The organism is Aestuariivirga litoralis (assembly GCF_003234965.1).
Classification (GTDB): domain Bacteria; phylum Pseudomonadota; class Alphaproteobacteria; order Rhizobiales; family Aestuariivirgaceae; genus Aestuariivirga; species Aestuariivirga litoralis.
Map to the genome: position 1 here is coordinate 57,672 of NZ_QKVK01000007.1, position 111,866 is coordinate 169,537.

General features: G+C 66.3%; 105 protein-coding genes and 2 other RNA genes (2 of these 107 cut by a window edge). 34 read left to right on the top strand and 73 right to left on the bottom strand.

The annotated features are described in order from the left end of the window. A protein-coding gene (locus DK847_RS14905; protein ID WP_111199503.1) for a PhzF family phenazine biosynthesis protein crosses the window boundary here: on the bottom strand, window positions 1-617 show its 5' portion. Its footprint begins 292 nt before the window's first position; only the first 617 of its 909 coding nucleotides appear in the window; the start codon lies at window positions 615-617; the stop codon falls past the left edge of the window. A gap of 136 nt (window positions 618-753) precedes the next feature. Here DK847_RS14905 and DK847_RS14910 point away from each other — a divergent pair, with 136 nt between their 5' ends. Next, window positions 754-1,530 carry an SDR family NAD(P)-dependent oxidoreductase gene (locus tag DK847_RS14910; protein WP_111199327.1) on the top strand — a complete coding sequence of 259 codons (777 nt, stop codon included), beginning with the start codon at window positions 754-756 and terminating at the stop codon, window positions 1,528-1,530. Between the two features lie 9 nt (window positions 1,531-1,539). Here the strand turns inward: DK847_RS14910 and DK847_RS14915 are convergent, their stop codons facing one another. The 14 genes from DK847_RS14915 to miaA form a co-directional block, all read right to left on the bottom strand. Beyond that, window positions 1,540-2,232, bottom strand: coding sequence for an NUDIX hydrolase (locus DK847_RS14915; RefSeq protein WP_111199328.1), 693 nt, complete (start codon window positions 2,230-2,232; stop codon window positions 1,540-1,542). Next, entirely contained in the window at window positions 2,229-2,975 is a 747-nt protein-coding gene (locus DK847_RS14920; protein WP_193548206.1) for a sulfite exporter TauE/SafE family protein, read from the bottom strand. Before DK847_RS14920 ends, DK847_RS14915 begins: the two co-directional genes overlap by 4 nt. After that, window positions 2,972-3,475, bottom strand: a complete 504-nt coding sequence (locus DK847_RS14925) for a heme-degrading domain-containing protein (RefSeq protein WP_111199330.1) — start codon at window positions 3,473-3,475, stop codon at window positions 2,972-2,974. The genes DK847_RS14920 and DK847_RS14925 overlap by 4 nt, the downstream gene beginning before the upstream one ends. A 177-nt stretch (window positions 3,476-3,652) precedes the next feature. Beyond that, complete coding sequence (ilvC, locus tag DK847_RS14930) at window positions 3,653-4,672, bottom strand: ketol-acid reductoisomerase (protein ID WP_111199331.1); 1,020 nt, start codon at window positions 4,670-4,672, stop codon at window positions 3,653-3,655. Window positions 4,673-4,747: 75 nt separating this feature from the next. Continuing rightward, a complete protein-coding gene (locus DK847_RS14935) occupies window positions 4,748-5,554 on the bottom strand; it encodes a phosphatase PAP2 family protein (protein WP_161957300.1) in 807 nt (268 codons plus the stop codon). 323 nt (window positions 5,555-5,877) lie between these two features. After that, window positions 5,878-6,873, bottom strand: a complete 996-nt coding sequence (locus tag DK847_RS14940) for a TerC family protein (protein ID WP_111199333.1) — start codon at window positions 6,871-6,873, stop codon at window positions 5,878-5,880. 137 nt (window positions 6,874-7,010) lie between these two features. After that, window positions 7,011-7,640, bottom strand: coding sequence for a LysE family translocator (locus DK847_RS14945; RefSeq protein ID WP_111199334.1), 630 nt, complete (start codon window positions 7,638-7,640; stop codon window positions 7,011-7,013). After that, window positions 7,627-8,367, bottom strand: coding sequence for a pyridoxine 5'-phosphate synthase (locus DK847_RS14950; protein ID WP_111199335.1), 741 nt, complete (start codon window positions 8,365-8,367; stop codon window positions 7,627-7,629). Before DK847_RS14950 ends, DK847_RS14945 begins: the two co-directional genes overlap by 14 nt. A 300-nt stretch (window positions 8,368-8,667) precedes the next feature. Further along, the gene (locus tag DK847_RS14955; RefSeq protein WP_111199336.1) at window positions 8,668-9,873 is read right to left on the bottom strand and encodes a hypothetical protein; all 1,206 of its coding nucleotides are present in this window, start codon (window positions 9,871-9,873) and stop codon (window positions 8,668-8,670) included. Window positions 9,874-10,069: 196 nt separating this feature from the next. After that, a complete protein-coding gene (gene ilvN, locus DK847_RS14960) occupies window positions 10,070-10,630 on the bottom strand; it encodes an acetolactate synthase small subunit (protein ID WP_111199337.1) in 561 nt (186 codons plus the stop codon). A 17-nt stretch (window positions 10,631-10,647) separates the two neighbouring features. Beyond that, window positions 10,648-12,417, bottom strand: coding sequence for an acetolactate synthase 3 large subunit (locus DK847_RS14965; RefSeq protein ID WP_111199338.1), 1,770 nt, complete (start codon window positions 12,415-12,417; stop codon window positions 10,648-10,650). Window positions 12,418-12,641: 224 nt separating this feature from the next. Then, window positions 12,642-13,172, bottom strand: coding sequence for a hypothetical protein (locus DK847_RS14970; protein WP_111199339.1), 531 nt, complete (start codon window positions 13,170-13,172; stop codon window positions 12,642-12,644). 104 nt (window positions 13,173-13,276) lie between these two features. Next, entirely contained in the window at window positions 13,277-14,224 is a 948-nt protein-coding gene (locus DK847_RS14975; RefSeq protein WP_111199340.1) for an NAD(P)H-binding protein, read from the bottom strand. Window positions 14,225-14,266: 42 nt separating this feature from the next. Next, complete coding sequence (miaA, locus tag DK847_RS14980; RefSeq protein ID WP_111199341.1) at window positions 14,267-15,124, bottom strand: tRNA (adenosine(37)-N6)-dimethylallyltransferase MiaA; 858 nt, start codon at window positions 15,122-15,124, stop codon at window positions 14,267-14,269. Here miaA and serB point away from each other — a divergent pair, their 5' ends adjacent. After that, window positions 15,125-15,991, top strand: coding sequence for a phosphoserine phosphatase SerB (gene serB / locus DK847_RS14985; protein WP_111199342.1), 867 nt, complete (start codon window positions 15,125-15,127; stop codon window positions 15,989-15,991). It abuts the gene before it with no gap. A gap of 151 nt (window positions 15,992-16,142) precedes the next feature. Here serB and DK847_RS14990 read toward each other — a convergent pair whose 3' ends face one another. The 9 genes from DK847_RS14990 to DK847_RS15030 all read right to left on the bottom strand — a co-directional run bounded on the left by DK847_RS14990 (window position 16,143) and on the right by DK847_RS15030 (window position 23,089). After that, window positions 16,143-17,717: a DegQ family serine endoprotease gene (locus DK847_RS14990; protein ID WP_204508347.1), complete on the bottom strand. Its 1,575-nt coding sequence runs from the start codon at window positions 17,715-17,717 to the stop codon at window positions 16,143-16,145. Window positions 17,718-17,739: 22 nt separating this feature from the next. After that, window positions 17,740-17,919, bottom strand: coding sequence for a DUF2065 domain-containing protein (locus DK847_RS14995; RefSeq protein ID WP_111199505.1), 180 nt, complete (start codon window positions 17,917-17,919; stop codon window positions 17,740-17,742). Window positions 17,920-17,936: 17 nt separating this feature from the next. Then, window positions 17,937-18,848 (bottom strand): protease modulator HflC, encoded by a 912-nt coding sequence (gene hflC / locus DK847_RS15000; RefSeq protein ID WP_111199343.1) that lies wholly within the window; start codon window positions 18,846-18,848, stop codon window positions 17,937-17,939. A 14-nt stretch (window positions 18,849-18,862) separates the two neighbouring features. Next, entirely contained in the window at window positions 18,863-19,951 is a 1,089-nt protein-coding gene (hflK, locus tag DK847_RS15005) for an FtsH protease activity modulator HflK (RefSeq protein WP_111199344.1), read from the bottom strand. A gap of 91 nt (window positions 19,952-20,042) precedes the next feature. After that, entirely contained in the window at window positions 20,043-20,537 is a 495-nt protein-coding gene (locus DK847_RS15010) for a dihydrofolate reductase (RefSeq protein ID WP_111199345.1), read from the bottom strand. Continuing rightward, window positions 20,534-21,010 carry a GNAT family N-acetyltransferase gene (locus tag DK847_RS15015; protein ID WP_161957301.1) on the bottom strand — a complete coding sequence of 159 codons (477 nt, stop codon included), beginning with the start codon at window positions 21,008-21,010 and terminating at the stop codon, window positions 20,534-20,536. Before DK847_RS15015 ends, DK847_RS15010 begins: the two co-directional genes overlap by 4 nt. Further along, the gene (locus tag DK847_RS15020) at window positions 21,007-21,483 is read right to left on the bottom strand and encodes a GNAT family N-acetyltransferase (protein ID WP_111199347.1); all 477 of its coding nucleotides are present in this window, start codon (window positions 21,481-21,483) and stop codon (window positions 21,007-21,009) included. The genes DK847_RS15015 and DK847_RS15020 overlap by 4 nt, the downstream gene beginning before the upstream one ends. Further along, window positions 21,480-22,298, bottom strand: a complete 819-nt coding sequence (locus DK847_RS15025) for a CPBP family intramembrane glutamic endopeptidase (protein WP_111199348.1) — start codon at window positions 22,296-22,298, stop codon at window positions 21,480-21,482. The genes DK847_RS15020 and DK847_RS15025 overlap by 4 nt, the downstream gene beginning before the upstream one ends. Further along, on the bottom strand, window positions 22,295-23,089 hold the full coding sequence (locus DK847_RS15030; RefSeq protein ID WP_111199349.1) for a thymidylate synthase: 795 nt from the start codon (window positions 23,087-23,089) through the stop codon (window positions 22,295-22,297). Before DK847_RS15030 ends, DK847_RS15025 begins: the two co-directional genes overlap by 4 nt. A gap of 48 nt (window positions 23,090-23,137) precedes the next feature. Here DK847_RS15030 and ssrA point away from each other — a divergent pair. The 6 genes from ssrA (at window position 23,138) to DK847_RS15060 (ending at window position 29,819) form a co-directional block, all read left to right on the top strand. Then, window positions 23,138-23,499, top strand: a transfer-messenger RNA (tmRNA) gene (gene ssrA / locus DK847_RS15035). A 615-nt stretch (window positions 23,500-24,114) separates the two neighbouring features. Beyond that, window positions 24,115-24,642, top strand: a complete 528-nt coding sequence (locus DK847_RS15040) for an SspB family protein (RefSeq protein WP_111199350.1) — start codon at window positions 24,115-24,117, stop codon at window positions 24,640-24,642. A gap of 8 nt (window positions 24,643-24,650) precedes the next feature. Beyond that, window positions 24,651-25,604: a penicillin-insensitive murein endopeptidase gene (gene mepA / locus DK847_RS15045; protein WP_111199351.1), complete on the top strand. Its 954-nt coding sequence runs from the start codon at window positions 24,651-24,653 to the stop codon at window positions 25,602-25,604. Window positions 25,605-25,646: 42 nt separating this feature from the next. Then, the gene (locus tag DK847_RS15050; RefSeq protein ID WP_111199352.1) at window positions 25,647-27,533 is read left to right on the top strand and encodes a potassium transporter Kup; all 1,887 of its coding nucleotides are present in this window, start codon (window positions 25,647-25,649) and stop codon (window positions 27,531-27,533) included. A gap of 22 nt (window positions 27,534-27,555) precedes the next feature. Continuing rightward, on the top strand, window positions 27,556-28,488 hold the full coding sequence (locus DK847_RS15055) for a CehA/McbA family metallohydrolase (RefSeq protein WP_111199353.1): 933 nt from the start codon (window positions 27,556-27,558) through the stop codon (window positions 28,486-28,488). Between the two features lie 140 nt (window positions 28,489-28,628). Continuing rightward, window positions 28,629-29,819 (top strand): MFS transporter, encoded by a 1,191-nt coding sequence (locus DK847_RS15060; protein WP_111199354.1) that lies wholly within the window; start codon window positions 28,629-28,631, stop codon window positions 29,817-29,819. On the opposite strand, the gene DK847_RS15065 is transcribed toward DK847_RS15060, so the two are convergent. Continuing rightward, window positions 29,769-30,956, bottom strand: a complete 1,188-nt coding sequence (locus tag DK847_RS15065) for an MFS transporter (protein ID WP_111199355.1) — start codon at window positions 30,954-30,956, stop codon at window positions 29,769-29,771. The genes DK847_RS15060 and DK847_RS15065 overlap by 51 nt on opposite strands. 93 nt (window positions 30,957-31,049) lie before the next feature. Here DK847_RS15065 and fumC point away from each other — a divergent pair, with 93 nt between their 5' ends. From fumC to DK847_RS15080, 3 genes are read left to right on the top strand one after another with little or no spacing between them, the layout of a single operon-like run. Beyond that, complete coding sequence (gene fumC / locus DK847_RS15070; protein ID WP_111199356.1) at window positions 31,050-32,438, top strand: class II fumarate hydratase; 1,389 nt, start codon at window positions 31,050-31,052, stop codon at window positions 32,436-32,438. Further along, window positions 32,438-32,614 (top strand): DUF4169 family protein, encoded by a 177-nt coding sequence (locus tag DK847_RS15075; protein ID WP_425358695.1) that lies wholly within the window; start codon window positions 32,438-32,440, stop codon window positions 32,612-32,614. The genes fumC and DK847_RS15075 overlap by 1 nt, the downstream gene beginning before the upstream one ends. After that, window positions 32,614-32,826 carry a ribbon-helix-helix domain-containing protein gene (locus DK847_RS15080; protein WP_111199358.1) on the top strand — a complete coding sequence of 71 codons (213 nt, stop codon included), beginning with the start codon at window positions 32,614-32,616 and terminating at the stop codon, window positions 32,824-32,826. The genes DK847_RS15075 and DK847_RS15080 overlap by 1 nt, the downstream gene beginning before the upstream one ends. A 171-nt stretch (window positions 32,827-32,997) precedes the next feature. On the opposite strand, the gene DK847_RS15085 is transcribed toward DK847_RS15080, so the two are convergent. Next, complete coding sequence (locus DK847_RS15085) at window positions 32,998-36,810, bottom strand: AsmA family protein (protein WP_111199359.1); 3,813 nt, start codon at window positions 36,808-36,810, stop codon at window positions 32,998-33,000. Then, entirely contained in the window at window positions 36,810-38,201 is a 1,392-nt protein-coding gene (locus DK847_RS15090; protein WP_111199360.1) for an FAD-binding oxidoreductase, read from the bottom strand. Before DK847_RS15090 ends, DK847_RS15085 begins: the two co-directional genes overlap by 1 nt. A gap of 35 nt (window positions 38,202-38,236) precedes the next feature. Between DK847_RS15090 and DK847_RS15095 the strand changes: the two genes are divergently transcribed. From DK847_RS15095 to DK847_RS15105, 3 genes are all read left to right on the top strand, one after another. Further along, window positions 38,237-38,722 carry a thioesterase family protein gene (locus tag DK847_RS15095; RefSeq protein WP_111199361.1) on the top strand — a complete coding sequence of 162 codons (486 nt, stop codon included), beginning with the start codon at window positions 38,237-38,239 and terminating at the stop codon, window positions 38,720-38,722. 85 nt (window positions 38,723-38,807) lie between these two features. Continuing rightward, a complete protein-coding gene (locus tag DK847_RS15100) occupies window positions 38,808-39,002 on the top strand; it encodes a hypothetical protein (RefSeq protein WP_111199362.1) in 195 nt (64 codons plus the stop codon). A gap of 57 nt (window positions 39,003-39,059) precedes the next feature. Next, window positions 39,060-41,417, top strand: a complete 2,358-nt coding sequence (locus tag DK847_RS15105; RefSeq protein WP_111199363.1) for an ATP-dependent helicase — start codon at window positions 39,060-39,062, stop codon at window positions 41,415-41,417. Window positions 41,418-41,473: 56 nt separating this feature from the next. Here the strand turns inward: DK847_RS15105 and DK847_RS15110 are convergent, their stop codons facing one another. Further along, entirely contained in the window at window positions 41,474-42,865 is a 1,392-nt protein-coding gene (locus DK847_RS15110) for a DHA2 family efflux MFS transporter permease subunit (protein ID WP_111199364.1), read from the bottom strand. Between the two features lie 249 nt (window positions 42,866-43,114). Here DK847_RS15110 and DK847_RS15115 point away from each other — a divergent pair, with 249 nt between their 5' ends. The 3 genes from DK847_RS15115 to DK847_RS15125 all read left to right on the top strand — a co-directional run bounded on the left by DK847_RS15115 (window position 43,115) and on the right by DK847_RS15125 (window position 46,694). Beyond that, complete coding sequence (locus DK847_RS15115) at window positions 43,115-44,926, top strand: ABC transporter ATP-binding protein (RefSeq protein ID WP_111199506.1); 1,812 nt, start codon at window positions 43,115-43,117, stop codon at window positions 44,924-44,926. A gap of 66 nt (window positions 44,927-44,992) precedes the next feature. Further along, complete coding sequence (locus DK847_RS15120) at window positions 44,993-45,652, top strand: YiaD family glycine zipper/OmpA-like lipoprotein (RefSeq protein WP_111199365.1); 660 nt, start codon at window positions 44,993-44,995, stop codon at window positions 45,650-45,652. Between the two features lie 28 nt (window positions 45,653-45,680). Next, window positions 45,681-46,694 (top strand): 50S ribosomal protein L11 methyltransferase, encoded by a 1,014-nt coding sequence (locus DK847_RS15125; protein WP_342634764.1) that lies wholly within the window; start codon window positions 45,681-45,683, stop codon window positions 46,692-46,694. Between the two features lie 3 nt (window positions 46,695-46,697). Here DK847_RS15125 and DK847_RS15130 read toward each other — a convergent pair whose 3' ends face one another. Both DK847_RS15130 and DK847_RS15135 read right to left on the bottom strand, forming a co-directional pair. Continuing rightward, window positions 46,698-46,892: a DUF1127 domain-containing protein gene (locus DK847_RS15130; RefSeq protein WP_111199507.1), complete on the bottom strand. Its 195-nt coding sequence runs from the start codon at window positions 46,890-46,892 to the stop codon at window positions 46,698-46,700. Between the two features lie 441 nt (window positions 46,893-47,333). Next, window positions 47,334-47,543, bottom strand: a complete 210-nt coding sequence (locus tag DK847_RS15135) for a cold-shock protein (RefSeq protein WP_111199367.1) — start codon at window positions 47,541-47,543, stop codon at window positions 47,334-47,336. A gap of 273 nt (window positions 47,544-47,816) precedes the next feature. Here DK847_RS15135 and DK847_RS15140 point away from each other — a divergent pair, with 273 nt between their 5' ends. Then, window positions 47,817-49,322: a bifunctional metallophosphatase/5'-nucleotidase gene (locus tag DK847_RS15140; RefSeq protein ID WP_245414628.1), complete on the top strand. Its 1,506-nt coding sequence runs from the start codon at window positions 47,817-47,819 to the stop codon at window positions 49,320-49,322. A gap of 32 nt (window positions 49,323-49,354) precedes the next feature. Beyond that, window positions 49,355-51,136, top strand: coding sequence for an aminopeptidase P family protein (locus DK847_RS15145; RefSeq protein WP_111199368.1), 1,782 nt, complete (start codon window positions 49,355-49,357; stop codon window positions 51,134-51,136). A gap of 56 nt (window positions 51,137-51,192) precedes the next feature. Here DK847_RS15145 and DK847_RS15150 read toward each other — a convergent pair whose 3' ends face one another. From DK847_RS15150 to DK847_RS15180, 7 genes are all read right to left on the bottom strand, one after another. Continuing rightward, window positions 51,193-51,495, bottom strand: a complete 303-nt coding sequence (locus DK847_RS15150; RefSeq protein ID WP_111199369.1) for an AzlD family protein — start codon at window positions 51,493-51,495, stop codon at window positions 51,193-51,195. Continuing rightward, window positions 51,492-52,184 (bottom strand): AzlC family ABC transporter permease, encoded by a 693-nt coding sequence (locus DK847_RS15155; RefSeq protein WP_245414629.1) that lies wholly within the window; start codon window positions 52,182-52,184, stop codon window positions 51,492-51,494. Before DK847_RS15155 ends, DK847_RS15150 begins: the two co-directional genes overlap by 4 nt. Then, window positions 52,181-54,289, bottom strand: a complete 2,109-nt coding sequence (gene ligA, locus DK847_RS15160; RefSeq protein WP_111199371.1) for an NAD-dependent DNA ligase LigA — start codon at window positions 54,287-54,289, stop codon at window positions 52,181-52,183. Before ligA ends, DK847_RS15155 begins: the two co-directional genes overlap by 4 nt. Window positions 54,290-54,292: 3 nt before the next feature. Next, window positions 54,293-55,963, bottom strand: a complete 1,671-nt coding sequence (gene recN, locus DK847_RS15165; protein ID WP_111199509.1) for a DNA repair protein RecN — start codon at window positions 55,961-55,963, stop codon at window positions 54,293-54,295. A gap of 44 nt (window positions 55,964-56,007) precedes the next feature. Continuing rightward, window positions 56,008-56,928: an outer membrane protein assembly factor BamD gene (locus tag DK847_RS15170; protein WP_342634759.1), complete on the bottom strand. Its 921-nt coding sequence runs from the start codon at window positions 56,926-56,928 to the stop codon at window positions 56,008-56,010. A 117-nt stretch (window positions 56,929-57,045) separates the two neighbouring features. Continuing rightward, on the bottom strand, window positions 57,046-58,632 hold the full coding sequence (gene ftsZ, locus DK847_RS15175) for a cell division protein FtsZ (RefSeq protein ID WP_111199373.1): 1,587 nt from the start codon (window positions 58,630-58,632) through the stop codon (window positions 57,046-57,048). 137 nt (window positions 58,633-58,769) lie between these two features. Next, on the bottom strand, window positions 58,770-60,086 hold the full coding sequence (locus DK847_RS15180) for a hemolysin family protein (RefSeq protein ID WP_111199374.1): 1,317 nt from the start codon (window positions 60,084-60,086) through the stop codon (window positions 58,770-58,772). A gap of 213 nt (window positions 60,087-60,299) precedes the next feature. Here DK847_RS15180 and DK847_RS15185 point away from each other — a divergent pair, with 213 nt between their 5' ends. Then, a complete protein-coding gene (locus tag DK847_RS15185) occupies window positions 60,300-60,701 on the top strand; it encodes a low affinity iron permease family protein (protein ID WP_111199375.1) in 402 nt (133 codons plus the stop codon). Between the two features lie 4 nt (window positions 60,702-60,705). Here the strand turns inward: DK847_RS15185 and ftsA are convergent, their stop codons facing one another. From ftsA to DK847_RS15265, 17 genes are all read right to left on the bottom strand, one after another. Next, the gene (gene ftsA, locus DK847_RS15190) at window positions 60,706-62,031 is read right to left on the bottom strand and encodes a cell division protein FtsA (RefSeq protein ID WP_111199376.1); all 1,326 of its coding nucleotides are present in this window, start codon (window positions 62,029-62,031) and stop codon (window positions 60,706-60,708) included. 40 nt (window positions 62,032-62,071) lie between these two features. Then, a complete protein-coding gene (locus tag DK847_RS15195; protein ID WP_111199377.1) occupies window positions 62,072-62,923 on the bottom strand; it encodes a cell division protein FtsQ/DivIB in 852 nt (283 codons plus the stop codon). Next, entirely contained in the window at window positions 62,920-63,852 is a 933-nt protein-coding gene (locus tag DK847_RS15200) for a D-alanine--D-alanine ligase (protein ID WP_111199378.1), read from the bottom strand. Before DK847_RS15200 ends, DK847_RS15195 begins: the two co-directional genes overlap by 4 nt. Further along, window positions 63,849-64,778: a UDP-N-acetylmuramate dehydrogenase gene (gene murB / locus DK847_RS15205; protein ID WP_111199379.1), complete on the bottom strand. Its 930-nt coding sequence runs from the start codon at window positions 64,776-64,778 to the stop codon at window positions 63,849-63,851. The genes DK847_RS15200 and murB overlap by 4 nt, the downstream gene beginning before the upstream one ends. After that, window positions 64,775-66,190: a UDP-N-acetylmuramate--L-alanine ligase gene (gene murC / locus DK847_RS15210; RefSeq protein WP_111199380.1), complete on the bottom strand. Its 1,416-nt coding sequence runs from the start codon at window positions 66,188-66,190 to the stop codon at window positions 64,775-64,777. Before murC ends, murB begins: the two co-directional genes overlap by 4 nt. Beyond that, the gene (murG, locus tag DK847_RS15215; RefSeq protein ID WP_111199381.1) at window positions 66,187-67,284 is read right to left on the bottom strand and encodes an undecaprenyldiphospho-muramoylpentapeptide beta-N-acetylglucosaminyltransferase; all 1,098 of its coding nucleotides are present in this window, start codon (window positions 67,282-67,284) and stop codon (window positions 66,187-66,189) included. The genes murC and murG overlap by 4 nt, the downstream gene beginning before the upstream one ends. Next, complete coding sequence (gene ftsW / locus DK847_RS15220; RefSeq protein WP_245414630.1) at window positions 67,284-68,429, bottom strand: putative lipid II flippase FtsW; 1,146 nt, start codon at window positions 68,427-68,429, stop codon at window positions 67,284-67,286. The genes murG and ftsW overlap by 1 nt, the downstream gene beginning before the upstream one ends. Continuing rightward, complete coding sequence (murD, locus tag DK847_RS15225; protein WP_111199382.1) at window positions 68,413-69,834, bottom strand: UDP-N-acetylmuramoyl-L-alanine--D-glutamate ligase; 1,422 nt, start codon at window positions 69,832-69,834, stop codon at window positions 68,413-68,415. Before murD ends, ftsW begins: the two co-directional genes overlap by 17 nt. A gap of 3 nt (window positions 69,835-69,837) precedes the next feature. After that, window positions 69,838-70,926, bottom strand: coding sequence for a phospho-N-acetylmuramoyl-pentapeptide-transferase (mraY, locus tag DK847_RS15230; RefSeq protein ID WP_111199383.1), 1,089 nt, complete (start codon window positions 70,924-70,926; stop codon window positions 69,838-69,840). Next, the gene (locus DK847_RS15235) at window positions 70,926-72,353 is read right to left on the bottom strand and encodes a UDP-N-acetylmuramoylalanyl-D-glutamyl-2,6-diaminopimelate--D-alanyl-D-alanine ligase (RefSeq protein WP_425358697.1); all 1,428 of its coding nucleotides are present in this window, start codon (window positions 72,351-72,353) and stop codon (window positions 70,926-70,928) included. The genes mraY and DK847_RS15235 overlap by 1 nt, the downstream gene beginning before the upstream one ends. Next, the gene (locus DK847_RS15240) at window positions 72,343-73,797 is read right to left on the bottom strand and encodes a UDP-N-acetylmuramoyl-L-alanyl-D-glutamate--2,6-diaminopimelate ligase (RefSeq protein ID WP_111199511.1); all 1,455 of its coding nucleotides are present in this window, start codon (window positions 73,795-73,797) and stop codon (window positions 72,343-72,345) included. Before DK847_RS15240 ends, DK847_RS15235 begins: the two co-directional genes overlap by 11 nt. A 5-nt stretch (window positions 73,798-73,802) precedes the next feature. Then, a complete protein-coding gene (locus DK847_RS15245; protein WP_161957304.1) occupies window positions 73,803-75,515 on the bottom strand; it encodes a peptidoglycan D,D-transpeptidase FtsI family protein in 1,713 nt (570 codons plus the stop codon). Beyond that, window positions 75,512-75,868: a cell division protein FtsL gene (gene ftsL / locus DK847_RS20665; RefSeq protein WP_161957305.1), complete on the bottom strand. Its 357-nt coding sequence runs from the start codon at window positions 75,866-75,868 to the stop codon at window positions 75,512-75,514. Before ftsL ends, DK847_RS15245 begins: the two co-directional genes overlap by 4 nt. Then, window positions 75,869-76,867: a 16S rRNA (cytosine(1402)-N(4))-methyltransferase RsmH gene (gene rsmH, locus DK847_RS15250; protein ID WP_111199386.1), complete on the bottom strand. Its 999-nt coding sequence runs from the start codon at window positions 76,865-76,867 to the stop codon at window positions 75,869-75,871. It abuts the gene before it with no gap. A 111-nt stretch (window positions 76,868-76,978) separates the two neighbouring features. Then, window positions 76,979-77,377: RNase P RNA component class A (gene rnpB / locus DK847_RS15255), an RNA gene on the bottom strand. Window positions 77,378-77,458: 81 nt separating this feature from the next. Then, complete coding sequence (locus DK847_RS15260) at window positions 77,459-79,027, bottom strand: amidohydrolase (RefSeq protein ID WP_342634760.1); 1,569 nt, start codon at window positions 79,025-79,027, stop codon at window positions 77,459-77,461. 89 nt (window positions 79,028-79,116) lie between these two features. Continuing rightward, window positions 79,117-79,797, bottom strand: coding sequence for a glutathione S-transferase family protein (locus DK847_RS15265; RefSeq protein WP_280956410.1), 681 nt, complete (start codon window positions 79,795-79,797; stop codon window positions 79,117-79,119). Here DK847_RS15265 and DK847_RS15270 point away from each other — a divergent pair. Then, window positions 79,796-80,260, top strand: a complete 465-nt coding sequence (locus tag DK847_RS15270; RefSeq protein WP_161957307.1) for a hypothetical protein — start codon at window positions 79,796-79,798, stop codon at window positions 80,258-80,260. The genes DK847_RS15265 and DK847_RS15270 overlap by 2 nt on opposite strands. Here the strand turns inward: DK847_RS15270 and DK847_RS15275 are convergent, their stop codons facing one another. The 4 genes from DK847_RS15275 to DK847_RS15290 are packed head-to-tail and all read right to left on the bottom strand — an operon-like array spanning window position 80,261 to window position 82,724. Continuing rightward, entirely contained in the window at window positions 80,261-80,989 is a 729-nt protein-coding gene (locus DK847_RS15275; RefSeq protein WP_342634761.1) for an N-acetylmuramoyl-L-alanine amidase, read from the bottom strand. It abuts the gene before it with no gap. Continuing rightward, on the bottom strand, window positions 80,986-81,669 hold the full coding sequence (locus DK847_RS15280) for a J domain-containing protein (RefSeq protein ID WP_111199390.1): 684 nt from the start codon (window positions 81,667-81,669) through the stop codon (window positions 80,986-80,988). The genes DK847_RS15275 and DK847_RS15280 overlap by 4 nt, the downstream gene beginning before the upstream one ends. A gap of 20 nt (window positions 81,670-81,689) precedes the next feature. Next, complete coding sequence (locus tag DK847_RS15285; protein WP_111199391.1) at window positions 81,690-82,022, bottom strand: hypothetical protein; 333 nt, start codon at window positions 82,020-82,022, stop codon at window positions 81,690-81,692. Window positions 82,023-82,067: 45 nt separating this feature from the next. Beyond that, window positions 82,068-82,724, bottom strand: coding sequence for an extensin-like domain-containing protein (locus DK847_RS15290; RefSeq protein ID WP_111199392.1), 657 nt, complete (start codon window positions 82,722-82,724; stop codon window positions 82,068-82,070). 130 nt (window positions 82,725-82,854) lie between these two features. Between DK847_RS15290 and DK847_RS15295 the strand changes: the two genes are divergently transcribed. After that, window positions 82,855-83,319 (top strand): c-type cytochrome, encoded by a 465-nt coding sequence (locus tag DK847_RS15295; RefSeq protein ID WP_111199393.1) that lies wholly within the window; start codon window positions 82,855-82,857, stop codon window positions 83,317-83,319. A gap of 10 nt (window positions 83,320-83,329) precedes the next feature. Here the strand turns inward: DK847_RS15295 and DK847_RS15300 are convergent, their stop codons facing one another. Together DK847_RS15300 and DK847_RS15305 are read right to left on the bottom strand one after the other, a co-directional pair. Then, window positions 83,330-83,920, bottom strand: coding sequence for a Tgt2/MlaC family protein (locus tag DK847_RS15300; RefSeq protein ID WP_111199394.1), 591 nt, complete (start codon window positions 83,918-83,920; stop codon window positions 83,330-83,332). A gap of 73 nt (window positions 83,921-83,993) precedes the next feature. Continuing rightward, on the bottom strand, window positions 83,994-84,602 hold the full coding sequence (locus tag DK847_RS15305; protein WP_111199395.1) for an MlaC/ttg2D family ABC transporter substrate-binding protein: 609 nt from the start codon (window positions 84,600-84,602) through the stop codon (window positions 83,994-83,996). Window positions 84,603-84,787: 185 nt separating this feature from the next. On the opposite strand from DK847_RS15305, the gene DK847_RS15310 reads away from it, so the two are divergent. After that, window positions 84,788-85,774 carry an ArsR/SmtB family transcription factor gene (locus DK847_RS15310; protein ID WP_111199396.1) on the top strand — a complete coding sequence of 329 codons (987 nt, stop codon included), beginning with the start codon at window positions 84,788-84,790 and terminating at the stop codon, window positions 85,772-85,774. Next, window positions 85,771-86,652 carry a methylenetetrahydrofolate reductase [NAD(P)H] gene (metF, locus tag DK847_RS15315; RefSeq protein ID WP_111199397.1) on the top strand — a complete coding sequence of 294 codons (882 nt, stop codon included), beginning with the start codon at window positions 85,771-85,773 and terminating at the stop codon, window positions 86,650-86,652. The genes DK847_RS15310 and metF overlap by 4 nt, the downstream gene beginning before the upstream one ends. A gap of 7 nt (window positions 86,653-86,659) precedes the next feature. On the opposite strand, the gene DK847_RS15320 is transcribed toward metF, so the two are convergent. After that, entirely contained in the window at window positions 86,660-87,280 is a 621-nt protein-coding gene (locus DK847_RS15320) for a glutathione S-transferase family protein (protein ID WP_111199398.1), read from the bottom strand. Window positions 87,281-87,534: 254 nt separating this feature from the next. Between DK847_RS15320 and DK847_RS15325 the strand changes: the two genes are divergently transcribed. Both DK847_RS15325 and DK847_RS15330 read left to right on the top strand, forming a co-directional pair. Continuing rightward, window positions 87,535-88,449, top strand: coding sequence for a lysophospholipid acyltransferase family protein (locus DK847_RS15325; protein WP_161957308.1), 915 nt, complete (start codon window positions 87,535-87,537; stop codon window positions 88,447-88,449). Window positions 88,450-88,549: 100 nt separating this feature from the next. After that, the gene (locus DK847_RS15330) at window positions 88,550-89,098 is read left to right on the top strand and encodes an ABC transporter substrate-binding protein (protein WP_161957309.1); all 549 of its coding nucleotides are present in this window, start codon (window positions 88,550-88,552) and stop codon (window positions 89,096-89,098) included. 6 nt (window positions 89,099-89,104) lie between these two features. On the opposite strand, the gene tam is transcribed toward DK847_RS15330, so the two are convergent. Continuing rightward, window positions 89,105-89,875, bottom strand: coding sequence for a trans-aconitate 2-methyltransferase (gene tam / locus DK847_RS15335; RefSeq protein WP_111199401.1), 771 nt, complete (start codon window positions 89,873-89,875; stop codon window positions 89,105-89,107). 81 nt (window positions 89,876-89,956) lie between these two features. Between tam and DK847_RS15340 the strand changes: the two genes are divergently transcribed. After that, the gene (locus DK847_RS15340; RefSeq protein ID WP_161957310.1) at window positions 89,957-90,841 is read left to right on the top strand and encodes a LysR substrate-binding domain-containing protein; all 885 of its coding nucleotides are present in this window, start codon (window positions 89,957-89,959) and stop codon (window positions 90,839-90,841) included. Window positions 90,842-90,851: 10 nt separating this feature from the next. Here DK847_RS15340 and DK847_RS15345 read toward each other — a convergent pair whose 3' ends face one another. The 9 genes from DK847_RS15345 to DK847_RS15385 all read right to left on the bottom strand — a co-directional run bounded on the left by DK847_RS15345 (window position 90,852) and on the right by DK847_RS15385 (window position 99,970). After that, a complete protein-coding gene (locus DK847_RS15345) occupies window positions 90,852-91,454 on the bottom strand; it encodes a L,D-transpeptidase (protein WP_111199402.1) in 603 nt (200 codons plus the stop codon). Window positions 91,455-91,729: 275 nt separating this feature from the next. After that, the gene (gene ettA, locus DK847_RS15350; RefSeq protein WP_111199403.1) at window positions 91,730-93,385 is read right to left on the bottom strand and encodes an energy-dependent translational throttle protein EttA; all 1,656 of its coding nucleotides are present in this window, start codon (window positions 93,383-93,385) and stop codon (window positions 91,730-91,732) included. A gap of 191 nt (window positions 93,386-93,576) precedes the next feature. Continuing rightward, window positions 93,577-94,341, bottom strand: coding sequence for a TerC family protein (locus tag DK847_RS15355; RefSeq protein ID WP_111199404.1), 765 nt, complete (start codon window positions 94,339-94,341; stop codon window positions 93,577-93,579). 62 nt (window positions 94,342-94,403) lie between these two features. After that, window positions 94,404-94,787 (bottom strand): hypothetical protein, encoded by a 384-nt coding sequence (locus DK847_RS15360; protein WP_111199405.1) that lies wholly within the window; start codon window positions 94,785-94,787, stop codon window positions 94,404-94,406. Next, complete coding sequence (locus tag DK847_RS15365; RefSeq protein ID WP_111199406.1) at window positions 94,784-96,196, bottom strand: radical SAM protein; 1,413 nt, start codon at window positions 96,194-96,196, stop codon at window positions 94,784-94,786. The genes DK847_RS15360 and DK847_RS15365 overlap by 4 nt, the downstream gene beginning before the upstream one ends. Then, complete coding sequence (locus DK847_RS15370) at window positions 96,193-96,645, bottom strand: hypothetical protein (RefSeq protein ID WP_111199407.1); 453 nt, start codon at window positions 96,643-96,645, stop codon at window positions 96,193-96,195. Before DK847_RS15370 ends, DK847_RS15365 begins: the two co-directional genes overlap by 4 nt. Continuing rightward, window positions 96,642-97,331 (bottom strand): prolipoprotein diacylglyceryl transferase, encoded by a 690-nt coding sequence (locus tag DK847_RS15375; RefSeq protein ID WP_111199408.1) that lies wholly within the window; start codon window positions 97,329-97,331, stop codon window positions 96,642-96,644. The genes DK847_RS15370 and DK847_RS15375 overlap by 4 nt, the downstream gene beginning before the upstream one ends. Window positions 97,332-97,500: 169 nt before the next feature. After that, window positions 97,501-97,821: a hypothetical protein gene (locus DK847_RS15380; RefSeq protein ID WP_342634762.1), complete on the bottom strand. Its 321-nt coding sequence runs from the start codon at window positions 97,819-97,821 to the stop codon at window positions 97,501-97,503. Window positions 97,822-97,978: 157 nt separating this feature from the next. Next, window positions 97,979-99,970, bottom strand: coding sequence for a hydantoinase/oxoprolinase family protein (locus DK847_RS15385; RefSeq protein WP_111199410.1), 1,992 nt, complete (start codon window positions 99,968-99,970; stop codon window positions 97,979-97,981). A 209-nt stretch (window positions 99,971-100,179) separates the two neighbouring features. Here DK847_RS15385 and DK847_RS15390 point away from each other — a divergent pair, with 209 nt between their 5' ends. From DK847_RS15390 to DK847_RS15405, 3 genes are all read left to right on the top strand, one after another. Next, window positions 100,180-100,551 carry a hypothetical protein gene (locus DK847_RS15390; RefSeq protein WP_111199411.1) on the top strand — a complete coding sequence of 124 codons (372 nt, stop codon included), beginning with the start codon at window positions 100,180-100,182 and terminating at the stop codon, window positions 100,549-100,551. Between the two features lie 264 nt (window positions 100,552-100,815). After that, window positions 100,816-101,232, top strand: a complete 417-nt coding sequence (locus DK847_RS15400; protein WP_111199413.1) for a hypothetical protein — start codon at window positions 100,816-100,818, stop codon at window positions 101,230-101,232. 35 nt (window positions 101,233-101,267) lie between these two features. Continuing rightward, a complete protein-coding gene (locus DK847_RS15405) occupies window positions 101,268-101,822 on the top strand; it encodes a hypothetical protein (RefSeq protein WP_111199414.1) in 555 nt (184 codons plus the stop codon). Between the two features lie 5 nt (window positions 101,823-101,827). Here the strand turns inward: DK847_RS15405 and DK847_RS15410 are convergent, their stop codons facing one another. Next, entirely contained in the window at window positions 101,828-104,116 is a 2,289-nt protein-coding gene (locus tag DK847_RS15410) for an NADP-dependent malic enzyme (RefSeq protein WP_111199415.1), read from the bottom strand. A gap of 208 nt (window positions 104,117-104,324) precedes the next feature. On the opposite strand from DK847_RS15410, the gene DK847_RS15415 reads away from it, so the two are divergent. Both DK847_RS15415 and DK847_RS15420 read left to right on the top strand, forming a co-directional pair. Next, window positions 104,325-104,963 (top strand): hypothetical protein, encoded by a 639-nt coding sequence (locus DK847_RS15415; RefSeq protein ID WP_111199416.1) that lies wholly within the window; start codon window positions 104,325-104,327, stop codon window positions 104,961-104,963. A gap of 69 nt (window positions 104,964-105,032) precedes the next feature. Next, the gene (locus tag DK847_RS15420; protein WP_111199417.1) at window positions 105,033-105,686 is read left to right on the top strand and encodes a response regulator; all 654 of its coding nucleotides are present in this window, start codon (window positions 105,033-105,035) and stop codon (window positions 105,684-105,686) included. Between the two features lie 256 nt (window positions 105,687-105,942). On the opposite strand, the gene DK847_RS15425 is transcribed toward DK847_RS15420, so the two are convergent. Then, entirely contained in the window at window positions 105,943-109,449 is a 3,507-nt protein-coding gene (locus tag DK847_RS15425) for a hybrid sensor histidine kinase/response regulator (protein WP_342634763.1), read from the bottom strand. A 217-nt stretch (window positions 109,450-109,666) separates the two neighbouring features. On the opposite strand from DK847_RS15425, the gene ccoN reads away from it, so the two are divergent. Together ccoN and ccoO are read left to right on the top strand one after the other, a co-directional pair. Then, window positions 109,667-111,286 carry a cytochrome-c oxidase, cbb3-type subunit I gene (gene ccoN, locus DK847_RS15430; RefSeq protein ID WP_111199419.1) on the top strand — a complete coding sequence of 540 codons (1,620 nt, stop codon included), beginning with the start codon at window positions 109,667-109,669 and terminating at the stop codon, window positions 111,284-111,286. Between the two features lie 19 nt (window positions 111,287-111,305). Further along, a protein-coding gene (ccoO, locus tag DK847_RS15435; protein ID WP_111199420.1) for a cytochrome-c oxidase, cbb3-type subunit II crosses the window boundary here: on the top strand, window positions 111,306-111,866 show its 5' portion. It continues 165 nt past the right edge of the window; the window shows 561 of its 726 coding nt (coding positions 1-561); the start codon lies at window positions 111,306-111,308; its stop codon lies off the right edge, out of view.

The following is a 111,866-nucleotide window of genomic DNA, read 5'->3' on the forward strand; positions in this document are numbered from 1 at the left end:
TACATGTAGGCCATGCGGGTGCCGAGCCCGGAAAACAGGTTTGACCAGTGCGGCTCGATCACCCGCGCCCTTGCCAGCGCCTCGCGGCTGGCGAGCGGAACATAGAGGAAGGCGGGGCCGCCCTTGAACACGCCGGGGACGTGACCCTCGAAGCCGATGTCCGAAGCGGAGAGGCCGAGCGCCGCCGCGATATCCTCACGGGCGGGTGCTGCCACCTCCACCGCGAAGGGGGACACCGGTGCGGTGAACTGGGCACGCGGCACATCGCCGATGCGGCTGACCTTCACCGGCACGAGCCCTGCCACTTCCTCGAGGCGGATCGTCGTCTCGAAGGCGCAGCCCGGCTTGTACTTCTTCTGCGCCAGGTGGATGGCACAGCCGATGGTGGGATGGCCCGCGAAGGGGATTTCCGCCGTGGGAAAGAAGATGCGCACGCTCGCGGTGTTGGCCGCGTCCTGCGGCTTCCGCACGAAGATCGTCTCGGAGAGATTGAACTCGCGCGCGATGATCTGCATCTGCCCGGTCGACAGGCCATCGGCGTCCTCCACGATGGCCAGCGGATTGCCGGCAAAGCTACGGCTGGTGAAGACGTCATAGGTGAAGAACGGCAGTTTCATCGGCAGGCCCTCCGGCAAGGCTGCGCAGGCTCGCGCGGGCGGTGCGGCCCGTCAACCGGCAATTCGGCTGCAGCGCCTGTTGCGCGGCGGCAGCGGATGCGGTGTCATCAGCGCGGGACCGGGCGGGAGAAGGCACATGAGCGGGGTTGCGGGACGGACGGCGATCGTGACGGGAGCGGGCAGCGCCGATGGCATCGGCTTTGCCACGGCCCGGCTGCTGCTCGCGGCCGGCGCCAGGGTGGCCATCACCTCGACGACGGAGCGCATCCATGACCGGCTGGCCGAACTGGGCGCGGGGCCGGACCGGGCCTTCGCCCTGCCCGCCGACCTCACTGTGCCTGCCCAGGTGACCGGCCTCGTCGACGCCGCCGAGGCAGCGCTCGGCCCCGTCGAGATCCTCGTCAACAATGCCGGCATGACGCAGGTGGGCGGCGACGTGCCCGGCGGCCGGCTGAGCGAGATGTCGGAGGCGGGCTGGGACTATGGCATCGCCATCAACCTCAAGACCTGCTTCCTCATGACGAGGGCCGTGCTGCCCGGCATGATCGCGCGGCGCTATGGGCGGATCGTGCAGATGTCCTCCGTCACCGGTCCCCTCGTCGGCATCGCCGGAAGTTCGGTCTATGCCGCGGCCAAGGCCGGCATGCTGGGCATGACGCGGGCACTCGCCATCGAGGTGGGCTCATCCGGTGTCACCGTCAACTGCGTCGGGCCCGGCTGGATCCGGACCGCATCGAGCTCCGAGGCCGAGATCACGGCTGGCCGCCACACGCCGGTGGGCCGCCCCGGCACGCCGGCGGAAGTGGGCCATGCGGCGCTGTTCCTCGCCAGCGAGGAGGCGAGCTACATCACCGGCCAGATGCTGGTGGTGGATGGCGGCAACATCATCCAGGAATACAAGGGCGGATCCTGAGGCCTTCGCTCAAAGCTCCAGGAACTGCGCGAGCCCGGCCACGAAGCCCGGCATCCTTGCATCGATCTCAGAGCGGTGGCGCAGCGCCTCCACCGCCGCCAGCTCCGCATGAGGGTCGGCCGCCGCATGGGCGGCGAAGCGCCGCGCGATCTCGGCGAAGCTGAGCGGAAAATCGAAGCGCTGCACCACGGCGAGCCGCGGCCCCTCGAAGATCGCCACCCAGGGGCCGGGTGCGGCCTCGTCGAGGTCGAGGCCGGTTTCTTCCAGCAATTCTGTCCGCATGTTGCCGAGAAGGTCCACGCTGCCGTCGGGGCGCACATCCCTGGGCTCCAGCGAGCCCGAGGGCGGATAGGCCTTGCCGGCATTGAGGGTCGTCCCCGACATGACGCCAAGCAGCAGGGCGCCGTCGGCCGAGACCACCGCCGGCACGCCGAAGCAGTTGACCACCGTGGCATCAGGCCCGCCCCAGTCGCGCCAGGCGACGAAGCTGGCATAGTCGATCTCGGCCAGTTCGGCGCGGAACACCCCCGCCTTCACCTCCGCGCCGGTGCAGATCAGCGTGCGGCCGTTCCACAGCCTGGGGTTCGCGGCGATCACGCCGTCCCAGTGGCGGGCGATGGCCTCGCGGTGGGTGTGTTCGAAGCGCCAGCCGCCGCCGCTGCAGCGCAGGTCGAGGCTGGTGACGGGCTCCACCCGGATCATTTGAACAGCGCGTCGTAGATGAGCTTGAGCGAGATCAGGAACAGCGCCACCTCGACCAGGCGGAAAAACAGCTTCTCCGGCAGCAGCCGGGTGCCCTTGTAGCCCACCACCGCGCCGACCACCGCGACGGGCGACAGCAGCGCCGCCACCTCGAGGTTTGAAGGGTTGAACTGCCCGAGCGCCCAATAGGGCACGAGCTTCACCACGTTGATGATGGCGAATGCGATGGTGCTCGTTCCCGCGAAGACCATCTTGGGCAGTTTCTGCGGCAGCACATAGGTCTGGAAGGGCGGCCCGCCGGTGTGGCTCACAAAGCTGGTGAAGCCCGTCAGCGTGCCCCAGAACAGCCCGCGCGGAACATCCGCGCGGTGCGGCGGCGCATTGGCCTTCCGGAACACGACCGTCGCGCAGTAATAGAGGCCCACCACGCCGACGAGCAGCGTCACCATCCATTCCGGCGTGATCTTCGCCGTGGCCCAGCCCACGCCGACACCAAGGATCATCGCAGGCACCAGGATCGCCAGGTTGCGGCCGCTGTATTCATGGCGATAGGCCCAGAGCCCCACCACGTCGCTGACGATGTAGACCGGCAGCAGCAGCGCCGCCGCCGCCACCGGCGGCATGACGAGGGCCAGCAGCGGCACGCCGAGCACGCCCACCATCGGCAGGCCGCCCTTCGAGGCACCCACCAGGAAGGCGGCGATGGCGGCCATCACGAAGAACAGCAGGCTGTAATCCATCAGGCGGTTTCGGGCCCGAGCTCCAGCATCCTGTGGTCGATGCCGAGGAAGCGGCACAGCATCTCGACCACGAAGCCATGGTCCTCGCGCTCGGGCACGCCCGAGACGGTGACCGCGCCGACGACGCCCGTGCCCCTGATGTGGATCGGGAATCCACCGCCCTGCGGCGCATAGTCCATCAGGTTCAGCCCGCGCGCGGCGTCGAAGGCATTGCCCTTGAGCTTGTACTCGCGGCCCACGCGGTAGGAGGATTTCTGGAAGCGCGTGACGGTGTTCACCTTGCGGCGGACCCAGTCCGGGTTCTCCGGCGTCGTGCCGGGGAGTGCGGTGTAGAACAGCGGCCTCGTGCCGATCCGGATGTCGATGACGAAAGGCAGCTTCCGCTCCTCCGCTTGGGCGCGCATCAGCGAGCCCAGCGCCCAGGCATCCGCCTCGTTGAAGTGATCGAAGCGGAGCTCCTGCTCCTGCCTGGTGATGGTGGCGATGTCCTGTTCGAGGCTCATGTGGTTCCTGCCTTCCCTCATCCTATCCTACCGTCATGCCAGCGAAAGCTGGCACCCAGCTTCTGGCCGGCAAAGCCGGGCCCCAGCTTTCGCTGGGGTGACGGAACTTACACCATCTAAAGCAGAAGGGCGGCCCCAGAGGAACCGCCCTTCTCGCGTCCGCCCTATGCGGAAAGACTAGTTGCGGGTCTTGTCGACCAGCTTGTTCTTGGCGATCCACGGCATCATGGCGCGGAGCTTGGCGCCCACTTCCTCGATGTTGTGGCTGTCGTTCATGCGGCGGATGCCCTTGAAGCGGGCGGCACCGGCGCGATACTCCTGCATCCACTCGGAGGTGAACTTGCCGGTCTGGATGTCCTTCAGCACACGCTTCATCTCCTGCTTCGTCGCATCGGTGATGATGCGCGGGCCGGTGACGTATTCGCCCCACTCGGCGGTGTTGGAGATCGAGTAGTTCATGTTGGCGATGCCGCCCTCGTAGATGAGGTCGACGATGAGCTTCACCTCGTGGAGGCACTCGAAATAGGCCATCTCGGGGGCATAGCCCGCCTCGACCAGGGTCTCGTAGCCGGCACGGATCAGCTCGACGAGGCCGCCGCAGAGCACGACCTGCTCGCCGAAGAGATCGGTCTCGCACTCTTCCTTGAAGGTGGTCTCGATGATGCCCGAGCGGCCGCCGCCCACGCCCGAGGCATAGGAGAGCGCCAGGTCATGGGCATTGCCCGAGGCGTCCTGGTGGATGGCGATGAGGCAGGGAACACCGCCGCCCTTCTGGTATTCGCCGCGCACCGTGTGGCCGGGGCCCTTCGGCGCGATCATGACGACGTCGATCGTCTTCTTCGGCTCGATCAGGTTGAAGTGCACGTTGAGGCCATGGGCGAAGGCGATGGCCGCGCCGTCACGGATGTTCGGCGCGATCTCGTCACGGTAGATGTCGGCCTGGAGCTCGTCAGGCGTCGCCATCATCATCAGGTCGGCCCACTTGGCGGCGTCCGCCACGGTCATGACCTTGAAGCCGTCGGCCTCGGCCTTCTTGATGGTGGGCGAGCCCGCCTTGAGCGCGATCACGACATTGGCCGCGCCGGAGTCCTTCAGGTTCAGCGCATGGGCGCGGCCCTGGCTGCCATAGCCGACGATCGCCACCTTCTTCGACTTGATCAGGTTCACGTCGGCATCACGGTCGTAGTAAACGCGCATAGTCAGGGTCCATCCCGTTGGAATTGAATTGGGCGGGAATTAGCGGGGGCAAGGCCCCAAGGCAAGCGGCAAAACCTAGGGCCTGCTCCCCCCAGAACGCACCCTCGGGGCGAGCCGCGGCCACAGCAGGACGAGCCCAGTGATGACTGCCGCACCCCCCAGCAGGTCGACACCATAATGGGCGCCATGGACGGGGGTGGCGGCCAGGATGGCGAGCCCCACGGTGCTGCCCGCCAGGAAGCCCGACCAGTGGCCGCGGCTGCACCAGGCGATGATCAGCGCAAGGCAGGTGTGGAAGGATGGGAAGGTGGCGATCCCCTCCATGGTGCCAAGATCGAGGCTGACCGGGCCATCGCCGCGCAGCGCCTTCACCTGCTCCAGCCAGACCTCCGGAAGGTGCCCCAGCCCGGCCAGGACGTCCGGCGATGCCACGCTGCTCCAGGCCGAAACCGCCGGCAGCAGACCGGCCACCGCGACGCAGATGAAGCCGGAGGCAAGCGCCAGGAAGGCCACTTCGTCCACCCGGTCATGGCGGCCACGCCACACAGCGATGATGAGGATCATGGCCAGTGCCGGGCCGATTGCCAGGCTGTAGGCGATCAACAGGCCCCGCCGGCTCCACGGGTGGGCGGTGACCAGCCGCGCATAGCCGTTCCAGTCGAACCCGAGGGCGCTGTCCCAGGCGGCAAGATGCCGGTCCGCCCAGGGAAGCCCGAGGGTCATCATCAGGTGGCTGAAGAGATTGATCTGCTGGGTCAGGAAACCGGCGAAGAAAGCCAGCATCAGCAGGCGGAACAGGGTATCAAAACCCCTTCCGTGGCATGGTCCCCGCCACTGCCGATAGGCCAGCGCCACCGCTGTGCCCAAGAACACAAAGCTCATCTTTTGAATGCTTTGGGAGGTGAAGCTCAGACGCGAGTCGCGCGCGACCCAGGCCATATTGAGAATCCAGAGCCCGGCCAGCGCCAGCCAGAATCCGGGATGGGGATAGAGCCATGACAGGGCCCCTCTGAGAAACCGTGCCCCCTCGCTTGCCTCCGACCGAGGAGCCCTTGTGTCGCTGACCATGCTTCGCCATTACACTGTGCCTAACAATCATAGACTGAATTCACTGCCGTTTGTAACGCGGATTGCGTTCGCAGCACGCGATGGCAAGGGCAATCCGCCGGGGGACTGCACTGCGGGTGTGAGGCTTTGGCCCGTCGTCAGCCCAGCCGTTCCGGGGCCTGGCCCTGGGTCTTCCACAGGCTGTAGAGCACGCCGGCCGCCAGGATGCCGAAGGTGACCGAGAGGGAGACCGCCGGGGGCACCTTGTCCAGCCCCAGGAGCGGGGCGGCGAAGATCTTGGAGCCGATGAAGATCAGAACGACGGCCAGCGCCAGCTTCAGGTAGTGGAACCGCTTCACCATGGCGGCCAGCGCGAAGTAGAGGGCACGGAGACCGAGGATCGCGAAGATGTTCGAGGTATAGACGATGAAGGGGTCGGTGGTGATGGCGAAGATCGCCGGCACGCTGTCGACCGCGAAGATCACGTCCGCCACCTCGATCAGGACCAGCGCCAGGAACAGCGGCGTCATGAACCAGGCAAGCCTGCCGGTCTTCGGGTCCTCCTTGCGGACGAAGAACCTCTCGCCATGGTGCTCGTCCGTCACGTTGAAGCGGCGGCGCATGAAGGCGAGGAGCGGGCTCGTCGCCACGTCGTAGTCCTTGTCGGCGAAGAGGATCATCTTGATGCCGGTGCCGATCAGGAACACCGCGAAGACATAGAGCACCCAGGAGAACTCGGAGACGATGGCCGCGCCGAAGCCGATCATGATGGCCCTGAGCACGATGACGCCGAGGATGCCCCAGAACAGCACCCGGTGCTGGTACTTCAGCGGCACCGCGAAGAAACCGAAGATCATGGCGATGACGAAGACATTGTCCATCGCCAGCGCCTTCTCGACGGCGAAGCCCGTGAGGTATTCCATGCCGGAGTTGGCGCCCAGCGACCACCACACCCAGCCGCCGAAGGCAAGCCCGAGGCCGATATAGGCGGCGGAGAGGACGAGGCTCTCGCGCGCCGTGATCTCGCGGTGCTCCTTGTGCAGCACGCCCAGGTCCAGCACCAGCAGCACCGCCACGATGGCAATGAACATGAGCCACATCCAGACCGGCTTCGTCAGCCAGTCGGCGAACAGGACTGTCGTGAGAATATCCATCGGGTCCCCTTCTTCAGTGTCGCTGTCGTCCGACATCGCGCCGAGAACGGCGCCAGAGGGGCCCGGACACCGTTGGATCTGGTGAAACCCCTCCGCAATTTCAACGGGCGGCGGGATTACAGTTTGGAAAGGTGGGGCTAGAGCGCGTCGCGCGCCGACCAGAGGAGCCTCAGGCCGAGGGCACCGAGGAACAGGCCGGTGACCCGGTCGATCCAGACCTTGGCCCTGAGGTAGAAGGCCCGCACCGGGCCGGAGCCGAAGAACAGCGAGACGGCAGAATACCACCAGACCTCGTTGAAGCTGACGATGAAGATCAGCGCCACCGTCATCCACAGCGGCACCTCGGCCGGCAGCATGGCGATGAAGATCGAGCCGAAGAACACGGCGACCTTGGGATTGGCGATCTGGGTGAGGAAGCCCTTGACGAAGGGGTTGCCCACGGCGCCGGCCTCGACGTCGATCTTCAGCGGCTCCGCCGCGTGGCGGAAGATCATGTAGGCGATGTAGAGCAGGAACAGCGCGCCCGCCACCTTCATGCCCATGAACAGGACGGGCACGGCGTGGAACACCGCGTTGAGTCCGAGGAGCGCGGCGGACGACCAGATCACAGTCCCCGCCCCCAGCCCCAGCGCCACCTTGATGCCGTCGAGCCGCGACTGGGCGACCGCCGTGCGCGCCGTGATGAGGAAGGACGGGCCCGGCGAGATCACCGCGAGAAGCTGGATCAGGCCGATCGAGAGCAGCGTGAGAAGACTAGAGGTCGCCAATGGCCGTCCTAAATTTCCTGACCGTTTCGCCGAGCCCGAACATCAGGGCGTCGGCGGTGATCGCGTGACCGATGGAGACTTCCTGCAGGTTCGGCAGCGCCTTGACAAGGGCCGGCAGGTTCTCCCGCGTCAGGTCATGCCCGGCATTGAGGCCGAGGCCCGCGGCCTCCGCGGCCTTGCCGGTGGCCACCACCCTGTCGAACTCGCGCGCCCGCGCGGCGGGCTCGAAGGCGCCGCCATAGGGGCCGGTATAGATCTCGACGCGGTCCGCCCCCACGGCCTTGGCCAGTGCCGGGACCGCAGGGTCGGGGTCGATGAAGAGCGCAACGCGGGCGCCGCTCTTGTGCAGACGGGCGATGACGGCGGTGAGCCGGTCGCGGTTGGCGGCAATGTCCCAGCCATGGTCGGACGTGGACTGGGTGGGATCGTCCGGGACGAGCGTCACCTGCTCCGGCCTTTCGGCCTCGCAGAGTGTGAGGAAGCGCTCGTCGGGATAGCCCTCGATGTTGAATTCAGCGCCCGGATATTCGGCCCTGAGGAGTTTGCTGATGTCGGTGACGTCGGTGCGGCGGATGTGGCGCTCGTCGGGGCGCGGATGGACGGTGATGCCGACCGCGCCATTGTCCAGCGCCACGTGGCAGAGATCGGTGAGCGACGGCCACGGCACGTGGCGCCGGTTCCGCAGATAGGCGATGGCATTGACGTTGACGGACAGCTTGCACGGCACGGGCGGAAACTCCTTCGATCACCGCCTTCTAGCGCAGGATGGTCCGGAGAAAAAAGCCGGTTGGAGGGAAAATGGGCAGACCGGTTAGGCGGAGACGTTTCCGCCGCCCCGCGGCTTTCTCATGCGTATTTGCTTATATTAGGAACATAATGCTTGATTTTGCATCTGTCCCATGCTAGGTATGTTTTCTTTTCGTGACTCCTGCTGATTGACATCGTGAATCTGTTTTCGCAGGACCGCCCGCCGGCCCTGCACCTCCCCGTTCCCCGGCGTGGCCACGCCGGGGCGCGCGGGGCGGCGCTATGGCATGGCCTTGCCGATCTCGTTCCAGTCCAACCAGTCGAGCCGCAATGCGCCGTGCCGGACGGGAAGGCTGACCTCGCTTCCCGTCCGCACGCTGTCGAACAGGTCCGGGCCTGGCGTGAAGGCATAGGTGCCCTCGCCCTGCCAGTTGCGGACGAGCAGCGTGAATTCGAACCAGGACTGCGCGGCGCAGACCGTGTCCTGCTGGCTCTTGAGCGCGATGGTCGCCTGGCGTGCCTCCGGCGCACAGGCCGTGTCGCCATGGAAGTCGAAAGTGCGATGCTGTGCGGAGCGCCGGCGTCCCTTCTTGCATTGCAGGGTGCAGATCTTGGTGACCACCGGCTGCCGGTAGACCGTCGGCGCGGCACTGGTGAGATGGACATTGACGTCACGCACCACGGAAATGCCGGTAAGCGCAAAGCCGAGCAGCCCGCACAGCACGAAATCCGCCAGCACCCAGGAAATCCACGACGAGCCGCGGAACACGCCGAGGATGAGGAAGAACCACAGGATCGCCGCCAGCAGGCCGGCGGCGAGGCCGGTCATCACCAGTGTCTGGCTGTCGAGCGTGTGGATGGTGTCGAGATAGGTTGGCAGAAATCCCAGCAGCCCGAGGGTGAGAAGACCGGCCTGTACGGCGATGAAGCTCAGCGCCGCGACGCGGCGCTGCCGGCTCACGGGCGAGGCCGCGCCGCGCGACTGGGCCTCGGAGGTGGCGTCCGATATCCGGCGGAGCAGCTCCAAGGTGCGCGCCACATCGCCTTCGCCTTGCTGGAGGGAGGCTCCCTCCAGCACGCACCAGATCCGCCGCCGCGTGGCATGAAGCGACGCGACGCCGAGGCCGAACAAGTCATGCACCGCCTGCTGCAGATCGCGCGAGGCCAGCAGCTGCTCGAGATGGCCCGGGAAATCGGTGGTGATGAAATAGCGCTGGTCAAAGGCGCTGTCGCCGATGCTGATCTCGCCACAGATGCCCAGCGCCTTGATCTCGCGGTGGTACCACTGCTCGGGCCGGATGACGAAGGGAATGCCGCCCCGCCGCAACAGCCCCACATGCCGCGCCACGCGCTTGCCGCGGACGTCGAGGGTGTAGCCCAGTTCGTCGCTTTCCCAGCCGACACGCGACAGGTGCCAGCCGAACAGGCTGCGCCCCCGCCAGATGACGAAGCCCGCGAAAATGCACAGCTGCAGGAGAATGACCATCCCGACCCTCCCTGCAACCCATTAGTGCAGTTCCCGCCAGACGCAATGCTCCTGATGCGGGGCGGGAGGGATTTTTCGATGGAAATGCTTTGCAGGATGGGGCGCGATGATGGCCCATGGCATGAAGTACGCGCGCCAAAAAAAAGATGGCCGGGACGAGCCCGGCCATGATGACTGTTAGCGATCAGCGAAGGCTTCAGACCTTCATGCCCTCCGCGCCGCGGGTGATGCCGGCGACGCCGGTGCGGGCGACCTCGACGAGGCCGAGGGGGACCATGAGCGAGATGAACTGCTCGACCTTGTCGGTCTTGCCAGTGATCTCGAAGATGAAGCTCTGGGTGCCGGCGTCGATGACGCGGGCGCGGAAGGCGTCCGCCAGGCGCAGCGCCTCGACGCGCTTCTCGCCGGTGCCCGACACCTTGACCATGGCGAGCTCGCGGGTGAGTGCGTTCCCTTGCACGGTCAGATCCGCCACCGAATGCACCGGCACCATGCGGCCGAGCTGGTTCTTGATCTGCTCGATCACCACGGGCGTGCCGCTGGTGACGATGGTGATGCGCGAGACGTGCTTCTCGTGCTGGGTCTCGGAGACGGTGAGCGACTCGATGTTGTAGCCGCGCCCCGAGAACAGGCCGATGACGCGGGCCAGCACACCCGGCTCGTTGTCGACGATGACGGCGAGCGTGTGGGTTTCGACCAGCGGCTTCACGCTGTCGAGGAAATAGGCCGAGCCCGAGGGCTGAAGATGTGCGTTCATGTGTGTCTCTCCGTCCCTTAGACCAGCATCTTGCCCTTGGCGTCGATCACCGAGCCGACGTCCTCGTCGGCCACGTCCTCGCCCAGGATCATCTCGTTATGCGCCTTGCCCGAGGGGATCATCGGGAAGCAGTTGGCGAGGTTGGCGACACGGCAGTCGAAGATCACCGGACGCTTGACCTTGATCATCTCCCGGATCGCATCGTCGAGCTCGCCGGGCTTGGTCGCCCGCATGCCCACACAGCCATAGGCCTCCGCCAGCTTGACGAAGTCAGGCAGCGCCTCGGTGTAGGAATGCGACAGGCGGTTGCCGTGCAGCAGCTGCTGCCACTGGCGCACCATGCCCATGTACTGGTTGTTGAGGATGAAGATCTTGATCGGCAGCTCATACTGGATCGCGGTCGACATTTCCTGCATGGTCATCAGCACCGAGGCATCGCCCGCGATGTCGATCACCAGCGCATCCGGGTGCGCCTGCTGCACGCCCACGGCGGCGGGGAGGCCATAGCCCATGGTGCCGAGGCCGCCCGACGTCATCCAGCGGTTCGGCTCCTCGAAGCGGTAGAACTGGGCGGCCCACATCTGGTGCTGGCCCACTTCGGTGGTGATGTAGGCGTTCTTGTCCTTGGTGAGCTCATAGAGCCGCTCGACCGCATATTGCGGCATGATGACGTCGGCGTTCTTGCGGTACTTGAGGCAGTCCTTGGCGCGCCAGCCGTCGATCTGCTTCCACCAGGTGTCGAGCGCCTTCTTGTCCAGCGTCACGGACTTCGCCTTCCACACGCGGATCATGTCCTCCAGCGCGTGGGCGACGTCGGCGACGATCGGCACGTCGACGCGCACCGTCTTGTTGATCGAGGACGGGTCGATGTCGATGTGGATCTTCTTCGAGTTGGGCGAGAAGGCGTTGAGACGCCCGGTGATGCGGTCATCGAAGCGGGCGCCGACGCAGATCATCACGTCGCAGTCATGCATGGCCATGTTGGCCTCGTACATGCCGTGCATGCCGAGCATGCCGAGCCAGTTCTTGCCGCTCGCCGGATAGGCGCCCAGCCCCATCAGCGTCGAGGTGATGGGGATGTTGGTCATCTCGACGAAGTCGCGCAGCAGCTTCGAGGCCGTGGGGCCTGAGTTGATGACGCCGCCGCCCGTATAGAGGATCGGGCGCTTCGCCGTGGCGATGAGTTCGACCGCGGCGCGGATGGCGTTCTGGTCGGCCTTCACCTGCGGGCGATAGGTCTTGTGCTCGATGTTCTTGGGGCCGACGTAGCGGCCCTTGGCGAACTGCACGTCCTTCGGGATGTCGACGACGACCGGGCCGGGGCGGCCATGGGTGGCGACATAGAAGGCCTCGTGCAGGATGCGTGCGAGGTCGTTCACGTCCTTCACGAGATAATTGTGCTTGGTGCAGGGACGCGTGATGCCGACCGTGTCGCATTCCTGGAAGGCGTCAGAGCCGATCAGGTGCGTGGGCACCTGGCCGGTGATGCAGACCATGGGGATCGAGTCGAGCAGCGCATCGGTGAGGCCCGTCACCGCATTGGTGGCGCCGGGGCCGGAGGTGACGAGCACGACGCCGCACTTCCCCGTCGAGCGGGCATAGCCTTCCGCGGCGTGGGTTGCCCCCTGCTCGTGGCGGACGAGGATGTGCTCCACCTTCTCCTGCTGGAAGATCTCGTCGTAGATCGGGAGCACGGCACCGCCCGGATAGCCGAACACGGTGTCGACCCCCTGGTCCTGCAGCGCCTTCAGCACCATCTCGGCGCCGGTCATCTCGTTGGTGGCCATCTCACTCACCTCTTCAGAAATTGCGTTTCGTCAAACACGTGATTTGTCATTCAGGCAATAAAAAAGGCCCCCAAGGGAGCCTGATTTCCGCGCAGCACCACCAGTTCCTGGAAGCTTAAGCTTCCCCGGCGCTGCGCGGACCTACTACGAGAATGGTGTTCATGGCGGGCGGTTCTACGCGGGCGGGAGGGGCACGTCAAGGCCCCTTCCCGCCTGCAGGACCCTCAATAGTCGCGCTTGGCGATGAAGCGCACCGGGCCATAGGGCCCGGTGGCGGGGCGATAGACGCAGTTGAGGCGGCTGATCTCGGAGACGCCGCCGCCGCCCGGCACCGGCATGCGGACCTGGGCCGGGATCAGCGCGGCCTCGCCCGGTGCCGCGCCATAGAGGTCGATGGTGCAGGAGATGCGGTCGCGGCTCCAGTCGGTGTTGCGGTTGCAGCGGCCGCGGTTCATGCGGATGTCGACCTGGTTGCCGTTGCGCTGCCAGTCGAGATCGCCGCCGCAGGACAGCTTGCCGCCATCGACCTGGTAGCCGCCGTCCGAGCCGCGGTTGAGGCAGAAGGACAGGCGATACTGGCCATAGAGCGGCTGCTTGGCGCGCCAGCAGCCCTTGACGCCGCCGCCGGGGCCGGGAACCGGCATGCGCATGTCAGGGTCCATTTCCGGCGCCGGCTGCGGCATGCGGACCTGCGCCGCTGCCGGAATGCTCAAGGCCACTGAAGCGGCGACCAGCGCCATCACGAGGTGTTTCATCTGCCGTTCATCCCTTGTCTTGCCGCAGGACTGACATCCATCCTGCGCGCAGGGGTTTAAGGGCGCCTCCGGCCAATGGCAATATTGGTAGTTTCCACAGGTCGTCAGGCGGCGGGCAGGCTGGCCCTGGCGGCGGCGAGGGTGAGCCGCGCACCCTCATCGTAAGGCGTCTTCCGGAGGCCTGGAAGCAAGGTGCGGAGCTTCGCATCATCGAGCAGCACCGGGGTTTGGCTCAGGTAGCGCACATCCTTCAGTTCACGCAGCATCGGCATGAACAGGCCCATGACATTCTGCACCCAGGGCGGCAGCACGCGCAGCTTCGGCGGCAGCCCCGCCGCCTCGTAGAGCAGCGCCGCCAGCCCGCGCTGGGTGATGACGCCGGCGCCGGCGAAGTTATAGGCCCCGGCGACCGGGCCTTCATGCTGGAGCAGCGCCTTGACCACCGGGCCCACATCCGGCGTGAAGACGAATTCGTGCGGCGTGTCCGCGGGCCCCAGCAGCATGCCGGTGCCGCACGCGGCGGCGGCCTTGGCAGCCAGCGTGAGCAGGCTGTTCTCGACGCCGGGGCCGTAGAAGTCCGGCAAGCGCAGCGAGATCGTCTCCATCCCGGCTGACGTTGCGGCGAGAAGAATGTCCTCCTGCTCCTTGCGGTATTCACCCTTCTGCATGACGGGCTCGCGCGGGTGGTCCTCCGCCACTCTGGCGCTGCGCGGCAGGCCATAGGGATAGACATTGGAGATGAGCAGGAGGCGCTTCACCCCCTGCTCGCGCGCTGCACGGACGAAGGCCTGCATCATGGGCGGATAGGCGGCGAAGGCTTCGGTCGTGTAGGGCAGGCCCAGCGCATAGACGGCGGCGTCACAGCCCATGAGCGCGCTGCGGCAGCCCGCGGGCGTGGTGACGTCGGCCATGACGAGTTCATCGCCCGGCGCAGCGATGGCAGCGAGCGGCGCCTTGCGGCGGCCGACGAGGCGCACGGCGTCGCCACCTGCATGGAAGGCCGCGGCGACCGAGCGGCCGATGGCACCGGCCCCGATGACGGCAAGCTTCATCGTCAAACCTCCCCCTCTGGTTGAAACGAAGGTCTTATCGCCTCAGCGCCAGTGCGGCAACTGGCTGCGCCACCAGGTGAACTGGCGCTTGATGAAGTTGCGTGTCGCCGTCTTGGCCTGTGTGGCGGCCTGCTCGCGTGTGATCTCGCCGCGCAGATGCGCGATGAGCTCCGGCAGGCCGATGGCCTTCATGGCGGGGAGCATGGGATCGAGATCGATCATCGCGCGGGCCTCTTCCAGCGCGCCCGCGGCGAGCATGGCATCGAAGCGGGCCTCGGCGCGGGCATAGAGTTCCTCACGGGGAACATCCATGAAGACCCGCTCGACCGTCACGCCGGCCAGCGGGGCCTGGTCCTGGCCATCCTTCTGCCAGTCGAGGAGCGAGCGGCCGGAGGCGTCGATCACCTCCAGTGCGCGGGAAAGCCTTTGGCGGTCGGAGGGCAGAAGCTTCGCCGCCATGGCGGGGTCGCGGCGCAGGAGTTCGGCGTGGAGGTCGCCCGCGAAGCTGCGCCAGCGGCTGCGGACTTCATCGGGAATTTCGGGCACGGGGGCGAGGCCCAGTTCGAGGGCGCGGAAATAGAGGCCGGTGCCGCCGGTGATGACGGGAAGGAGGCCCTGCGCCCAGGCCGCTTCCATCTCGCGCCGCACCTCGGCCGCCCAGGCGGCGACGGAATAAGGCTGCTCCGCGCCGACATGGCCATAGAGGCGGTGCGGCACCAGGGCCTCCTCCTCCGCCGAGGGCCGGGCGGAAAGGATGCGCAAGGGGGCATAGACCTGCAGCGCATCGGCATTGATGACCACGCCGCCCAGCGCCACGGCCTTCTCCAGCGCCAGGGCGGACTTGCCGCTGGCGGTGGGGCCTGCAATAAGCAGCGCGCGTTTCTCGTGTCTGGCGGTCATATGGAATCCGTTCTCGTCCTCATAGCAGCACCGGGCTCGGGTGCAATCAACGCCAACATCACCGAGATGCTGCGCGACTTCGGCGCCGGCATGCCGCGCTGGCTGGAGACCAGCGAGGCGCTGGAGGTGGCGGATTTCGCGGCGCGCCCGCAATTCACCGAAGCGATCGCCGCCCTGCCCGTCGACGCCAACGTCGTGCCGGCGGAGAACCGCCGCAAGCGCCTGCTGATCGCCGACATGGACTCGACCATGATCGAGCAGGAATGCATCGACGAGCTGGGCGTGATGGCGGGGATCGGCGAGCACATCAAGGCGATCACGGCGCGCGCCATGCGCGGCGAGCTGGACTTCGAGGGGGCCCTCACCGAACGGGTGAAGCTGCTGAAGGGGCTTCCCGCCTCGATCATCGACCAGATCCTCCGTGAACGGATCAGCTTCATGGCCGGGGGGCGCGCACTCATCGCCACCATGAAGGCCCATGGCGCCTATACCGCCCTGGTTTCAGGCGGCTTCACGCCCTTCACGGCGAAGGTGGCCGCGGCGCTGGGCTTCGACGAGAACCAGGCCAATGAACTGATCACCGCCGATGGCGTGCTCACCGGCGAGGTGGGCCGGCCCATTCTCGGCCAGCAGGCCAAGCTCGAGGCGCTGCAGCGGATATCAGCGCGGCTGGGGATCGCGACCGGGGATGCGCTGGCGGTGGGCGACGGGGCGAATGACCTCGCGATGCTCGGAGCGGCGGGCATGGGCGTCGCCCTGCATGCCAAGCCGCAGGTGCAGGCACAGGCGCGGTACCGGGTGAACCACGGGGACCTGACGGCGCTGCTGTATTTGCAGGGGTATCGGAAGGCGGAGTTCGTTCGCTAAACGCGTCATCCCGGCGAAAGCCGGGACCCCGCTTTCTGTCCATGCATGCTGAACCAAAGCTGGGCCCCGGCTTTCGCCGGGGTGACGGCATATGGTGCGGGAAACAGATCCGCGGGTCAGGCCCGCGGATGATGGGCCGCAAGGCGGCCCATCACTTCAGCTTCAGGGCGATGAAGCGCATCTCGCCCGACTTGCCGCCCTTGGCGATCAACAGCAGGATCGAATTCTTGCCGGCCTTCTTCGCCTCTTCCACGCGGGCGGAAATGTCGGCGGCACCCTGCACTTCCTGTTCGCCGGCCTCGGTGATGACGTCACCCGGCTCGAGGCGCTTGTCGGCCGCCGGGCCCTCCTGCGCCACCTCGGTGATGACGGCGCCCTTCAGGTCCTTGTCGATCTTGTACTTGGCGCGCAGCTCGTCGGTGACCGTGGTCAGCGTCATGCCGAGCACGGTGATGACGGCGGGGGCGGCGGGCTCCGCCTTCTTGGGGGAAGAGGCATCGGCCATCTTCTCGCCGTCCTCGAGGCGGCCCACCTCGGCGGTGATCGCCACTTCCTTGCCCTTGCGCAGCACCTTGACCGGGACCTTGGTGCCGATGGGCGTTTCCGCCACGATCTTCGGCAGGTCGCGCATGGTGTTCACCGGGCGGCCGTTGAACTCGATGATGATGTCGCCCGACTCGAGGCCGGCCTTCTGGGCCGGGCCGTCCGGCGTCACGTCGGCCACCAGTGCGCCCCGGGTGTTGGCGAGGTTGAGGGATTCGGCGATCTCGTCGGTCACCGCCTGGATCTTGACGCCGAGCCAGCCACGCCTCGTCTCGCCATACTGGATCAGCTGGCTGATGACGTTCTTCGCGGTGTTGGAGGGCACCGAGAATCCGATGCCGACGGAGCCGCCCGACGGCGAGAAGATCGCCGTGTTGATGCCCATGACCTGGCCCTTGAGGTTGAACAGCGGGCCGCCGGAATTGCCCTTGTTGATGGCGGCATCGGTCTGGATGAAGTCGTCATAGGGGCCGGCATTGATGTCGCGGTTGCGCGCCGAGACGATGCCGAGCGACACCGAACCGCCAAGGCCGAAAGGATTGCCGATGGCCATCACCCATTCGCCGACGCGCAGCTTGTCGCTGTCGCCGAAGGCGACGACGGGCAAGGGCTTTTCCGGCTTGACGCGGATGACCGCGAGGTCGGTCTTGGGATCGCGCCCGACCAGCTCGGCCTTGAGCACGGTATCGTCGTGGAAGTGGACCTCGATCGATTCGGCACCTTCCACCACGTGGTTGTTGGTGACGATGATGCCGGACGGATCGACCACGAAGCCGGAGCCCATGGAGGTCATCTTCTGCTGCGGCCGCTCGCCGCCCTGCCCGCGCTTCAGGAACTCGTCGAAGAAATCCTTGAAGGGGTTGGCCGGGTCATCCGGATTGCCGGGGTCGGAGGGAAGTTCGGGGGTGGCCTCCGGCGCGTCCTGCTGGGTCTCGGAACTGGCGGGGCCGCCGCCCGATTCGATGGTGATCTCGACCACCGCGGGAAGCAGCCGGTCGGCGAGGTCGGCGACCGAGGGCAGCTCCTGCAGCTGCGGCTGGGTGGGGGTGAGATTCTCGCCGGGCGCCGGGGTCTGGTTGATGGCGGGCGACTGGGCGGTGGTCTGCGCCACGGCCGCCGCCGCCAGCATGCTGATGCCCGCCGCCAGCGCGAGGCCGCGCACCGTGGTGATCTTGCCGCTCATGTGAACCCTCCTCGAAAATCCATCAGAAAAACGCCGCATGCACGATCCACACGGCAACGACGCCGGTGGCCATGGCGGCGACACCCCCGATACGCAGCTGGTCGTCCGAAAGTTTCTGCACCTGCTGCATCATGGCCTTCAGCTGGGCCGGAACCAAGGCATAAAGAAGGCCCTCGATCACCAGAACGAGACCGAGGGCCATCAGCACGTTTTCCAGCATCACTGCGCGGGCTGGACGGCGACCGGCGCGGCAGGCGCAGCAACCGGCTTCTGGTCGCCGAAGTAGCGGAAGAACTCCGAGTTCGGGCTCAGCACCATGGTGGTGCCGTCGCCGCCCAGCGCCTTCTGGTAGGCCTGCATCGAGCGGTAGAAGCCGAAGAATTCCGGATCCTGCTGGAAGGCCTCGGCGAAGACCTTGTTGCGCTCGGCATCGCCCTGGCCCCTCAGGATTTCCGCTTCCTTCTTGGCCTGGGCGAGCTTCTCGGTCACCGTGCGGTCGGTCTCGGCGTTCATGCGGGTCTTGGTCGATTCGCCCTGCGAGCGGATGTCCTGGGCCAGCGCGTTGCGCTCCGACTTCATGCGCTCGTAGGTCTGCTCGAGCACGTTGTCGGAGAGGTCGGTGCGGCGCACGCGGACATCGACGATCTCGATCCCGAGCCCGTCGGCCTCCTCGCGCAGCTGGTCGCGGATCTCGCGCATCATGGTGGCGCGGTCGGACGACAGGGCCGCATCGAAGGAGCGGCGGCCATAGGTCTGGCGGAGTGCGGCATCGAGACGGGCGCCGACGCGCTGTTCGGCCTGCATCATGTCGGCGCCGAGCGTTTCACGGAACAGCCGCGCATTCTTGATGCGGGCGAGCGTGAAGGCATCGACGATATAGACCTGCGAGGCCACGTCCTGCACCGGGCGGCCGTTGTTCTCCCAGATCTGGATGCGGTTGTCGATCAGCGTCACGGTGTCGGCGAAGGGCACCTTGAAGTAAAGGCCCGGATCCTCCACCACGCGGTCGATGTCGCCGAAGCGCAGGACGAGCGCCTTGTGCTTCTGGTCGACCACGAAATAGGAGAGATAGAAGAGCACCGCGGCGGCGATCGCGAGCCCGGCGAGGATGGTCTTGGTCATGCTGTTCATGGCTCTGCTCCCGCTCAGTTCTGCGCCGCGCCCGAACGGGCCTTGACTTCAGGAAGCGGAAGGTAAGGCACCACGCCCTGGCCGTTGGCGCCCTGTTCGACGATCACCTTGTTGGTGCTGCCGAGCACGTTCTCCATCGTTTCGAGGAAGATGCGCTCGCGCGTCACGTCCTTGGCGTTCTTGTACTGCTCGTAGACCGAGAGGAAGCGCGCCGCCTCACCCTGGGCTTCGGCCACCGTCGCGGCCTTGTAGGCGTTGGCATCCTCGATGAGCTTGGCGGCATCACCGTCGGTCTGGCGGTACTTCTGGTTCCGGTACTGTTCGGCCTGGTTGATCAGCTGCTGCTGGTTCTGGCCGGCGCGCACGACTTCGGCGAAGGCATCGGCCACCTCGCGCGGCGGCTGCACGTCGCCGAGGTTCACCGACGAGACGGTGACGCCCGCGCCGTATTCGTCGAGCAGCTTCTGGGTGATCTCCATCACCTGGGCTTCCACCGTGTTCTTGCCGGTGGTCAGGATGGCCTGGGCGCGCGTCTGGCCCACCACTTCGCGCATGGCGCTTTGCGTCACGGCGGAAATCACCTGCTCCTGGTCGGCGACATTGAACAGGAAGTTCTTGGCGTCGTTGATGCGCCAGAACACCGAGAAGGGCACGTTGATGATGTTCTTGTCGGAGGTCAGCATCTGGCCGTCGCTGCCCTCGTTGCCGATGTTGATCTGGCGCACGGCGCCGACCTTGGGCTTCTCCATGGTCTCGACCGGCCAGAGCGCGAAGTGGAGGCCCGGCTCGGCGATGCGGTTGAAGGTGCCGAAGCGCAGCACGACGCCGCGCTCGTCCGGCTGCACCTGGTAGACGCTGTTGTAGGCCACCACGAGGGCGATGAAACCGAGGCCGAGGAGCCAGCCGACATAGCCGCCGCCACCCTGCGGCATGACCTGCTTCAGCTTGTCCTGGCCCTTGCGGATCAGGTCATCCAGATCGGGCGGGTTGGGGCCGCGGTTGCCGGGGTTCGGCCGGCGCGGACCGCCGCCCTGCCCCCAAGGGCCCTGGCCCCAGGGCCCCTGACCGCCACCACCACCACCGCCTTCTGAATTCCACGGCATTCAATTCACCCTTGTTGTTCTGATGTCGTGATACGCAAGTTCGGCACGATATAGGAAGGCTGCGGCGGAATGTCCACGCCGGGCCGGAACCTTAACTTTTTGTCATGCGGTCGAGAATGCGCAGCGTGAAGGCGGCGGTGTCCCGCTCGCCCCGCGGGTGAAGCTCGCGCCCCACCTCGCGCCATTCATCCGGCGAAACGGGCGGGAAATGCGTGTCGCCCTCGACATCGAGGTCGACCTCGGTGAGGTAGAGCCGGTCGACCAGCGGCCAGAACAGGCGGTAGATCTCGCCACCGCCGATCACCGCGACTTCCGGTGCATCACCGGCCAGGCGCAGCGCCTCCTCCGGGGTGGCGGCCACCTCCACGCCCTCCGGCACGAAGCCCCTCTGGCGGGTGATGACGATGTTGCGGCGGCCCGGCAGCGGCTTCCGGGGCAGGCTTTCCCAGGTCTTGCGGCCCATGACCACGGGCTTGCCCATGGTGATCTCCTTGAACCGCTTGAGGTCGGAGGAGATGTGCCAGGGCAGCCCGCCCTCGCGGCCGATCACCCCGTTCCGCGACACCGCGACGACATAGGAGATCATGAGGCGAGCCTTTCCAGCGCTTCGCCCTCGAGGATGCAGTGGCAGTTGCCGTCCTCGATCACGGCACCCGCCTCGGCGTAGAGGCGGCGGGCCTCACCGTTCCATGCCATCAGCAGCCAGTGAAGACGTGGCGCGCCGCGGTCCAGCACAAAGCGCGCCATGGCCCTGAGGAGTGCCGAGCCGATGCCCTTGCGGCGATAGTCCGGCAGAACCGAGATGTCTTCCATGTAGATGGTTTCGCGCCCGATGAAGGTGGAATAGCTGCGCTGCCACGTTGCACAGCCCGCCGGTTCGCCGTTCCAGCAGGCAATGAGTGCGCCGTTGATGGCGGCGGGGTCGGCGAGGAACTTCTCGTAATCCTCCGGCTGCGCGGAGAAATGCGCTTCATAACCGTGATGCTCGGCCAGGGCGCGGATCATGCGGGTGAGCGTTGCGCCGTCGCCGGCCACGGCAGGGCGGATGGTGATGCTCATGAGGCCAGTGCCTCCAGTTCGGGGCCCGAGACGCGGAACACCGTCCATTCGTCCATCGGCCTTGCTCCGAGCGCACGGTAAACGGCGATCGAGGGCTCGTTCCAGTCCAGCACCCACCATTGCAGGCGGGGCAGGCCCTCGTCGACGCAGCGCCGGGCGAGCGTCTTCAGCAGCGCCTTGCCGATGCCCCGCCCGCGCATGTGGGGCTCGACGAAGAGGTCCTCGAGATAGATCCCGGCCTTCCCCGCGAAGGTGGAGAAGTTGTAGAACCACAGGGCGAAGCCCACGGCCTCGCCGTTCCAGAAGGCGAGATCGCAGTGGCAGCGCGGCGCGGGGCCGAAGAGGCCCTCGCGCAGGTCGGCCTCCCGCGCCGTCACCTCATGTGCCAGCTTCTCGTAGTCGGCGAGCTTCCGGATGAAGGCGAGGACCAGCCCCTCCTCGCCCGGGCGCGCCGGCCTGATCTCCAGCGTCATGGCACGCCTGCCGCGTTGAAGAAGATGAGCAGCGCATAGAAGCCGTTCCACACGCCATGGCAGAGGACGGTGAGCCACAGGCTGCCGAAGCGATACATCATCCAGCCGAAAAACAGGCCCATGACGAAGATCAGCCCGATCGACAGCCACGGCTCGGTGACATGCAGCAGCGACCACAGGGCGGCGGTCACCACCGTGGTGCCGGCGACGCCGAGCCTCGTCTGCGAAAGCGCGGAGAACAGCTGGCCGCGGAAGATCAGCTCCTCCGCCAGTGGTGCGCCGATGGCGATCGAGGGGAAGACCAGCGCGAAGAGCCAGGGCGTGTTGGCGATGTCGAACATCGCCTCCTTCACCGCACCGGCAGAGCCGGTCTTGGGCGATTCGCCGTGCGGGCCCGGCGTGTACTGCGAGATATCGACCTGGAACACCAGCACGATGAGCATGATGGCGGCATACATTGCCAGCATGAAGCCGATGATCAGCACCGCCACGCCGAGCGGCGTGAGGCGCGGCCAGTGCAGGGCCAGCACCTCGCGGCGCACCCCGCCGCGCAGGCCCGCCAGCCAGTAGCCGAGCGCAAAGACGATGAGCGAGGCCGGAAAGATCGACACCAGCGCCACCTTGGTGAGGGCGGGCGTGACGCCCGGTGCGAGCTTGAAGAACATCAGGCCCGCCACCACGAAAACCGCCTGCAGCGCCTGGTGCAGCACCATCAGCACCACGGCGACGGCCAGCGAGTACCACAGGCCCGTGGCATTGTCAGGCCAGTAGCCGCGGCGGAACAGCCCGCCGGAAAAATCCTCGCCCAGCTTCATACGGCCACGGGTGCGGCGATATGGGGATGGGACTGGTAATTGACGATCTCGAAATCCTCGAAGCGGAAATCGAGGATGTCCTTCACGTCGCGCCTGATGACGAGGCGCGGCAGCGGCATGGGCTCGCGCGCCAGCTGCTCTTCCGCCTGTTCGAGGTGATTGAGGTAGAGGTGCGCATCGCCCAGCGTGTGGACGAAGTCGCCGACCCTCAGCCCCGTCACATGCGCCACCATGTGGGTGAGCAGCGCATAGGAGGCGATGTTGAAGGGCACGCCCAGGAAGATGTCGGCCGAGCGCTGGTAGAGCTGGCAGGAGAGCTTGCCGTCGGCCACGTAGAACTGGAACAGGCAGTGGCAGGGCGGCAGCGCCATGCGGTCCACATCCGCCGGGTTCCAGGCGGTGACGATGAGGCGGCGGGAATCCGGGCTCGTCCTGATCCGGGCGATCACGTCCGAGAGCTGGTCGATGGCGGACCCGTCCCGCGCCGGCCAGGAACGCCACTGGGCGCCATAGACGGGGCCGAGATCGCCGTTCTCGTCGGCCCACTCGTCCCAGATGGTGACCTTGTTGTCGCGCAGGTACCGGACGTTGGTGTCGCCGCGGATGAACCACAGGAGTTCGTGGATGATGGAGCGCAGGTGCAGCTTCTTGGTCGTCACCAGCGGGAAGCCCTGCGTGAGGTCGTAACGGCTCTGCCAGCCGAAGACCGAGAGGGTGCCGGTTCCGGTGCGGTCGTCCTTGCGGTGGCCGTGGGCGAGCACGTGCCGCATCAGGTCGTGATACTGCTTCATGGCCGGAGCCTAGACGATTCCGCCGGGCGACACAAAGAGGGGCAAGTTTCCCTTCCCTTCGCCCGGGGCGGCCCCTATATTTGAGCTGTCACGCCGCAAGGCATGACTATGGCGATAAACGGTGATCGTAATAAACCTTTCGGACCCGGGGGCAGTACCCGGCGCCTCCACCACAGACCGCTGCGGGACAGCGGCCTCTGCTGGGGGCGAACCAGGATCGACGAGGGTGTAAAGGGTTGCTTTTTGCCCGTGATGGTACCGACGTTATCGGGCTAAACATATAGTTGCCAACGACAACTATGCTCCGGTCGCGGTGGCTGCGTAAGCAGCCTGAGCAACCGAAATCAAAGTCCTTGGGCTTAGCCGCTTAAGGCGGGGTTCGCCGGCACCTGGCAACAGAAGCCGGCACTTTCCCCTCCTCATCCATGTTCGTCCTGAAGCGCGCCGCCGGACCCTCCTTCAGTGGCCTCCTGGCGCAAGAACGATTGCAGATGCGCTACGGCCCGTAGGGCGCGGGTGTCGGTCCCGGTGCCGGGCCAGGCTCCGGCCCTGCCCCCGACCCGGTCTCGGTGCCTGCCGGTGTCAGGCCGAACTGATAATAGGCGCAGCCCTGAAGCGAATAGGTGGTGGGGCGCGCCTCGTCCCGTCGGCATGGCCAATCGATTTCATCTGCGGCAGCCGCACCATTGAGGGAAGCCAGGGTTGTGCCCGTGAGGGCGCCCAGCAGGCAAAGAGTCCAGGATGTCTTGTGTTTTGCTGTCATGGTGGGCGCACAGCTACACCACGCGCAGAACAATCCACAACCAGTGGATGGTTAATTGCCGGGGGTTTGGCGGGCGAAATGTGAAAGAAAGGTTAATCATCGGGGCGCCACGCGCCCGCACGCTGGCAGGATTACCAGCATGGCCGTCCACGGGTCCCGCCGGCCAGCCAGAGGTGGACGGGTTGCCGGATGGCTTTGCCTCCCCTGCGCGGCTATGCTACCCCGCCAGACACCATTCGACAGAGACGCCGGAATCGCCCGCATGCCCGATGACTTGATGCGCTATGACCTGCTCGCCCAGAATGCCCTGAAGGGCGTCGTGCGCGAGGCGCTGCGCATTGCCGAGACGCAGGGGCTGCCCGGCGAGCACCACTTCTACATCGCCTTCAACACCCGCGCGCCGGGCGTCGAACTCTCCGAGAAGATCGCCGCGCGCTACCCGCGCGAGATGACCATCGTGCTGCAGCACCAGTACTGGAACCTGAAGGTGCATGACGACCGTTTCGAGGTCGAACTCTCCTTCGACAACGTGCCGGAGCACCTGGTCATTCCCTTCGACGCGGTGAAGGGCTTCCTCGACCCTGCGGTGCAGTTCGGCCTGCAGTTCGAGACCCAGGCGGCGGCGCGCCCGCGCGAGGTGGAGGCACCGAAGCCGGCTGCGGCCCGGGCGGAAGCCCACCCCGCCCCCGCCCCTGCCGCCGCATCCGGCACCGACGACGAGACCGAGGACGGCCCCCTGGCGGACGAGCCTGCCAAGGTCGTGTCACTCGACCAGTTCCGCAAGAAGTGAGGGCGCTGATGAAGAGACATCTCCTCATTGCCGCGGCGGTCATCGCCGCAGGGCTTGGCATTGGCGCAGCCGCATGGTCGCAATCGCCCTATGACGTGCGGGCGCTGGCGGCACTCTCCGACAAGGAGCTGATGAAGCTGCCTGCCAAGAAGCTGTTCTCGAGCTTCACCACGCCAGCCAGCACCATGAAGTCGCGCCCCATCGGCTTTTATTCCAAGGGCTGCCAGGCTGGCGCCGTGGCGCTGCCGGTGGACGGGCCGGCATGGCAGGTGATCCGCCTGTCGCGCAACCGCAACTGGGGCCAGCCGCAGCTGGTGGACCTGATCGAACGCCTCGCCGTCGAGGCCAAGGCCAATGACGGCTGGAACGGCCTCCTCGTGGGCGACATGTCCATGCCGCGCGGCGGCCCGATGCCGTCGGGCCATGCCAGCCACCAGGTGGGACTCGATGCCGACATCTGGTTCAAGCAGATGCCCGACCACAGGATGACGGCCAAGGAGCGCGAGAACATCAAGCCGGAGGTGCTGGCACCAACGCGCCACAGCGTCGACAAGGCCTTGTGGTCGGAAGCCCATGCCCGGCTGCTGAAGCGTGCCGCGTCCTACCCCGAGGTGGAGCGCATCTTCGTCAATCCGCCGATCAAGGCGGCGCTGTGCAAGTGGGCGACGGGCGACCGCTCATGGCTTGCCAAGGTGCGGCCCTACTACAATCACAACTACCACTTCCACATCCGCATCGCCTGCCCGGCCGGCTCGACCAAGTGCAAGCCGCAGCCTCCAGTAGCCATGGAAGACGGCACCGGCTGCGGCAAGGACCTTGCCTACTGGATGGGCAATGCGCCGTGGAAGCGCATCGAGCACCCGCCGCCGGAGAAGAAGCCGACGAAGCCGGTGAAGCCGCCCGCGCCATTGACTCTGGCATCGTTTCCTGCTGAATGCCGCGCCGTCGTGACGGCGGAATAGCCGGACGGTAGAAACAGGGGCCAGCGCCGGTGGCGCGCATCCATGAATAACACCGAAGCGCAACCGCACGGCGCCAGCAAGGCCTCCCTCAAGCTTGCCTATGCCTCGATCGGCGTGGTCTTCGGCGACATCGGCACGAGCCCGCTCTATGCCATGCGCGAGGCGCTGCACCCCGTCGTGGCCTCCGGCGCCGACCTGCGCGAGGCGGTGCTGGGCGTCGCCTCGCTGCTGCTCTGGGCGCTGATCCTCATCGTCACGCTCAAATACGTGTTCTTCCTGATGCGCGCCGACAACAAGGGCGAAGGCGGCATCCTCTCGCTCGTGGTGCTGGTGGAAACCCTGCTCCGCCGCAAGGGTGGCTTCGTGCTGGCGCTCGGCATCATCGGCGCGGCGTTCTTCTTCGGCGATGCGATGATCACCCCGGCCATGTCGGTGCTCTCCGCCGTCGAGGGCCTGAAGGTGGTGAATCACCATTTCGAACCCTATGTGGTCCCCCTCACGCTGGCCATCCTGATCTCGCTGTTCCTGTTCCAGTACAAGGGCACGGCGGGTGTCGCGCAGCTCTTCGCGCCGATCACCATGGTGTGGTTCGCGACGCTCGGCGTGATGGGCCTGTTCCACATCTCGGACGACCTCGAGATCTTCCACGCCTTCGACCCGATGCACGGCCTCGGCATGCTGATCGACCGGCCCGGCCTGGCGCTGCTCGTCTTCGGCGGCGTGTTCCTCGCCGTCACCGGCGGCGAGGCGCTTTATGCCGACATGGGCCATTTCGGGGCGAAGCCCATCCGCATGGCCTGGCTTGCCGTGGTGTTCCCCGGCCTCATCCTCAACTACCTCGGCCAGGGCGCCTTCATCATCTCGCACCCCGAGGCGGTGACCAACCCGTTCTTCCTCATGGTGCAGGGCTGGATGGTGATCCCGCTGGTGCTGCTTGCCACCGCAGTCACGGTGATCGCGTCGCAGGCCGTGATCACCGGCGCCTTCTCGATCGCCCAGCAGGCCATGTCGCTGGGCCTCTTCCCGCGCATGGGCATCACCCACACCAGCGAGACCGAGCAGGGCCAGATCTATGTCGGCCAGATCAACTGGATGATCCTCGTGGGCGTGGTCATCCTCGTCCTCGTGTTCCAGTCATCGTCCAACCTCGCCTCGGCCTATGGCATCGCGGTCAACACCTCGATGCTGGTCGACACGGTGCTGGCCTCGATCTTCTTCTGGAAATCGCGCAACCTTCCGGTCTTCATCGTGCTGCCCGCCCTCGCCGTGATCTTCGTGATCGAGGCCACCTTCCTCGCCGCCAATGGCCTGAAGCTCGCCAATGGCGGCTATGTGCCCGTGCTGATGGGCGCCACCATCATCCTGCTCATGGTGACCTGGATGAGGGGCCGCCAGGCGCTGACCGACAAGCTGAAGAAGGAGTCGGTGGAGCTGATCCCGCTGCTCGAAAGCCTCGAGCGCCGCCAGCCGACGCGCGTCGCCGGTGCGGCCGTCTTCCTGCAGACGGACCCCGTCTATGCCCCCTCCGCACTCATGCACAACCTGAAGCACAATCGCGTGCTGCATGACCGCCTCGTCTTCATCACCGCCGAGACCACGAGCCAGCCGCGGCTCGAGGGCGAGGACCGCGTGGTGGTGAAGCAGCTGCCGCTGGGCGCCTGGCTGGTGGAGGCGCGCTTCGGCTACATGGAGCAGCCGGACGTGCCCAAGGCACTGCGCGCCTGCGCCGAATTCGGCCTCGAGATCGACCCGCGCCATGCGTCATACTTCCTTGGCCGAAGGGTCATACGCATGTCGGCCAGGTCGTCGCTGCCTTTCTGGCAGCAGCGGCTGTTCATCATGATGGCGAACCAGTCGTCGCGCGCCATCGAGTTCTTCCGCATTCCGCCCGACCGCGTGGTCGAGCTCGGCATGCAGATGAGCGTCTGACCCCCAAGCCCAGGATTTTCACATGGCCCTTCTCGCCCCCTTCTCCGCTCCAGGCCGCTTCTGGCGCGGCAACCTGCACACGCATTCGAACCTGTCGGACGGCGCGCTCGAGCCGAAGCAGGTGGTCGATGCCTACAAGAATGCAGGCTATGACTTCATGCAGCTCTCCGAGCACTTCATCGAGCACTTCGACTTCCCCATCGCCGACACCCGGCCCTTCCGCTCCAACAGCTTCACCACGCTGCTGGGCGTCGAGCTCCATGCGCCGGAAACCCAGGTGGGCGAGCTCTGGCACATCGTGGCCGCCGGCCTGCCGCTGGATTTCCCGAGGAACCTGCCCGGCGAGACGGGCGCCCAGCTCGCCCGCCGCGCGCGCGAGGCCGGTGCCTTCATCGGCATCGCGCATCCCGCCTGGTCGCAGCTGACGATCGAGGACGGCCGCGCCATCGACGCGGCGCATGCAGTCGAGATCTACAACCATGGTTGTGCCATCGAGAATGACCGCGGCGACGGCTGGTACCTCGCCGACCAGCTGTTCACCGAAGGAAAGCGTCTCACAGCTTTCGCGACGGATGACGCGCATTTCAAGGGACCTGACTATTTCGGCGGCTGGGTGCATGTGAAGGCCGAGAGCCTCGACCCCGATGCCCTGCTCGAAAGCCTGAAGAAGGGCCTCTATTATTCGAGCATGGGGCCGCAGCTCCATGCGATCGAGATGAACGGCAAGGAAATCTCGATCTCCTGCTCGCCGGTCGACACCATCACCGTGGTCTGCGGCACATCGCGCAGCGCGGTGCGCATCGGCAAGGCCATCACCGAGGCGAGCTTCGACCTCGCCAAGCTCGAGAAGGGCTGGCTCCTCAGGAAGACCAGCCCGTGGTTCCGCGTCACCGTGATCGACGGCGCGGGCAAGCGTGCATGGAGCAATCCGATCTGGTGGGACGAGATCGGCTGAGGGCTGATGACAGGCCGCGACGCACCTCCAACAGTCATCGTCGCCGGGCTTGACCCGGCGATCCTTTTCGCGGGCCCCGCAAAGGATGCCCGGGACGAGCCCGGGCATGATGGCCGGAGGGTGTTGGCACGGACGAAGCCATGAGCCGCATGCCCCTCTGGCTCGTCATCTGCGGCCTGGGCCTTACCCAGATCATCGGCTGGGGCACCACCTACTACATGCTGGGGGCCCTCTCGCAGGACATTGCGCAATCGACGGGCTGGTCCGGCACGCTGATCTTCGGCGCCTTCTCGGCCGCACTGCTGCTGAGCGGGCTCATCTCGCGCCAGGGCGGGCGGCTGATCGACCGGATCGGCGGCCGGCGCGTGATGATCGCGGGCTCGCTCTGTGCGGCGGCGGGGCTCGGGGTGATGGGGCTGTTTCCGCATCCCGCAGCCTACGTCATCGGCTGGCTGGTGCTCGGACTTGCCATGCGCTTTGCGACCTATGATGCGGCCTTCGCCAGCCTCACCCAGATCGTCGGGCAAGGCGCGCGCCGCGCCATCTCCTACCTCACGCTGTTCGGCGGACTCGCCTCCACCGTGTTCTGGCCGGTGAGCCATTACCTGGCACTCAACATCGGCTGGTCGCACACGCTGCTCGCCTACGCTGCACTGAACCTCTTCGTCTGCCTGCCGATCCACTGGGCCGTGCTGCATGCGGCAAAGGGCGACCGCGCAGCTGAGCGCGTGGCCGATCCCGTCGGCAAGCCGCATCTCGAGGGTCGCGGACGGCGTGTCGCGATCACGCTGTTTGCCACGGCGCTCGCCTTGAACGGCCTCGTCTTCTCCGCCATCTCGGCCCATGCCGTGCCGCTGTTCCAGGGGCTGGGCTTTGCCGGCGACGAGGCGGTGTTCATGGCCGCCCTCATCGGGCCCTCGCAGGTGGCGAGCCGCATGGGCGAGATCCTGATGGGGCGGCGGCTCACGCCGATGCAGCTCGGCCTCATCGCCTTCGGGCTGCTGCCCGTCGCGGTGGGCCTGTTCGCGCTGATGGGCTTCTCGTGGCCTGCCGCCATCCTCTTTGCCGTGCTCTACGGTGCGTCGAACGGGCTCGTCACCATCGCCAAGGGCGCGGTGCCGCTGATGCTCTTCGGCACGCGTGGCTATGGCGAGGTGCTGGGCGTCATCTCGGCGCCGAACCTGATCCTCAATGCAGCGGCCCCCCTGCTCTTCGCGCTGCTGCTGGGTATGGTGTCGGCGCAGACGTCGCTCCTCATCGCGGGTGCTGCGGCCCTCGCCTCAACCCTGTTCATGCTGTGGCTGGCGCGGCTTCACCCACGAGAGGCCTAGCAGCGTGAGGATGGCGAAGCCGGCACCGGCGAGGAAGGTGGCGGCAGGGCCCGATACATCCCACAACACGCCCGCGAGCACGCTGCCGACCAGCAAGGCCAGACCACTGGCGAGATTGAACAGGCCGAAGGCCGTGCCGCGCAGCGCCTTTGGTGCCGTGTCCGCCACCATGGTCGAGAGCCCGCCCTGGGTGAGGCCCATGTGCAGGCCCCACAGCGCGACGCCGATTATCATCGAGATGATGGAATGGCCGAAGGCCAGCACGAGATCGGCGACGATGAGCACCAGCAGGCCGGCAACGAGAAGCCCGCGCCGCCCGACACGGTCCGACAGCGCGCCTGCCGGATAGGAGGCGAGCGAATAGACGAGGCTCATCACCACCATCACCATCGGCACCCAGGCATTGGAGAGGCCCGTGGCAGAGGCCTTGAGCACGAGGAAGGCTTCCGAGAAGCGGGCGAGCATCATCATGGCACCCACTGCCGTCACCTCCCAGAAGGCGCGGCCGAGGGACGAGGCCGTGCGGAGGTCGAAGCCGGGCTTCTTCTCGCCCTGCTCGCGATGCGGCGCCTCCTCGACGCCGAAGGCAAGCAAGGCGACGGCGATGAGGGCGGGCACGCAAGCCACCCACATCACGCTCCTCAGGTCGAACATCAGCACCGACATGAGCAGGATGGCGATCAAGGGGCCTGCGAAGGCGCCCACCGTGTCGAGCGACTGGCGCAGCCCGAAGGCCGCTCCCCGCAGTTGCGGCGGCGCGATGTCTGCCACCAGCGCATCGCGCGGCGCGCCGCGGATTCCTTTGCCCACCCGGTCGATGAAGCGCGCGGCGAAGACCGATTCTACCGAGGTGGCGAGCGGGAAGAGCGGCTTCACCACCGCCGCGAGGCCGTAGCCCAGGAGCGCCAGCCCCTTGCGGCTGCCCCAGCGGTCGCTGAGCACGCCCGAGAACAGCTTCGAGATCTGGGCGGTGGCCTCGGCAAGCCCCTCGAGAAGGCCCAGAAGTGCGGCGGAGGCGCCCAGCGTTCCGACCACGAAGAGCGGCAGGATGGCGTGGATCATCTCGGACGACACGTCCATGAAAAGGCTGACGAATCCCAGCATCCAGATGCCGCGGGGCAGGTTCTTGGGCAACATCTGGTCAACTTCCGTCTGACTGGCGTGTGCGGGTGCGAAGTGATAATCAGCCCCCCGAAACCTTTCCGCAATATGCTGAATTCGAGGACTGCCATGAGCAAGACCCGCACCGAGACGGACACCTTCGGCCCCATCGAGGTCGACGCCACGAAATACTGGGGTGCGCAGGCGCAGCGCTCGATCGGCAATTTCAAGATCGGCTGGGAGAAGCAGCCGCTGCCCGTCGTCCGCGCACTGGGCATCGTGAAGCGTGCGGCCGCCGAGACCAACATGGCGCTCGGGCGCCTCGACCCCAAGGTCGGCGAGGTGATCGTCAAGGCCGCGCAGGAGGTGATCGACGGCAAGCTCGACGAGCACTTCCCCCTCGTCGTGTGGCAGACGGGTTCGGGCACCCAGTCCAACATGAACGCCAACGAGGTGATCTCGAACCGCGCGATCGAGATGATGGGCGGCGAGATGGGCTCCAAGAAGCCCGTGCACCCCAATGACCACGTCAACATGAGCCAGTCGTCCAACGACACCTATCCCACCGCCATGCACATCGCGGCGGCGGAAGAGGTGCAGCACCGGCTGATCCCGGCGCTGAAGCACCTGCACAAGGCGCTCGACGCCAAGGCGCGCGAATGGAGCCACATCATCAAGATCGGCCGCACCCATACGCAGGATGCGACACCGCTGACGCTGGGCCAGGAATTCGGCGGCTATGCCCAGCAGGTGCTGAATGGCATCAAGCGCATCGAGATGACCATGCCGATGCTGATGGAACTGGCCCAGGGCGGCACCGCGGTGGGCACCGGCCTCAATGCACCCGTCGGCTTTGCCGAGATGGTGGCCGACAGGATTGCGAAGATCACCGGCATGCCCTTCACCTCCGCCCCCAACAAGTTCGAGGCACTCGCCGCCCATGACGCGATGGTGATGACGCATGGCGCCATCAACACGGTGGCCGTGTCGCTGTTCAAGATCGCCAATGACGTGCGCCTGCTGGGCTCCGGCCCGCGTTCGGGCCTCGGCGAACTGTCGCTTCCCGAGAACGAGCCGGGCTCGTCGATCATGCCGGGCAAGGTGAACCCCACGCAGTGCGAGGCCCTCACCATGGTCTGCGTGCAGGTCTTCGGCAACCAGGCGGCCCTGAGCTTCGCCGGCAGCCAGGGGCATTTCGAGCTCAACGTCTACAACCCCGTCATGGCCTACAACTTCCTGCAGTCGGTGCGCCTGCTCTCCGATGCGGCGACGAGCTTCACCGACAATTGCGTCGTGGGCATCGTGGCGCGCGAGGACAACATCAAGCGCGCACTCGACAACTCCCTCATGCTGGTGACGGCACTGGCGCCGAAATACGGCTACGACCGCGCCGCCAAGATCGCCAAGACCGCGCACAAGAACGGCACCACGCTGCGCGAGGAGGCGGTGAAGGACGGCATCCCGGGCGACGACTTCGACGCTATCGTGCGCCCCGAGGACATGATCGGGCCGAAGTGATGGGCGAGATCGTCAGCCTCAAGCTCCACCGCAAGCGGAAGGAACGCGCCGCGAAGGAGGAGACCGCCGCGGAGAACCGCGCGCAGTTCGGCCGCAGCAAGACCGAGAAGACGCTGACGGAGGCGAAGAACGACAAGGCCGCCAAGGACCTCGACCAGCACAAGCGCGAGGAGTGATGGCACAGGACCTCAAGCGGTCACTCACCATCGCGGGGCACCGAACGTCGTTGTCGCTTGAGCCGGAATTCTGGGAGGCCCTGCAGAAAGCGGCGCTCAGGCGCAAGCTGACGGCGGCCGCCCTTGTGGCCGAGATCGATCAGGCCCGGGGCGACAGGAATTTATCCAGCGCGGTGCGGGTCTGGTTATTGAAGGAGGCGGAGCGCAGGTAGTTCGCCGCCACGTTACCCAATGATGCCCGTCACCCCAGCGAAAGCTGGGGCCCAGCTTTGTTTCCGCGCATCCCCCCTCTCGCCATCGCCGGGATGACGGCTTGGTGGATGACGGCCTGGGGGATGACGGCTCTCGGGAATGACGGCTTGCAGGGACGATAGTGGCAACGGTTACTGCGAAAACGACCGGTCCGGCGGCGGTGAGACGATCACCGGGGCGCCGGGCGGCTTGGCGAGGATCACCGGGCCAATCTTCTGTGGCTTGCGCGCGGGCGCGGGCCTTGCGGGTGCGGGTTGCGGAGTGGCCTCCCCGCTCTGTCCGAAGGTGGGTTTCGCGGCGGCGGCCTCCGCCAGCCTGCGCCAGGTCCTCACCTCGCGCAGGCGCTGGCGGATTTCCTGCTTGTTGATCTCGGCATTGGCGGCATGCTCCGCCTCGATCTGGCGGCGCAGGCGGTCGGCCTCCATCACCTGCATCTCGGCCTGCACCTTGAGCTCGCGGCGGCGCAGCAGCAGCTCGTCGCGCTGGGCGTAATAGGCCTGGAGACGGGCCTCGTCCTCGGCCCGCTGCTGTTCCTCCAGCTTGGCGAGGCGGGCCTGTTCCTGCTGCAGGCGCTCGAGCTCGTTGATGCCCTCCTGCATGATGGTGACGCCGAGCGAGGTGGCGATCTCGGAATTGTTTTCGCTGCGCACCAGCGCCATGGGCGGGCCGGCATAGGCGATGCTCATCGGCGGAAGGCCCGGCCTGGCCTTGAGCGCAAGGCCGACATCCACGTCGATCTCGCCCTGCGCGAGGTCGGCGACGGTCGTCACCGTCACGTCGGCGTCACCGTCGGTGTGGGTGAGCGGCGCGAAGCTCATCTCGCCGCCTGCAAGGGTGATCGGACCGCTGACAGCGCCGAACTCCAGCCCCGGCCCCTCGCGCATGGCCGCGAAGGCCGCACCGATGCCGCTGGCATCCTTGGCGGCCGCAAGCGCTGCCGTGAAGGCAGCGGGCGCGACGCCCGTGAGCCGCACGCCATCGAGGGTGAAGCTGCCCTGCCCCTGCGCAGCGGCCAGCGCCGCGACGGGGCTGCGCCCCTCGCTCGTGAAGCTGAGCGCCACCTCGCCCTTGCCGCTGGCGACGGGAGCGCCGGAGGCAAGTGCCAGCTGCTGCGCGAGGTTCACCGGCAGGCGAAGCTTGCCCGACAGCTGGCGGCTTTCACCGGTGCCGGAGGAGGTGAGGTCGAGCTGGGCGTCGCGGCCTTCCGCATCCTTGCCCAGCATCGCGAAGTGGATTTCGCCGGGCTTTGCCGCGATGCCGACGGAGGCACTCTGCGCCGTGAAGGCCCGGTGCACCTCGAGGGTGGCGGGGGTCAGCCACAGTTGCCCGGTGAGCCCGAAGGGCAGCGCCGTGGCAAAGCCGGTTTCCAGCCCCGTCAGCGGCCCCGACCAGTCGAGAAAGCTGCTGGCCAGCAGGTCTGCAAGGCGCAGCGTGCCGGTCTGCAGGCGGGCATCGAGCACCATGGCGGAGGTGAGGCTCGCGTCACCGCTGAAGGCCGCGGTGCCGAGGCGGCCTGCAAGGCCGGAGAGGCTCCACTTGCCGTCGCCCCAGGCCAGCTGCGCATCGCCCACCAGCACGCCGCCCGCCGCGCCGCTCAACGGCATGCCGGTGGCGGCCAGCAGCGGTGCGGCGTCGGTGGCGCGCAGCGACAGCTTGCCCCCCAGGCCATAACCGTCCTGCAGCGGATTGACGGTGCCCTGGTAATCCAGCCGCCCGCCGTATGCCTGCAGCGTGGCGGTGGTGGCGAAGCCCGCGGCAAGGCTTCCCTCGAGGTCGATGGCGAGGCTGCCCGGCATCGCGTCCTGCCCGGCAGGCGAAAGTCCGAACAGGCCCAGAATGCGCGACGAGGTGGGCGCCCCGATCCGCGCCGTGCCAGTGAGGCGGTTGTCGGCGGCGACGCTGGCCGTGGCCGAGACGGTGAGCTGGCCCGCCGTGCCGCCGGCCTTGAGCGTGGTGAGCGAGCCGCCCTCGCCCGGCTTCACCGCAAGATCGGCGCGCAAGGCCGTGGCACCGAGGTTGCGGGCCCAGGGCGGCAGGCCGTCGCCACCGGCAAGACCCATCAGCCGGATGAGCTGGCCCGGATCATCGGCCTTGACGTCGAGGCTGACCGAACCATCAGCCCCCCGGCCATTGTCGAGGATGAGGCCCGAGGCCGTGACGCTGGCGCCACCCACCGCGCCGATGTTGAGGGCGCGCAGGTCCATGCCGTTGGCGCCGGATTGCAGGTCGAGGGCCACGTCCTGCGCCGACACGCCGTTCATCAGCAGTTCGCCGGTCCTGACCTTGAGGCGCAGGTCCGGCGCATCGGGGCGCGGCAGCACGACGCCGAGCACGCCCCCGGCCCCCTGCTCCGCCGCGGCCTGGACGGCGGGAATGCCCTGCGGGGCATAGGCGTCGAGATCGAAGCGGCGGCTCTCGAGGTCGAGATCCACCGCCCCGCGGCCGGCGGCGGTGACCGCCAGCGCCCCGGTGCCCGCTTCACCGTCGAGCTCGAAGGCGCTGCCGGTGAGGCGCAGGCCCTGCGGCGTGAGGCTCAGCCCCGTCTGCAGTTTCAGCCGGCCGCGGCTGCCGGTCCACAGGGGCCCCAGGCTGTCGCGCGCGCCGGGCCAGAGCCACAGCACGAATTCGCGCAGGTCATTGGCCTCGAGCCCGAGGTCACCCGCGAGCTCGCCGCCGCCGGGTGCGGAGAAATAGCTGCCCTTGAACAGCATTTCGCTGCGCCCTGGAAGGCCGGAGGCGAAGCGTTCGATGCGCAGGCGCTGGCGGTCGGCCGTCACTGCCAGTGCCACATTGTCGAAGGTCTGGCCGCCGCTCCTCAGCGAGGTGACGCTGGCCCGCCCGTCGAGGCTCATGTCCTTCGGCAGCAGGGCGAGGAGGCTGTCGATTACGGCGAGGCTTCCGGCCTCGCGCAGCACGTCACGCGACTTGGCACCGGCGAGTTCGTCGAGATCGAGGATCGAGGCCGAGAGATCGGCCCTGGCATCGATATGGCGGCCAAGGCGCAGCGAGGCCGAGCCCGTGGCGATCGCCGTGGCATCGCCCGGGTCGTCATGGGCCACCTGGATGTCGGTGAAGTCCACCTGGTCGAAATTACCCCGGGCCTTGGCCGTGAAGATGAGCGGCCTCAGCTGGCCCTCGGCATCGCCCTTGCCGTCGTCGCGCTGCGCGGGGGCCACCTGCACGTCGCCCTGGGCGAAACCATCCCTGTAGGCGCCGTCGAAGCTGTAGACCTTGCCGGAATTGTCCGCTGCCTGGAACTTCACCCCGAACAGGAAGGGCTGGCCCTTCACGAAGGCCGCCGTGTTGAAGGCGATGGTGACCGGCCTGTCGTCATAGACCGCGCGCGCGCGCAGGCGCCATGGGCCGGCGACGCCGGGCGAGGCCACGTCGGCGCTGATGTCGTCGAGCGACACGGTTTCGCCGCGGCGGCGGTCGCGGAAGGTCAGCGTGCCGCCGGCCAGCGTGATCTTGTCGAGCCTCACCCGCGAGAGGATGTCGCTGTTGACGAGATCGGCCGAAGGCTGGAGCACCCAGTTGCCCTCGCCCGTTTCAAGCCGTTCGAAATTGACCTGCGGGTCCTGGATGTCGATGCTCTCGACGTCGATGCCGCCCTGCAGCAGGCCCTGCAGCGTCATGTGAACGGTGAGGCGCGAGGCGGTGGCGAAGTCCCGCACATCCATGCCCTCGGGGCTCGCCACCCGCACATCCTCGACGGTGAGGCGCGGCCAGGGGAACAACCGTGCCGACACCGCGCCGTCGATGCTCACCGCCCGGCCGGTCAGCTTCCGGCCATAGGCTTCGAGATCGGCGCGGTAGGCGTTCCAGTCGACGATGAAAGGTGCCGCCAGCAGACCCACCACGGCAATCACCAGCAGGATGCCGAGATAGAGCACGGGGGATTTCCAAACCGTGCGGCCGGAACGCTGTCGCCTGGCGGGTGGCATCAGAGGGCGGCGTTCTTGCCGGGGTTCATGATGTTCTTCGGGTCCAGCGCGCGCTTGATCTCCTGCATGAAGGCGAGTGCGGGGCCATGCTCCTTCTGCAGATAGGAGCGCTTGCCCGCACCGATCCCGTGCTCGCCGGTGCAGGTGCCGCCCATGGCGATCGCCCGGTCGATCATGCGGCCATAGACCTCCTTCACGCGCTTGTACTCCTCCGCATCCGAACGGTCGCAATAGAGCACCACGTGGAAATTGCCGTCGCCGACATGGCCGACGATGGGGCCATAGAGATTGTTGGCGGCAAGGTCCGCCTGCGTCTGCGTCACGCAATCCGCCAGCCGCGAGATCGGCACGCAGACGTCGGTGGCGAAGGACTCCTTGCCGGGCATCAGCGCCTTGGTGGCCCAGAAGGCATCGTGCCGCGCCTGCCACAGCTTCTGCCGGTCCTCTTCCCTGGTGGCGATGCTGTAGGGGCCGCCGCCCAGGTCTTCTGCAATCGCCGCGAAGGTTTCCGCCTGCTCATGCGCCGAGGCCTCGGTGCCGTGGAACTCGAGGAAGAGCGTGGGCGTCACCTTGAGGTCGAGGTTGGAATAGGCGTTGAAGGCCTTCACGTGCTCGGCATCGACGAGTTCGATGCGGGCCACGGGAATGCCCATCTGGATCGCCGTGATGGTGGCCTTGCAGCAGGCCTCGACACTGGGGAACGGGCAGACGGCGGAGACGATGGCTTCGGGGATGCCATAGAGCTTCAGCGCCACCTCGGTGATGACGCCGAGCGTTCCCTCGGAGCCGACAAGGAGACGGGTGAGGTCATAGCCGGCCGAGGACTTCTTGGCGCGCGTACCCGTGCGGATGATCTCGCCATTGGCCATCACCGCGGTGACGTTGAGGACGTTCTCCCGCATCGTGCCGTAGCGCACGGCATTGGTGCCCGACGCGCGCGTCGCCGTCATGCCGCCGAGCGAGGCATCCGCGCCGGGATCGACGGGGAAGAACAGGCCCTGGTCGCGCAGGTGCGCGTTGAGCTGCTTGCGGGTCACCCCCGCCTCGACCCGGCAGTCGAGATCGGCCGTGTTGACCTCGAGGATGTGGTTCATCTGGCTGAGGTCGATGGAGATGCCGCCGAAGGGGGCGGAGAAATGCCCCTCGAGCGATGTGCCGGTGCCATAGGGGATGACCGGGGTGCCGTGCTGGGCGCAGGTCGAAACGATGCGCTGCACCTCCTCCGTACTGTGCACGAAGGCCACGGCATCCGGGGGGGCGCCGGGGTTCCAGGTCTGGTCCTTGCCGTGCTGCTCGCGCACGGCGGGGGCGGTTGACAGGCGGTCGCCCAGCCATGCGCGCAGCTCGGCGATGGTCTGAGTTGTACTGTTCTTGGGAAGCGGGCTATCCATGGGGACGAAATTAACCGGAAACCGGAGTTTTTGCGATGGCTTATCCTGCGCCCTTCACGGGGTCGCTCCTGAAGGTGGAGGACCAGTGGGTCGACTACAATGGCCATTTCAACATGGCCTATTACAACGTGCTGTTCGACCGGGCGGGTGACGAGGCCTTCGCGGCGGTGGGGCTGGGGCCGGACTACGTGAAGGAGCGCAACAATTCCTTCTTCACGCTGGAATGCCACAACACCTATGTGCGCGAACTCCATGCCGGTGATTCGGTCCGGATCGAGACCCAGTTCCTCGACTGCGACGCCAAGCGCGTCCATTACGTCCAGCAGATGTTCCACGCCACCGAGGGCTGGCTCTCCTGCGTCACCGAGATCATCGTGATGCACATCGACATGGGGCTGAAGAAATCCGCCCCCTTCCCGGCCGATGTGATGGAAAAGATTCAAGCAATGTACGAGGCACACAAGGGCCTGCCGGTGCCGCCGCAGGTCGGGCACAAGATTGGAATCCCAAAAAAGGCGTAAGTTCAAAAGACGTCACATTCGCGCAACATTAACGGCGCATTAAGCCTCCATAAAGTGCAGACCAGCAACGAAGGAGGCGAGTATCATGAACACCGGTCTCAACCTGTTCGCGGAAGCGCTTGTTTTCGTTCACGGCAAGGGTGCCGAATCGGAAGCCGCCAAGCATGCCCAGATCTGCGAGCGCCTGGGCGACATGGAGACGGCGGAGACGTGGCGTCAGCTTCAGGGCGCGGTCAGGAGCCTGAAGCGCCCCGACTGCATGAGCCTCAGGGCCGCCTGAAGTTTCGCATTTCGTTCCCGACGCTCTATATAGGTCCCTAGGATTCGGACCTATCGGATGAGCAGCAAGAACTTCGACCTGAACGACTTCGGTGACGAGCAGCCGGCCCCCGCCATCAAGCCCGGGGGACTGGCCGCTCGCGCCATGGGTCAGCAGGCCGAACCGCCCTACCTCAAGGGCCTCAACCCCGAACAGCGCGCCGCGGTCGAGAACACCGATGGCCCCCTGCTCGTGCTGGCCGGTGCCGGCACCGGCAAGACCCGGGTGCTGACCACGAGGCTCGCCCACATCCTGGCCACCGGCAAGGCCTGGCCGGGGCAGCTCCTCGCCGTCACCTTCACCAACAAGGCGGCGCGCGAGATGCGCGACCGCATCGGGGCGCTGATCGGCGGCGCGGTGGAGGGCATGACCTGGCTCGGCACCTTCCATTCGATCGGGGTGAAGATCCTGCGCAACCATGCGGAGCTCGCGGGGCTCCGCTCCGGCTTCGCCATCCTCGACACCGATGACCAGATCCGGCTGCTGAAGCAGCTGCTCGAGGCCCATGACGTGGACGAGAAGCGCTGGCCCGCCCGGCAGCTCGCCTCGCTGATCGACGGCTGGAAGAACCGCGGCCTGACGCCTGAACGCGTGCCCGCCGGCGAGGCCGCGAGCTTCGGCCATGGGGGGCTGGGCGGCAAGCTCTATGCCGAGTACCAGCAGCGGCTGAAGGTGGTGAATGCCGCCGACTTCGGCGACCTGCTGCTCGAAGTCCTGCGCATCTTCCAGGAACACCCCGACGTGCTGAAGGAGTATCAGCGCCGCTTCAAGTACATGCTGGTGGACGAGTACCAGGACACCAACGTGGCGCAGTATCTCTGGCTGCGCCTGCTGGCGCAGGGCCACAGGAACATCTGTTGCGTGGGTGATGACGACCAGTCGATCTATGGCTGGCGTGGCGCCGAGGTCGACAACATCCTGCGCTTCGAGAAGGACTTCCCCGGCGCCAAGGTGATCCGCCTCGAACGCAACTACCGCTCGACGCCGCAGATCCTGGGCGCCGCCTCCGGCCTCATCGCCAAGAACGAGAGCCGGCTCGGCAAGACGCTGCACACCAACCGCGAGGATGGCGAGACCGTCACCGTGCGCGCCCATTGGGATGGCGACGAGGAAGCCCGCGTCATCGGCGAGGACATCGAGAATTTCCAGCGCAAGGGCGAGAAGCTCAATGACATGGCGATTCTGGTGCGCGCCTCCTTCCAGATGCGCGCCTTCGAAGACCGCTTCATCACGCTGGGCGTGCCCTATCGCGTCATCGGCGGCCCGCGCTTCTATGAGCGCGCCGAAGTGCGCGATGCGCTGGCCTATCTGAAGATCGTCGCATCGCCCGACAATGATTTGGCCTTCGAGCGCATCATCAACACGCCCAAACGCGGCATCGGCGACACCTCGGTGAAGCGCATGCATGCGATCGCGCGGGCGCAGGGGATCTCGCTCTACCGCGCGGCGGAGGCCATGTCGCTCACCGACGAGTTGCCCGCCAAGGCGCGCACGGCACTCCGGAAGCTCATCGAGAGCTTCAACCGCTGGCGCCAGATGGCGATGGGCATTCCCCACACCGAACTGGCGGAAATCGTTCTGGACGAGTCCGGCTACACCGAGATGTGGCAGAACGACAAGAGTCCGGAGGCGCAGGGCCGCCTCGACAACCTCAAGGAACTCGTGCGCTCCATGGGCGATTTCGAGAACCTGGCGGGTTTCCTCGAGCACATCGCGCTCGTCATGGACGTCGAGCAGTCGGCGGAGGAAGACAAGGTCTCGATCATGACCATGCATGGCGCCAAGGGCCTCGAATTCGGAACCGTGTTCCTGCCGGGCTGGGAGGAAGGCCTGTTCCCCTCGCAGCGCTCGCTCGACGAGAAGGGCCGCGCGGGGCTCGAGGAGGAGCGCCGCCTGGCTTACGTCGGCATCACCCGCGCCAAGCGCCGCGCCACCATCTCCTTCGCGCAGAACCGGCGCGTGCATAATCTCTGGCAGAATGCGCTGCCCTCGCGCTTCATCGACGAATTGCCGGAGATGCATGTCGAGGTGGCACCGATGGCAACGAGTTATGGCGGCTTCGGGCTGGGTACCTACGGCAAGAGCCGCTTCGACGACCAGACCAAGCCCTTCGGCAACACCTATTCGACGCCGGGCTGGCAGCGGGCGCAGCAGCGCTGGTCGGACGGCAAGGCCACCCGCTCCACGCCGCGCTTCATCGAGGGCGAAATGGTGGCGCGTGACACCGATGCCGTGAAATACGCAAAGGGCGAACGCGTCTTCCACGAGAAGTTCGGCTATGGCGTGATCAGCGCGGTGGAGGGCAACAAGCTCACCATCGACTTCGACAAGGCCGGCGAGAAGCGGGTGATCGACAGTTTCGTGACGCGCGCCTAGCAACTGCTTTTCGCGTCATCCCGGCGAAGACCGAGGCGACGACAACATGGAAATGATCAGGCCCCCGCCCGCTTCCCGCTCACTGCCTCGCCGGCAGCGGGCGACAGGGTGAGGAACTGCAGGCAGGCTGTCAGCGAACAGGCGGACACGACAGCGAAGGCGATGGTGAAGTCCATCGGCGTCAGCGCCGCCTCCGCACGCGACCATTGTGCGGCCTCCAGCACGAAGGCGGCGAGCACCACACCCATCGAGAGGGAGAGCTGCTGCACCACCGTGTAGAGGCTCGTCGCATAGCTTGCCTGCTGGTGGTCGACGTCGGAATAGGACATGGCGTTCAGCGCCGTGAACTGCAGAGAGCGCAGGAAACCGCCGGCAAAGAGCAGCGCGATCGCCAGCACATAGGGCGTCGATGACGAGAGCAGCCCCATGATCGAGATCGAGACGCTGGCGAGCAGCCCGTTGACGATCAGCAGCCTGCGGAAGCCGAAGCGGCGGATCATCTTCGCCGCACCCAGCTTCATCGAGATGGCACCCGCCGCGGCGACAAAGGTGATCATGCCCGACTGGAAGGCGCTCATGCCATAGGCCAGCTGGAACATCAGCGGCAGCAGGAAGGGCACCGCCCCCACGCCCACCCGGAACAGGCTGCCGCCGACCACGCCCGCGCGGAAGGTTTCGATGCGCAGCAGCGAGAGATCGAGGATCGGGTGCGGGGTGCGCCGCGCGTGAACCACGTAGAGGCCCACCAGCATCGCGCCCAACACGATGAGCAGCGTGGGCGTCCAGCCCGGCAGCAGGTCGCGGCCCAGGATGGTGAGGCCGAAGATGAAGGACGAGAGGCCGAGTCCGGAGAGCAGGAATCCCACCCAGTCGAGCTTCGGCACCGTGTCGACATGGGTATCGGGCATCAGCACCGTGGCCAGCACGAAGGCCAGGATGCCGAAGGGCAGGTTCATCCAGAACACCCAGCGCCAGCCCACGGTGTCGGTGATGAAGCCGCCGACGGGAGGCCCCACCAGGGGCCCGATGAGCGCCGGGATGGTGAGCCAGGCCAGCGCATCGACGAGTTCCGCCTTGGGCACGGTGCGCAGCAAAATGATGCGGCCGACCGGCACCATCATGGCCCCGCCGATCCCCTGCAGCGCGCGGGCCGCCACCAGGCCGCCCAGCGAATTGGCCATGCCGCAGGCCAGCGAGCCGAGCGTGAACACCGCAATCGCCACCCGGAACACCTGCCGCGAGCCGAAACGGTCCGCCAGCCAGCCGCTGATGGGAATGAAGACGGTGAGGCTCAAGAGATAGGTGGTGAAGGCCAGCTTCAGCACGATGGGGTCGGTTCCCAGCGACCTGGCGATGGCGGGGAGCGAGGTGGCGATCACCGTCGAATCCATGTTCTCCATGAACAGCGCGGAGGCGATGATGAGCGGGATCAGCCGGGACGACGACATGGCGACCAGATAACACGGGAAACGCCCCGCCCTTCATGCCGATAACGCAAAGGAGACTTGGCCGCGGGCGCCGGCCCCCGCCCCTTTCCGGCCCGAATTCCCGGGTTTATAAGGGCCTTCACACTGAATCAGGCCATTTGCAGCGCCCCTGCCCGTCCGCCCGCGCTGCCCCGGAGCATTTTCGTGACTGACCGTTTCTTCACCTGGCTCGAGTCGCTGGTCGACCCCTTCCCGCCCGAGCAACCCGGCATGCCGCCACAGGGCTTCCTCGCCTTCTGCTGGCATTACACCAGGCCGTTCTGGCCGCTGCTCCTTGTCTCGACGCTCCTTTCGGCGGTCATCGCCTTCCTGGAGGTCTACCTCTTCGCCTTCCTCGGCCAGCTGGTGGACCTGCTGACGGCGGCGAACCGCGACACGTTCTGGGCGGAGCACGGCACGCACCTCGTGATCATGGGCGCCATTGCGCTGATCCTGCTGCCGCTGCTCAACTTCTTTTCCGAGGCCGTCTCGCACCAGGGCCTGCGCGGCAATTATGCCATGCGCATCCGCTGGGTGGCGCACCGCTATGTGCTGCGCCAGTCGATGGACTTCTTCACCAACGACTTTGCCGGCCGCGTTGCCACCAAGGTGATGCAGACAGCCTTGGGCGTGCGCGACGCGGTGATGAAGTTCACCGAGGTGCTGGTCTATGTCGTGGTCTATTTCCTCGGCGCCCTCATTCTGGTGGCAACGGCCGACCGCTGGCTGATGATCCCGTTGCTGATCTGGCTCGCGGGCTATGCCGCGGCCTGCTGGTACTTCGTGCCGAAGCTCGGCAAGCTCTCCCAGCAACAGGCCGAGATGCGCTCGCTGGTGACGGGCCGCGTGGTCGACAGCTACACCAACATCCCGACCGTCAAACTCTTCGCCCATGCCGACCGCGAGGACACCTACGCGCGCGAGGGCATGGACTGGATGCTGAAGTCGGTGAACGACTCGATGCGCATGTCGACGCTGATGACCACCGCGCTGCAGGTGCTCTCGGGCGTGCTCATCTTCACCATGTCGGCCATGGCGATCTGGCTGTGGCACGCGGGCTCGATCTCGACCGGCGCCATCGCCTTCGCGGTGGGTCTCACGCTGCGGCTCAAGGCCATGTCGCAATGGATCATCTGGGAAGTGGCGGGCCTGTTCGAGAATGTCGGCGTCATCCAGGACGGCATCGAGACGATTGCCTGCGACCGCTCCATCAAGGATGCGCCGGATGCAAGGCCGCTGAGCGTCAAGAAAGGCGCCATCCTGTTCGATCACGTGACCTTCAACTACGGCAAGCCGCTTATCGGGCGCGACCGGCCGGTGCTGCAGAACCTCACGCTCTCCATCGCGCCGGGCGAGAAGGTCGGGCTCGTCGGCCGCTCGGGCGCCGGCAAGTCGACGCTCTCCAACCTGCTCCTGCGCTTCTATGACCTCGAGAAGGGCCGCATCCTCATCGACGGGCAGGACATCGCGCATGTGACGCAGGATTCGCTGCGCGCCGCGATCGGCGTCGTGACGCAGGACACCTCGCTGCTTCACCGGTCAGTGATCGACAATATCCGCTACGGCAAGCCCGATGCGACGATGGCGGAGATCGAGGCGGCGGCGCGCAAGGCCCATGCGGACGAATTCATCGCCACGCTGATGGACCCCAAGGGCCGCCGCGGCTACGAGGCGCATGTGGGCGAACGCGGCGTCAAGCTGTCGGGCGGCCAGCGCCAGCGCATCGCCATTGCCCGCGTGCTGCTCAAGAACGCGCCGATCCTGGTGCTCGACGAGGCCACCAGCGCGCTCGATTCAGAGGTCGAGCAGGCGATCCAGGAGAATCTTTATGCCCTGATGGAGGGCAAGACGGTGATCGCGGTGGCGCACCGCCTCTCCACCATCGCGGCCATGGACCGGCTGGTCATCATGGACAAGGGCGAAATCGTGGAAGACGGCACGCATCGCGAGCTTCTCGACAAGGGCGGGCTCTATGCCTCGCTGTGGCAGCGCCAGTCGGGGGGCTTCCTGCTCGAGGACGAGGACCTCGCGGCGGCCGAATAAACCTTCCTTTTACCTCATTGCCGCCATATCGCCGGGGGAATGGCGCAGTGTTGCAGTGGGGAAGACATGCTTCGCAAATTCGCGCTCGCGGCTTTGGCCGCCACTTTTCTCGCCGGCTGTTCGACCGATCCTTACACCGGTGAACAGAAGATCTCGAACACCGCCGTGGGCGCCACCGCAGGCGCCCTGCTCGGCACGGCCACGGGCCTCGTCATCGGCAAGACAACATCCGCCTCGACGCGGAAGTCGATGCTGATCGGCGCCGGGCTGGGCGCGCTCGCCGGCGGCGGCGTGGGCCTCTACATGGACAACCAGGAATCGAAACTGCGCGCCAGGCTGCAGGGCACCGGCGTGTCGGTCACCCGCATGGGCGACGACATCATCCTGAACATGCCGTCGAACGTCACCTTCGACACCGACCAGTCGGCCATCAAGCCGCAATTCTACGACACGCTGAATTCGGTGGCCCTCGTGCTGAACGAGTTCAACAAGACGCTCATCGACGTGACCGGCCACACCGATTCGACGGGATCGCCGCAGCACAACCAGCGCCTGTCGGAAGCCCGCGCCGCCTCGGTTGCCGACTACCTGGTGGCCCAGGGCAACAACCCCAAGCGCTTCCAGGTGCTCGGCATGGGCCAGAATGACCCGATCGCTTCCAACGCCACGTCCGAGGGCCGGGCGCAAAACAGGCGCGTCGAGATCAAGATCGTTCCGCTCACTTAGGAGGATGGCCGGGACACGCCCGGCCATGATGAATGTTTCGCCATCATGCGCGGGCTTGACCCGCGCATCCTTTTGGGCCCTAACCGCCTCCATGACCGAAGCCCGCTTTACCCTCACCATCCCGGCCCTGTCGCATGATGGCGCCAACGCCCTCGCCTCCGCTCTGGAGGAGAGCTTCCGTATCGACCCCATGGCCATCACCATCAACGAGACGGATGAGGCCAAGGCCTTGTGGGAGGTGGTGCTCTATTTCGAAAGCGAAGAGGAGGCGGAAAACGCGCGGAACCTCGGCGAGCTCAAGCACGGCCTCATCGCCCCCATGCCGCAGCAGGACTGGGTGCGCCAGTCGCTCGAGGGGCTGGCCCCCGTCACGGCAGGCCGTTTCTTCCTCCACGGCTCGCATGACCGGGAGCGCCGCCGCCCGGGCGGCATCTCGCTGGAGATCGACGCCGGTACCGCCTTCGGCACCGGCCACCACGGCACCACCGAAGGCTGCCTGATCGCACTGGACCGCATCCTGAAGCGCCGCCTGCCGGAGAACATCCTGGATGTGGGCTGCGGCACGGGCGTTCTCGCCATCGCCGCCGCCAAGGCCACCGGGCGCCCGGCACTGGCCAGCGACATCGACCCGGAAGCCGTGCGGGTGACCATCGCCAATGCGGCGCTGAACGGCGTCAAGCCGCTCATCGGCAGCTTCGTCGCGGCGGGCCTCAGCCACCCGCGCATCGCCGGCAACGGCCCCTATGACCTGATCTTCGCCAATATCCTGGCGCGGCCCCTGGTGGCGCTCTCCACCGGCCTTGCACGCGCCCTGATGCCCGGTGGCGACCTGATCCTCTCCGGCCTGACGCTGGAGCAGATGCGCTGGATCGAAGCCACCTATGAGTCGCGCGGGCTGGCGCTGGCAGGGCGGATCACGCGGGGCAACTGGGCCACCCTCGTGTTCACCCGCCCCAAAAAGCGAAAGCGCCCGGGCGGGAGGACACCCGGGCGCTCGGCTGTAGCCGGCTCCAGGGGAGCCGGCTGGGAGCTCGATTGCTGAGGCTCAGGCGCCCCAGACCATCTTGGAGATTTCCGAACGCTTCATGCCGATGTCGGCCAGAAGCCGGTCATCGAGCTGGGCCAGCTGGCGCTCGGCGCGGCTGCGGGCGAGATAGGTCTTGACCCGGCCGAGGAGGCCCGAGCCCATGTTGAAGCCTTCGTTGCGGACCGTCTCGCGGCCGTAGGTGATCGTCGACATCGTCATTCTCCTGCTCATCTCTCAAAATCCGGGCCGTTGGGGCCATCGGCGATTTTTCGAGGGTTCATTGTGCGTTGCACTGTTGACTGTCCATATAGAGAGCAGTTGCAGCACAAACCAGATGCAGCTTTGCGTCTCAGCCATGCACTGAATACATGGATCAAGTGTCGCGCAAGCTTCCCCGAATGCATCCCCTTACGAACGCCTTATAGAGTCGGATTACGTCGGTTTTATTGCAATTGGAGACTTAATTCGGTCCAAGAACTTAATGGCCGTTAACCAGTCTTTTTTGCACCCTCGAGTGTCGCTTTTGATCCATTTGCATGCTTCTGACGCATGGATAAATGGATGAATTATTGTGCACCGCAGCATAACCCGTCCGCAAAAATGAAAATGCCCGGCCTTGCGGCCGGGCATCTGGCGTGAAATCGGCTGGTCCGATCAGGCGGCGACGAGGTTGCCGGCCGAGGCGCGGCCCGTGCGCTTGTCCGTCACGACCTCATAGGAGACCTTCTGGCCTTCCTTCAGCGTGCGCAGGCCGGCGCGCTCAACCGCCGAGATGTGGACGAAGATGTCCTTCTGGCCATTGTCCGGCTGGATGAAGCCATAGCCCTTCTGCTCGTTGAACCACTTCACAGTACCCGTATCCATGGGTGTCTTCCTTACGTTGGGTTGTCGTCAGCCCTGACGTGGTCTCGAGAGGCACGGCAAGACAGTGGTCGAGAATTGGAGGAGTCTTGCGTGCGCGGCCCAACGGGGAAGCGAAGCGGCCAATCGTCCGGCCCAGTTATCGAGTGAGGAATATATGTCGCAGTTCATTCCCGGTTTCAAGATCAATTGCAGGTGTTTCTTTCGTCAAGCTGCTAAGGTGAGATGCTGGGCTGAACGCCGGTGATTTCTGAAAACGGATTTATGGAGCACACCATGATCATGCGCCGCACCCTCCTGACCGCTGCCCTCCTCGGCATTGCAGCTTTCACCACGCCGGCGTGGGCCGAGACGGTGAAGCTCACCTTCCTGCTCACCAACGACATCTACAACGTGGAAGATGCCGAGCGCGGCGGCTTCGCGCGGCTCAATGCGGTGGTGAAGGCAGAGCGCGCCAAGGGCGGCAACGTGATCTACGCCCATGCCGGCGACCTCATCTCGCCCTCGCTCCTGTCCGGCCTCGACCAGGGCGCACACACGATCGCGCTCACCAACCTCGTACCACCCGACATCTTCACGCCCGGCAACCACGAGTTCGACTTCGGCGAAAAGGTGTTCCGTGAACGGATGAATGAGGCAAAGTTCCCCCTCTTCGCCGCCAACCTGCGGACAAAGGACGGCGAGCCGCTCCCCGGCTTCAGGGACACCGAGATGCGCGACTTCGGCGGCCTCAAGGTCGGCTTCGTCGGCCTCACCGCGGATGACAGCCCGGTGAAATCCAGCCCCGGAGACAATCTCGTCTTTGCACCCACCTTCGAAACCGCACTGGCGCAGGCCAAGCTGCTGAAGTCCCAGGGCGCCGACCTGATCGTCGCCGTGGCCCATGCCAAGCGCGAGGTCGATCTCAAGCTCTATCAGAGCGGCGCCTTCGACCTCATCCTGTCAGGCGACGACCATGACCTCGCGCTGTTTTTCGACGGCAACACCGTCCTGGCCGAGTCGATGACGGAGGCGAATTACGTGACCGCCATCGACGTGACGGTCGATGTGAGCGACAAGGACGGCAAGCGCCGCGTCACCTGGTGGCCGGACTTCCGTGTGATCGACACCGCGACGGTGACGCCCGATCCCGGGACGCAAGCCCAGGTTGATGCCTATCGCAAGGAGCTCGATGCCGACCTCAACGTTGCCATCGGCATGACCACGGAGCCGCTCGACAGCCGCAAGGCCACCCTGCGCACCCAGGAAGCCGCCATCGGCAACCTCGTCGCCGACGCGCTGCGCGCCCAGACAGGCGCGGACGTCGCCATCATCAATGGCGGCGGGCTGCGCGGCAACAAGCAGTATCCGGCTGGCGCCCAGCTGTCGCGCCGCGACATCCTCACCGAGATGCCCTTCGGCAACCGCACGGTGAAGCTTTCCGTCACCGGCGACATGATCCGCGCCGCACTCGAAAATGGCGTGAGCGACGTCTCCAATGCCGCCGGCCGCTTCCCGCAGGTGTCGGGCCTCTCCTTCACCGCCGACCTCATGCGGCCCGTCGGCCAGCGCGTCGACAACATCATGATCGGCGGCAAGCCCCTCGACCCTGCCGCCGGCTACACCCTTGCCACCAATGACTACATGGCGGCCGGGGGCGACGGCTACGTTGCGCTGGAAGCCGGCAAACCTTTGCTCGGCGTCCGCGACGGCAAGCTGATGGCCAATGACGTGATGGCCTATATCGCCGCGCAGAAGACGGTGGCGCCGAAGGTGGAGGGCCGCATCGGCCTCAGGATGTAGACGCTGCGCGAGGCTCTTGTTAAGTCTTGGTGATGACTGACACACACAAGACTCGCGTCGCCCTGCTCCGGGCCGAACTGAAGAAGCGCAAGCTCACCGGATTCTTCGTGCCCCGCGCCGATGAGTTCCAGGGCGAATATGTGCCCGCCTATGCCGAGCGGCTGCGCTGGCTCACCAATTTCCGCGGCAGCGCCGGGATCGCCATCGTGACCTTGAAGAAGGCGGCGATCTTCGTCGACGGGCGCTATGTGATCCAGGTGCGCCAGCAGGTGGACGAGAAGATCTTCGCGCCCTTCCACCTGATCGAGGAACCGCCGGCGCAATGGATCGCCAGGAACCTCGGGAAAGGCGACCGGCTGGGCTTCGACCCGTGGCTGGTCACCGCCGAGCAGGCAAAGCGCCTCGCGGAGGCCTGCGCAGCGGTGGGGGCCTCCTTCGTGCCGGTCGAGACCAACCCCATCGATGCGGTGTGGAAAGACCAGCCGCCGCGCCCCATGGCGGAACTCGCCACCCAGCCCACGCAGTTTGCCGGGCGCACCGCAGCCGAGAAGATCAAGGACCTGCGCAAGGCCCTCACCAGTGCCGATGCCGTGGTGCTGACGCAGCCGGACTCGGTTTCATGGCTGTTCAACCTGCGCGGCTTCGACGTGCCGCACACGCCGGTCGTCGCGGCCTATGCGATCCTGCCCGCCAGGGGCAAGGCGCAGCTCTTCATCGCCAAGGGCAAGCTCACCGAGGACGTGAAGCAGCACTTGAAGGCCATCGCCACCACGCATGAGCCGAAGGAGATCGGCGCGGCGCTGAAGGCGCTGGGCAAGGCCAGTGCCCGCGTGCTGATCGACCCCGCCTGGACGCCGGAACGCATCCGCGAGCTCCTGGTGAAGGCCAAGGCGACGGTGGTGACGGGTGCCGACCCCGTGTCGCTGCCCAAGGCACGCAAGAACCAGACCGAACAGGAAGGTGCCCGCGCCGCGCAGAAGCGCGACGGTGTCGCGGTGAGCCGCTTCCTCTGCTGGCTCGAGGCGGAGGCACCCAAGGGTGGCCTCACCGAGCTCGACGTGGCCGCGAAGCTCGAGGCCTTCCGCGCCGAGACGGGCGAGTTGAAGGACCTGTCCTTCGAAACCATCCCGGCCTCCGGACCCCATGCGGCGATCCCGCACTACCACGCGACGGAGGAGTCGAACCGCAGGCTGGGAAAGAACGAAATCTTCCTCATCGACTCCGGCGCACAATACATCGACGGCACGACGGACATCACCCGCACGGTGATCGTCGGCACGCCCACGCCGGAGATGAAGGACCGCTTCACCCGCGTGCTGAAGGGCATGGTCGACCTCTCCATGGTCCGCTTCCCGAAGGGCACGACGGGCTCGCAGCTCGACGTGCTGGCACGCCGGCCCCTGTGGAGTGCCGGCCTCGACTTCGACCACGGCACGGGCCACGGCGTGGGTGCCTATCTCTCGGTGCATGAGGGCCCGGCGCGCATCAACAAGTCGGACCGCACACCGCTGGAACCCGGCATGATCCTCTCCAACGAGCCCGGCTTCTACAAGCAGGGCGACTATGGCATCCGCATCGAGAACCTCGTGATGGTGCATGAGGCAAGGCCCGTCACCGGCGGCGAACGCCCGATGCTGGGCTTCGAGACGCTGACGCTCGCCCCGATCGACCGGCGGCTGGTCGACGTGGAGCTGCTCTCCGATGCAGAACGCCAGTGGCTCAATGCCTATCACGCACGGGTGCTGAAGGAGGTGGGCGACCACCTCGAAGGCGCGGAACTTGCCTGGCTGAAGAAGGCCTGCGCGCCACTCTAGTTCCCTCGAAGCCGTCATCCCGGCGAAGGCCGGGTCCAGCTTCCTGCCATTGACGATCAGGCGGTGAGAACCATCCGCAGCAGCACCACACTCACGATGCCAATGATGATGGTCACCGTCAGCGGCAGGCGGAAGAAGGCGGCCACCGCCGTGATGGCCGCGGCGATCGACTCCGCCCAGCCCGTCGTCAGGATCACCGGTGCGATCACCGCCATCAGCACGGCGGGCGGCAGGGCATCGAGTGCCGCCTTCATGGGGCCGGAGACGTTGAAGCCGCGCAAGAGGTAGAAGCCGGAGAGCCGGGTGAGGTAGGTCGCGACTCCCATGCCGAGGATGGCGAGAACAGCACTCGTGCTCATGCCGCCTCCTCCCGCCGCCACGTGACAAAGGCATAGACCGCGCCGGCAAGGCCGCCCGCCACGATGTACCACGGGCCGTCGAAGGCCAGATGCGTGCCCGCCGCGACGGCACCGCTCGCGGCCAGCACACCCGCCGTGCTCGGCCCCTTCCAGAAACCCATGAGGATGGCGATGAACATGGCGGAAAACGCGAAGTCGAGGCCCAACGCCGAGGGATCGCCCAGCGCGCGGCCCAGCATGGCGCCCACACCTGTGCTGATCCACCAGGTGGCGGCGAGCGGCACGGTGATACCGAGGTAATAGGCAAGCGTCAGCGGCGTCTCCAGCACGCGGCGCTCGGCCAGCGCCCAGCTTTCATCGACCAGGAAATAGGCGACCAGCGGATGCCACGCGCGCGGGATCGCCTCCACATGGCGCGACAGCGAGGCCGACATCAGAACATGGCGGACATTGATGATGAGCGCGGTGAAGGTGAGGAGCAGCACCGGCACCGGGTCCTGCCACATGTCCACCGCCACGAACTGCGCGGAGCCGGCGAAGACGATGACGCTCATCATGAGGGCTTCGAGGGCCGACAGGCCCTTGGCCGCCGCAAGCGTGCCCCAGAGCAGGCCGATCGGAATGTAAGCCACCACCACCGGCGCCACCTGGGAGAGGCCGGTCAGGAAATCACGTCGCGCTGGATTCACAAGCCGCCCACCCGCTCGAACCAGGTGGCCTCGTCGATCACCTCGACGCCATGCTTCTCGGCATCCTTCAGTTTGGAGCCTGCGCCGGGGCCGGCGACGAGCAGGTCGGTCTTCTTCGACACGCTGCCCGAGACCTTGGCGCCCAGCCGCTCCGCCATGGCCTTGGCCTCCTCGCGCGTCATGCGCTCGAGGGCGCCGGTGAAGACCACCGTCTTGCCGGCAACGGGCGAGGTGGTACTGCGCGCTTCCAGCGCCGTGACGGTGACGTGCTTCAGGAGCTCGTCCACCACGTCGCGGTTATGGGGCTCACCGAAGAACTGCACCACTGCCTCGGCCACCACCTCGCCGATGCCATCGATGGCATTGAGCTCGGACCACGCCTCGCCCTCCATCCCACCCGCAGCCACCATCTGCTCGCGGAAATGTTCCGCCGTGCCATAGGCCCGCGCCAGCGCGCGCGCCGTGGTCTCGCCCACGTGGCGGATGCCGAGCGCGAAGATGAAGCGGTCGAGGCCGATGGTGCGGCGCTCGTCGATGGCGGCGAAAAGCTTCTTCACGCTCGCCTCGCCCCAGCCCTCGCGGTTCTTCAGCCGCTTCAGCTGGCCCTTGTCGCGTTCTTCCAGCGTGAACACGTCATGCGGCCAGGCGATGAGGCCGTCGGCATAGAATTCCTCGATGATCTTGTCGCCCAGCCCCTCGATGTCGAAGGCATTGCGCGAGGCGAAGTGCTTCAGACGCTCGACACGCTGCGCGGCACAGATGAGGCCCCCGGTGCAGCGGCGCACGGCATCCACCTTGCCGGAGGCCCGCTCCTCGCGCACCGCATGCGACTGGCAGACGGGGCACTGCTGCGGGAATTCGTAGGGCCTGGCATCCCGCGGGCGCTTGTCCGCAACGAAGCCCAGGATCTGCGGGATCACGTCGCCGGCGCGCTGCACGATCACCGTGTCGCCCTCGCGGATGTCCTTGCGGGCGATCTCGTCCTCGTTGTGGAGCGTCGCATTGGTGACGACGACGCCGCCGACGGTCACCGGCTTCAGCCGCGCCACGGGGGTGAGGGCACCGGTGCGGCCGACCTGGATGTCGATCTTTTCCAGCACCGTCGTCGCCTTCTCCGCGGAGAACTTGTGCGCAAGGCCCCAGCGTGGGCTGCGCGACACGAAGCCCAGACGCTGCTGCCAGTCCAGCCGGTTCACCTTGTAGACCACGCCGTCGATGTCATAGCCCAGCTCGGCGCGCTCGGACTCGATGAGGCGATACTGCGCGATCAGATCCTCGACGGAATGGCACAGCTTGGTCAGCGGATTGGTGGGCAGGCCCCAGCTCCCGAATGCCCTGATGACACCCATCTGCGTATCGGCGGGAAGCTCCGGCGCCTCGCCCCAGGCATAGGCGAAGAAGCGGAGCGGCCGCGCGGCGGTGATGGACGCATCGAGCTGGCGCAGCGAACCCGCGGCAGCGTTGCGCGGGTTGGCGAAGACCTTCTCGCCCGCCGCCGCCTGCTTCTCGTTGAGCGCCGCGAAATCCCTGTGGCTCATGTAGATCTCGCCGCGGATTTCGATCAGCTCCGGGGCCGAACCATGCAGCCGCTTCGGCACGTCGTGGATGGTCATCACGTTGGCGGTGACGTTCTCGCCCTCATAGCCATCGCCGCGCGTTGCGGCCTGCACCAGCTTGCGGTTCTCGTAGCGGAGCGAAATGGAGAGGCCGTCGATCTTCGGTTCGGCGGTGATCGCCACCTCCTCGCCCTCGGGCAGATCGAGGAAGCGGCGGATGCGGCCCACGAAGTCGCGCGCGTCCTCCTCCGAGAAACCGTTGGAGAGCGACAGCATGGGCACCACATGCCGAACCTTGCCGAATTTCTCCGCGGGGCCGGAGCCGACGCGCCGCGAGGGAGAGTCGTCGCGGATCAACTCCGGAAACCGCGCCTCGATCGCCTCGTTGCGCTGGCGCAGCGCGTCATAATCGGCGTCCGAGATGAGCGGCGCATCCTGCTCGTGGTAGGCGCGGTCATGCTTGGCGATCTCGGCGGCAAGGGCCGCCAACTCGGCCGAGGCCTCGAGGAGGGTCAGGTCCTCGACGGGGGTTTGCGTCGTCTTCGCCATGGCTTATCCCTTGGCCCCCAGCAGCTCGTCGGCCTGGGCGCGCGCGGCCTCCGTCACCTTGGCGCCGGAGAGCATGCGCGCCACCTCCTCGCGGCGGCTCTTGTCGGAGAGCGGCTGCACGCGCGTCACCATGCGCTTCGAGGCGACCTCTTCCATCTTGGATATCAGCATGTGCTGCGAGGCGCGCGCAGCCACCTGCGGGCTGTGCGTGACGGCCAGCACCTGCAGGTTTTCCGCCAGCCGTGCCAGCCGCGCGCCGATGGCATCGGCCACGGCGCCGCCGACGCCTGTGTCGATCTCGTCGAAGATCAGCGTGGGTGCGGAGCCCTTGGAGGCAAGGATGACCTTCAGCGCCAGCATGAAGCGTGCAAGCTCGCCGCCGGAGGCGACCTTCATCAGCGGCGCCAGCGGTGTTCCCGGGTTGGCCGCGACCATGAACTCGATGCGGTCGATGCCCTGAGGACCGGGCTTGCCTGCATCGGTCTCGATCGCGGTCTCGAAGCGGGCACGTTCGAGTTTCAGCGGCGGCAGTTCTGCCATCACCGCCTTGTCGAGGGACTTGGCCGTCTTGCGGCGCTTGTTCGACAGCTTCTCCGCCGCCGCATCATAGGCCTCGCGCGCCGCGCGGAATTCCTGCTCGAGTTTCCTCAGCCGCCCGCCGCCATCGGTCAGTGCCTTCAATTCATCATCGAAGCGCTCGCGCACATCCGCCAGTGTATCGACCGTGCATTTGAACTTGCGCGCCGCGGCCCTCAGCGCGAAGAGCCGCTCCTCGGATTTCTCCAGCTCCTTGGGATCGAAAACGAAGGAGCGTTGCGCCTCGGCGATGGCGCGCTCGGCCTCCGACACCTCGGCCAGCACGCGATCCAGCGCCTGGCAGACATGGTCGAGCCGGCCGCCCGCCGTCTCGCGGCGACGCTCCAGCTTGCGCAAGGCCGCGTTGAGGCGGGCCACCGAGGTGCCGTCGCCTGCAAGCGCCTCCTCGGCATCGGTCAGCGCCTCGGCATATTGTTCGGCCGACATCATCATCTGGCGGGCCTCGGCCAGCAGCGCTTCCTCGCCGGGGATCGGGTTCAGCGCCCTGAGCTCCTCGGCTGCATGTTCGAGATAGTCGCGCTCGGCCTCCGCACGGTCCATCAGCGCGCGATGCTCGTTCAGCGCCTCCTCGGCGGCGGATGAACGCGCCCAGAGGGCGGCGACCTCGCTCACTTCGGCCTCATGCCCGCCGAAGGCATCGAGCAGGCGGCGGTGCGCGGTAACGTCGACCAGTGCCCGGTCGGCATGCTGGCCGTGAATCTCGGCGAGCGCGCCGGCAATCTGGCGCAGCAGGTTGAGGCTCACCGGCTGGTCGTTGATGGCAGCACGGCTCGGCCCATCGGCATTCTGGATGCGGCGGATGACCAATTCGCCATCGGCATCCACCCCCTGCTCCTTCAGGATCGCGAAGGCGGGATGATTGCGCGGCAGTGCGAAGGCAGCGGTGACCACACCGCGCTCCGCACCGGCGCGCACCAGGGACGAGTCACCGCGGGCCCCGAGTGCAAGGCCCAGCGCATCGAGCAGGATCGATTTGCCGGCGCCGGTTTCGCCGGTGAGCACGGTCAGCCCCTTGTCGAGCGCGACGTCGAGCTTCTCGATCAGGACGATGTCACGAATGGAGAGAGCGGTCAGCATGGCCCGCATTTATAGCGGAGTCGCGGGCCTCCGCGACAGGTGAATTAGAGCGGATTCACCGCGTCGAAGGCCTTGGAGATCCAGGATTCCTTGTTGGCTTCCGGCGACAGGCCGTCATTCGACACCAGTTGATAGGCATCCCTGTACCACTCGGACTGCGGGTAGTTGGTGCCGAGCACCGCGGCTGCCGTCTGCGCCTCGGAGACGACGCCGAGCGCCATGTAGCCTTCCGTCAACCGGTACAGCGCCTCGGGCGTCTGGCTGGTGTTGCGGAAGTCGGTGACGACCTTCTTGAACCGGTTGATGCCGGCAAGATAAGCGCCCTGGCGATAGTAGTAGCGGCCGACTTCCATCTCCTTGCCCGCCAGGTGATCGCGCGCCACCAGCACCTTGGCGGCGGCATCCTGCGCATAGGCCGTGCCGGGGAAGCGCTGCGACACCTCCTCGAGCGCGGCGAGCGCCTTGAGGGTGGAGGACTGGTCATGCCGGGTATTGCCGATCTGGTCATAGTTGCAGACGGCGACGAGGTAATAGGCATAGCCCACATCCTTGCCGCCGGGATGCAGCGTGATGTAGCGGTTGGCGGCGTTGACGGCGTCATCCCACTTGCCGAGCCTGTAGCCGATATAGGCCTGCATCAGGATGGCCTGGGTGGCATAGCTGGAGTAGGGATATTGCCGCTCCACCTCGCCGAACTGCTTCATGGCAGACTTCAGGGAATTGCTGTTCAGTTCCGCAAGCGCCTCGTTGTAGAGCTTGGCCACCGCCGCGGTTTCCTGTGCCGACGCCATGTCCGGGGCCACCGCGGTTCCCGCAGTGCCTGCAGCCGATGCAGCGGGTGTATCGTCACCCCAGATTCCATCCATGATGTTCGTGGCACAGCCGGACAGCAGAACGGCAACCAGTGCCGCCGCAATGCCTTGCGAAACCCGTCTCGTCACCTGCACCGAAAACCCCACCTGCACCCGCAAACCGTGTCATAAACCGGTGGCGCGCCGAACGCCAAGCCGAGTTGCGTTAGATGCGCCAAACCCGGCGGAAGTGTGACCCGCCGGGCTTGGGCTAATTCCCTGCTACTTCAATCAGTTGGCCTGGCGGCGCAGGAAGGCCGGAATTTCCAGCTGATCATCGTCGAGGTGCTGCTCGTGATGGTGCGCCTGGGGGGCCGGCGCATGGGCGCGGGGCTGCATCGCCGGGCGCTGCGGCGCCGCCTGCATGGCAATCGACGGCTCGCGCTGGGCAGGTGCCGCCGGCGGGTCGTCCTTGCGGCCGAGCCCCACCGAGGCGAGGCGCTGGAACAGGCCGGGCTTCTTCTTCTCGGCCTGGTTGGCAATGGTTTCGATGCGCGTCTGCTGCGCCTCGATCTGCTTCTTCACCTGCGGCGGGAAATCATCGATGGCGGGCATGCGGACCCGCGTCGCCGCCGGCGCGGGCGAACGCTCAGGAATGACGGCGGCCGGCAGCGGCGGAGCAGCCTCGGCAACCTCTTCCTCGTGGCGCGCGTGAACCGGTGCGGGCGCGGGCTGCGGGGCGGGCGCAGGAACGCGGGCAGGCACCACCGGCGCAGGGGCGGCGGCAACAGGTGCGGGCGCAACCGGTGCAATCGGCTTTTTCGGCGCAGCGGCCTGCTTGCCGGTCCAGCCGAAAACCGAGGGCTTTTCGGCCTCTTCCTCGACAGGCGCCGGCTTGCCGCCCTTCAGCGCTTCGGCGGCAAGGCCTGTGGCGACCACCGAGACGCGCATGATGCCCTCGAGCGATTCATCGAAGGTGGCGCCGAGGATGATGTTGGCTTCGGGGTCCACTTCCTCGCGGATGCGGGTGGCGGCTTCGTCGACCTCGTAAAGGGTCAGGTCCGGGCCGCCGGTGATCGAGATCAGCAGGCCGCGGGCGCCGCGCATCGACACGTCGTCGAGCAGCGGGTTGGAGATGGCGGCCTCGGCCGCCTCGATGGCGCGCTTGTCGCCCGAGGCTTCGCCGGTGCCCATCATGGCGCGGCCCATCTCGCTCATGATCGCCCGGACGTCGGCGAAGTCGAGGTTGATCAGGCCTTCCTTGGTCATCAGCTCGGTGATCGAGGCCACACCGGAATAGAGCACCTGGTCGGCCATTGCGAAGGCCGCCGCGAAGGTGGTCTTCTCGTTGGCGACGCGGAACAGGTTCTGGTTGGGGATCACGATCAGCGTGTCGACGTGCTTGGCCAGCTGCTCGATGCCGCGCTCGGCCGTCTGCTGGCGGCGCACACCCTCGAACTGGAACGGCTTGGTCACGACGCCGACCGTCAGGATGCCCTGCTCCTTCGCCGCCCGGGCGATGACGGGGGCCGCACCGGTGCCGGTGCCGCCGCCCATGCCGGCGGTGATGAAGGCCATGTGGGCGCCCGCGAGATGGTCGAGGATTTCGGGCAACGCCTCCTCGGCGGCGGCGGCACCGATCTGCGGCTGGGAGCCGGCGCCCAAACCCTGCGTCAGGGCCGTACCCATTTGAATGCGGCGCTGCGCGGCGTTCTGCATCAGCGCCTGCGCATCGGTGTTGGCCACCACGAACTCGACCCCCTCGAGCCGGCTCTCGATCATGTTGTTGACGGCATTGCCGCCCGCGCCGCCGACGCCGAAAACGGCAATGCGTGGCTTGAGATCGGAGAGGTTGGGAACGGTTAGGTTGATGGTCATTTTGCGTGGCGCCCGGAATTGATTTGCCCGCTTACCTATTTCTTACCAAATTCATAACAAATGGTTAACGCGCGCTAACCATTGGCCTTTCCGACCCCAAAATATGCCCGGAATTGGGCCTTTGCGGTAACGCGCGGTTAGGCTGTGCCGGCCCTGCGCGCCGGCCGATGTGTATCGCTGGCGCGGCTTGCCAGAACCTTGTCGACCCGGCGGCCGTCGAGGTCGACAACCTCGAATCGCCAGTTGCCGAGCTTCACCACCTGCCCGAGCGACGGCAGGTGCTTGAAAGCGTCGATGACGAGGCCCGCCACAGTCTCGTAGCGGCGCTTGGGCGGCAGCGGGAAGCCGAGCAATTCCGCCATCTCGTCCACCGCCATGTCGCCGGGCAGGAGCCACGAGCCATCGTCGCGCTGCACCGCGCGGTCGTCCCCCTCGCCCACCGGCTCCAGGCTGCCGGCGATGGCGCTCAGCAGGTCGGCGGCGGTGACGAGGCCCAGGGTGCGGCCATATTCGTCCTGCACGAAGGCGACATGGATGGAGGAACCGCGGAACAGTTCCATGGCCTCAAGTGCCGGCATTGATTCAGGAATTACCGGCACCTTCTGGACGAGCCGGTCGATTTCCAGCTTGCGCCGCTCGAGCAGCGCGTCCGCCACGTCCTTGATGACCACGATGCCGATCACCTCCTCCGGATCCTCGCCATGCACCGGGATGCGTGAGTGCGGGGTGGCGATGATCTTCTTGCGCAGGTCGGGCAGGTCGTCATCGATGCCGATCATGTCGATGTCGGTCATCGGCGTCATCAGCGCCCGCACCGGCCGGTCGCCCAGCCGCATCACGCCGGCGATCATGTCGCGCTCGCCGCTTTCGATGACGCCAGCCGATTCCGCCTCGGCGATCAGCGACTTGATTTCCTCGTCGGTGACGCCCGCCTCACTCGATTCCTTGAGCCCCAGAAGGCGGATCAGCAACCGCCCGGAGCCGTCGAGCAGCCAGACGAAGGGGCCAGCGATGCGCGACAGCAGGTCCATCGGATAGGCGACCCGGCAGGCAATTGCCTCCGGGTTCTTGAGCGCCAGCTGCTTTGGAACAAGTTCTCCAATAATAACAGATATATAGGTTATAATCGTAACAACCAGGGTGAAGCCGACTGGCCCGGCATAATTGTGCGGAACGCCGAGGCTTTCCAGTAGGCTCGACAGCCGGTCGCCCAGGGCTGCCCCGGAAAATGCGCCAGCCAGGATGCCGACGAGGCTGATGCCGACCTGCACCGTCGACAGGAAGCGGCCCGGGTTCTCGGACAGCTCGAGCGCCGCGCGCGCGCCTTTGACGCCCCGGTCACGCATCGCCTTCAGGCGGCCCGCACGGGACGAGACGATGGCCAGCTCCGACATGGCGAGTAGGCCATTCAGCGCCACGAGGGCAAGGACCAGGAGTATTTCAAGCGCAAGCATTGGGGCCTTGCATATAGGGCCAAGCGCCAGCCCATGCAAATTGGTGCGCCAGCCTGACGTTTGCCGCCCGCCATCCGGCATCGGGCAGCCCTGGTGGGCCCAGGAAGGCTCCGCCGGACGTCCACTGTGAAACTTCCGGCGCAGGCGTGGATTGTGGCTGTGCGGCCCGCCACCCCAGGGCGGCGCAGTTCCATGCCGTGAAGGAGCGATGCAATGGAAAGACATTTCACGCGCTTTGCCAGCGCCATGGCCCACTGGGCGGGGAGCCCGGCGGCCTTCATCGCGGCCGTGATCCTCATCCTGCTTTGGGCCGTCTCCGGCCCCTTCTTCGGTTATTCGGAGACCTGGCAGCTGGTGATCAATACCGGCACCACCATCGTGACATTCCTGATGGTGTTCCTCATCCAGAATACCCAGAACCGCGACGGCGCCGCGCTGCAGACCAAGCTCGACGAGCTGATCCGCTCCTCCAACGCCGAGGACATGTTCATGGGTATCGAGAAGCTGACCGACAAGGAACTCGAGGAACTGCACAGGCGCTGCGAGCAATCAGCCCGGCACAACGAGGCATTGCTCGAGCGCACGCGGTCCGAGCGCCGCAAGCGCGGTGCCTGAGCAATCAGAAGCTCTCGACGATCCAGCGGCCGACGCGGGTGACGTAATTCTGCTGGGCGCGCTCCACCTGCTTGGCCTTGTGCTTCGGCAACTCGTAGTGGACGTCGGGTTTCAGCGCATAGTTGAGCAGGCCGGCGCAGACCGAGAAGGCCGGAGCGTGCGCGCTTTCAGGCATGCCCTGCACATGGGCGGGCACGCCGAGCCGCACCTGTCGGCCGGTCCAGTGGCTGGCCACCTCCTGCACGCCGTTGAGCTGGCTGGCGCCACCGGTGATCACCATGCGGCAGCCACCGTAATGCGCGTGGCCCGAGCCATCCAGCCGGTTGCGCAGCATCTCGAAGGTTTCCTCCAGCCGCGGCCGGATGATGCCGGTGAGCATCGACTTCGGCACCTGCTGCACCGTGTCCACCCCGCGCTCGCCGAGGAGCGGCACGGAGATCATCTCGCGCTCGTCGACACTGCTGGAAATTGCCGAGCCCCACAGCGTCTTCATGCGCTCGGCATGGGCGATGGTGGTGGAAAGGCCCCGGGCGATGTCGTTGGTGATGTGCTGGCCACCGATCGGCAGCACGTCGGCCATCACCAGGTGGTTTTCGTGGAACACCGCGAAGGACGTGGTGGACCCGCCCATGTCGACGACGGTGACACCCAGCGATCGCTCGTCATCCGCCAGCACGGCGCGCGCCGCCGCATAGGGTGCGATCACGAAGCCAGCCACCGAAAGATGGGCGCGCTCCACCGCCATGACGAGGTTCTTGAGGTGGGGCGCCTCGACGGTGACGACGCTCAGGTCCAGCGCCAGGTTGTCGCCGAAGAGGCCCGTCGGATCCTTGATGCCGCTGGCATCGTCGAGGTGATACTGCAGCGGCGTGATGTGCATGATGGAGCGGCGGCCGGGATCGACCTGGTCGAGGGCGGCGTCGAGGGCGCGATCCATGTCGCGCTGCACCACCTGCCCTGCCTGTGTCGGCACCGAGCCGATGTGGCGCTGCGACTGCGGGCGGCCGCCCGAGACGTTGACATAGACTTCGCTGATGGTGCGCTGGGCCATGCGCTCGGCCGCGTCCACGGTAAGGCGAATGGCGCGCTCGGCATCATCCATGTTGACGATCGAACCGCCGCGGATACCGCGTGACAGCTGGTAGCCGGTGCCGAGCACCTTGAGCGTGTGCCGGTCGTCCGACTCCGACGTTCGATGCTTGGCGGGAATGGCCTCGGCGATGAGGCAGCTGATCTTGGTCGAGCCGATGTCGAGCGCGGCAACGAGCCCACCCTTGGGGGCCACCGTGCCCCTCGTCGTGCCCTTGCCCTGGAACTGAACCACCGTCATCTACGCCAACCCCTCGGAACTCACGTCTGCCCGGCCGGCACTAGTTGGTTCCGGCTACCGTCTTCTTGTCTGCGGCCTTCATGTCGGCTGCGGCGATTTCCGCCACTTCCACCGTCACCCGGCCAGGAAGCCTAAGGTCCAGCGAGCGGATGCCGCGCGCCAGGATCTTCTGCGTCTTGTTCAGCTGGTCCGCCATGGCGATTGCCTGCTGCCAGTCCCTTTCCGGCAACTGCACCGTGATGCCGTTGTCGAGATAGAGGGTCCAGCGCCGGCTGCCGACACGGGCCGCTGCCTTCACCTGCAACATTATGTCGGGATAGGCTGAAAGTTGGTTAATGAGTTCCGCAGCGGCGACGTTCGCCCCTTCGCCGGTCACCAGCGGCAGGCGCACCATCTGCGAGGCCTCGAGTCCGCTCATCGCGGCCCCCGCCTTGTCGATCACGTAATAGGCCGTGCCCCGCTGCCAGATGGCGAAGGGCTCGCGCTCCTTCACCTCGACCACGAGCTGGTTGGGAAACAGCCGCTGTACCTTGGCCGACTGTACCCAGTCGAGGTTCTGCAGGATGTTGCGGGCCTGCACCGCATCGAAGCCCATCAGCGAGCCGCCGGGTTCGACGCCGATCGCCGACAAGAGCTGCTCCGGCTCGTGGTGTTCGAGGCCGGTGATGGTGATCTCCTGCGCCGCCATGCCCACGATGCCCGCCGCCTTGCCAGGGAGCTGCATCCACGGGCTGCCCTCGTAGTCGAGGTAACCACCCTGGGCGAGCCCGGACATGATGGCGCCGCCCAGCAGCAGCAGCGCCGAGGCGCGCGCCAGGAAGCGCACCTTCAGGCTGTTGCCCTGGTCGAGCCAGGACGGGCTGCGGCGTTCATAGACCGCGAAGTCGTTCATCTGTCCACCGACGCGTCGTTCACCATCCAGGTGACGAGCTCCTCGTAACTCTGGCCGGCATGGGCGGCGAGTTCGGGCACCAGCGAGGTGCCCGTCATGCCGGGCTGGGTATTCACTTCGAGGACGATCAGGTCGCCCGTCTTGTCGTCATAGCGGAAGTCGGTGCGCGAGACGCCGCGGCAGCCCAATGCATTGTGCGCCGCCAGCGCGTAGTCCTGGCACTTCCTGTAAACGTCTGCCGGGATCTGGGCGGGCAAAATATGCTGCGAGCCGCCGGGCGCATATTTGGCCTCATAGTCATACCAGCCCGAGCCCTTCGACACGATGTCGATGACACCCAGCGCCTTGTCGCCGATCACCGCGCAGGTGAGCTCGCGGCCGGGCACGAAGCGCTCGACCATGGCATGGCTGCCGAAGATGGCGCGTTCGGCCAGCACCGCCGTCACCGGCGTGTTGGCCCCTGCGTGCACAATGTGGACGCCGACGCTGGAGCCTTCCGCCACGGGCTTCACCACGTAAGGCGGCTTCATCGGATGGGATGTTGCCACGTCTTCGAGTGGCACCAGCATGCTCTCCGCCACCGGCACGCCGGCGGCACGGAACACGATCTTGGACTTCTCCTTGTGCATGGCGAGTGACGAGGCCAGCACGCCGGAATGCGTATAGGGAATCTGCAGCGTCTCGAGGATCGCGGCACAGCAGCCGTCCTCGCCCCACTTGCCATGCAGCGCGTTGAAGGCCACGTCGGGCTTCACCCGCTGGAGATCCGCCACGATGGTCTCGCGCTTGACGTCGATGGGCACGACCTTGAATCCCGCGCGCTCCAGCGCGGCGGTGCAGGCCTTGCCGGAGCTGAGGCTCACCTCACGCTCGGCCGACCAGCCCCCCAGAAGCACGGCGACCGTCGTGCTGGACGGCACGCGGCTCATGCCGCACCTTCAGTCTTGAGGCCGATGCGCTTGATCTCCCAGTCGAGTTCGATGCCCGACGTGGCCTTGACCCTGGCGCGCACCGTCTCTCCCAGCTCCTCGATCTGCGCGGCGGTCGCCCCGCCCTCATTGATCAGGAAGTTGCAGTGAAGTTCGGACACCTTGGCGGGGCCCACGGCGAAGCCGCGCATGCCGGCCTTGTCGATCAGCTGCCAGGACTTGTTGCCGGGCGGGTTCTTGAAGGTGGAGCCGCCGGTGCGGCTCTTGATCGGCTGGGTGGCCTCGCGGCTCTCGGTGATCTTGTCCATTGCGGCGGAGATTTCTGCGGGATCGCCCGCCCGGCCCTGGAACAGCGCCTGCGTGAAGACGAGGTCTTCGGCCGCGCCGCAGTGGCGATAGGTGTATTTCATGTCCGCATTCGAAAGCACGTGAATGGCCCCTGACCGGTCGACTGCGCGCGCCTCGATCAGAATGTCCTTGGTCTCGCCCCCATAGGCCCCGGCATTCATGCGCAACGCACCGCCGATCGTGCCCGGTATACCTCTCAGAAAGGTTAACGAGTCGATACTTTTCTCCAGCGCGAACCGCGCCACGCGCACGTCCAGCGACGCCGTCCCCGCCCTGACGCGATGGCCCGGCTCTTCCGTGATCTCGGCAAAGCCCTTGCCAAGCCTGATGACCACACCCGGCACCCCGCCATCGCGCACAAGGAGGTTGGAGCCGACGCCGATCACATAGACCGGCACGTCCTTCGGCGTGCCCTTCAGGAACGCCGCGAGGTCTGCTTCATCCGCCGGGGTGAACAGCACTTCGGCCGGTCCTCCGGCGCGAAACCAGGTGAGGTCGGCAAGCGGCGCATTGGCTTCGAGGCGGCCCCTCACCTGCGGCAGGCGCTTCAGCAGCGCGTCCCCGTCGAGCTTCGTCATGACTGCGCCTTGTCGAAAGCCTCGAGCTGGCCCGGCAGCGCATAGGCCCATTGGGTGATGGTGCCCGCACCGAGACACATGACGATGTCGCCGGGCTTCGCCATCCCGCGCACCAGCGGCGCCAGCTGCTCCGGCTTGTCGATCGTGTGCACCGAGCGGTGCCCGCGCGACTTGAGGCCTTCGGCAAGGGAGGTGTGCGAGGCACCCTCGATCGGCTGCTCGCCCGCCGCATAGACGGGAGCCACCACCACGCTGTCAGCGTCGTTGAAGCAGGTGCAGAACTCGCTGAACAACGAAGAGAGGCGCGTGTAGCGGTGCGGCTGCATCACCGCGATCACCTTGCCCTTGGCCACCCCGCGTGCCGCCTTCAGCACGGCCGCGATCTCCACCGGGTGGTGGCCGTAATCGTCGAACACGGTGATGCCATTGTGCTCGCCCGTGCGGGTGAAGCGGCGCTTGACACCGGAGAAGCTCTTGAAGCCCTTGCGGATGTTGTCATCCGAAATGCCCAGTTCCTTGGCCACGGCCAGCGCCGCGGTGGAGTTCAGCGCATTGTGGTCGCCGGGAATGGCGAGGCTCAGGTCGTCGATGTCATGGGTTGCACCCGTGCGGCGATTGGTGAGGCGCACAGAGAAGCGCGTCTCGCCATCCTCGTAGCGCACGTCCTTCAGCCGCACGTCGGCCTGGGGGCTCCGGCCATAGGTGATGACGCGGCGGTCCCTCACCTTGCCGATCATCTCCTGCACCACCGGGTGGTCGATGCACATCACCGCGAAGCCATAGAAGGGAATGTTCTCGACGAAGGCGAGGAAGGCTTCCTTGGCCTTGTCGAAGGTGCCGTAATGGTCGAGATGCTCCGGATCGATGTTGGTGACGATCACGATGTCGGCGGGGAGCTTGACGAAGGTGCCGTCGGACTCATCCGACTCCACCACCATCCAGTCGCCCTTGCCGAGCCGAGCGTTCGTGCCATAGGCATTGATGATGCCGCCATTGATGACGGTGGGATCGAGATTGCCGGCATCGAGCAGTGCGGCGACGAGCGAGGTGGTCGTCGTCTTGCCATGGGTGCCGCCGACGGCCACGCAGGACTTGAAGCGCATCAGCTCGGCCAGCATCTCGGCCCGGCGCACGATGGGCAGATAGCGGTTGCGCGCCTCGACGAGCTCCGGATTGTCCTCCTTCACCGCGGAGGACACGACGACAACCTGGGCCTCGCCGATGTTTTCCGCCTTGTGGCCGACATGGACGTCGATGCCGTTCTTCCTGAGCCGCGCGACATTGTAATTGTCGGTGAGGTCCGAGCCCTGCACCTTGTAGCCCAGCGTCGCCATGACCTCGGCGATGCCGCTCATGCCGATGCCGCCGATGCCGATGAAGTGGATGGGGCCGACATTGCCCGGGAGTTTCATGGATAGTGTCCCTTGCCGAGTTTCTCGGCGAGATCGGCAAGGCGCTGGGCTGCATCGGGTTTCCCGTGCTTCAGCGCCGCCGCCGCCGCCTGTTGAAGTTGGCCCTGTTGAGAGCGGAGTGATGTCAGAAATTGGGCAAAGCCCGTGGGCTCCAGCGTTGCCTGTGGATGAACCCAGCCGGCCCCCGCCTGCGCGAAGCTTTCGGCATTGCGCAGCTGGTCATTGTCCAGTGCATGCGGCAGCGGCACCATCACCGCCGGCCGGCCGATGACGCCCAGCTCGGCAATTGTCGAGGCGCCGGACCGGCAGACCACGAGATGCGCGTCCGCAATGCGCCGGGGCATGTCCATGAAGAAGGGATTGAGCTCGCAGTCGAGCCCCAGCGCCTCGTAGGCGGCGGAAACCGCCGCCATGTTCTCCGCCCGCACCTGCTGGGTGAGCCTGATGCCCTTGCGCTGATCGGGCGTCATCGCGTTGAACACCTTCGGCATGAACTCGCCGAAGAACTGCGCGCCCTGGCTGCCGCCGAAGACGAGCAGGTTGAAGGTGTCGAAACCCGGATAGGGAGCACCCATCTCCTTCAGCGCAATGTCGCGCACCGGATTGCCGGTAAAGGTGAGCTTCGATTTCGCCTCCGGCGGAAGTCCCATCAGCGTCGGGAAGGAGGACGCCACTGCATCGGCCCATTTTGCCAGCACGCGGTTGGCGCGGCCCATCACCGCATTCTGGTCATGGACGCAGGAGGGAATCCTGAGCCGTGCTGCCGCCATGATCGGCGGGAAGGACGGATAGCCGCCGAAGCCGATCACGGCCAGCGGCTTCACGCGCGTGAGGACCGAACGCGCCGCGCGATAGCCGGAGTAGAGCCTGAGCACACGGCTCGGTACCAGCCACGGCTTCGAGAGCGAGAGCGTGGCCGATGGCACGATGTGCGTCTCGGTGCCAGGGAAGGACTTGCCATAGTCGCGCACCCGCTCGTCCGTCATCAGGTGAATCGTGTAGCCGCGGCGGATCAGCTCCTCCGCCAGCGCCTGGGCGGGGAAGAGATGCCCGCCGGTGCCGCCAGCCGCGAGGACGAAGGTTCCCTTGCTCATCAGGCGTAGGACACGTTGAGCTCAGGAACGCTCGAGCGACCGCCGAAGCGCTTGCGCCCCAGCGCCAGCACGAGGCCCATGCCGAAGGCCATGCCGAGGAGCGAGGAGCCGCCATAGGAGATGAAGGGCAGCGTCATGCCCTTGGCGGGCAGCAGCGCCACGTTCACGCCCATGTTGATCACCGCCTGGAAGCCGAAGATCAGCCCGAGGCCCGAGAGGGCAAGGGCCGCGAAGGGATCCGGCTCCTGCTTGGCACGCACCAGGATCTTCAGCACCACGAAGGCGAAGAGCGACATGAGCAGGATGCAGGCGATGAGGCCGAATTCCTCGCCCACCACCGCGAAGGTGAAGTCGGTGTGGGCGTCGGGCAGAACGAGCTTCGCCTCGCCGCCGCCGGGTCCCGTGCCCATCAGGCCTCCATTCTTGAAGGCCTGCATGGCGGTGTCGACCTGGAAGGTGTCGCCCTTGTCCGGGCTCATGAAGCGGTCGATGCGCGAGCGCACGTGGTCGACCAGCTCATAGGCGGCGAAGACGCCGACGACGCCGAGTGCGCCGAGGCCCAGCACGGTGAACCACGAGATGCCATAGATCAGCAGCATCGAACCGAAGGTGAGGATGACGAGGGCCGTCTGCCCGAAGTCCGGCTGGATGATGAGCAGGCCGATGAAGGCCACCGCGAAGAGCAGCGCGATCACCTGCCCTGGCATTTCCGGCCGCCGCGTATGCTCGGCGAGGAACCAGGCCGCGACGATGACGAAGGCGGGCTTGGCGAATTCCGAGGGCTGCAGGTTGATGGGACCGATGTTGATCCAGCGATGCGCACCCTTGATCTCCGGCCCGAAGAACAGTGCGGCCACCATCAGGCCGAGGGCACCGAAGAACACCAGCAGGCCCGCCCGGCGCGCATAGCGCGGCGGGAAGAAGGAAAGCGTCACCAGCACCGGCACCGCGAGGGTGAGATAGAAGAGCTGGCTCTTGATGAAGTGGAAGGTATCCGCCCCGATGCGCTCGGCAACCGGCGGGCTCGCCGCCATGGAGACGAGCACGCCCGATGCCATGAGGAGAAGCACGGCGAACATCAGGCCGCGGTCCACCGTGAACCACCAGCGCGCGAGCAGGCCGCGGTCGCTACGTCCGAGCAGCATGGGCATCTCCTGGAATGGTCATCTCGACACCGGGAAGCAGGGACACGGCCTTGACGAAGGCATCTCCCCGCACCTCGAAATTGGGATACTGGTCGAAGCTCGCGCAGGCGGGTGACAGCAGCACCACCGCGCCGGGCTTGCCATCCTCCTGCGCATCGCGCAGTGCGGCAGCGACCGCCTTCTCCAGCGTGCCGCAATCCGCATGCGGAATGGCTGAGCCAATGGTCGCGGCGAAGTCCCTTGCCGCCTGCCCGATCAGATAGGCCCGCGCCACATTGCCGAAGAGCGGCGTCAATGGTTCGATGCCACCCGCCTTGGCGATGCCGCCGGCGATCCAGTAGATGTTGGTGAAGGACGAGAGCGCCTTCTCCGCCGCATCGGCATTGGTGGCCTTGGAGTCGTTGATGAAGGGAATGGCTCCCACCCGCGCCACCTGCTGCATGCGGTGTGCAAGGCCGGGAAAGCTCGTCATCGCAGCGGCCATGGCCCTGGCGTCGACACCCAGCGCCGTCGCCGCGCCATAGGCCATGCAGGCATTCTGCCAGTTGTGCCGCCCCTTCAGCGCCGGCATGGCGCGGAGGTCGATTTCGGCCTTCACCACACCCGCACGCTTGTCGCGCAGCACGCCGTCATGCGCGGTGATGCCGTCGTCCAGATCCTTCACCACTGACACGCGCCTGACATCGGCACCCGTGACCACCACCTGCTCGGCGATTGCCGCGCACCAGTCGTCGTCGACGCCACAGAGTGCCGTGTCGCCCTTGTGCTGGCTGGCGAACATGCGCGCTTTCACCGCGGCATAATTCTCCATGCTGCCATGGCGGTCGAGATGGTCCGGCGTGATGTTGGTGAGGATGCCGACCTCGGGGTCGAGCCGCGGCATCAGGTCGATCTGGAAGGAGGAGAGTTCGAGCACATAGACGCGGCCCTTCACCGGCTGGCGCAGCAGGAACACCGCCTTGCCGATATTGCCGCCCACCTCGACGTCGAGCCCCGCCTGGCTCAGTACATGGCCCGTCAGCGCGGTCGTGGTCGATTTGCCGTTGGTGCCGGTGATGGCGACGATGCGCGCGCCTGCCGCATCAGCCTCGCGCGCGAAGATTTCCGTGTCGCCGATCACCTCGATCCCGGCATGGCGCGCCTTCAGCACGGTCCAGTGCGGCTCGGGGTGGGTGAGCGGCACGCCCGGGCTCAGCACCAGCGCATCGAGCGTCGCGAAGTCGAGCTGGTGCAGGTTGCTGATCGGCAGGCCCGCGGCCCGGGCCTTCTCGACGGCGGGTGCTGAATCATCCCAGCCATGCACGGTGGCCCCGCCCAGCTGCAGCGCCTCGATCGTCGCAGTGCCGGAGCGCGCGAGGCCGAAGACGGCGACGGACTTGCCCTTGAATGTGGTGGCTGGGAACAAGGCCTACCTCAGCTTCAGCGTCGAGAGCCCGATGAGGGCCAGCACGATGGCGATGATCCAGAAGCGGATGACGATGGTCGGTTCCTTCCAGCCCTTCTGCTCGAAATGATGGTGCAGCGGCGCCATGGCGAAGACGCGCTTGCCCGTCATCTTGAACGAGGCGACCTGGATGATGACCGAGAGCGTTTCGAGCACGAAGAGCCCGCCGATGATGCCAAGCACGATCTCGTGCTTCGCGGCCACCGCGATGGCACCCAACGCGCCGCCGAGCGAGAGCGACCCGGTGTCGCCCATGAAGATCATCGCAGGCGGCGCATTGAACCACAGGAAGCCCAACCCTGCCCCCACGATCGCCCCGCAGATGATGGCGAGCTCGCCTGCCCCGCGCACGAAGTGAAGCTCGAGATAATTCGAGAAGTTATAGTTGCCGACGAGATAGACGATCAGGCCGAGGCTCGCCGCGGCGATCATCACCGGAACGATTGCGAGACCGTCGAGTCCATCCGTCATGTTCACCGCATTGCCAGCCCCCACGACGACGAACATCCCGACGAAGATGAAGAACATGCCGAAGGGAATGAGCAGGTCCTTGAAGAAGGGCACGGCCAGCGACGTCGACAGCGGCTTGCCGCCGATCCACATGAAGATGCCGACCGCGATGCCGGCGATCACGAATTCCGCCAGCAGGCGCACCTTGCCGGAGAAGCCCTTGGTCGTCGCCTTGGTGACCTTGAGGTAGTCGTCATAGAAGCCGATGGCGCCGAAGCCCAGCGTGACGAAGAGCACCGCCCAGACATAGAGGTTGCGCAGGTCCGCCCAGAGCAGCGTGCCGACGAAGATGCCCGACAGGATCATCAGCCCGCCCATGGTCGGCGTGCCCTGCTTTTCCACGATGTGGCGCTGCGGGCCGTCGGAGCGGATGGGCTGGCCCCGGCCCTGCTTCACCTTCAGGAGCGAGATGATGCGCGGCCCGAACAGGAACACGAAGATGAGAGCCGTGATGATCGCAAGCCCGGTGCGCGATGTCTGGTAGCGGAAGACGTTGAAGGGCGACACCTCATCCGCGAGGCTGCTGAACAGAAGGAATAGCATCAGGTCTCCTTGGCAAGCGGCGGATGGGCCGCGCGGATCGCCTCCACCAGCGGCCCCATGCGGCTGCCGAGCGAACCCTTGATCATCACCACATCACCGGGCCTGAGGCCCTTGAGCAGCTGCTCGCGCAGTCCTTCGGAGTTTTCCGCATAGGCGCCGCGCCGGCTCTCCGCCACGCGCGACCAGAGATTCGCCATGAGAGGACCAGCCGCGTATAGGACATCGACCTTGGCGGCGTCCATCGGTTCCAGCAGGCCTGCGTGCAGTTCCGGGCTGTGCTCGCCCAGTTCCAGCATGTCGCCCAGCACCGCGATGCGGCGGCCACCGCGCGGCGGTTGTGCAGCCCCGAGAAGACCGAGCGCTGCCGCTACGGAAGCCGGGTTGGCGTTGTAGCTTTCATCGATCAGCAGCAATTCGCCATCGCCGATCGACAGCCTTTCGCGCACGCCGCGGCCCTTGGCGGGCGCGGCCTTCGCCAGCGCCAGCGCGGCCCGCGCCAGGTCGGCGCCGGTGAGCTTCGCGGTGGCGAGAACGGCGAGGCTGTTCACCGCCATGTGCTCGCCGGGAAGGCCCAGCCGGTAGGTCACCGTTTCGCCCATCACGTCGGCGGTGATGCAGCAGCAGTCAGGGAGCAGCGCCACGCGCTCCATGCGCACATCGGCGTTGGGGTGCTTGCCGAAGGAGACGACACTGCGCACGCCGGCCGCCCAGGCGGCGGCCGCAAGCCGCTCGAAATAGGGGGTGTCGCGGCTGATGACGGCGCTGCCCAGCGGCACGATGCCGGAGAAGATCTCCGCCTTGGCATCGGCGATCTCGTCGAGCGAGGCGAAATTGCCAAGGTGGCTCGCGGCGATCGTGGTGATGATCGCCACATGCGGGCGCACCATGGAGACGAGCGGCGTGATCTCGCCCGTGTGGTTCATGCCGATCTCGAACACGCCGAAGGCCGCACTCCGCGGCATGCGGGCCAGCGTCAGCGGCACGCCCCAGTGATTGTTGAAGGAGGCGGCGGAGGCGTGCGTCTCGCCCGAGGCGGAGAGTGCGGTGCGAAGCATTTCCTTGGTCGAGGTCTTGCCCACGCTTCCCGTCACCGCGACAATCTGCGCCTCGGACCTGGCGCGCGCCGCAAGGCCCATCGCCTCCAGCCCGCGCAGGGGATCATCCTCCACCTCGAGCACGGGGCCTGCTGCCAGCATCTCCGGCGTCACGCGCGACACCAGGCCAAGGCCGGCGCCGGCCTTCAGCGCGCTGGCGACGAAATCATGCCCGTCATGCTTCTCGCCCTTGATGGCGACGAAGATATCGCCCTGCCCCACGGCGCGCGAGTCGATGGTGACGGCGGTGAGCGACTTCGTGACGCTGCCATGCAGCCTGCCGCCGGTGGCGGCAAGCAGTTCGTCAATCGTCCACAGTGCCTCAGCCATGATAGTCACGCCCTTGAATGGCGGCCTTCACGGCCTCGTGGTCGCTGAAGGGAAGAACCTGCTTGCCGATCTTCTGGCCTTCCTCATGGCCCTTGCCGGCGACGATGAGCACGTCACCCGCTTGCAACGCGTCGACTGCGGCACGGATCGCGGCAGCCCGGCTGCCGATCTCGATGGCTCCCGGCGCGGCGGCCATGATGGCAGCGCGGATGGAAGCAGGTTCCTCGGTGCGCGGATTGTCGTCCGTCACGTAGACCCTGTCGGCGAGCCTGGTCGCGATCTCGCCCATGATCGGGCGCTTGGCACGGTCGCGGTCGCCGCCGCAGCCGAAGACCACGAAAAGCCGGCCCCTGGTATAGGGCCTGAGCGAGGCGAGGGCATTCTCCAGCGCGTCGGGCTTGTGGGCATAGTCGACGAAGACCGGCGCTCCCGTCCTGCTGCGCCCAACGAGTTCGAGGCGCCCCTTGGCACCCTTCAGCGACTGCAGCGCATGCATCACCTGTGGCTCGTCGCCACCCGTGGCCAGTACGAGGCCGGCGGCGATCAGCGCATTGGAGACCTGGAAATCCCCAGCCAGCGGCAGGTCCACGTCATAGCGTCGGCCATGCACAGAAACCGTGATGTGCTGGCTCCCCGCATCGCGGCGCACGCCTTCGACGCGGATCGTCTGGCCCTTGATGCCGACGCTCCACACCTTGAGCCCATGGGCGGCCGCGCGCTTCGCCGCCTCTTCGCCGCGCGGTGTATCGACATTGATCACCGCTGCGCCACCCGGCGCCACGAGGTCTTCGAACAGCCGCATCTTGGCATTGAAATAGTCATCGACCGTCGGGTGATAGTCGAGATGGTCGTGCGACAGGTTGGTGAAACCTGCCGCCGCGATGCGCAGGCCGTCGAGCCGATACTGGTCAAGCCCATGGCTCGAGGCCTCGATGGCGAGGTGCTCCACCTTTTCCGCGGCCAGCAGCGCGGCGATCTCCTGCAGCTTCATCGCATCGGGTGTCGTGTGTTCGAGTTCGATCGTGCCCGACGGCGAGACGACGCCCACCGTGCCAAGGCTCGCGGCGCGGAAGCCCATGGCCGTCCAGATCTCGCGTACGAAGGTGGCGACCGATGTCTTGCCGCTGGTGCCGGTGACGGCGACGATGGTGTCGGGCTGGCGGCCGTAGAAGCGTGCGGCCATGTGGGCGAAGAGCCGGCGCGGATTGGCCGATGCAATGAGCGGCACACCGCCGCTGTCCGTTCCCGGGGCTGCAACCACGGCGGCGGCCCCGGCGGCGACGGCCTGCGGAATGAAGGCGGTGCCGTCCACATGCGTGCCCGGCAGTGCCGCGAACACGAATCCGGGCTTCACGGCGCGGCTGTCGGCCGTGAGGCCGGCAACCGACAGGGCCTCCGCCTCCGCGGTGAGTGGAGCGTCGCGCTCAACGAGATGGCCGAGGCGCATGTTCATCAGTTCTGCTTCTTCTTCTTTTCCTTCTCCTCGAGCTTGGCAAGCTTCTGGAGGTCTTCGGCGGAGAACACGGGTTCGACGCCAAGCATGGGCGCGATGCGTTCGATGATGTTGGCGGCGGTGGGCACGGCATTCCAGCCGGCGGTGGCGAAGCCATAGGTGCCCGGAATGGCCTTCGGCTCGTCCAGCATCACCATTACCAGGTACTTCGGGTTGTCCATCGGGAAGGCGCCGATGAAGGAGGAGAGCCGCTTGTTCTTGTCATAGCGTCCAGCCACCACCTTTTCGGCAGTACCGGTCTTGCCGCCCACGCGATAGCCGATGACATCGGCCTTGGAGGCGGAGCCCTCCTCGGCGTTGCGGCGGAACAGGTAGCGCAGCGTCTCCGACGTCGCCTCGCCAATCACGGTGGTGGCCATGGCAAGCGCCTCCTCCTCGTTCCGGCGCAGGAAGGTGGGGGTGATGAGGTGACCGCCATTGAGAAGCCCTGCAACCACCGCGGCACCCTGCAGCGGCTGCACGGCAAAACCGTGGCCGAAGGCCGTCGTGGCAGTGACCAGCTTGCTCCAGCGCTTGGGCAGCAGGGGCCGCGCCGCCTCGGGCAGTTCGGTCTGCAGCTTGTCGAACAGGCCGACCTTGCGCAGGAAGGCCTGGTGCTCCTCCAGCCCCACCTCCAGCGCCATCTTGGCAGTGCCGATGTTGGAGCTTTCGCAGAACACTTCCTCCGTGGTCAGCGGGTGGTTCTGCGGGTGGAAGTCGTGGATGCGCGCGCTGCCGATGACGAGGGGGTAGCGCGTGTCGAACACGCTCTTCAGCGTCACCTTGCCGGAATCGATGGCCATCGCGAAGGTGACCGCCTTGATCACCGAACCCAGTTCATAGACACCGCTTGTCATGCGGTTCTGCTGGTCCTTGGAGAAGTTCTTGTTCTCCTGGTTCGGGTTGAAGTCGGGGAGCGACACCATCGACAGCACCTCGCCGGTGCGGATGTCCATCACAATGCCGCCGCCCGCGATGGCGTGGAACTTCTCGATGGCCTTGCCGACCTCGTCGATCACCGCCGCCTGCACGCGGATATCGAGGGAAAGCTGGGCTGGCTCGGTGCGGTGCTCGGTCGGCTCCGCCAGCGAGGCGGTGTAGAGCGCGCCGCGGTCGTCGAGATATTTCTCCACCCCGGCGATGCCCTTGGTATCGAGGTCGACATAGCCGACGACATGCGAGGAGAGCCGCCCCTGCGGATAGACGCGGCGGCGCTCGTTCACATAGCTGACGCCCGGAATGCCGAGGTTGTAGACCGCGTCGCGCTCCTCCGGCGACACCTGGCGCTTGATCCAGGCAAAGCGCTTGGCCGTCGAGAGCTTGCGGCGCAGTTCCGTGGCATTGAGGTCGGGCATGGTGGCGGTCAGCGCCTCCACGGCCTCGTCGATGTCGATGATCTTGGACGGATCGGCGAAGATCGAGGCGACCGCCACGTCGGTTGCCAGCAGCACGCCGTTGCGGTCCACGATGTCGGGGCGCGGCAGCGGCGCCTCGGTGATCGGCCGCACCGGTCCTTCCTCTTGCGCCGGGAAGATGGTGAGGTGCGTCAGCTGCCCGGCAATGGTCAGGAAGGCCGCGGCAAAGCAGATGCCGATGAGTCGCAGCCGGTTCTGCCCCGCCAGCCGCGGCGGCGCATCCTCCGCCATCTGATGATCTGTGACGGGCTCGGTCATGGCTGCTTCATCTCGTCGATGATGGCGCCGATGGGGTCGGAACCTTCGGCCTGGAGGTTCATCACCGGCTCGGCGGGAACGTGCTGGGAAATGGCGTCGAGCGTCACGATCTGCTGGGCCTTCAGCGTCGACAGCCCGAGGAATCGTTCCGCCAGCGTGCGGATGCGGTCCGGCCTGATCAGGCTCGACCATTCGGCATTGAGGAGCCGCATGTTCTCGACCTCCTCGCTGATCCCGCGCTGGTACCTGGCCGCCTCGCGCTCGAGGCCGCGCGTCTCGTGTTCCAGCGAATAGAGGATGAAGCCGGAGACCAGCACCGCCGTCACGAGCATCAGGTTGAGGAGCTTGTGCATCTAGTGTCGCGTTCCCCGGACGCTGAGCCCGATCTCGTCGGCAATGGCCGGCATGGCAGGCGCCGCAGTGCGGACGCCGGCGCGGAGCTTGGCAGAGCGGGCACGCGGGTTCATCCGCGCCTCTTCGTCAGTGGCGCCGAGATGGCCCTTGAAAGGCAGCGTGAAGGACGGCTCCGGCCCCTCGACCGTGCCCGGCAGGTGGCGAGAGCCCGACGGCAGCTTGCCGGCGCGCGAAGCGAAGAAGCGCTTGACGATGCGGTCCTCCAGCGAATGGAAGGTGACGACCACGAGGCGTCCGCCCTCCGGCAGCATGCGCTCGGCGGCGTGCAGCGCCTCGACCAGTTCATCGAGTTCGCCGTTCACATGGATGCGCAGCGCCTGGAAGGTGCGCGTGGCGGGGTGGATCTTGTCGGGCCGCGGCCGGCCCGTGGCGCGCTCGATCGCCTTGACGAGGCCTTGCGTCGTGGTGATCGGCGCGTCCTTGCGCGCCTCCACGATGGCCCGCGCGATGGCGCGCGAGCGCGGCTCCTCGCCGAAGACATAGATGATGTTGGAGAGCATCTCCTGCGGCAGCGTGTTGACCGCGTCGGCGGCGGACGTTCCCGCCTGCGCCATGCGCATGTCGAGCGGTCCGTCGCGCAGGAACGAGAAGCCGCGCTCGGCCTCGTCGAGCTGCATCGATGAGACGCCGATGTCGAGCACGATGCCGTCGATGCGCGCATCGCCGGCGAGCGCCTCCATGTCGGCGAAGCGCCCCTCGCGCAGGCTGAGGCGCGGCATGAATTCAGCCACCATGGCCTGGCCAGAACTGATCGCCGAAGGATCGCGGTCGATGGCGATCACCCGGCAGTCGGCAGCGCCCAGGATGGCGCGCGTGTAGCCGCCGGCCCCGAAGGTGCCATCGACGTATACGCCCCAGTCACGTGGCGAAAGTGCACTCAGCACTTCGGCCAGCATCACGGGCACATGCGGCGGGTTGATCGTTTCTCGGGCGGCCATGGCAAGCCTAAATCACGGTGAAAAAGGCGTTAATCGTCAGGCTGACATTGCAATCGGCCTGCTTAACAATTGGTTTCGATTGCCGCGATTTCGCAGCATTTGGCGGGGGATAATGCCAGCCGGCCTGTAAGCCGGGTTCTGTCCATGCGGATCGCTCCGCACTGGATGACCATTCATCTGGAACGCCCGTTGCCGGACGCTTCACGCAACCTACCCGGGCGGCTGGAACGGAAACGTCCCTGGGGGCCGAAACCCCCGCGCCACCCCTATTCGGTCTTGCTCCCGGTGGGGTTTGCCATGCCGTCCCCATTGCTGGGGCCGCGGTGCGCTCTTGCCGCACCTTTTCACCCTTGCGTCAGGCCGAAGCCCGGATCCGCGGTATCATTTCTGTGGCACTGTCCCTGGGGTCGCCCCCGCCGGGCGTTACCCGGCACCGTGTTTCCATGGAGCCCGGACTTTCCTCCCCCGCACCCTTTCGGGCGTAGCGGCAGCGGTCATCCAGCCAGCTGGCCAGGGGGAGGTAGGGGATTGGCAGGGGAATAGCAATGGCGGAGTGGCGGGCAGGCCGGATGAGGGCTGCCAACCCGGGTCTCACCCCTCGAACACCACCCGCCCGTCGCACACCGTCATCCGCGGCCTGATGCCCTTGAAGGTCGTGGGGTCCGTGCGCTGCAGGTCCACCGGCAGCACGCAGATGTCGGCCAGCATGCCCTCCTTCAGCACGCCCGTCCTGCCCTCCATGAAGCCAGCCCAGGCGCCGTCGGCGGTGTAGGAGTGGATGGCCTGGTGCAGGCTCTGGCGGTTGTCGGGCATGGCCTCGTTCCAGCGCCCCCGTGTCATGGCGGACTGGAGGGACCACATCGGATCGATGTCGGAAACCGGCCAGTCGGTGCCGAAGACCAGCCGCGCACCCTGCGCGCGCAGAGCCGTCCAGGCGAAGGCCCATTGCCAGCGCGCCTCGCCGATGTTGGAGAGATAGGGCTCGAGCGGCAGGCCATGGCATCCGGGCGGGTGGGGCGGCTGCATCGAGGCGATGACGCCGAGCTTTCCGAAGCGCCCGATGTCGTCGGGGTGGATCACCTCCACATGCTCCACCCGGTGGCGCGAGTCGCGCCGGCCATTGGCCTTCTGCGCGGCCTCATAGCCGTCGAGCACGATCCGCACCGCGCCATCGCCGATGGCATGGACGGCGATCTGCAGCCCCCGCCGGTCGGCCTCGGTGGCGATCGCGGCGAAGCGGTCGGGCTCGAACAGCGGCTCGCCCTTCCAGCCGGGCCGGTTGGCGTAATCCTCGATCATCACCGCCGTCTGGCTGTCGGCCACCCCGTCCATGAACAGCTTCACGAAGCCCGAGCACAGCATGTCGCCCTGCCAGCGCGCCGCCATCTGCGAGGCCTTCTCGAGCATCGCGATGTCCATGAAGTTCTTGAAATGGAACGGCACGCGCACGCGCGCGGTGAGTTCGCCGCGGCGCTGCAGTTCCTCAAGCAGTTCAAGGGTGTAGATGTTTCCGTCCATGTTCTGCACGAAGGTGATGCCATGCGCCGCGCAGTGCCGGAGCCCCACCCGCATGGTCTCGAGATCGGCCTCGAATTCCGCCTTGCTCGGGTAAGGATCGGGCTCGCCGCCGGTGGTGAGGCCCAGCCTGTCGCGCGAGCCCTTCTTCGACAGCTTGCGGACGGGGTCGATCGCCTCGCCCTCGCGCAGTTCGCCCTGGGCGAGCCCGTCCGGCCCCATCACGATCTCGTTGCCCGGCCCCAGTTTCTTGCCCTTGAGCAGCCCCACCTTCTCCAGCGCCAGGGTATTGGCCCAGGCCGTGTGATGGTCGGGCGAGAAGACGAGGATCGGCCGGTCCTTCACGATCCGGTCAAGGTGGTGGCGCGACAGCGGCTCGTGCTCGGAGATGATCACGTAATCCGCCTGCTCGCCGATGATCAGGTCATCGCCGGGGTTCTGTCGGATGTAAGCCTCCGTCCGCGCCTTCAATTCGTCGAAGCCGCGCGTGCCGAAGAGCTGCAGGTGCGAGAGCTCGGCCGCGCCCGCGAAGAGGTGCATGTGCCCCTCGACGAAGCCGGGGATCACCGTGCCGCCTCCGGCATCGACCACGCGGGTGTTGGCCCCGGCCTCACGCATCACCTCAGCATGAGTCCCCAAGCTCATGATTCGATTCCCGGAAACGGCAATGGCTTCCGCGGCGGGCCGGGCCCCATCCATGGTCATGATGGCGGCATTGGTAATGATGAGAGACGTCATGATGCGAGGGGTCCGTTCCAGTCGATGCCCTCGGCCAGCATCATCGCGGCCCAGGCAGGGCGCGCGGTGACGAGGCCGATCAGGCGGTTGAGGTTGGCGTACGAGGTGGCGGGCAACGCCATGGCCCTGGTCCAGCGGCAGAGCATGACGAGGAAGACGTCGAGGGCGGAGAAACGATTGCCGAGCATGTAGGGGCCGCCTGCCGCAAGATGTGAATCAAGTTGCGAGAACATGCGCTCAAGTCTGCGTTCTGCAACGATTTTCATTTCGTGGCGACAGGCTTCGCCATCGAGGTAATTGTCGGCATGCCACCAGTGCTGCAGGTCTTCCTGCAGGGTATTGGTCATCCAGAACAGCCATTGCAGAAAGGCGCCCCGGTCCGGGTCGCCCGGCAGTGGCATCAACCCGGCGTCCGGGTGCGCCTCGCAGAGATACATGAGGATCGCCGCGGATTCATAGATCACGCGGCCGCCATGGACCAGCGTGGGCACCCGGGCATTGGGGTTCAGCGCGAGGTAGGCGGGCGCCCGGTTCTCGCCCTTCGAGATATCCACACGTATCAGCTCGAACCGGCAGCCGATTTCGCGGAGCACCGCGTGGGGCGCCATATTGGCACTTCCCCGATCCCAGAAGAGCCGATAGACAGGCCGCTCATTTCCGGGTTCTTCACGCACCATGCACCGCTCCCTCGCCGCCGTTTTTGCCCTTGGCCTGATCACCGGCCAGGCCCTCGCACAGGAGCGCGAATGGTCGCTCGATGCAAGCGACCAGGAGGCATATCTGATCTTCGGCGTCGCCGATAGCGACGACGTGGGGGTGAGCCTGTGGTGCCCGGCGAAGAAGGGCATCGTCAATCTCTATGTCCCCCGCCCCACGCCGGAACTGCAGCGGCCCGGTCGCCGCAAGCTGCCGATGACCGTGTCGGCCGGCGGCGAGACGGCAACCTTCGCTGGCAAGGTGGATATCATTGCCAGTTCGCCCACCTCCAGCATCGAGGTGGAGATCCCGGTGGACAGCCCGCTGCTCAAGGCTCTGGAAAAGGCCGACCGCTTCACCGTCACCGTCAATTCCGAACAGGTGGTGTTCCCGCTTTACGATGCCGACGTCACCGCCCTGCTGGGGCTCTGCCGCAAGTCCTGATCAGGCTGCGGCAGCCACCAGCCGTTCCGCCGTCCTGAGGCAGGACAGGTCGGGCACGCCGTTGACGAGGCCCGGCCGGAAGTGCCGCTGGAAGGCGTCCGTCACCTTGCGCGTCGCTTCGTCCGCCTCGCCCGTCGCCTCGATGCCGTAACCGTAATTCCTGAGCAGGTGCTGGAACCGCACCAGGTCTGCCCCCGCCAGAAGCCGGCCGTCGGCTTCCGCCGGGGGCACCCAGTGGCCGACCCCGGCGGCGTGCAGCAGCGGCCAGTCGAACAGCTCGCCCGGGTCGATCTTGCGGCCCGGCGCCACGTCGGAATGCGCCAGCACGTTGCGCGGCGCAATGTCATGGCGCGACAGGATGTCCTGGCACAGGGCCACCACCGCCTGCATCTGCGCGGCCGGAAACCTTCGATAACCGATGCCGTGGCCCGGGTTGTGGATCTCGATCCCGATGGAGCGCGAATTGGTGTCGGTCTCGCCCTGCCAGACCGAGGCCCCGGCATGCCAGGCGCGCGCCTCCTCGCCCACCATCTGGGTGATGCCGCCGTCCTCGTCGACCAGATAATGGCAGGACACGCCGGACTGGGCGCTGCACAGCAGGTCACAGGCGGCTGCGGCACTGTTCATGCCGGTATAGTGGAGGAGCAGCATGTCCACGGCGCGGCCATTGCGGCGCGGCTCATGGTTGGCGGCCGGCACGAAGCGCTGCGCCAGCGGCGAGACGATCACGCCGCCATCTCCCTGATGCGGTCATAGGCTTCGTTGATCTTCTGCAGGCGCCGGGTGGCGAGCTCGATCATCTCCTCCGGCACGCCCGCCGCGATGTGGCGGTCCGGATGGTGCTCGCGCACGAGGTGGCGATAGCGCTGGCGCACCGCATCGGGCGTCGCATCACGCGGCAGGCCGAGGATCAGGAACGGATCGTCCGGCACGTCCACGTGGCGGGCCCGGATGCGCGCGAAATCGGCCTCGGAAAATCCGAAGATGGCGGCAACCTTCGCCAGGAAGCCGTGCTCGCCCGGGTGGAAGGCATTGTCCGCCTTGGCGATATGGAACAGCCCGTCGAGCACGTCCTCCAGCACCTCGGCCCTGGCCTCGAACAGCTTGGCGATCTGCCTCGCATAGGTTTCGTAACCCGCCACGTCCTGCTTGGCGAGGTTGAACACGCGGGCCACCGCGGCCAGTTCATTTTCGGGAATGTGGAAGACCTGCTTGAAGGCCCTGATCTCGTCCTCGGTCACCACGCCGTCGGCCTTGGCCATCTTGGCGCCGAGCCCGATCATGCCGATGGTGAAGGCCACCGACTTCTCGGGCGGCGTCGGATCGCGGTTGACGATCGACTGCAGGAAGGCGCCGACCGACTCGCCGATGGAGGCGAGGGCTTCGGCGATGCGGGTCCAGATGGACATCGGATCGGGAGGGGCCGGCCTCAGCCGTTCTTGAAGTAATAGGTCAGGCTGAACACGGGGACGTCGATGTCCTTGTGCTGGGCGAGCAGCTTTTCCACGTGCCAGGCGCGGCCCGCGGTCCAGATCGTCACCCACAGCACGGGCAGCACGCCCACCGCCATCAGGCCATACATCATCATGTCGGGCAGGCCGATCAGCTTGGCGATCGCCCACACGGTGGCCACCATCGAGGAGCCGGTGAAGCACAGCATCAGAAGCGTGGCGCCGAAGGCCGCCATCAGGCTTCCGGTGCGGCTGAAGGCCTGCGAGCCTGCCTTCGGGGCAGCATCGGGCTTGAGGATTTCCTGTTCCATGGCCGCCCATATGCGCCGGATGGGCGGAAATTGCAATGATCGAGCCTAGCGGCAGTAGGTTGACCCGTTCTCGCGGTTCTGCAGGTCGAGGTGCAGGTGGTCGCGGTGCGCCCGGCCGGAATCGGGCCCCAGCACGGTGTGGAACTCCCCGCAGGCGCGGTCATGCACGGTATGCAGGAAGCGGCGCTCGTCGGCACTGCCCCACCAGCCCTGCTCCACCGTGATCCTGCGGCCGCTTTCCAGCGTGAAGGCGGAAATGTCGAGGGCATTGCCGAAGCCGTGCTCGCTCATCTTGGCGCCGCTCTGGTTGTTGCGCGGCCGGCAGGCATAGGAGGCGGCCACGTCGATGCTGACGATGCTCTCGCCGAAGCTCCGCTGCGCGGTTGGCTGCACCACGTCCTCGAGCCAGCCGTAGACGGGCTCGGCCATGCCGCAGTTCAGGATGACGGGCTGGCTGAAGGTGACCGAGCCCAGCGACTGCACCTTCCAGGCATTCGGCACCTGGCAGCCATTGTGCTCGTTGATGTTGCGGATCTTCTCGGCCAGCCCGATGCGCGACGGCTTGACCCGGCAGGAGGCTTCCGGCGGGCGCAGCCCCTTGGTGGAAAAGTTTCCGCCCTTCTTCGACGAGCTGCACGCCGCCAGCACGGCGGCAATGGCCACGGCGATGAGGATCTTGCGCAGGAACGGGGTCGGGGACACGGGACAACGCCACTCACGAAGGGAACGAGGACGGAGTTAAGTCGCCCAGGGTTAGCGAAGCCTTAATTGACCGATGTCAAGGCTCTGTTCCGGCCCGGGCGCGATGCTTCCGGGTGATGCGGAGGATTGAATGATGAAGCGCAAGTATCTCGTCCTGGCACTGGCAGTGGCCGGCCTCATGGTGGCTGGCGCGCATGACGCCGTGGCCGAGGGCAGCGTCGTGGGCGCGCCCCTCCTCAGCGAAGGCATCAGCCTCCAACTCGGACAGCGCGACTACATGAACTACTGTGCCGCCTGCCACGGCGCCGACGCCAAGGGCGACGGCACGCTGGGCGAGTTCCTCACCCTCGCGGTGCCGGACCTCACCAAGCTCTCGAAGCTCAACGCCGGCAAGTTCCCGGAAGAGCGCGTGATGGGGGTGATCGACGGCCGTGCCGACGTGAAGGTTCACGGCATGCGCGACATGCCGGTGTGGGGCGACTGGTTCAACCGCGAGGCAGCAAGTTCCGACACAAGCTCCGCCGCGCGCGAGCTGATCGTCAATGATCGCATCGCCTCGCTGATGAACTATCTGAAGAGCATCCAGGTGAAGTGAGGCGCATGCCTCAGCGGTTCAGTGCCGCCACCAGCTGCGCCACGTCGCCGTTGCGCTTGGACAGGAAGGACGTGAAGATGCCGCGCTGCAGGTAGGTGAGCGAGAAGCCCATCACCTTGGCATCCTCCACCTTGAAGCCGCCCCCCCTTTTGCCGAGCCGCCACACCACCGTGTAGGACTGCCCGTTCATCAGATAGACCTTGGTGTCGACGTTGATGTCGCTGCCATCGGCGTCGGCATCGCCGATCTCGTATTTCGACACGACATAGTCGCGCGACTGGTCGGCGAAGTAGCGCGCCATGAAGCTGGCGGTACCGCTGTAATAGGCCTGCTTCTGCGACGGCTGCAGCTTGCTCTTGTACTGGCCCAGTGAATAGTCGGCGATCGAAGCCACGTCGGCATGGCGCTGAATGGCGCGCTTGAAGCTCGCCACGGTGCCCTGCCGGTGCGCCGCGAGCATGTCCTTGGCCACCTTCTTCATGTAGGCGATGGCGGCCTCCTCGGGGCCGGCCAAGGCAGGCGATGCGAAGGCCACGGCAAGCCCCGCAAGCGCGGCGCGGCGCGTCAGTGCGGCGGACAGGAGCGGGCGGGTCTTCGACATGATTCGCTTTCTTTGAAGCCGTCCTTTCCGCCATAAAGGACAGGTTGCGGCGGCGTCAACAACGCCGCCCCGCTCACCACGTATTGGCTTCCTTCAGCTCGGCGAAGAGCGGGCCGAAGTCGCCCTTGGACGCCTTCAGCACCTTGGAGAAGCGGTCCTTCATCGAAATCGTCAGCCACACGCCCTTGACGTTGACGTCGGCGACGCGGAACCCGCCGCCCGACGGCACCAGCCGCCACCTCACCTGCTCGCGCCCGCCGCCACCGGTGATGGCCGACTGGATGACGGTGAACTTGCCCTGCTTGGTGGTCGAGATGATGTCGAGCTTGGTGCCGCGGAAGTCATCGACATAGTAATTGAACAGGGCCGCGGCGTAATTGTTGACCAGGGCATAGAATTCCGACCGCTTGCCGGCCGGCAGCTGCTTGGCATAGGGGCCCAGCGCATAGTCGGCGATGCCCTTGAGGTTGATGTAGCGGTTCAGCAGCGAGGCGAACTGCGATTTCAGGGCCGGTCCCTTCTTGCCGTTGTTGGCAAGCCGCATCACCTGCTCGGCGATGCCGGAAACATAGTCCTCGGCCGCCGTATTGGCCATGGCCGGCGTTGCGAGCCCGAAGGCCGCCGCAGCCGCCAGTCCAAACAGTGCCCGCCGGGTCAGCGGACCATTCACCCCGTCCATCATCAATCCTCCACCACAGGGCCGCAGCGGCACCCCAACTCACGCCCTAATACGCCGTGAAATCGTGACGAATGCAAGACCGGGAGGGGCGCCTTCACAGCTTGCTGAAAACGCCATCATCCACGCGCCACAATAGGCGTCTTGCGAGCAACATAAAGATATGTTTATGTGGTTATGGAGGTTCATGGATGGAAGAGCTGCTCTCCGGCCTGCGCGCTGCAGCGGAATCGACCCGCGTGCGCATCCTGTTCATCCTCGCCCATGGCGAGGCCAATGTCAGCGAGTTGACCCAGATCCTGGGCCAGAGCCAGCCGCGCGTCAGCCGCCACCTGAAGCTCATGGCCGAAGCGGGCCTCATCAGCCGCCACAAGGAGGGCAACTGGGTGCTCTTCCGCCTCCGCGAGGAGGACATGGGCGGGGCGCTCGCCCGCGCCATCGTTGACCTGCTGCCCGGTGCCGATGCCGTGCTGGCGGGTGACCTTGCCCGGCTGGAGGAGATCCGCAGCCGCCGCGCCGAGGCCGCCTCGCGCTATTTCGCCGAAAACGCCGCCCGCTGGGAACAGCTCCGCTCCCTCCATGTGCGCGAGGAGGATGTCGAGCAGGCCATGGAAAGGCTCGCCGGGCCCGCGCCCATCCGCCTCCATGTCGACCTCGGCACCGGCACGGGCGCCGTGCTGCGCCGCTTCGCCGGCCTTGCGCAGCAGTCGATCGGCATCGATTCGAGCCGCGACATGCTGGCCATGGCGCGAGTGAACCTCGATGCCGCGGGCGTGCGCAACGCCCAGGTCCGCCACGGCGAGATCTATGCCCTGCCCTTTCCCGACGGCTTTGCCGACTTCGTCACCATCCACCAGGTCCTGCACTTCCTCGAGGACCCGGTGCGCGCCTTGACCGAAGCCGCCCGCATCCTCGAGCCGGGCGGCCGCCTGCTCATCGTCGACTTCGCCCCGCATGACCTCGATGAACTCCGCTCCGAGCATGCCCACCGCCGCCTCGGCATCGCGGCCGAACACATGGCGCAATGGCTGGGCCGCGCGGGCCTTGCGCTTGCACAGCATGACGTGCTGGCCCCGCCATGGCGGCCGCAGGGCAAGGGCCTCACCGTGTCGCTGTGGCTCGCCACGCAGCCGCGTCCCGCCGTCACCATGCCTGCATTGAAGGACCACGCCACATGATCGCCTTCGCGGAAGACGTTTCCGGCATCACCGTCTCCTTCGAGTTCTTCCCGCCCAAGGGCGATGCGCAGGACAGTTTCTGGCAGACCATCCGCAAGCTCGAAACGGTGAACCCGTCCTTCGTCTCCGTGACTTATGGTGCCGGCGGCACCACGCGCGACCGCACGCTGGAGACGGTGCGCCGCATCGCCGGCGAGACGACGCTGAAGCCCGCCGCCCACCTCACCTGCGTCGGCGCCTCGAAGGCCGAGGTGAATGCCACGGTGAACGACTTCGCCAAGGCCGGTGTGCGTCACATCGTGGCGCTGCGCGGCGATCCGCCGGGCGGCGTGGGCACCCGCTTCACGCCGCACCCTGATGGCTACCGCAACGCCGCCGATCTGGTGCGCGGCATCAAGGAACTGGGCGACTTCGAGGTCTCGGTCTCGGCCTATCCCGAGCGCCATCCCGAATCCGTCTCGATCGAGGAAGACCTTGCCTTCATGGCCGACAAGGCGGAGCATGGCGCCAGCCGCGCCATCTCGCAGTTCTTCTTCCACAATCCCTTCTTTCTCAGGCTCAGGGACCGCATCGCGGCGCGCGGCATCGACATCGAACTGGTGCCGGGCATCCTGCCCATCACCTCCTTCGCGCGCGTCAGCGAATTCGCCGCGAAGTGCGGCGCGCATGTGCCGCCCGCACTCGCCACGCGCTTCGCGGGCCTCGATGACGAGCCCGAGACGCGCAACCTCGTGGCCGCCATGGTCGCTGCCGAGCAGGTGGATGCGTTGCGGCGCGAGGGCGTCAAGCACTTCCACTTCTACACGCTCAACCGCGCCGACCTCGTCTATGCCATCTGCCGGGTGCTGGGCCTCGGCGCGGAAAAGAAGGCGGCGTAGCGAGGCGTCACATCTCGTTTCGGGCCCACACCTTCTTCACCGCCTCATTCGCCAGCACGGCGTCATACATGCGCTTCAGGTTCGGGTGCCTCGCGAACAGCGCGCCCATGTCCGGCGCCCAGGTGCACAGCATGGCGGCATAGATGTCCACCGCGCTGAACCTGCCCAGCATGAAGGTCTTCTCGCCCAGCGCGTCGGCATAGATGGCGAACTCATGCAGCATCATCTCGGCCGCCCGCGCCTTCACGCCGTCCGCGCCGCCGGCATCCGTGGTGAAGCGCTGCGGGTAGAACAGCCGCAGGTCGCTGCCATAGAGCGCCGCCGCGAGATAGACCTGCCAGCGCAGGAACTGGGCCCGCCCCGCCTCCCCCGGCAACGGCGCCATGCCCGCCCTCGGGAACTGCTCGGCGATGTGGATCATCATCGCCGCACTTTCCGTCATCACGCTGCCGTCGGGCAGCACCAGGGTGGGCACCTCGGCCTTGGGGTTGATGGCAATGAAGAAGTCCTCGAAACTGCCGTCCGGCTTCCGGTCCAGCACGGTGACCTCGTAGTCCGCCCCGCAGGCGGCCAGCAGCGCCTCGACGGCCACCGACCCGGCACCGTTCCGGGCATAAAGCTTGTACATGTCTCTCCCCTCGGCTTTGCGATTCCCGCCAGATTGGACCGCCCCTGCCCCGCTTGGCAATGCGCCCGCACGCGCCGTTCACATGTTCCGCCACCCGTCACACGCCCGTCATCGGGCGGCCGGAAGGATGACGGCAACGAACCCGGCGCGAATCGGCAAATTCCATGGCGGAACTCCCCTTCTTTGACGTGTCTCCATTGCATCGGCACACGCGAAGTGCGATGGGTGGTTGGATTTATGACGGTCGGCCGCCCATGCCAAAGAGCATCGCACTCGCCCCCAAGAAGGTCCGCTTCAGCTATTCCACCGCTGACCAGCCGGTGCTGCAGCGCGCCGTCATCCAGGCCATCGAGAAGATCGGCGGCCAGCGCAAGCTCAAGAAGCTCTATGTCCAGCACCAGAAGAACCTGAAGGACGGGCAGAACTTCTTCGATTCCGCCCTGCGCCTGCTGCGCATGCGGCTCGAATATGACGAGGCGGCCCTGGCCCGCACGCCCAAGACCGGCCCCGTGATCTTCATCGCCAACCACCCCTATGGCGTGCTGGACGGCATCACGCTGACCTGGCTTGCCACCAAGGTCCGGCCGGACACCAAGGTTCTGGCCAATGACGTGCTCTGCCAGGCGCCGGAGGCCGCCGAGAATCTGCTTCCCGTCGCCTTCGCCCCCACCCGCGAGGCGCGCGAAACCAATGTGCGCTCGCGCATCGAGGCGCAGAACTGGCTGCGCCAGGGCCATGCCATCGGCATCTTCCCCGGCGGCGGCGTCTCGACCTCCGAGAAGCCGCTGAAGGGGCCGGCGGTTGACCTGCCCTGGGCGCCCTTCACGGCCAAGCTGCTGCGCTCGTCGAAGGCCACGGTGGTGCCGGTGTTCTTCGTCGGCCAGAATTCGCGCCTCTTCCAGCTGGCCAGCCACCTCAGCCTCACGCTGCGGCTGTCGCTGGTGTTCCGCGAAACCGCCCGGCGCATCGGCTCGCGGCTGAAGATCAGGGTGGGCGAACCCATCCCCTTCGAGGAGATCGCCCACATCGAGGACCGCGCCGAACTGGTGAAGGAACTCAGGAAGCGCACCTTCGCGCTGGCGCGGCCCGAGGACATCAAGGGCTCGAACCTCGATCTCCATCTGCGCGAGGCGAAGATTGCCGGGGCCAAGTCGCGCCCCGAGGAGTGACGCCGGTCACATCGGTCCCGTTGCACGGAACTTAAGTCTTCCTCAATCGTGTTATGGTGCAGTTTCCAACACAGCCGATGCTTTACCCAGGGTGATTCCCGTGCGCCGTTTTGTCCTCGCTCTCCTTGCAATCGCTTTCTCGACCTTCGGCCTCTCCAGCGCGGCGCTGGCGGACAAGTGCCCGGCCGAGGGCTTCGTCAAGAGTGCGGGCCAGGCCTATGACCGGGCTGCGGCGGCAGGCTCCGCCTCGGCCTTCGCCTCCGCCGCGGCGCGCTTTTCCGACCTCCGCTCGCTCAGTTTCTTCGCGCTCGGCCAGTACCGCAAGGACCTGCCCAAGTCGCGCGAGGCGGAGTATCTCGACCTCACCCGCAACTTCATCGGCAACACGCTGAAGCGCCACGGCAGCGGCCTGCGCGGCGGCAATCTCGAAGTCATCGACTGCGACGCCTCCGGCAGCGGCCTCGTCGTCACCACGCGCTCGGCCAGCGGCAAGAAGATCGTCTTCCGCCTGGCCAGGGCGGGCGGCGGCTACACGGTGAAGGACGTCAACATGCAGGGCATCTGGCTGGCCCAGCAGATGCGCTCCAAGTTCACCGGCACCGTGTCGCGCAAGGGCATCGACGGGCTCTTCGCCTATCTCGGCGGCTGAGCCGCCTCAGCGCACGCCCACCAGGAACAGCCGCGGAAAGCGCAGCAGCACCTTGCCGTCCGCCTGCGGCGGATAGGCCCTTGCCAGCATCGCGCGATAGGCCGCGAGAAACGCCCCGGCCTCATCCGCCGCGAGCGGCGCCAGGAACGGCCTGAGTCCCGTCGCTCCCAGCCAGTCCACGATGCCGTCCACGCCGTCCAGCGGATGGTTGTAGATGGTGTGCCAGATGTCGAGCCGGGAAAAATGCGGCTTCAGCCGCGCATAATAGGTGTCGGCGCCGGGCAGCACGTCACGCGCCGCTGCCGCAGCCTCCAGCCTTGCCGCCCACGGCCCCAGCGCCGCCGCCTTCTGCATCAGCCGGTGGCTGGGTTCGCCCAGATTGTCCGGCATCTGCACCGCCAGCACGCCGCCCGTGCCCAGCGAGGCGGCCAGCCGCTCCAGCACGTGAAGGTGATCGGGCACCCACTGGAAGGTGGCGTTGGAGAACAGCAGGTCCGGCTGCTCCGGCGGCAGCCAGATGGAGAGGTCGCCAAAGCCGAAGTCGGCCCCCGGGCAGGCCGCGCGCGCGGCCTCCAGCATGGCGGGTGAATTGTCGATCCCCGTCACATGCGCCTGGCGGAACTTCGTCACCAGCAGGGCCGTCGAATTGCCGGGCCCGCAGCCAAGGTCATAGATCCGGCGCGCCGCCACCAGCGGCACATGGGCCAGAAGGTCCCGCGCCGGCCGCGTCCGCTCGTCGGCGAAGGTCAGGTAATGCGAAGGGTTCCAGTCGCTCATGGCGCAAGCCTAGCACGTGCCGGGCGGCACCGCCTGCCCGTCCTCTGGCCTGAGCCATCGAACTGCCTTATAGCTTGCCCCATGCGTGACCTCCCGCCCCTGGCCTCCATCCGCGTCTTCGATGCCGCCGCCCGGCACCAGAATCTCTCCCGCGCCGCGGAGGAGCTGAACATGACGCAGTCGGCGGTCAGCTACCAGATCAAGCAGATCGAGGCCTTCGTCGGCGCTCCCCTGTTCCTGCGCGAGGCGCGCGGCGTCAGGCTCAATGCGCGCGGCGAGCAGCTGGCGCCCATGGTGCAGGCGGCGCTTGCCAGCCTGTCGCGCGCCTTCCGTGCGGTGTCCGACAAGGCCCATTCGGTGCTGACGATCTCGACCATGCAGACCATCGCCGGCAACTGGCTGGCCCCGCGCATCGGCTCCTTCCAGATGCTGCACCCGGAATTCGCGGTCAGGCTCGACATCTCCTCGACCCTCGCCGATTTCGCCGTCGACGGCATCGACGTGGCGATCCGCTCCGGCAGGGGCCACTGGCCCGGCCTCGAGCAGCACCTCCTCTTCGAGCAGACCTTCACTGCCGTTGCGAGCCCCGCCTATCTCGCGCGCGCGGGCCGCCCGAAGACGCCGGAGGACATGCTCAGTCACGTCCTCATTGCCCCGTCGGATGAATGGTGGGACATCTGGTTCCGCGCCGCCGGTGTCGCGACGCCCATCACCTTCACCCGCCCCGGCATCGACGTCGAAACCCAGCAGATGGCGGCCAGCGTGGCGCTGGCCGGCCACGGCATCGCCATCATCACCCCGCGCTTCGAGGCGCAGAGCTTCGAAACCGGCAGGCTCGTCGCGCTGTTCGACGTCACCGCCTCGAGCGGCGAGAGCTATTATCTCGCCTACCCCCGTGAACACCGCGCCAGCCGCAAGATCCGCCTGTTCCGGGACTGGGTACTGAAGGAGGCCGCGTCGGACTGACGCCGGCTTCTCAATACTCCAGCACCACCACCTTGGTGCCAAGCTGGACGCGGTTGTAGAGGTCGATGATGTCGACGTTCAGCAGGCTCACGCAGCCGGCCGTCTTCTTGCGGCCGATCAGCGAGGGATCATGCGAGCCGTGGATGCGGTAGATGGTGTCGACGTCGCCCTGGTAGAGATAGAGAGCGCGCGCACCCATCGGGTTTTCGGGCCCGCCCGGCATGCCGCCGTTCTGCCACTTCACGAGCTTGGGGAATTCCGCGATGTGCTCGGGCGTCGGCGTCCAGGTCGGCCACTTCTCCATGCGGCCGATGGTGGCGGAGCCTGACCAGGTGCGGCCCTGCTTGCCCACCGCCGCGCCATAGCGGATGGCCTTGCCATTGCCGAGCACGAGGAACAGGAAGCGCTTCTTGGGATCGACGACGATGGTGCCCGGCGCCTCGGTGGTGTCGAAGTCCACTTCCTTGCGGCGGAACTTGTATTCGATCTTGTTTTCCTCGTCCTTGACCGGGAATGGCTCCTGGCTGAGGTCGACGGCAGCCTCCTGCGCGAAGGCAGGGGTGGTCGCTGCGGCGGCAAGCGAGGCGAGGAACAGGCGGCGGGTGAGGGTCATGGTCTGAATCGCTCGGGTTGAGATTTCGCGCTTCCTAGCACGCAGCGCGGGCGGCGTCACCTTACCGGTTCCCAGGGTTATCAGGCACCCAGCGTCCCCCGGATCATCACGCCCATTCTCCATCCATCGGCATGTGCATCCCCCCCCGATCATCATGCCCGCTCCCCCCCCCCGCTCATCATGCCCGGGCTTGTCCCGGGCATCCTTTTGGCGGCCAAAAGCGATCGCCGGGACAAGCCCGGCGATGATGAATCGGAGAGAGGTGGAGCAGTCCCCTACCTGGCGAACTGCTTGTACTTGATGCGCTTCGGCATCACGCTGTCCTCGCCCAGGCGGCGCTTCTTGTCTTCCTCGTAGTCCTGGAAGTTGCCCTCGAACCATTCCACATGGCTGTCGCCCTCGAAGGCGAGGATGTGGGTGGCCAGCCGGTCGAGGAACATGCGGTCGTGGCTGATGACGACCGCGCAGCCGGCGAAATCCTCCAGCGCCTCTTCCAGCGCCGCGAGCGTTTCCGTGTCGAGGTCGTTCGTGGGCTCGTCGAGGAGCAGCACATTGGCGCCCGACTTCAGCATCTTGGCCAGATGCACGCGGTTCCTCTGGCCGCCTGAGAGGTTGCCCACCTTCTGCTGCTGGTCCGCGCCCTTGAAGTTGAAGGCACCCGTATAGGCGCGCGAGTTCATCTCGCGCTTGCCGAGATAGATGATGTCGTTGCCGCCGGAGATTTCCTGCCACACCGTCTTGTCGGGGTCGAGCGAGTCACGCGACTGGTCGACATAGCCGAGCTGCACGCTCTCGCCGATGGTGATGGTGCCGCTGTCGGGCTTTTCCTGCCCGGTGATCATGCGGAACAGCGTGGTCTTGCCCGCGCCGTTGGGGCCGATGATGCCGACGATGCCGCCCGGCGGCAGCTTGAAGGTGAGGTTGTCGATCAGCAGCCGGTCGCCATAGGCCTTGGACACGCCCTCGAGGTTGATGACCGTGTTGCCCAGCCGCTCGCCCGGCGGAATGATGATCTGCGCGGTGGTGGACTTGAGGCGGTCCTCGTTCACCTTGAGGAGCTCGTCATAGGCCTTGATGCGGGCCTTCGACTTGGCCTGGCGGGCCTTGGGGCTGGCCGAGATCCATTCGGACTCGCGCGCCAGGGCGCGCTCGCGCGCCGCATCCTCGCGCGCTTCCTGCGCGAAGCGCTTGGCCTTCTGGCCGAGGTAAGCCGAGTAGTTGCCCTCGTAAGGGATGCCGCGGCCGCGGTCGAGCTCGAGGATCCAGCCCGTCACATTGTCGAGGAAGTAGCGGTCATGGGTCACGATCATGATCGCACCCGGATAGTCGCGCAGGTGATGCTCCAGCCAGTTCACCGACTCGGCGTCGAGGTGGTTGGTGGGTTCGTCGAGCAGCAGCAGGTCGGGCTTCCTGAGCAGCAGCTGCGTCAGCGCCACGCGGCGCTTTTCGCCGCCCGAGAGATTGTCGATCGAGGCATCGCCCGGCGGGCAGCGCAGCGCGTCCATCGCCTGCTCCACCTGGGCCTCGAGGTCCCACAGGTTCTGGCTGTCGATGATGTCCTGGATCTTGCCGGCCTTCTCGGCATTCTCGTCGTTGTAGTCGGCCATCAGCGCATTGTATTCGTCGAGGATCGCCTTCTTGTGGGCGACGCCTTCCATGACGTTGCCCATCACGTCGAGCGCGGGGTCGAGTTCCGGCTCCTGCTGCAGGTAACCCACCGTGGCGCCGTCAGCGAGCCAGGCCTCGCCGTTCCACTCCTTGTCGATCCCCGCCATGATGCGCAGCAGGGTGGACTTGCCCGAGCCGTTGGGGCCGAGGATGCCGATCTTGGCATCGGGGTAGAAGGACAGGTGGATGTTCTCCAGCACCTTCTTGCCGCCGGCATAGGCCTTGGTGAGGCCCTGCATGTGATAGATGAACTGACGAGCCATCGCGTGACGTCTTTCCTGCAAATTCGGGGATCGGCGCGCCTTCTAGCCGAGCCGGGGGATAAGGGCAACCGGGCGGTGTCCCGCCCCCTGCTCATCATGCCCGGGCTCGACCCGGGCATCCTTTGCGCCGCCCGCAAGAGGGTCGCCGGGTCAAGCCCGGCGAAGGTGAGGTGTCAACACGCGGGAGGCCCTCAGTGCCCCGTGTCTGCCGCCTTCTTCCGCCGTGCCCGGCGCGCCAGCATGTTGAGCAGTTCCACAAGGGCCGAGAAGCCCATGGCGGCATAGACATAGCCCTTGGGCACATGGAAGCCCATGCCGTCGGCGATCAGCGTCATGCCGATCATGAGCAGGAAGCCCAGCGCCAGCATCACGATCGTCGGGTTGGCATGGATGAAGCGCGCCAGCGGGTCGGCCGCCAGCAGCATCACCGCCACCGCCACGATCACGGCGATGTACATGATGGCGAGATGGTCGGTCATGCCCACGGCGGTGATGATCGAGTCGACCGAGAATACGAGGTCGAGCAGCAGGATCTGGAAGATGGCCCCGCCCACGGTGAGGGTGGCGGTCTGGCCCACCAGCGTGTCCTTGGTGTCCTCGGGGTCGACGGAGTGGTGGATCTCCTTGGTCGCCTTCCACACCAGGAACAGGCCACCGGCGATCAGGATCATGTCGCGCCACGAGAAGCCGTGGTCCATCAGCGTGAAGACCGGCGCGGTCAGCTGCGCGATGTAGGACACGGTGGCCAGCAGCAGCAGGCGCATGACAAGGGCGGCCCCGATGCCCAGCTTGCGGGCGCGCGAGCGGTCGGCCTCGGGCAGCTTGTTGGACAGGATCGAGATGAAGATCAGGTTGTCGATGCCGAGCACGATCTCCATGGCCACCAGCGTTGCCAGCGCCACCCAGCCCTCGGCCGAATAGACGAAGGTGAAATGCTCCGCGAAGAAGTCCTGCATGCTGTTCCCGCTTCCCCTGAAAGATCCCCGGCCCGGCTATATGGACCAGCCGGGTGTAACGTTCAACCCTGAGGCGGGTTTCCGCGCTCCGGCAGTTTCCTTGCCACCAGCACCGTCAGCACCGCCTTCAGCAGCAGCACGCCGATCACCGGCACGGCGAGCGTCCAGATGTCGCTTACCTGGAAGGAGATCGACGACCATAAGATCGCCATCACGATGGCGCCGATCACGTCGAGAACGGCCAGCACGTAGAAGGCCCAGCGCTGCGGCTGCGACCTGCCGAACAGCGCCATCAGCACCAGTACGTTGAGTGCCGCGATGCCACCGGGAATCAGCGCCAGGGGGGCAGCCCCGCTGTCGGTGAACTCGGCGAAGACCAGCAGCAGGGCGCAGCCGCCGGCGAACAGCACCACGAGCCCGCAGATGATACCGAGGATGATCTTCATTGCTGCCCCCTGCTCCGCGCCATGCGCGCGCGTGCCGCCTCGTCGCGGTAGAACATGTTGTAGGTTTCGAACGGGATGATCTGCCCGTTGGGTGTCACGAAATGAATGCAGCTGCGCTTCACCCGGCCCACACAGAAATTGTGCCGGTCCATGAACTCGACGATGGCGATGCGGAAGATGTTCTCATAACCGAAGCCCTCCGGCACCGGCACCTCCGGCAGGCAGCACAGCAGGGCGTTGAGCTTCTCCGGATTGTTGCACTCGGCGGTGGAGAGCGAGAAGAAGTTCAGCACCTGGGAATGAAGCTCCGGGTATTTCTCGAAGGTGATGGCATTGGGCAGCGCCTCCACCAGCATGTCGCGCGGGAAGAAGGAGGTGATGGGCGCGATCTTGCTCCCCTTGCGCAGCGCATAGCCGATGGCGATCGATTCCGGGTTGCACGGCAGCGGGATGATGTCGCCCGCCCCGAAGGGTGTTCCCGCCTCCACGATGCGGCGGCGGATGTCGGAGAGCACGATGCGGTCGCGGCCCGGGTCGAAACCCTCGTTGCGGCCTGCATCCTGCACCGGCTGGAAGGTGATGCCGCGCACGCATCGCCACTGCAGCGCGAAGTCGATGATCTCGCCCAGTTCGTCGTCGTTCTGCCCGGCCTTCACCACCACGACGAGGGTGGTCGAGATGTTCTCCCGTTCCAGCGCCTCCAGTGCCTGGCGGCGGATGCGCGTCAGGTCCGCGCCGCGCAGGTTCTTCAGCACCGCGGGCCGCAGGGAATCGAACTGCAGGTAGACCTCGAAGCCGGGCTTGAAACCTGCCAGCGCCTTCACGAAGTCCGGCTCCTGGGCGATGCGGATGCCATTGGTGTTGAGCATGACGTGGCGGATCGGCCGCCGCTTGGCCGCGGCGATGATGTCCAGGATCTGCGGGTGGATCGTCGGTTCCCCGCCGGAAATCTGCAGGAGGTCCGGCTCGCCCTCGGAGGCCACCAGCGCGTCCATCATGCGTTCGATCTCGGCAAGCGGCCGGTGCGTGGTCTTCGCCGCCGATGACGCCGCAAAGCACACCGGGCAGGTCAGGTTGCAGGCCTCGTTCACCTCGATCAGCGCCAGGCAGGAATGCTGCTCGTGGTCGGGGCACAGTCCGCAGTCATAGGGGCAGCCGTTCTCGGTGCGGGTCTGCGGCTGGAGCGGCCGGTCGCCCGGCTTCAGGTAGTCATGGCACAGCTTGTAATATTGCGCGTCGGTGGAGACGAGTGCCTTCTGCACGCCATGCTCGCGGCAGCGCTTGAGATAGTAGACGCTGTTGTCCTCGATGATGATCTTGGCTGGCACCAGCGCCATGCAGTCATCGCACATCGAGGTCGTCTGGCCATAGAAGACATAGGGCGCAACCTTGCGGACCGGCGCGTTCATGCCGTGCCCCTGCCCGGGCCGTTGCGGGTTGCAAAGAGGTCAGCCGTCCAGTCCGCCCCCATCACCGCCATCACCGCCGTGGCAAGGCCCAGCACCGAGAAGAAGCCGATGGGCGGCACATGCAGCCCGACGAAGCCCACGACCCCCGCCGACCACAGCCCAGCCAGCGCCGTCACCACGCGCAGGAACACGTGCTGCTCGTCGCGCTTGCCCTCGCGCGCCTGTTCCACCCGGTCGGCGAAGACCACGGTGAGCAGCCCCGAGAGGAAGGGCGGAAAGGCGAAGATGATGATCAGGATCCACTTGATGACGGTGAAGAAGCCCGGGTTCTCCATCACGATCCAGCCGAAGATGAATTCCCACGCCGCATAGATCGCCGTGCCCACCGCCAGGGCACCCGCCACCTGCAGCCAGCCGATCACGCGGCACCAGAAATCGGCCCGGCTCATGACGCCTTCCCCCTCGCCATCATGGCCAGCGAGTAAATCACGAGTCCGGCGCAAATCAAATGGAACAGATTGAATGTTCCCACAACGCTGCCATAGGGCTTGAGGAATTCCCACAGGAAGCGCTGGCCCGCATAGACCAGCACGAGGAGGTAGAAGCCGTTCTGCATGAAAAAGCCGTTGCGCCGCCCGATCAGCGTCAGCGCAACCGCCAGGAACACCGCCATGGTCAGGGACTCATAGAGCTGCACGGGGTGGCGCGCGATGCCGTCGCCGAAGTCATGGCCCCAGGGCAGACCTGTCGGCGTTCCATAGGTGTCGTCGCCGAGCCCCGCGAGGAAACAGCCCCAGCGCCCGACCACCACGCTGGTCGCGAAGGCCGGCACGAAGATCAGCCCCGTCGAACCCGAAATGCCACGCCAGCGCTTGAAGATCTCGACCGCGATGATCGCCCCCGCCAGTGCTCCCACGATGGAGCGGCCGATGCCCGGCGCGCCGGAGAGCCAGAGGTTGAGCGTCCCCGCCCCGAAGCCCCCGATCGCCGCGCCCATGACCAGTGCAAGGCCATAGAGCGGCCCGGCGGAATCGATCTTCCGCGCGGCATCTCTCAGCCGCCAGTGATAGACGAACAGGGTCATGCCCAGCGCGGCACAGGCGGCAAGTAGGTCGAATACGGTGTGGATCAGCACGAGCCGAGGTTAGGTGAGGAGTTCGACGCGGGCAACAAGACAGCCCATTCTGCGCTCCCGCCTTGATACATCATCGCCGGACTTGTTCCGGCGACCCTTTTCGCCAACCACAAAGGGTGCCCGGGACGAGCCCGGGCATGATGATGTGTCTTGCCGAGCGCCGACGCCCTCACGCCGCCTTCAGCACCGGCATGGCATTCCACACGAAGATCAGCATGCCGACGAGGAATCCGACGGATGCCAGCGCCGTGACGGGCTCGATCGCCTCGTTGCCCTGCAGCAGGAAGAACAGCGACACCACCAGCACCACGCCGCTCACCCCCTGCACCCAGAAATGCGCCCGCGCCAGCGGCCTTGCGCCAATCTCCGGGAACAGGTGGTAGAAGAAGGCGAAGACGGAGGACATCAGCCAGCCCGCCACCATGATGTGGGCATGGGTCGGCATCTGGCCGTGGTCGTGGCTCGCCGCCATGTAGATGCCGAGGCACATGCCCGCCACCGCGTAACACAAGGCAAGAATGAAAAACGTTCGCGCCGCACCCTTCATGATGCAGTCCCTCCCCAAGCCAGCCATCCCCTGGAACATGCATATTCCAGATTCGCGATGTGTGACACTGACCGCGCGTTGCGCCCGCGCCTGCTTTCACTCAGCGGTGGCCGGTCTCAGGCCGCCCGATGGCCTCGGCACGGATTTTCGCCTCCAGCAGCCCGTTGTCGTCCACCGCGTCCGGCAGGTGGCTCTTGGTCATGCTCACCTGCACCTGTGCATCCTGGGCGCCCAGCTGCTGCACCGCCTCGAGCGCCAGGGCGCGCGCCTGTTCCTCGCCCGCCAGCAAGGCCTGCGGGCCGGAGGTGAAGACGCTCGCTCCCCTGGGCCCATGCACGCGGAACAGCCCGCTGCCGTCGCCCTCGACCGACACCGTCACCACCTGCGCCACGACACCCGTCGCCGCGCCCACCGCATTGGCGACATCGAAGAAGGGCGGGAAGATCATCTCGCAATCGAGCCGCCGGCCTACCTCCTCGTAATAGACCCGCACCGGCCCGCCGACGGCCACCACGGGAACCGATGGCGACAGCGACACCTTGGCCAGTCCCAGCCGCGCCCGGCCGGAGCTCACCGCATCCACCAGCTCATGCTGGCCGAAGCTCTTGCCGAAGGCGGTGTCGAGGATCACCTTCGCCGTCAGCCGCACGGTTTCCGACCACACCTCGCGGCAGAAGCCCTGCACACGTTCGGCATCGCCCAGCTTCATGTCGCGGAAGCGCACCATCAGCTTCGCAGCCAGTTCCGCGGCAGGCCCCGGCCAGTTGTCCTGCAGGCCCAGCACATGCGCGGCGTCCGACGGGGTGAAGCTCCCCGTCTGCACCAGGCCCTTGCGCTTCAGCGAGGCCAGTGCCCGCTGCGCGGCCGATGACACGGCAATCTTGCGGATGGGCTTCGGCCGCTCGTCGATCATCGCGAGGATCTCGGCCTCCTTGGGCGTCACCTCCGCCGTCAGCGCCGCAGTGGCGCCGAAGGGCTTCAGCACGAAGCGTCCATGCAGCGACCCGCCTTCGGTATCGGCGAGGTCGGCCTCCAGCATCGCCACCACCTCGGGGTAGCGGTGCGCCAGCAGCGAAACAGGCGCCACGCGCTGCGGCCCCACGGTCAGGGCGCCGTTGAGCCCGATCGAAATCTCGCTGTCACCACCGAGGCCAACCGTCTTCACGTCGATGGCCTTCACCATGGTGCGCCAGCCGCCGACCTCCGCACCCTGTTCCGCCACCTGCGGGCGCCCGTCGAGCAGCACGCCAAGGTCCGTCGTCGTGCCGCCCATGTCGGACATGATGAAGTCTTTGGCGCCGCACAGCCACGAGGCGCCGACGAGGCTCGCCGCCGGGCCTGACAGCACCGTCTCGATCGGCCTGAGCGCCACGCGCTCGGCCAGCGCCAGCGTGCCGTCACCCTTCACGATCATCAGCGGGCAGTCGATGCGGAGATCCTTCATCGAGCGCCGCACGGCCGTGATCAGCATCGACACGCGCGAAATCAGCCGCGCGTTGAGCACCGCGGTGAGCGCGCGGCGCGGCGCATCGAGGGCGGAGGTCAATTCGGTCGACAGCGTCGCGGGCTTGCCCGTCGCCTGGGCCACGATGTCGCGCGCCCGCTGCTCATGCCTGGGGTTGCGCACCGCGAAGGCAGAGGCGATCGCGAAGGCATCGACCAGCATTCCCGCCACGGCGGTCGCCAGCGCCTCGACGTCGAGCGGCTTCGCCTCCTCGCCATTGTGGTCATGCCCGCCGCCGATCATGGCGATCGGCATGCCCGGGAAGGCCTTGGCGATCCCCGTCCGCTCCGCCATGGCCTGGTCGAAGCCGATGAGGATCACGCCCACGGCGGAGCCATGCCCCTCCACCACCGCATTGGTGGCGAGCGTGGTCGACACCGACACGAGCGAAATGTCCTCGGGCTTCAGCCCCTCGGGCAGCTTCGCCACCGCCGCGGTGATCGCACCCGTGACGCCGATCGAAAGGTCGCCCTTGGTGGTGATGGATTTCGCCGAGGCCACCACCCGGTGCCCCTGCGCCTCGATCACGGCGGCATCGGTATAGGTTCCCCCGGTATCGACGCCGATCAGGTAAGTCTTTGCTGTCATTGGCTCAGATCACCAGAAATCGCACAAAATGCTGTCTCGGCAACGGCATAGCCGGGATTTTGGCGACACGCGAAGGCATTTCACGGATTGACGAGATTTATCACTTTTGGTTGCACTGGGGGTGGAAATCAGGATCGACGGCCGTCAAGCCCCCCGCTGGTCCGGTATCCGCGTTAAAGTCTCATCGATCAGAGTTCGGGAAAGCGAACATGATACTGTCCAAAGACCAAAGCAGAGGCTACCGGGGGCTTGGTTTCATCGCCATTTTTTGGGGGGCATCGGCCGTCACCAGTGCGCGTGACTGGGTGCTGAAGCTTTCCGGATACCTGGGCTGGACGCTGGACGGATCCGACCATGGTGAAAGCATGTTCAGCGACCTTGCTCTGGTCACTTGGGTCATGCCGGTCAAGATCGTCTTTTGCGGAGCTGCAGCGGCAAGTCTGCACGGGCGCGCATTGCAAATGCTGTCCCCCGCTGAACTTTTACCGCGCTGGGTGATCAACTCAGAACGCGTTCTATTGGGGACATTGCTTTTGGGTCTATCCCTTCTGGCCATCTGGCTCGTCCTTCATTGGCCCTGACGGCGAATGGAGCCCCTGCCGAATGGATAGCAACGACGCCACACAGCGCGAGGCTTTTCAAACAAGCATGTGGCAGCGTATTGCCCTTAGCGCATCCCCCAGACCCGCTGGACCGCACCGATCTGGGCCGATCCACGTTTCGGCATGGATCAAGTCCGGCGTTTTCGGTTTCATCGGCCTCGTGGCCCTGATCGGTCTCCTGTTGCAGAGGCTTCCGCAAAGCCAGCCGCCATCCGCACACAGCCACCTCGAGAGCGCGGGCTGATGAACATCCGGCTGTTCTTCGGCGTCTTCGTCTTTGGCATCATGGCCATGACGTCCGCGCTCATGTGTGCCACTGCGCTGTTCAGGTGGATCGGCGAGATTCACTTCTACTGGCAGTCGGGCTGGAATTTCGATCTCCCGCACCCGGTCCATGCAGGCGACGACAGCATTGCGCCCAAACAGGCCAGCAATTTCGATCGCATCGTCTATGGCTGGCCGCTGCGGATCCTTGTCTTCGCCTCGACGTATGTCTCCATGGAAAAGCTGCTGAAGCAGATCGTCTTCGCGCCACCTCCCGTCAATCCTCCCCCGCTGCACAAGCGCCCTGCTTTCTGGCTCGCCATAGTCCTGTTTGCGCTGGCCACGGGGCTGATGATCTCCGCGCCATTCATCGTGAAGTCCATGAGGCATCACTGAATGCCCATCCCATATCGGCTCAGAAGGAGGATCCCGTGAACATCGGCAACCGCCGCGCTGATTTGATATTGATGGCTGCCGCAACTCTGGCTCTGATAGGGCTGATAGAACTTTTCGGCATTTCGCTAAAGTCTCAGTGGTATGCTTTGCCGATCGCGGCCTTGTGCCTCATTCCGTCGGAGAAGCTGCTCGCAAGCCATCCACGTCTCAGGCTTATGCGGCGCACGATTGCTTTCGCAATCCTTGGCGCGTTTACCTTTGCGCAGCTCTCACTCTGCGCTTACTTCGTCGCGAACTGGATGAGCCTGTTTTACCTCTATTGGCAAGAGCCTGTGAGATCAGCCGACGTAGAGCACAATTTGCTGCTGTCGCCTCCTATTCTTATTCTCCCCTGCCTCATCTCGCTTTCCTTTCTCTGGATCATGTGGTTGCTGTGGACAGATAGTCCGCAATTGGGGCAGCGCCCGTCCCGTTCCCAAAGACGTAGGGCCGTCCTTTTCCTGCTCGTGCTCCTGGCAGCGGTCCCTGTCACAGGAGGGGTCTTTTGGTTCTATTCATCTGCCATCCAACGCACGACAGCCCCCTTCTGATGCACTTAGCTCTGCGCAGCCGTCGCCGCCTCCGCCACCGCGATTGCCGTCATGTTCACGACACCGCGGGAGGTGACGGACCCCGTCAGGATGTGGGCGGGCTTCGCCGTGCCCAGCAGGATCGGGCCCACGGGCAGTGCGTCGCCGAAGACCTTCATGATCTGGTAGGCGACGTTGGCCGAGGTGAGGCCGGGCATCACGAGGAGGTTGGCTTCGCCCTTCAGCGTGGAGGACGGCAGCTTCCGCTGCCGCACCGCCTCGATGAGGGCCGTGTCGGCCTGCATCTCGCCGTCGATCATCAGGTCCGGTGCGCGCTCGTGGACCATCCGCAGCGCCGCCCGCATGCGCAGCGTCACCGGCGTGTCGAAGTCGCCGAAGTCGGAATGCGCGACGAGCGCCACCTTGGGCGTGATGCCGAAGCGCTGCACGTGGGCCGCGCACATCAGCACCGTGTCGGCCATGGCCTCGGCCGAGGGTTCGGCCTGCACATGCGTGTCGGTCAGGAACACGATGCCGCGCGCGGTGATCATCAGGCTCATCGCCGCAAATTCGCGCGCCCCCGGCGCGTGGCCCACGATGTCGCGGATATGGCGCAGCTTGGCGCGGTAGCGGCCCTCGAGGCCGCAGATCATCGCATCCGCCTCGCCGCGCCTCAGCGCCAGCGCGGCGATGACGGTGGTCGAGGTGCGCACCAGCGTTCGCGCCGCATCGGGCGTGATGCCGCGGCGGCCCGCCACCTCCACATAGGTCTGCACATATTCCTTGTAGCGCGGGTCGTCCTCGGGGTTGACGATGTCGAAATCCGTTCCCGGGCGAATGGTCAGGCCATAGCGCTTCAGCCGTGTCTCGATCACCGCCGGACGGCCGACGAGAATGGGCTTGGCGATCCCCTCCTCCAGCAGCACTTCGGCTGCGCGCAGCACGCGCTCGTCCTCGCCATCGGCATAGATCACGCGCTTCGGCGCCTTCTTCGCCGCGGCGAAGATCTGCCGCATCACGAAACCCGAGCGGAACACGAAGCGCCCCAGCCGCTCCTCGTAAGTCTCGAAATCCGCGATGGGCCGGGTGGCGACACCGCTCTCCATCGCGGCCTTCGCGACGGCGGGCGCCACGCGCAGGATCAGGCGGGGGTCGAAGGGCGCCGGGATCAGCGAATCCTTGCCGAACAGCCGCGCCTCGCCGCCATAGGCCCTGGCCACCACGTCGGACGGCGTCTCGCGGGCGAGCCCGGCGATGGCATTCACCGCCGCCTGCTTCATCGCCTCGTTGATGGTCGAGGCGCCAACGTCCAGCGCACCACGGAAGATGTAGGGGAAGCAAAGGACGTTGTTCACCTGGTTCGGATAGTCCGAACGCCCGGTGCAGATCATGGCATCGGGCCGCACCGCCACCGCCTCCTCCGGCATGATCTCCGGATTGGGGTTGGCAAGCGCGAGGATCAGCGGGTCCTTCGCCATCTGCTTCAGCAGGTCCGGCTTCAGCACGCCACCAGCGGAGAGTCCGAGGAAGATGTCCGCCCCGGCAATCACCTCGGCCAGCGAGCGCGCCTGCGTCTCCTGCGCGAACTTCGCCTTCCAGCGGTCCATCAGCTTTTCGCGGCCCTTGTAGACCACGCCCTCGAGATCGGTGACCCAGATGTTCTCCACCTTCGCGCCCAGGCTCACGAGCTGGTTGAGGCAGGCCAGCGCCGCCGCACCGGCTCCACTCGCCACGATCTTGACCTTGGAAAACTCCTTGCCTGCCAGCATCAGCGCATTGGTGACGGCCGCGCCCACGATCACCGCCGTGCCGTGCTGGTCGTCATGGAAGACCGGGATGTTCATCCGCTCACGCAGCTGCTGCTCGATCTCGAAGCACTCCGGCGCCTTGATGTCCTCGAGGTTGATGCCGCCGAAGGTGGGCTCCAGTGCCGCCACCGTGCTCACCATGGCCTCCACCGTCGTCGCCGCCACCTCGATGTCGAAGACGTCGATGTCGGCGAATTTCTTGAAGAGCACCGCCTTGCCCTCCATCACCGGCTTCGCGGCCAAGGGGCCGATGTTGCCGAGTCCCAGCACCGCCGTGCCGTTGGAGATGACGCCGACGAGATTGCCGCGGCTCGTGTATTTCGAGACCAGCGAGGGGTCGGCGTGGATCGCCTCCGAGACGGCGGCCACGCCCGGCGAATAGGCCAGCGCCATGTCGCGCTGGTTGCCCAGCGGCTTCGTCGCCCGGATCTCCAGTTTCCCGGGCTTCGGCTCCGCGTGGTAGAACAGCGAGCCCGACTTCAGGTCGCTCGACATGGGTGACGACATCGGCACTTCCCCTCTTTACGCTGCCACGCATGCAGGCATGGCCCCCCCACATCCATCATCGCCGGGCTTGACCCGGCGATCCTTTCTCGCGACCGCCGCAAAGGATGCCCGGGTCAAGCCCGGGCATGACGAGGCTGAGGGCAATGTCTTCATGGCCCCGTTCGCCGCTGATTTGCAAGCCTCGCCCCTCTGGGGCTAGAGTGTCGCCATGCTCACGCCCCTGAAGACCGAAGTGGAGAAAGTCGGCGACCTCGCCCATGAGGCCCGCCGCTTCCGCACCATCCTGTGGAGCTTCGAGAAGAACATCGAGCTGCTGTTCAAGGGCACGGGGCTCGCCGCCGAGGTGGACCATGCCGCCCTGGCCGAGGCCTTCTCGCGCTGGCGCCAGGCCTTCGACCAGTCGAAACACCTCGCTGACCTCGACCGCAAGGACTTCACCATCTTCGCTGCCGGCATGATGCTGAAGGAGCTGCTCGCCGCCCGCCCCATCACCGCGATCGTGCCTGATGAGCTGGGCCTCCCGGCCCTGCCCGCCACGCTGGACCACCGGTTGAAACGCTGGCCCGAGGGCTATGCCTATACCAGCTTCTGCCTGTCGGTCGCTGCTGCCGTTCTGCACGAGATGGGGGCGGCGGAGCCCACGGAATCGGGCGTGGCGGATGATCCCCGGTTTTGGGATTCGTTCCGCGAGAACGTGGCCGAAAACCCCGCCAATGCCATCGCCTTCTTCGACATGGTGGTGGGGCTCCCGCCCAACTGGCAGGCGCCCGACGTGCCCTGGATGCGCCGCACCTTCCTCGATTCCAAGCGCCGGCTCGAGGCGGAACCCCGTAAAACCATCGAGTAACCCAAGCTTGCCAAGTGCTCCACCTTGGGTGAAGATCGACACCTGAAGGTTGGGGAGGACCTTTGAATCATGGCGGCAACGCGCATCCTGATCGTCGATGACCACCCGCTGTTCCGCGAGGCGCTGAAACAGGCCGTCGCCGGGGGTGTGTCCAACGCCCAGGTCACGCTCGCCGGCTCGCTCGACCAGGCCACGGCCATTCTCGACAAGGACGACGACCTCGACCTGGTCCTGCTCGACCTGCGCATGCCCGGCGTCCAGGGCCTCTCGGGCCTCATCTATCTCCGCGCGCAATATCCCAATGTGCCCGTCGCCGTCATCACCGCGGCGGATGATCCGGGCCTGGTCCAGAAGGCGCTGAACCTCAACGCCTCCGGCTTCATCCCCAAGACCGCCGGCATCGACACCATCGTCGGCGCCGTCAACGCCCTCCTCCGGGGCGGCATCTGGGTGCCCGAGGGCGCCGCCCAGCCCTCCGCCGCCGACAAGGAGGCCGAGGAGATCGCGCGCCGCGTGGCGACGCTCACCGCCCAGCAGATCCGCGTGCTGATGATGCTGAAGGAAGGCCTCCTCAACAAGCAGATCGCCTATGAGCTCAACGTCTCCGAGGCCACCATCAAGGCCCATGTCTCGGCCATCCTGCAGAAGCTCAACGTCTCCAGCCGCACCCAGGCCGTGATCGCCGCCGCCCGGATCGACGGCGTGGCAGCGGCTGAGCACTGAGGCGGCAACCGCGCGCACCAGCGCAAGCAGCACGGCCACGGCAGAAGCCCCGCATCCCATCTCGTCACCCATTTTTGGAGAATGCGCCTTTCTAGCACAGCGAGCGCGCGCTGTCAAGCTGTTTTTTCCTATTATAGGATGGTCTGATATGACCTCCACAAAGTCCCTCACCCCAGCGAAAGCTGGGGCCCGGGTTCGGGCGGCCGTCACGTGGAAGGCTGGATCCCGGCCTTCGCCGGGATGACGGGCCAAAGGGCTAAACCCCCGCCTCCGCCCGGATCGCCACATGCGACATCGCGGCCCTGAGCGCCGCGGGCTTCACCGGCTTTCTCAGCATGTGCACGTCATGCGCCACCGCGAGGTCGGCCACCGCCGGCGTGCGGTCCGCCGTGATCAGCACGGCGGGAATGGGCCGGCGCGCCCGGGTCCTCAGCGCCCGGATGACCGAGATCCCATCCTCGTTGTTCAGGTGGTAATCGGCGAGGATCATGTCCACCTTGCCGTCCGCCGCGGCGAGCTGGGCCAGTGCCTCCTCGAGGCCCGTCGCGGTGTGCACGATGTTGCCCCAGCCCGACAGCAGCAGCTCCATCCCCTCGAGGATCGGCTGCTCGTTGTCGATCACCAGCACGCGCACCGCAGCGGCCAGCGCCGGCGGCTGCACCTTGCGCGGCTTCGGCGTCACGCGCACCCGCAGCTCCTCCGACGCGATCGGCACGTCGACCGCGAAGACCGAGCCCTTGCCCGGGGTGGAGCGCACATGCACCGGCGTCTCCAGTACCTTGGCCATGCGCTCGACGATGGACAGGCCGAGGCCGAGGCCCGAGGTCCCGTCGCCATCGGTCTGCAGACGCTGGAATTCCTGGAAGATGATCTCGAGCTTCGAATCGGGAATTCCCGGCCCCGTATCATGGACCTCGATCCTGAGCAGGTCGCCGTGGCGGCGGCAGCCCATCAGCACGCGGCCCTCCCGCGTGTACTTGATGGCATTCGACACGAAGTTCTGCAGCACGCGCCTCAGCAGCTTGCGGTCGGAGTTCAGCGTCAGCCCGCAGGGCACCACCGTGAACTTCAGCCCCTTCTTGCGCGCCGCGGGGCCGAACTCCAGCGCCAGCGCCTGCAGGATGTCGTCGATGCGGAAGGGCGCGGACTCGGCCTTCATGGCACCCGCATCGAGCCGCGAGATGTCGAGCAGAGCCGAGAGGATCTCCTCCACCGCCTCGAGCGAGGAGTCGACGTTGCGGACGAGCTCGCCGTCCTTCGAGCGCTTCATGCGCTCGACGAGGGTCGAGGTGAAGAGCCGCGCGGCATTGAGCGGCTGGAGAATGTCGTGGCTCGCCGCCGCGATGAAGCGCGTCTTCGACAGGTTGGCCGCATCGGCCTCGGCCTTGGCGGCGGCCAGCTCCTCGTTGAGGCGCGTCAGCTGCGCGGTGCGCTCGGTCACGCGGCGCTCGAGCGACTCGTTCACCCGCTGCAGTTCCTCCGCCGCCATCACGCTCTCGGTGGCGTCGATCACGGTCACGACCACGCCGCCATCGGGCATGGGGCTCGACCGGAACTCGAAGACCTGTCCCGTATCCGTGCGCCGTTCACGGAACACGTCCTGCGTCAGCGCGATCTTGCGCACCCGGTCATCGACCGCCCCCTTGCCCGCCGCGGTGCGCGCCAGGAAGGCGCCCAGCACCTCGGTGATCGGCGTGCCGACGCGGTTGAGGTCGCTGCCCAGCCCCAGGAACTCCTGCAGCGTCGAGTTCCAGCAGATCAGCGTCATGCCGGGCTCGAACACCGCGAGCCCCTGGTCCACGTTGTCGATCGCCGACTGCAGCAGGTCGCGGTTGTGCTGGATCGCGGCGGAGGCATCGTCCAACAGCTTCATAGCGCCACGGGCGTGCGTCGAGTGCCGCTCCAGCATCAGCGCGATCACCAGCCGGGCCGAGGCGACACCCACGGCCGAGGCCAGCAGGTGCTCGGCGAAGCGGATCAGCCGCACGTCGGCCTCGCCGCCCTTCACCCCGATCTGGCCCTGCTGGGCGCGGAAGCCCTCGAAGGCGGCATGCGCCCGGTCGGCGCCGATGTAGCGCGCCACCGTGTCCTCCAGCCGGTCCGCCGTCACCGCCGTGCGCCACAGCTTGAAGCCGGTGCCGGAGCCGGGCTGGATGTCACGCGTCACGAAGGAGGTGGCCTGCACCCGCTCGATGGGCGTCGGCTGGCGGGTCAGCGAGCCCGCCACATAGGCCGTGACATTGGCGATGAGGCTCCACACCACGCCATGGGTCAGCGTGTTGAACTCCATGGTGAAGAGGGCGCGTGCCTTGAGCAGGCTCAGCCCCCACGGCCCTTCCTCGATGAAGCCGCGCCCGATCCAGCCCGCATCGGCGAAGGCCGGCAGCAGCAGCGTATAGGCCCAGACGATGAAGCCCGCCGTGATGCCCCACATGGCGCCGCGCGCCGTGGCCCGCTTCCACATCAGCCCGCCGAAGAAGGCCGGCGCGAACTGCGCCACCGCCGCGAAGGAGAGGAGGCCCACCTGCGCCAGCGCCACCGAGGCGCCGATCATCCGGTAGTAGGCATAGGCCAGGGCGAGGACGAAGATGATGGCCAGCCGGCGGATCAGGATCAGCGTCTCGCCCATGTCCTGGTGCACCGTGGCGCGATCCGCCTGGCGGCGCAGCATGAGCGGCACCACGAGGTTGTTGCACACCATGATCGAGAGCGCGATGCACTCGACGATCACCATGGCGGTCGAGGCCGAAAGCCCGCCGAGGAAGGCGATGAGCGCAAAGCCCTCGCTTCCGGCATGGACGGGGAGCGCCAGCACGAAGGTGTCGCCGTCCGAGCCCGGCGGCAGCAGCAGCAGGCCCGCCACCGCGATGGGGATGACGAAGATGTTGATGGCCACCAGATAGAGCGGGAACAGCCAGGCCGCGCGCTTCACCTCGCGGGCATTGGCATTCTCCACCGCCGCCACGTGGAACTGGCGCGGCAGCAGCACGACCGCGAAGGCGGCGAGCAGCGTGAGGGTCAGCCATTGCCCGCCGTCGAGCCCGCCGGAGAACAGGCCCATCACCTGGGGGTCCGCCGTGGCGCGCTGGAGGAAGGGGCCCACGCCCCCCATCATGCCGAAGACCACGAAGGCGCCGACCGCCACGAAGGCCAGCAGCTTCACCATCGATTCGACGGCGATGGCCAGGATCATGCCGTCCTGGTGTTCGGTCGTGTCGATATGCCGCGTGCCGAACAGGATGGCGAAGATGCCCATGGTGAGGACCACGAACAGCGACAATCCGTCCATGCCGGTCGACGGCGTCAGGATGTCGCGCGTCCATTGCGGTTCCGAGACCAGCGCCCCCAGCGCCACCGCCACGGCCTTGAGCTGGATCGAGATGTAGGGAACGATGCCGATCACCGCGATGACGGTGACAAGCGCGCCCAGCGCCTCCGACTTGCCGTAGCGGGCCGACAGGAAGTCGGCGATGGACGCGATGTTGTGCCGCTTGGTGAGGGTGGCAATCGACTGGATGAGCTTCCAGCCCAGCGCGAAGACCAGAATCGGTCCCAGATAGATGGGCAGGAAGTCGAGCCCGGTGCGCGACGCGATGCCGACGGAGCCGAAATAGGTCCAGGACGTGCAGTAGACGCCCAGCGACAGGGCATAGATCAGCGGCCGGCCGGCCCGCGAGGTCCAGCCGCGCGACCGCCGGTCGCCCCAGGTCGCCACCGCGAAGAGCGCGCCCAGATAGGCCAGCCCCGCGCCCAGGATGGTCAATTGCCCAATCATTGGGCGGGCATGATCGGCGCGGCAGGGTTTCGAATCAAGGGCAGTCCGCCACGGCCCCCGCCTTTCGACTTTCGGCGCAAAACTGCGCGCGGACGTGGCAGCGGGGCCGCCCGATTGATCCAAGTCAATGCCCGTGGCCGTCCCAAAACGCATTCGTGCAGATGAGTTTTTTTCAGAAAGGGGGTCTCCGATGGGGGCTGATACAATGACACACAAGGGGCAGCCCTCCGGGGGTGGCGCCATGGTGATGATGGCCCTGTGGGGCCTTCTCGCCCTGCTCGCCATCACGCTGGGTGCCAAGGCGGTGGATACGCCCTACGCGATCCACATGTTCATCTTCGCGCTGGCCGCGATCCTGGCGCTCATCTTCAAGGCCCGCAGCTTCGGCAAGCCGGCGCCGGACACCTCGGGCTACATGGACGACGTGGTGCGCTACGGCGCCATCGCCACCGTGTTCTGGGGCGTGGTCGGCTTCCTCGTCGGCCTCGTCATCGCGCTGCAGCTGGCCTACCCGGCCTGGAACCCCAATCTCGAATGGTTCAACTTCGGCCGTCTCCGCCCCCTCCACACCTCGGCGGTGATCTTCGCCTTCGGCGGCAACGCGCTGCTCTGCACCTCCTTCTACGTCGTGCAGCGCACGAACCGCACCCGGCTTGCGCTCGGCAACCTCGCCTGGTTCGTGTTCTGGGGCTACCAGCTGTTCATCGTGCTGGCTGCCACGGGCTACCTCCTCGGCGTCACCGAGGGCCGTGAATATGCCGAACCCGAATGGTACATCGACCTGTGGATCACGGTTGTCTGGGTGGCCTATTTCCTGGTCTTCTTCGGCACCCTGCTGAAGCGCAAGGAAAGCCACATCTACGTGGCCAACTGGTTCTACCTCTCCTTCATCGTGACGATTGCCATGCTGCACATCGTCAACAACCTGTCGATCCCCGTCTCGGTCTTCGGCTCGAAGAGCTACTCGCTGTTCTCCGGCGTGCAGGATGCGCTGACGCAGTGGTGGTACGGCCACAACGCGGTGGGCTTCTTCCTCACCGCCGGCTTCCTCGGCATGATGTACTTCTTCATCCCGAAGCGCGCCAACCGGCCGGTCTACTCCTACCGCCTGTCGATCGTGCACTTCTGGTCGCTGATCTTCCTCTACATCTGGGCGGGTCCGCACCACCTCCACTACACTGCGTTGCCCGACTGGGCGCAGACCCTCGGCATGGTGTTCTCCATCATGCTGTGGATGCCGTCCTGGGGTGGCATGATCAACGGCCTGATGACGCTCTCGGGCGCCTGGGACAAGCTCCGCACGGACCCCGTGCTGCGCATGATGGTGATCTCGGTCGCCTTCTACGGCATGTCCACCTTCGAAGGCCCGATGATGTCCATCAAGGCCGTCAACTCGCTGTCGCACTACACCGACTGGACCATCGGCCACGTTCACTCCGGCGCTCTCGGCTGGGTGGGCATGATCTCGATGGGCTGCATGTATCACCTGATCCCGCGCCTCTACGGCCAGAAGGAAGTCTATTCGCTCCGCCTGGTCTCCTGGCACGTGTGGCTCGCCACGCTGGGCATCGTGGTCTACGCCTCGGCCATGTGGGTCTCGGGCATCATGCAGGGCCTGATGTGGCGTGAGTACGATGCCAACGGCTTCCTCGCCTATTCCTTCGTGGAAACCGTCGAGGCCATGCACCCCTACTACGTGATCCGTGCCTTCGGTGGCGCGCTGTTCCTCGTGGGTGGCCTGATCATGGTCTACAACCTCTATCGCACCATCAAGGGTGCCCAGCCCGTGACGCAGCCGGTCGGCGCGATCTCGGCTGCGGCATAAGAACAAGGACACTGGTGCCATGAAGCACGAAACACTCGAAAAGAACGCCACGCTCCTGCTGATCTTCAGCTTGCTCGTGGTGACCATCGGCGGCCTCGTCCAGATCGTTCCGCTGTTCTTCCTGCAGAACACGATCGAGAAGGTGGAGGGGATGCGTCCCTATTCACCGCTCGAGCTGGCGGGCCGCAACGTCTACATCCGCGAAGGCTGCTACGTGTGCCACAGCCAGATGATCCGCCCCTTCCGGGACGAGGTCGAACGCTATGGCCACTACTCGCTCGCCGCCGAGTCGCAGTTCGACCACCCCTTCCAGTGGGGCTCGAAGCGCACCGGGCCGGACCTGGCCCGCGTCGGCGGCAAGTACTCGGATGAATGGCATCGCCAGCATCTGGCCGACCCGCGCAACGTCGTGCCGGAGTCGATCATGCCGGGCTATGCCTTCCTGGCCTCGAAGCCCATCGATCCGAAGGGCTTCGGCGCCAACCTCGCCACCATGAACCTCACCGTCAACAACGGTAAGGGCACCATGTACACCGAGGACGACATCGCCAACGCCGAGGCCGATCTCGTGGCCCAGGCG

What these genes read in the sequence shown, in the direction of transcription:
- DK847_RS15145 (WP_111199368.1), top strand. Translation starts at nt 49,355, where the DNA reads ATGACTGACACACACAAGACTCGCGTCGCCCTGCTCCGGGCCGAACTG.
- DK847_RS15060 (WP_111199354.1), top strand. Translation starts at nt 28,629, where the DNA reads ATGAGCCGCATGCCCCTCTGGCTCGTCATCTGCGGCCTGGGCCTTACC.
- hflC (WP_111199343.1), bottom strand. Translation starts at nt 18,848, where the DNA reads ATGAACAGCATGACCAAGACCATCCTCGCCGGGCTCGCGATCGCCGCC.
- DK847_RS15185 (WP_111199375.1), top strand. Translation starts at nt 60,300, where the DNA reads ATGGAAAGACATTTCACGCGCTTTGCCAGCGCCATGGCCCACTGGGCG.
- DK847_RS15260 (WP_342634760.1), bottom strand. Translation starts at nt 79,027, where the DNA reads ATGAGCTTGGGGACTCATGCTGAGGTGATGCGTGAGGCCGGGGCCAAC.
- DK847_RS15105 (WP_111199363.1), top strand. Translation starts at nt 39,060, where the DNA reads ATGAGCAGCAAGAACTTCGACCTGAACGACTTCGGTGACGAGCAGCCG.
- serB (WP_111199342.1), top strand. Translation starts at nt 15,125, where the DNA reads ATGGAATCCGTTCTCGTCCTCATAGCAGCACCGGGCTCGGGTGCAATC.
- miaA (WP_111199341.1), bottom strand. Translation starts at nt 15,124, where the DNA reads ATGACCGCCAGACACGAGAAACGCGCGCTGCTTATTGCAGGCCCCACC.
- DK847_RS15040 (WP_111199350.1), top strand. Translation starts at nt 24,115, where the DNA reads ATGCCCGATGACTTGATGCGCTATGACCTGCTCGCCCAGAATGCCCTG.
- ftsW (WP_245414630.1), bottom strand. Translation starts at nt 68,429, where the DNA reads ATGCTGCTCGGACGTAGCGACCGCGGCCTGCTCGCGCGCTGGTGGTTC.
- DK847_RS15355 (WP_111199404.1), bottom strand. Translation starts at nt 94,341, where the DNA reads ATGCAGGACTTCTTCGCGGAGCATTTCACCTTCGTCTATTCGGCCGAG.
- DK847_RS15120 (WP_111199365.1), top strand. Translation starts at nt 44,993, where the DNA reads ATGCTTCGCAAATTCGCGCTCGCGGCTTTGGCCGCCACTTTTCTCGCC.
- DK847_RS14940 (WP_111199333.1), bottom strand. Translation starts at nt 6,873, where the DNA reads ATGGATATTCTCACGACAGTCCTGTTCGCCGACTGGCTGACGAAGCCG.
- ccoN (WP_111199419.1), top strand. Translation starts at nt 109,667, where the DNA reads ATGACACACAAGGGGCAGCCCTCCGGGGGTGGCGCCATGGTGATGATG.
- DK847_RS15075 (WP_425358695.1), top strand. Translation starts at nt 32,438, where the DNA reads ATGGGCGAGATCGTCAGCCTCAAGCTCCACCGCAAGCGGAAGGAACGC.
- DK847_RS14965 (WP_111199338.1), bottom strand. Translation starts at nt 12,417, where the DNA reads ATGGCCACCAACGAGATGACCGGCGCCGAGATGGTGCTGAAGGCGCTG.
- mepA (WP_111199351.1), top strand. Translation starts at nt 24,651, where the DNA reads ATGAAGAGACATCTCCTCATTGCCGCGGCGGTCATCGCCGCAGGGCTT.
- ettA (WP_111199403.1), bottom strand. Translation starts at nt 93,385, where the DNA reads ATGGCTCGTCAGTTCATCTATCACATGCAGGGCCTCACCAAGGCCTAT.
- murG (WP_111199381.1), bottom strand. Translation starts at nt 67,284, where the DNA reads ATGAGCAAGGGAACCTTCGTCCTCGCGGCTGGCGGCACCGGCGGGCAT.
- DK847_RS15020 (WP_111199347.1), bottom strand. Translation starts at nt 21,483, where the DNA reads ATGACGCTGGAGATCAGGCCGGCGCGCCCGGGCGAGGAGGGGCTGGTC.
- DK847_RS15150 (WP_111199369.1), bottom strand. Translation starts at nt 51,495, where the DNA reads ATGAGCACGAGTGCTGTTCTCGCCATCCTCGGCATGGGAGTCGCGACC.
- DK847_RS15390 (WP_111199411.1), top strand. Translation starts at nt 100,180, where the DNA reads ATGATACTGTCCAAAGACCAAAGCAGAGGCTACCGGGGGCTTGGTTTC.
- DK847_RS15025 (WP_111199348.1), bottom strand. Translation starts at nt 22,298, where the DNA reads ATGAAGCTGGGCGAGGATTTTTCCGGCGGGCTGTTCCGCCGCGGCTAC.
- DK847_RS15125 (WP_342634764.1), top strand. Translation starts at nt 45,681, where the DNA reads ATGAATGTTTCGCCATCATGCGCGGGCTTGACCCGCGCATCCTTTTGG.
- DK847_RS15030 (WP_111199349.1), bottom strand. Translation starts at nt 23,089, where the DNA reads ATGAAGCAGTATCACGACCTGATGCGGCACGTGCTCGCCCACGGCCAC.
- DK847_RS15180 (WP_111199374.1), bottom strand. Translation starts at nt 60,086, where the DNA reads ATGCTTGCGCTTGAAATACTCCTGGTCCTTGCCCTCGTGGCGCTGAAT.
- DK847_RS15400 (WP_111199413.1), top strand. Translation starts at nt 100,816, where the DNA reads ATGAACATCCGGCTGTTCTTCGGCGTCTTCGTCTTTGGCATCATGGCC.
- DK847_RS15100 (WP_111199362.1), top strand. Translation starts at nt 38,808, where the DNA reads ATGAACACCGGTCTCAACCTGTTCGCGGAAGCGCTTGTTTTCGTTCAC.
- DK847_RS15200 (WP_111199378.1), bottom strand. Translation starts at nt 63,852, where the DNA reads ATGAGCCGCGTGCCGTCCAGCACGACGGTCGCCGTGCTTCTGGGGGGC.
- DK847_RS15130 (WP_111199507.1), bottom strand. Translation starts at nt 46,892, where the DNA reads ATGTCGACGATCACCTACGGCCGCGAGACGGTCCGCAACGAAGGCTTC.
- DK847_RS15380 (WP_342634762.1), bottom strand. Translation starts at nt 97,821, where the DNA reads ATGTGCCTCGGCATCTACATGGCGGCGAGCCACGACCACGGCCAGATG.
- DK847_RS15410 (WP_111199415.1), bottom strand. Translation starts at nt 104,116, where the DNA reads ATGTCGTCACCCATGTCGAGCGACCTGAAGTCGGGCTCGCTGTTCTAC.
- DK847_RS15080 (WP_111199358.1), top strand. Translation starts at nt 32,614, where the DNA reads ATGGCACAGGACCTCAAGCGGTCACTCACCATCGCGGGGCACCGAACG.
- DK847_RS15245 (WP_161957304.1), bottom strand. Translation starts at nt 75,515, where the DNA reads ATGACCGAGCCCGTCACAGATCATCAGATGGCGGAGGATGCGCCGCCG.
- DK847_RS14955 (WP_111199336.1), bottom strand. Translation starts at nt 9,873, where the DNA reads ATGGTCATTCTCCTGCAGCTGTGCATTTTCGCGGGCTTCGTCATCTGG.
- DK847_RS15085 (WP_111199359.1), bottom strand. Translation starts at nt 36,810, where the DNA reads ATGCCACCCGCCAGGCGACAGCGTTCCGGCCGCACGGTTTGGAAATCC.
- ligA (WP_111199371.1), bottom strand. Translation starts at nt 54,289, where the DNA reads ATGGCGAAGACGACGCAAACCCCCGTCGAGGACCTGACCCTCCTCGAG.
- DK847_RS15310 (WP_111199396.1), top strand. Translation starts at nt 84,788, where the DNA reads ATGGAAGAGCTGCTCTCCGGCCTGCGCGCTGCAGCGGAATCGACCCGC.
- ftsL (WP_161957305.1), bottom strand. Translation starts at nt 75,868, where the DNA reads ATGCACAAGCTCCTCAACCTGATGCTCGTGACGGCGGTGCTGGTCTCC.
- DK847_RS15345 (WP_111199402.1), bottom strand. Translation starts at nt 91,454, where the DNA reads ATGACCCTCACCCGCCGCCTGTTCCTCGCCTCGCTTGCCGCCGCAGCG.
- DK847_RS15305 (WP_111199395.1), bottom strand. Translation starts at nt 84,602, where the DNA reads ATGATGGACGGGGTGAATGGTCCGCTGACCCGGCGGGCACTGTTTGGA.
- DK847_RS15115 (WP_111199506.1), top strand. Translation starts at nt 43,115, where the DNA reads ATGCCGCCACAGGGCTTCCTCGCCTTCTGCTGGCATTACACCAGGCCG.
- ilvC (WP_111199331.1), bottom strand. Translation starts at nt 4,672, where the DNA reads ATGCGCGTTTACTACGACCGTGATGCCGACGTGAACCTGATCAAGTCG.
- DK847_RS15370 (WP_111199407.1), bottom strand. Translation starts at nt 96,645, where the DNA reads ATGAGCCGGGCCGATTTCTGGTGCCGCGTGATCGGCTGGCTGCAGGTG.
- DK847_RS15195 (WP_111199377.1), bottom strand. Translation starts at nt 62,923, where the DNA reads ATGAACGACTTCGCGGTCTATGAACGCCGCAGCCCGTCCTGGCTCGAC.
- DK847_RS15325 (WP_161957308.1), top strand. Translation starts at nt 87,535, where the DNA reads ATGCCAAAGAGCATCGCACTCGCCCCCAAGAAGGTCCGCTTCAGCTAT.
- murC (WP_111199380.1), bottom strand. Translation starts at nt 66,190, where the DNA reads ATGAAACTCCCGGGCAATGTCGGCCCCATCCACTTCATCGGCATCGGC.
- DK847_RS15065 (WP_111199355.1), bottom strand. Translation starts at nt 30,956, where the DNA reads ATGTTGCCCAAGAACCTGCCCCGCGGCATCTGGATGCTGGGATTCGTC.
- DK847_RS15265 (WP_280956410.1), bottom strand. Translation starts at nt 79,797, where the DNA reads ATGGTGCGTGAAGAACCCGGAAATGAGCGGCCTGTCTATCGGCTCTTC.
- DK847_RS14925 (WP_111199330.1), bottom strand. Translation starts at nt 3,475, where the DNA reads ATGAGCCTCGAACAGGACATCGCCACCATCACCAGGCAGGAGCAGGAG.
- murB (WP_111199379.1), bottom strand. Translation starts at nt 64,778, where the DNA reads ATGACGAAGCTCGACGGGGACGCGCTGCTGAAGCGCCTGCCGCAGGTG.
- DK847_RS15385 (WP_111199410.1), bottom strand. Translation starts at nt 99,970, where the DNA reads ATGACAGCAAAGACTTACCTGATCGGCGTCGATACCGGGGGAACCTAT.
- DK847_RS14970 (WP_111199339.1), bottom strand. Translation starts at nt 13,172, where the DNA reads ATGAAACACCTCGTGATGGCGCTGGTCGCCGCTTCAGTGGCCTTGAGC.
- DK847_RS15095 (WP_111199361.1), top strand. Translation starts at nt 38,237, where the DNA reads ATGGCTTATCCTGCGCCCTTCACGGGGTCGCTCCTGAAGGTGGAGGAC.
- DK847_RS15365 (WP_111199406.1), bottom strand. Translation starts at nt 96,196, where the DNA reads ATGAACGCGCCGGTCCGCAAGGTTGCGCCCTATGTCTTCTATGGCCAG.
- DK847_RS14990 (WP_204508347.1), bottom strand. Translation starts at nt 17,717, where the DNA reads ATGAGCGGCAAGATCACCACGGTGCGCGGCCTCGCGCTGGCGGCGGGC.
- DK847_RS14910 (WP_111199327.1), top strand. Translation starts at nt 754, where the DNA reads ATGAGCGGGGTTGCGGGACGGACGGCGATCGTGACGGGAGCGGGCAGC.
- DK847_RS14915 (WP_111199328.1), bottom strand. Translation starts at nt 2,232, where the DNA reads ATGATCCGGGTGGAGCCCGTCACCAGCCTCGACCTGCGCTGCAGCGGC.
- DK847_RS15140 (WP_245414628.1), top strand. Translation starts at nt 47,817, where the DNA reads ATGATCATGCGCCGCACCCTCCTGACCGCTGCCCTCCTCGGCATTGCA.
- DK847_RS15415 (WP_111199416.1), top strand. Translation starts at nt 104,325, where the DNA reads ATGCTCACGCCCCTGAAGACCGAAGTGGAGAAAGTCGGCGACCTCGCC.
- metF (WP_111199397.1), top strand. Translation starts at nt 85,771, where the DNA reads ATGATCGCCTTCGCGGAAGACGTTTCCGGCATCACCGTCTCCTTCGAG.
- DK847_RS15055 (WP_111199353.1), top strand. Translation starts at nt 27,556, where the DNA reads ATGGCCCTTCTCGCCCCCTTCTCCGCTCCAGGCCGCTTCTGGCGCGGC.
- DK847_RS15090 (WP_111199360.1), bottom strand. Translation starts at nt 38,201, where the DNA reads ATGGATAGCCCGCTTCCCAAGAACAGTACAACTCAGACCATCGCCGAG.
- rsmH (WP_111199386.1), bottom strand. Translation starts at nt 76,867, where the DNA reads ATGGCCGCCCGAGAAACGATCAACCCGCCGCATGTGCCCGTGATGCTG.
- DK847_RS15340 (WP_161957310.1), top strand. Translation starts at nt 89,957, where the DNA reads ATGCGTGACCTCCCGCCCCTGGCCTCCATCCGCGTCTTCGATGCCGCC.
- DK847_RS15285 (WP_111199391.1), bottom strand. Translation starts at nt 82,022, where the DNA reads ATGGAACAGGAAATCCTCAAGCCCGATGCTGCCCCGAAGGCAGGCTCG.
- hflK (WP_111199344.1), bottom strand. Translation starts at nt 19,951, where the DNA reads ATGCCGTGGAATTCAGAAGGCGGTGGTGGTGGTGGCGGTCAGGGGCCC.
- DK847_RS15015 (WP_161957301.1), bottom strand. Translation starts at nt 21,010, where the DNA reads ATGAGCATCACCATCCGCCCTGCCGTGGCCGGCGACGGCGCAACGCTC.
- DK847_RS15240 (WP_111199511.1), bottom strand. Translation starts at nt 73,797, where the DNA reads ATGCGCCTCGGCCATCTCGTTGAGCGCGACGCTCCACTCACCGCGGAG.
- DK847_RS14935 (WP_161957300.1), bottom strand. Translation starts at nt 5,554, where the DNA reads ATGAGCTTTGTGTTCTTGGGCACAGCGGTGGCGCTGGCCTATCGGCAG.
- DK847_RS15360 (WP_111199405.1), bottom strand. Translation starts at nt 94,787, where the DNA reads ATGAAGATCATCCTCGGTATCATCTGCGGGCTCGTGGTGCTGTTCGCC.
- DK847_RS15110 (WP_111199364.1), bottom strand. Translation starts at nt 42,865, where the DNA reads ATGTCGTCGTCCCGGCTGATCCCGCTCATCATCGCCTCCGCGCTGTTC.
- DK847_RS14975 (WP_111199340.1), bottom strand. Translation starts at nt 14,224, where the DNA reads ATGAAGCTTGCCGTCATCGGGGCCGGTGCCATCGGCCGCTCGGTCGCC.
- tam (WP_111199401.1), bottom strand. Translation starts at nt 89,875, where the DNA reads ATGAGCGACTGGAACCCTTCGCATTACCTGACCTTCGCCGACGAGCGG.
- DK847_RS15295 (WP_111199393.1), top strand. Translation starts at nt 82,855, where the DNA reads ATGATGAAGCGCAAGTATCTCGTCCTGGCACTGGCAGTGGCCGGCCTC.
- ftsA (WP_111199376.1), bottom strand. Translation starts at nt 62,031, where the DNA reads ATGACGGTGGTTCAGTTCCAGGGCAAGGGCACGACGAGGGGCACGGTG.
- DK847_RS15135 (WP_111199367.1), bottom strand. Translation starts at nt 47,543, where the DNA reads ATGGATACGGGTACTGTGAAGTGGTTCAACGAGCAGAAGGGCTATGGC.
- fumC (WP_111199356.1), top strand. Translation starts at nt 31,050, where the DNA reads ATGAGCAAGACCCGCACCGAGACGGACACCTTCGGCCCCATCGAGGTC.
- DK847_RS15010 (WP_111199345.1), bottom strand. Translation starts at nt 20,537, where the DNA reads ATGATCTCCTATGTCGTCGCGGTGTCGCGGAACGGGGTGATCGGCCGC.
- DK847_RS15050 (WP_111199352.1), top strand. Translation starts at nt 25,647, where the DNA reads ATGAATAACACCGAAGCGCAACCGCACGGCGCCAGCAAGGCCTCCCTC.
- ftsZ (WP_111199373.1), bottom strand. Translation starts at nt 58,632, where the DNA reads ATGACCATCAACCTAACCGTTCCCAACCTCTCCGATCTCAAGCCACGC.
- mraY (WP_111199383.1), bottom strand. Translation starts at nt 70,926, where the DNA reads ATGCTATTCCTTCTGTTCAGCAGCCTCGCGGATGAGGTGTCGCCCTTC.
- DK847_RS15420 (WP_111199417.1), top strand. Translation starts at nt 105,033, where the DNA reads ATGGCGGCAACGCGCATCCTGATCGTCGATGACCACCCGCTGTTCCGC.
- DK847_RS15320 (WP_111199398.1), bottom strand. Translation starts at nt 87,280, where the DNA reads ATGTACAAGCTTTATGCCCGGAACGGTGCCGGGTCGGTGGCCGTCGAG.
- ilvN (WP_111199337.1), bottom strand. Translation starts at nt 10,630, where the DNA reads ATGAACGCACATCTTCAGCCCTCGGGCTCGGCCTATTTCCTCGACAGC.
- recN (WP_111199509.1), bottom strand. Translation starts at nt 55,963, where the DNA reads ATGCTGACCGCTCTCTCCATTCGTGACATCGTCCTGATCGAGAAGCTC.
- DK847_RS15280 (WP_111199390.1), bottom strand. Translation starts at nt 81,669, where the DNA reads ATGTCCATCTGGACCCGCATCGCCGAAGCCCTCGCCTCCATCGGCGAG.
- DK847_RS14995 (WP_111199505.1), bottom strand. Translation starts at nt 17,919, where the DNA reads ATGGCCCTCGGTCTCGTTCTGGTGATCGAGGGCCTTCTTTATGCCTTG.
- DK847_RS15270 (WP_161957307.1), top strand. Translation starts at nt 79,796, where the DNA reads ATGCACCGCTCCCTCGCCGCCGTTTTTGCCCTTGGCCTGATCACCGGC.
- DK847_RS15300 (WP_111199394.1), bottom strand. Translation starts at nt 83,920, where the DNA reads ATGTCGAAGACCCGCCCGCTCCTGTCCGCCGCACTGACGCGCCGCGCC.